Raw genomic sequence first — 113,446 nt, 5'->3', positions numbered from 1 at the left:
GCACCACCGCCCGCGCTGGACCGTCGCGTACCTGGCCGACCGGCTCCGCGACCAGCGCCGCAGGCTCTCCGAGCTGGCCACCTCGGAGCGAGGAGTGGCAGCGGCGTTCACGCTGTCCTACGAGCAGCTGACGCCGGAGCAACGGCGCATGTTCCGGCTTCTGGGGCTCCAGCCGGGCCGTGACATCAGCCCCGAGGCGGCGTCCCGGCTGGCGGACCTCCCGCTGGAGGAGTCCGAGACGCTCCTGGAAGACCTCTTGGACGCCCATGTCCTGACCCAGCAACAGCTAGGCCGCTACACCTTCCACGACCTGCTCCGCGAACACGCGCTCGCCACTGCGGCCGCCCAGGAACCATTGGGCGCCCAGCGCGAGGCCCTCGGCCGACTGTTCCACCACTATCTCCACACCGCGTGCGCGGCCATCGACCACCTTTACCCCGAGGACAAGAACCGTAGGCCGCGCATCCCCGCGCCGGACACCTCGGCCCCGCTCCCGCGGGACGAGGCCGAGGCGATCACCTGGCTGGACAGCGAACGCGCGAACCTCATGGCGTTCGCCCAGTACGCGGCCGAGCACGACTGGCTCCCGCATGCCGGCCGACTGGCCGCCGCCTTGCACCGCTACCTGCTGGGCCACGCCCACCAGGCCGACGCGCTGGCCCTCTGTGGCCTGGCACTGCGAGCCGCCCACCGCAGCGGCGACACGGCCGCCGAAGCCCGCACGCTCATCGATCTCGGCCAGGTGCACTTCTGGTGGCACGGCGCCTACGAGCAAGCGGCCGAGCACTACCAGCAGGCCCTGGACCTCGCACGCGGGATCGGCGACCAGGGCGTCGCGGCCGCCGCACTGCAGGCCCTCAGCACCGTCTTCAGACGGCGGCGGGAATACGACCAGGCCCACGACCACTGCGCGCAGTCGCTCGCCCTCTTCCGAAAGCTCGGCGACCGCGGTGGCGAAGCCAGATGCCTGACCGACCTCGGCATCGTCCACGGACGCCACGGGCGGTACGAGGACGCCCACGAGCACCACCGGCAATCGCTGCAGGCGTACCGCGAGACGGGATCCCGTATCGGTGAGACGGTCGTGCTGAACAACATCGGGCTGCTGTACCAACGCCAAGGCCGCTACGACGAGGCCCGACGCCATCACCGCCAGGCCCTGGAGCTGAGCCGCAGGTTCGACTTTCCCGGAGACGAGGCCGAGTCGCTCAATGCCCTTGCGGAAGCGGCCCGGTCCTTGGGCGACCTCGCCCAGGCCGCGGTCGAGCACGACACCGCGCTGACCCTCGCCCGCGAGTTCGGCTACCGCCCCGAGCAGGCCCGCGCCCACGACGGCCTGGCACGCGTCCACCGCGACCTCGGCCGTATCGACCTCGCCAACGACCACGCCCGACAGGCCCTCGACCTCTACACCGCCCTCGCCGTCCCCGAGGCCGACGAGATCCGCACCTTTCTCACGGGGCTGCCGCCGACCGCGAGCGAGCCCGAGCCGCCGGAGGCATCCACCGCCGACCAGCCGTTTTGAATGCCGTCAACCAGCACCTCGACCGGGCGTTCAGCATCCGTGGAACGGCACTCACCGCACGGGGTGCCCACCGGCGCCGCTGCAAGTAGTGCACTTGGCGACTGATTCCCGCCCGTTCATCGCGTCACCTCAACGGCTTCGTTCACCCGGCAGACGTACCAGTGGCGCAGGCGTTGCCTGGGTGGGGTCGGCCAGGGCGCCCCCGCAGCCGCCACAAAGCCCTCATTCACGATCGACCCCGCGTCACTGGCGCGTCGCCCGAGTTCATACTCTAAAAGAAGCCGAGCTTCTTCGGGGAGTAGGAGACGAGCATGTTCTTCGTCTGCTGGTAGTGCTCCAGCATCATCTTGTGGGTCTCGCGGCCGATCCCCGACTGCTTGTAGCCGCCGAACGCCGCGTGCGCCGGGTAGGCGTGGTAGCAGTTCGTCCACACCCGGCCCGCCTGGATCGCGCGGCCCGCGCGGTAGGCCGTGTTGATGTCCCGGGTCCAGACGCCCGCGCCCAGGCCGTACGCCGTGTCGTTGGCGATCCGAACGGCGTCGTCGAAGTCCTGGAAGGACGTCACGGACACCACCGGGCCGAAGATCTCCTCCTGGAAGATCCGCATCCGGTTGTCGCCCTCGAAGACGGTCGGCTGGACGTAGAAGCCGCCGGCCAGCTCGCCGTCCAGCTCCTGGCGCTCGCCACCGGTGAGGACCTTCGCGCCCTCCTTGCGGCCGATCTCCACGTACGACAGGACCTTGCGCAGCTGCTCCTCGGAGGCCTGCGCGCCGATCATCGTGTCCGTGTCCAGCGGGTGCCCGGGCACGATCAGTTCGGTGCGCGCCACGGCGGCGTCGAGGAAGTCCCCGTACCGGCCGCGTTCGATCAGGGCGCGCGACGGGCTCGTACACACCTCGCCCTGGTTGAGGGCGAACATCGTGAAGCCCTCCAACGCCTTGTCGCGGAGGTCGTCGTCCGCTGACCAGATGTCGTCGAAGAACAGGTTCGGGCTCTTGCCGCCCAGTTCCAGGGTGACCGGCTTCAGGTGCTCCGCCGCGTACTGCATGATCAGCCGGCCGGTCGCGGTCTCCCCGGTGAAGGCGATCTTCGCCACGCGCGGGCTGGAGGCCAGGGGCTTGCCGGCCTCCTCCCCGAAGCCGTTGACGATGTTCACCACCCCGGGCGGCAGCAGGTCGGCCACCAGGCTCAGCCAGTAGTGCACCGAGGCCGGGGTCTGCTCGGCCGGTTTCAGCACCACCGTGTTCCCGGCCGCCAGCGCCGGGGCCAGCTTCCACACCGCCATCAGGATCGGGAAGTTCCACGGGATGATCTGGCCGACCACGCCCAGCGGCTCGTGGAAGTGGTACGCGACCGTGTCGTCGTCGAGCTGGCTCAGCGCGCCCTCCTGCGCGCGCAGGGCGCCCGCGAAGTACCGGAACTGGTCCACGGCCAGGGGCATGTCAGCCGCCAGGGTCTCCCGTACCGGCTTGCCGTTCTCCCAGGTCTCCGCGACCGCAAGAGCCTCCAGGTTCTGCTCCATCCGGTCCGCGATGCGCAGCAGGATCGACGACCGCTCCGCGACGGAGGTCCGCCCCCACGCGGGCGCGGCCGCGTGGGCCGCGTCCAGCGCGCGCTCCACGTCCTCGGCGGTACCGCGCGCGACCTCCGTGAAGGTCTGGCCGTTGACGGGGGAGGGATCGGCGAAGTACCGCCCCTCGGCGGGCTCCACGTACTCGCCGCCGATGAAGTGGCCGTAGCGCGGCGCGTACGACATGAGCGCCCCCTCGGTACCGGGCGCAGCGTAACGGGCCATGGTGATCCTCCCCTTGCCGGGCGCCGGCCGCGGTCGGACAGCGCTGGCGGTGAGGCTAGGAGCGGGCAGGTTGCGGATACGTTGCACGCCCGCCGCCGAGTTCGCGGTCGAGGGCGTGCACACGGGCCAGCGCGGCCGGCCGGCCATCGGGCGGCAGCACCGTCGCCAGGGCCCGCCACACCTCCGGATCGTCCGCGCCCCACGGGCTGCACACCCAGTCCGTCAGCAGCCCTGCGTCGGCGCGAGCGATCACCGCCGCCCGCGCCTGGTCCTCGATGCGGCGGCGCAGCCGGACGATGCCGGGCGCGGTGGAACCGGGCAGGAGGGCACCCGGATAGCGTTGCAGCGCCGCCGAGACCGCTCCGGAGGCCAACTGCCGCATCACGGCGGTGAAGTCCGCGTCCAGCGGCTCCGGCGTGCGGTACGGCCGCGAGAGCGGCGCCCGGGGACCCAGCAGGCCACGGAGCCGGGAGATTTCGGCGCGCAGGGTGACCGGTGACACCGACTCGTCCTCGTACAGGGCGACCGACAGCTCCTCGCCCGACAGCCCCTCGCCGTGATGGGCGAGCAGGGCCATGATCTCGCTGTGCCGGCGTCCCAGCCGCACCGTACGCCCGCCGGTCACCAGCAGGGCCTCGTCCCGGCCCAGTGCGACGAGGGTGTCACCGGCGGCCGGCGGACCGGGATCGAACAGGGCCAACTGGGCCTCGGCGGCCCGGGCCACCGCCTGTACGAAGGCCAGCGAGTGGGGGTGGGCGAGGCCGTCGCCGCCGGTGATGTCAACCGCGCCCAGCAGCGTACGGGTACGGGGATCCCGCACCGGGGCCGCCGCGCAGGTCCACGGGTGCACACGGCGACTGAAGTGCTCCGCGCCGAAGACCTGCACCGGCTCGCCGACGGCGACCGCCGTACCGGGGGCATTGGTTCCCATGGCCGTCTCGGCCCAACGCGCGCCCGGCACGAAACCGAGCCGCTCGGCCCGCCGCAGCGTGGCCCGTTCACCCTCCACCCAGAGCAGGCTGCCCCGCGCGTCGCACACCGCCAGCAGGTGCGCCCCCTGCGCGGCGAACGCTCCCACCAGATCCCGGAACACCGGCATCACCCGCGCCAGTGCGTGCTGTTCGCGGTACGAGCGCAGCTCCGGCTCGGCCAGCTCCACCCGTGCCGCGCACTCCGGGCTCACCCGGGCCCGCTCGCACCGCCGCCAGGACCTCGCGATCACCGCCCGTACCGGTGCCTCGACCCGCCCGTCCCGGGTGAAGGCGGCGTGCGCCCGCCGCAGTTCGCGCGTCCGCTCTCCGGGGTCGGCCCCGCCCGGCAGCGCCATCGACGCATCCCCCATGCCAGCCTCCCGTGGTGCCGCCCCGTCGCGGCGCCCCCATCGTCGTACCGCCCCGGCACCCCGGCAAGCAGGGCGTCGGCCAGTACGCCGTCGGTCCGCGCCGAACTCCTCGCGAGGCGGCCGCGAGGAGCGGTGAGAGCGATGAGCCGTCCCGGCCGACCGGATCGGCGGAGTGCGCCGGGGCCGTGGGACCTGCGGGATCGGTGGGATCCGTGGGCTCAGCGGCCCCTGTTGAGGTCCGTGGAATCTGGGGGGTTCGTGGGCTCAGGGGTCTCTGCGGGGTCCGTGGGCCGAGCGGGGTCCGTGGGATCCAGCATCGCCAGGGCCGAGGACGGGTCCGGGGCCGACGGGCCCGCCGGGACCCAGCGCCCCGACTCCCGGCGGTACGGCCACCAGCGTCCCTCGCGGCCGAGCCGGAGCTGGCGGTCGCCGTCCCGCGCCGTCCAGCGGGCGCGGACCCGGCGCAGGGCCGGCGCCTCCTCGTCCCCCCGGGCGGCGGCGAGCGCCGCGCGCGCCCGGTCCAGGGTCCGCCGGTCCGGGGTCCAGTCCTCCTCCAGCGCCGCGAGGGCCGGGGCGCCGCCGAACCGCCAGGCCCGTACGGCCAGTTCCAGGGCCGCCCGGCTCCGGCCGCCGGCCGACGCCAGCCGGGTCCGGACCCGCAGGTCACCTCCCTCGGCGGCGAGGCGTACGGCATCCACGGCGAGCGTCGGCGCCGGCTCCGGGACGCGATCGGCGTGGCCCGGCGCCAACGCGTCCGCGAGCAGCCGGTACGCCCGAGCCGCGGCCGCCTGCGCCAGGAACTCCACGGCGTCCACGTCCAGCCCCTCCGGCTCGGACTCCGTGTCCAGCGTCGGCGGCTGGCCCGGTGTGTCCGGCAACGCCGGCGGCGGGGGCAGCGCCGCCGCCGGGCCCCGCTCCGCGTACACCCGCTCCGCCGGCACCCCCTCGTCGGCCGGCTCGACCGGAGCCTGCGCCTGCGCCGTGCTCCGCTCCTCCAGCTCGTCCACCAGCTCCGACTCGCCCCGGCCGCGCAGGAGCAGCAGGACGAAGGGGTCCTGGTCCAGCAGCCGTGCCACCTGGTAGCAGAGGGCCGCCGTGTGCGGGCAGTGGTCCCACTCGCCGCAGTCGCAGCGCGGATCCAGGTCCCCGATCCCGGGGAGGAGATCCACCCCGGCCGCCGCCGCGTCCTCGGCCAGCTCAGGCGGCACCTCGCGGTCCAGCAGCGCGGCGATGTACCCGGACTCCTCGGCCGCGAGCCCCAGCAGCCGGTCCCACTGCGCCCGCGTGAACTCCTGCACCAGCACGTCCGTCCGGTGCGCCGTCCCGTCCGGGTCGCGCACCACGGCCGTGAGCCCGCCGGGGCGCACCGACACCGCCCCCACCACACCCGCCCGCGCGTACCGGCGGCCCGTCCTGACCTGCTCGCCGTCGAGCGCGCTGTCCTCCAGGGCACGCAGCCAGGCGTGGCCCCACCAGGTCCGGGCGAAGCCCCGGCCCGGGGCGGGCGGGAGCGCCGCGAACGTCTTCTCGTACGGGTCCCGGCGGGTCATCCGTCACTCCCCGGGGCCGGGTGCGGCGCGGCGCAGCGCCACGAGTCCGGCCAGTTCGGCATCGGTCAGTTCGGTCAGGGCTCCCTCGCCGCCCGCGAGGACGGCGTCGGCGAGCGCCCGTTTGCGGGTGAGGAGCGCGGCGATGCGGTCCTCGACGGTGCCCTCGGTGATGATGCGGTGGACCTGGACGGGCTGGGTCTGGCCGATCCGGTAGGCGCGGTCGGTGGCCTGCTCCTCGACGGCCGGGTTCCACCAGCGGTCGAAGTGGATGACGTGTCCGGCGCGGGTGAGGTTCAGTCCGGTGCCCGCCGCCTTCAAGGACAGCAGGAACACCGGGACCTCGCCCGCCTGGAAGCGGTCCACCAGCTCCTCGCGCCGCGGCACCGGCGTCCCGCCGTGCAGCAGCTGCGAGGGGATCCCGCGCCCGGCGAGGTGCTTCTCCAGGATCCTGGCCATCGCCACGTACTGGGTGAACACCAGGACCGAGCCGCCCTCGGCCAGGATCGTGTCCAGCAGTTCGTCGAGGAGCTCCGGCTTCCCGGAGCGGGGGCCGTCGCCGCCCGACGGTACCGATCGGCCGCCTTGTTCCTTCAGGTACTGCGCCGGGTGGTTGCAGATCTGCTTGAGCGAGGTCAGCAGCTTGACCACCAGGCCGCGCCGCTCCATGCCGTCCGCCTCCGCGATGGCGGCGAGGGTCTCGCGCACGACGGCTTCGTACAGCGCGGTCTGCTCCCTGCCGAGGGTGACGGCGTGGTCGGTCTCCGTCTTCGGCGGCAGCTCCGGCGCGATCCCGGGGTCGGACTTCTTGCGGCGCAGCAGGAAGGGGCGTACGAGCGCCGCCAGCCGTGCCGCCGCCAGCGGGTCGCGGCCGCTCTCGACGGGCTCGGCGTAGCGGGCGCGGAAGGTACCGAGGCGGCCGAGGAGCCCCGGAGTGGTCCAGTCGAGAACCGCCCACAGTTCCGAGAGGTCGTTCTCGACGGGGGTGCCGGTGAGCGCCACACGGGCCGGGGCCGGGACGGTGCGCAGGGCCCTGGCCGTGGAGGAGCGCGGGTTCTTGACGTGCTGCGCCTCGTCCGCGACGACCAGGCCCCAGGGGACGGCGGCCAGTTCGGGCGCGTCGACGCGCATCGTGCCGTACGTGGTCAGGACGAAGCCCCCGGTGCCTTCGGCGCCGGCGGCGGCGAGGTCCGTCAGGTCGCGCCCCGGGCCGTGGTGGCGGCGTACGGGCGTCCCGGGCGCGAACCTCTCGATCTCCCGCTGCCAGTTGCCCAGCAGGGAGGCCGGGCACACCACGAGCGTGGGCCCGGCGGTGGGGGCCCCGGGCCGGTTGCGGTGCAGGTGGAGCGCGATCAGGGTGACGGTCTTGCCCAGGCCCATGTCGTCGGCGAGGCAGGCGCCGAGACCGAGCGAGGTCATGCGGATCAGCCACCGCAGGCCGCGCAGCTGGTAGTCGCGCAGCGTGGCCCGCAGGCCGGGCGGCGCCTCGGGGGCCGGGTCGTCGTCGGTACGGGTGGTACCTCCCGCAAGGTCTTCCGGGTCGGCCGACAACAGGGCGCGCAGCCGCTCCAGGGCGCCGGCCGCCGCCACCTCCACCCGGCGGCCGTCGATCTCGGCCGAGCCGGTCAGTACGGCGGCCAGCACGTCGGCGGCCGGGACCGCGACCTCCTGGCGGGCGCGGGCCCGGCGGGCTTCGGCGGGGTCGATCAGCACCCACTGGTCGCGCAGCCGGACCAGCGGGCGCTTCGACTCGGCGAGGCGGTCGAGCTCGGCGCGGGTGAGATCGTCCTGGTCGCCGAGGGCGTGGTGCCAGCTGAAGGAGAGCAGGGCGCCGGGGGAGAGCAGGCCGGAGGGGAGGCCGCCGGGGCCGTGCCCGGCGGGGTGCGCCGGATCGGCCGGGTCCGGGGAGCCCGCTACGGCGTGGGCGCGGAGGCTGCGGGCCAGACCGCGCGGCCAGTGCACCTGGACCCCGTCGGCGGCCAGGGCGGCGGATGCCCTCCCGAGCAGCTCCGTGACCTCCTCGTCGGCGAGTGCGACGGCATCGGGAACGGGGGCACCCAGCAGCGGGCCCAGCGGCGGCCACAGGCCGGCGGCGCGGCGCAGGGCGCGCAGGGCGTCCATCCGGGCACCGGACGGAAAGGCTGCCGCGGCGGCGCCGGATCCCGCCCAGACGTCGGCGGCGTCGGCGACCAGGGCGGCGTCGGCCAGGCTGTGCATCTGGAGGACGGCCCGGAAGGCGGGTGCCTCCTCGGCGGGCCGGTCGAGTTCGATCCGCAGGGAGATGCGCACCCCGGAGTCATGGCCCGCGGCCACCTCGGCGGCCCAGCCGCGCAGATCGGTACGCAGCCGGGGCGCGGGGTCGGCGAAGGCCGGCCCGCCGGCGGCGGCGGACGCGGCGGGCGAGCGGGGCAGGGTGTCGGCGACGGCGTCGAGGAAGGCGCGGAGCAGGGGCTGGGGGGCGGGTAGGCGGGGCGGACCCTCCTCGTTCAGCGGGACGCAGTGGGCCTCCGGGGGCATGGCGGCGGCCAGCGCGCGGATCGCGTCGAGGTCGGCCGCGTCGAGGGGACCGATCCGCCAGGCGTCGTGGCCGACGGGACCGAGGCCGGGCAGCAGCAGCCCGCGGGCCGCGAACCCCAGGGCCAGCAGGGTGGCCGCCCCCCAGAACGCGAGGGAGCCGGGGCCGGGCTCGCGGCCGTGCCCGGGTGCGGCGTCGCGTCGGGGGGACGCCGCCCCGGTGCCTTCGGCCGCGTGCGGGAGGCGGGACTCGGCGGCGGCGCGGGCGCGCGTGAGCAGGGGCAGGGCGTCGGCCAAGGGCAGTACGAGCGCGGACACCGTGATCCGTCGCAGGTCGGCCGTGACGACGGTGAGTTCCTCGACGGTGCCCGGCCCGGACCCCGGTCCCGATCCCGATCCGGAGCCCGATCCGGAGCCCGATCCGGAGCCCGATCCGGAGCCCGACGCGGACCCCGGTCCCGACCCGGACTCCGTCCCTGCCTCCGCCCCTGCTCCGGGCGTGGCCCCGGGGGTCTTGCCGTCGGGCCGCCAGAAGGCGATCCGGCCGCTCCGGGCGGGCTCGGAGGGGAGGAAGAGGGCGGAGTGGCGGATGAGGCCGGGGATCTCGTGCAGCACGCATTCCTCAAACTTGACTACCGGCGATGGGGCGGCCGAGATTACCTCACGGGAAGCCTCCACCGGGCGGGGCCGGGCCGTGACCCGGGTCACTTCGGACGCCGATCGGGTGCCCGGGAACGAGCGGCCGCGCCGGCGCGTTGTAGGAGTGCGTGATCGGGTGTGTCAACGGCAGAGAGAGGTGTCCGCGGATGTCCACGAGCGGAAAGGTCGCGGTTGCCGGAGTCGTGGCAGCCATCGTGCTCTTCTGGGCGGTCGGGTTCTGGGCGGGACTGCTGGTCCTGATCGGTGTGCCGGTAGCCGCCTACTTCCTGCTGGACTCCTCCCAGCGGCGTCGCCTGCGGAGCGCGTCGAGGAAGCAGATAGGCCGCTGACGGCTGCGTCGGCGTCCGGCCGAAGCGCCCGCGCCGCCGTCGCTTCGGTGCTCGCGCGGGCGGGCACGGGCTCCGGTGCGAGCCCCTTCGCGGAGCCGTGGCCCGGCGGCGGCGTGGCCGCGTAGGCGTCTGCGCCCTCCGGTTCGACGGGTGCGCGTATGCCCGCGCGCGGAAGCCGCCGGAGCCCGCCCGGCCCGGTGGAGCGGTCGACGCCGCCGCGCCTGCCTCCGCGTCGTTGCGGCACCCCGGCGCGGTCCGGCGGAGCGTCGACGCCGCCGTTGCGCCTTCGCGCCGTCGTAGCACTCAGACCGGGCGGACCGCGACGCGGTCCAGCGCGGCCAGCAGGTCCGGCAGTTCCGGATCCCCTTTCCGGGGGACGGCGAGCACCTCGCCGGGCTCCTCGTCCAGCAGGACGAACGCGGCGTCACCCGTTCGGGCGACCAGCGACCAGCCCGGCCCGTCCGCGCGCAGCGTGCGGGAGCCCTCCGCGGCGAAGGAGGACCGCACTCGGCCCGGTGGGGGCGGGGTCCGCGTGTACTCCAGGGCCTCCGCCAGCACCCGGGCCATCCCGGGGTGCGCGGCGGCCGCGGCCCCGCCGTCCCTCGCCTCGCGCTCGCGCCAGTCCGCCCATTCGCGGGCGATCTGGTCGGCGCCCATCCGCCGCTGCACCGGTCCCCACGCGCCGGCCGCGGGCGGTGCCAGCGGCACCCGGCCCGTCCCGTCCGCGCCCTGCTCCGGATCGTGGGGTTCCGGGATTCCGGAGGCGGCCACGGACAGGTCCAGCGGCCAGCCCGCCAGCGAGACCACGATCGTGCGCTCGTCGGGGGAGAGGTCGTAGTCCATCCCGCAGTCCCAGGAGGCGATGGCGGTCGCGACGAGCGAGACGTCGTCCACGACGACGGTCCAGCGCGCACCGTCCTCGTCCTGGCCCAGCACCAGCCCGTAGCCCTCCCCGGCCGGCTCCACCCCGAGCACCGAGCAGGCCTCGGGGAAGTCGTCGCCCAGGACGCCCGGGAACTGCGCCGGAGTCAGCAGCACGGCGGTCAGCACGTAAAGCGAGCCGCCACCCTCGTCGTCGGACACCTGGCCTCCTGGTCGCTCACCCGTCGGCGCACCCTAACCAGCCGGTAAGCCGCCCGTCGAGGGCCTGCGGGTGACGATTTCCAAGCCCGCTACCTGCACGTAGAGTTGGGCACCCGCCACAGAAAGGGACGCCCGGTGCAGCGTTACGACCGGCTGAGGGAGATCCTCCGGCTCGACCCGGACAGGGATTTCCTCGCCATCTACCGGCTGACCGCCACCTACGAATTCCCCTGGGACTTCACCCGCGCCCTGGAACTCGCCCTGTTCCGCACCTACGCCGTCCCCGCCGTCGGCCGCCTGCTCGCCGAGACGGCGGAGTTCACCGAGCGCGCCCAGAAGCGCTACGACGACACCGCCCTGCTCCTCGACGCGATCGTGGAGCACGGCTTCGAGAGCGACACCGGCCGCACCGCCATCCGCCGCGTCAACCAGATGCACCGCAGCTACGACATCAGCAACGACGACATGCGCTACGTGCTGTGCACGTTCGTCGTCGTTCCGGCGCGCTGGCTGGACGCGTACGGCTGGCGTCCGCTGACCCACCACGAGCGGCGGGCCTCCGCGAACTACTACGCCGCGCTCGGCCGCCACCTGGGCATCACGGACATCCCGGGCTCCTACGAGGAGTTCGAGGCCACCCTGGACGCCTACGAGGAGGCGCACTTCGGCTGGGACGAGGGCGGTCGCGCGGTCGCCGACTCGACCATCGACCTGATGGCCTCCTGGTACCCGGCGCCGCTCGCGCCCGCCGTGCGCGGCGCGAGCCTCGCCCTGCTCGACGAGCCGCTGCTGGACGCTTTCCGGTTCGAGCGCCCCCGCCCCGCGGTCCGGCGGCTGGTCCGGGGCGCGCTGCGGCTGCGCGGGCGCGCGGTACGGCTCCTGCCGCCGCGCAGCGCCCCGCACTACGGTCGGCAGAACCCGGAGATCAAGGGCTACCGGGGCGGCTACGACGTGGGGGAGCTCGGCACGTTCCCGGTGCCGGGCGCGGGCGGATGCCCCGTACCCCATCCACGGCGGCCCGCCGGAGCCCAGGCCCAGCCTCCGACGTGATCCCGAGGGCCGCCGTCCGCAACGCGGCGCCGACGCGTCCCCCGGGCCTCGGGAGCGGACCGGCCGGCCTCGGGAGCGGACCGGCCGTCCCGCGAGTGGACCGACCGTGCTCGGAAGCGGAGGGCCGTCCAGCGGACCGCCGCCCTCAGGAGCGGACCGCCAGGGCCAGAAAGCGGGCGTCCTCGTCGGAGTACGAGGTCATCTTCCAGCCCGCGTCGGCGAGCACAGGGCCCAGGTTGTGCTCGGCCCGCAGGTCCTGCGCGGTCAACTCCCGGCCCTGGCGAGCGGCCAGTGCGGCGCGCCCGATCGGGTGGAAGAGCGCGAGCCGGCCCCCGGGGCGCACCACCCGGGCCAGTTCGCGCAGGTTCGCCGCCGGGTCGGGCAGATGGGCGATGAGCCCGGCCGCGAACACGGCGTCCAGCGCGCCGTCCCGCAGCGGCAACCGGGCCACGTCCGCCAGCAGCAGGGCGCCTTCCGCGGCCCGCCCGGCGCGCCGGGCGGCGTCCAGCATCTGCGGGGTGAGGTCCATGCCGAGCACGGTGCCGGACGGCCCGACGGCCGCCCGCAGAGGGGTCAGGGCGCGGCCGGTCCCGCAGCCCGCGTCGAGCACACGGTCGCCGGGCCGCAGCCCGAACTCGGTCACCGCGGTGGTGAAGGCGGGCCCGTCCGCCGGGAACTTGCGGTCCCAGTCGGCGGCGCGCACCCCGAAGAACTCCTGCACGTGCGTGTGGTCTTCGCTCATGTGCCCATGATCCCCCACGGCCCGAGCCCTGCGGTGCGTGTGCAAGGTGGTACGCCGGGTGATCGAAGGAGAACGTAGCTCTGTCATATTCCAGCACTTACAGCTGCTTTCGAAATGCTTCCCTTGTTCGCGCCCTCACCCGGACTAGCGTCCCGTGGCCATGGGACACCTGGACCACGCCGCCTATGGCTGGCTGACACCCGCGCTGTCATACGTGATGGCATCGATCGGCGCCGCCCTCGGGCTGCGCTGCACCGTCCGCGCGCTCGCCGCGACCGGATCCTCCCGCCGCAACTGGCTCCTCACCGCGGCCTCCGCCATCGGCACCGGCATCTGGACGATGCACTTCGTCGCGATGCTCGGCTTCCACGTCACCGGCACCGAGATCCACTACAACGTGCCCCTCACCATCCTCAGCCTGCTGGTCGCCGTGCTGGTCGTGGGCGCCGGGGTCTTCGCCGTCGGCTACGGCAAGGACCGCGGCCGCTCCCTCGTGCTGGGCGGCCTCACCACCGGCATCGGCGTCGCGAGCATGCACTACCTCGGCATGGCGGCGCTGCGCCTGCACGGAGAGGTCTCGTACGACCCGCTGATGGTCGGACTCTCCGTCGTGATCGCCGTGGTCGCCGCCACCGCCGCCCTGTGGGCCGCGCTCAACATCAGGTCACCGGTGGCCGTGGCCGTCGCCTCCCTCGTCATGGGCGCCGCCGTCAGCAGCATGCACTACACCGGGATGACGGCCGTCGGCGTCAGCGTCGCCCCCTCGAACGCGGCCCTGCCCGGCGCCACGGCCATGCAGTTCATCTTCCCGCTCGCCGTCGGGCTCGGCTCCTACCTCTTCATCACCGCCGCCTTCGTCGCGCTCTCACCGACCGCTGACGAGCGCGCCGCCTCCGCCTCCGCCCGGCATCTGGGGGAGCACCCCGCGCCCGCCCACTGACGGACCTCCGCCGCAGCACCGCCGCCCGTAGGAGGCCGGCCCGCGGCACGCCGCACCTGTCGCACGTACCGCCCCGGAACGAGGAGCCCATGCGCACACCCCGCAGACAACCGGAACCAGCGACGCCGCGGCTGCCCGCGCCCGCGGCGCGCGGCCGCCGGGCGCACGCCGGGGCGCCGGCCGAGGAGCCGCCGGGGCACGAGCCGCCGCGCGCGCCGGTCGGCCCCGCGCCCGCCGCCCGGGGAGCGAGGCGTCGGCCGGGGCTACGGCCCGGAACCGTCCGGGCGAAGATCGTCTCGCTCCTGATGGTGCCGGTGGTCTCCCTCCTCGCCCTGTGGGCCTTCGCCACGGTCAGTACGGCCCAGGACATCGCGCGCCTGAGCCGGGTCCAACGCGTCGACGCCGAGATACGCGCCCCCGTCGCAGCGGCCGTGGCCGAGCTCCAGGCCGAACGGCGCGTCGCCGTCGGCTCGTTCGCCGGTCCGGCCGCCACCCGGGGCACCGACCTGGAACAGCAGGCCCGCCGCACCGACGCCGCCGTGCAGCGGCTCCGGCTCGGTGACCGGCACACCGTGGCCGACTCCGGCGACCACCGCGCGGACGTGGTCGTCCGGCTGGGCGCCTTCGTCGCCGCCGCCGAGGCGCTCGGAACGGCCCGCGAGGACATCCGCGAGGGACGCGCGACCCCCGAGGCGGCGTACGAGACCTACACCCGCGTCGTCGACCGGGCCCTCGCCGTCACCGGAGCCCTGACCGGCGGCCAGGACGCCGAATTCGCCACCGACTCCAGGGTCCTGCTCGAATTCACGAGGGCCGGGGAGCTGCTCTCCCGCGAGGACGCGCTGCTCGCTCTGCCCGGCCCGCGCAGCGCCGAAACACTTCGCCTGCTGACCGGCGCGGTCGAGACCCGGCGCGCCCTGACCGACGCCGCCACGCGCGACCTCCCCGCCGCGCAGCAGGGCGCCTGGCAGTCCGTCACCAAGAGCGCCGCCTACGCCGAACTCGCCGGTGCCGAGGACCGGGCCCTCGCCGCCGGGACCGGCCGGGAGGCGCAAGGAGCGCCTGCGGGCTGGGAAGCCGCCCACGCCGCCGTCGGCGCCTCGATCCGGGAGATCGACGCGGCCGCCCACGCGGCCGCCACCGACCGGGCCGACCCCTTCGCGGAGGGGGCGCTCACCGCGGCGGGAGCCGCCGTCCTCCTCGGCCTGGCGGCCGTCGCCGCCTCCCTGGTCATCTCCGTCCGCATCGGCCGGGCCCTCGTCGTGGAACTCGTCTCCCTGCGCAACAGCGCCCTGGAGATCGCCCACCGCAAGCTCCCGCACGCCATGGACCGGCTCCGCGCCGGGCAGGACATCGACGTCACGGCCGAAACCCCGCCCGGACCGGTCGCGGACGACGAGATCGCCCAGGTCGGCGAGGCCCTCGCCACCGTCCACCGCGCCGCGCTCAGCGCGGCCGTCGAGCGGGCGGAGCTGGCCAGCGGGGTATCGGGCGTCTTCGTCAACCTCGCCCGCCGCAGCCAGGTCCTCGTGCACAAGCAGCTCACCCTGCTCGACTCGATGGAACGGCGCGCCGACGACCCCAACGAGCTCGGCGACCTCTTCCGCCTCGACCACCTCACGACCCGGATGCGTCGGCACGCCGAGAGCCTGATCATCCTGTCGGGAGCCGCCCCGGGCCGGGCCTGGCGGATGCCGATCCCGCTCACGAACGTCGTACGGGCCGCCGTCTCGGAGATCGAGGACTACCCCCGCGTCGAGGTCCGCCGGCTCGCCGAGGCCGCCGTCGTCGGCGGCGCCGTCGCCGACCTCACCCACCTGCTCGCCGAACTCATCGAGAACGCCACCCAGTTCTCCCCGCCGCACACCAAGGTCTGCGTCAGCGGTGAGCCCGTAGGAGCCGGCTACGTCCTGGAGGTCGAGGACCGGGGGCTGGGCATGGGACGCGAATCCCTCAACGACGCCAACCGCCGCATCGAGCAGTCCGAGGCGCTCGATCTCTTCGACAGCGACCGGCTCGGACTCTTCGTGGTCAGCCGCCTCTCGGCGCGCCACGGCGTCAAGGTGCACCTGCGCACCTCACCCTACGGCGGCACCACCGCCGTGGTGCTCCTGCCGAACTCCCTGCTCCAGGGCGCGATCACGGTCGGGACGCCCGCTTCCGCCGCCGACCTGGAGCCCGGCACCGCAGCCGCCGCCTCCGTCTCGGCCGTGCCGGGAACGGCACGGTCCCGGGCGCGTGCGGAGGCCTTCGTCGAAGGGGAGCAGCCGCCCGCCATGACCGTCGTACGGGAGGACGAGCGCCCCTCGGCGGTACGGGAGGAGGTCCGCGGCATCCCGGCCCCGGAGCGCCCCTCCGCGCCGCGGGAATCGGGGACGGCGCCGGTCGCCGCCCTGCGCCCGCGCGGTCCCGGCGGCGGGACGATCCGTACGCGGCCGGTCTCCTCGGGCGCGGCCCCCTCCGTACCGGCGGGCTCCCCGCCGCCCCTCGCCTCGGCGCCGCCGGCGGCCCCCGTCGCGTCGGTGGGCGAACTGCCGCGCCGGACGCGCCAGGCCAGCCTCGTCCCGCAACTGCGGGAGGCCCCCGCCCCGAAGGCCCCGGCCGCCGACCGCACCTCCGAGGACCCGCCGGGCCGCAGCCCCGAGCAGGCCCGGGACCGGATGGCGGCCTACCGGGCCGGCTGGGCGCGCGGCGCCCAGGAGAACTCCCCCCACGCAGGCAGAGAAGGAGAACTGTGATGATCGAACACCAGGGAGTCGGCCTCGACGGCGGACGCAGATCCGGGGAACTGGACTGGCTGCTGGACGACATGGTGGTACGCGTCCGCGAGGTCCGGCACGCCGTCGTCCTGTCCAACGACGGTCTGGCCGTCGGTTCCTCCAGCGCCCTGAGCCGGGAGGATGCGGAGCACCTGGCCGCCGTGGCCTCCGGCTTCCACAGTCTCGCCAAGGGCGCGGGCCGCCACTTCCACGCCGGGGGCGTGCGCCAGACCATGGTGGAGATGGACGAGGGGTTCCTCTTCGTAGCCGCCGCCGGGGACGGCTCCTGCCTGGCCGTTCTCAGTGCCGCCAGCGCCGATATCGGGCTGATCGCGTACGAGATGGCCCGGCTCGTCAAGCGCGTCGGAGAGCATCTGTACACACCGCCCCGGTTCGCGGCGCGACCGCCCGCCGCCGGCTGAGGGCGGCCCGTTACGTGAACGGCCATTGGTACGACGCCGACGCGGGCCCGCTCGTCCGTCCGTACGCCATGACCGGCGGGCGTACGAAGCCCGGTCCCCACGGGGTCCGCTTCGACCTGATCGCCCTGGTCGTCGTGGACCCGGAGGGTACGGACGCGGCGACGGAGTCGCTGCTCGGCCCCGAACACCGGGCGCTGCTCGGGCTCTGCCGGTCCGAGACCCAGTCGGTCGCGGAGCTCTCCGCCGACGCGGATCTGCCCGTAGGGGTGGTTCGGGTGCTCCTGGGGGACCTGTTGGAGGGCGGGCACGTCAAGGTGAGCAGGCCGGTACCACCCGCGCAGCTGCCGGACGAGCGGATTCTGCGGGAAGTCATCGAGGGATTGCGAGCGCTGTGATGGGACAACACGACAACGGACCGGCCGGCGGCGGGGGCCCGGCGTCCGCGCCGGACGGCGAGTCCGGTGACGACACCGACCTGGCCGCGCTCGCACTGAAGATCCTGGTGGCGGGCGGCTTCGGGGTCGGCAAGACCACGCTGGTGGGCGCGGTGAGCGAGATCCGGCCCCTGCGGACGGAGGAGGTGCTGAGCGAGGCGGGCGAACTCGTCGACGACACGGGCGGCGTGGGCCAGAAGACGACCACGACCGTGGCCATGGACTTCGGCCGGATCACCATTCGGTCCGGGCTCTCGCTGTACCTGTTCGGAACGCCGGGGCAGGACCGCTTCTGGTTCCTGTGGGACGAGCTGTCCCAGGGGGCGCTGGGCGCGGTGGTGCTGGCGGACACGCGGCGGCTGGAGGACTGCTTCCCGGCGGTGGACTACTTCGAGCACCGGCGGATCCCGTTCGTGGTGGCCGTCAACTGCTTCACGGACGCGCGGCGGTACGGCGCGCACGACGTGTCGCGGGCGCTGGACCTGGACCAGGGCACGCCGGTGGTGCTGTGCGACGCGCGGGACAGGGATTCGGGGAAGGAAGTGCTGATCCGGCTGGTCGAGTACGCCGGGCGGGTGCACACCGCCCGGCTGCTCGATTCCGTCGGGCCGCAGGCCGGTTCGGGGTGAACGACCGGCCGCCGTGCCCCGCGCCCCGCAGGCGTCGTGCCCCGCACGCGCCGCGCTCCGTGACCGTCGGGCGGCGGCGTCAGTCCGCCACGTCGGCGGTGGCGATCACCTTGTCGATGGGCACCCGGACGAGGAGTTCGCCCGGGACGGCATTGCGGCGGCCGAAGGCCTCGGCGCGTTCCTCGCCCATGTAGCGGGCGCCGATCACGGTCGCCCAAGTGAGCAGGGCGTCCGCGCCGTCGGCGTACTCGGTGATCTCGGCGCTGCCCTGGAGCACCACGTAGGAGAACGGAGGCCGGTCGTCGTCCACGCAGAGCGCCACGCGGCCGTCACGGGTCAGGTTCCGTCCCTTGACGGTGTCCCTGCCCGTGGTGAAGACGAAGGAGTCGCCGTCGAGCACGAACCAGACGGGGGCGATGTGCGGGGCTCCGTCCTCGCGGACGGTGGACAGTTTGCCGGTGCGGGTGGAGCGGGAGACGAACTCCCGCCATTCCTCTTGCGTCATCTTCTTCGCCATGAGGGCATCCTCCTTGCCGGAAAGACACTGGTGGGGAAGGCTTGCGGCAGGACTACGCGGGTGGGGCGGGGCCATGCCGGCCGCGTCTACGGGGAGGGGCTCGAAATGGCACTGGACAAGCAGCTGGACTGGCTGCTGGACGACCTGACCCGCAGGGTCCAGCAGGTGCGGCACGCGGTCGTGCTGTCCAACGACGGACTGGTGACGGGTGCCAGTGCGGGACTCGCGCGGGAGGACGCGGAGCACCTGGCCGCCGTCGCGGCCGGTCTGCAGAGCCTGGCGAAGGGGTCGGGGCGGCACTTCCGGGCCGGGGAGGTCCGGCAGACGATGGTCGAGTACGACGAGGGGGTCCTCTTCGTCATGGCGGCGGGTGCGGGCAGTTGCCTGTGCGTGCTGAGTGCCGCCGAGGCGGACATCGGCCAGGTCGCCTACGAGATGACGCTGCTGGTGAACCGGGTGGGCGAGCACCTCGGGGTGGCGGAGCGGCGGATCACGGGCGGCTGATCGGGGGCGGGCGGCGGAGGTCCGGGCCCGGGCGGAGGTCCGGGCGGAGGTCCGGCGAAGTTTTCCACAGGCCTCGCGGGGTGTCGTGACGTTCGGTTACGGTCTTTACACAGAGTAATCGCTGCTGGTGGAGGAGGACCGTGATGATGACGATGGTTACCGTCCTGAGGGACGATACGGCCGGGTGCGCGGGCGCGGGGGAGCGCGGAGAGACGGCCGTGAGCGGAGTGCGCGCCGCGGCGGAGCTGGGCCTGACCCGGAGCGAGTTCGCGCGGGCCGTGCAGTTGGGGATCGTTCGCGCCGGGCCGCCGGCGCCGGGCGGGGCCGCGCGCTACACATGGGCCGAGCTGGAACGGGTCCGATCTGCCGAGGGGCAGGACGGGGACGGGCAGGACGGGGACGGGTCGGCCGGGGGCGGGCCGAACGGGGTGTGGCCGAAGGAGGGCCGGCCGCCGGACGCGTTGCGCGCGAAGGTCGAGGCGGTGGCGGGAGCGCAGGCCGCCGCCGAGGTGCTGGGCGTCGGCCCCAGCCGGTTCACCCGCCTCGCGCGCTGCGGGCGCCTCAGCCCCGTCGGCTACCGCGTCAACCGGTACCGGGCCGTGGTGTGGCTCTATCTGGCCTCGGAGCTGCGGGAGTTCGCCGCGCGGGAGCCGGGCGCCCTGCGCGGGGCCGCGCCACCGGAGGACCGGGAGCTGATGACGGCCGGGGCGGACCTGCGCCCGAGGCGCTGGCGCGGCCGGCACGTCGGGCTACTGCTGAGACGGACCGCCGATCCGTGGGAACGCGCGGCGGTCCTGGCCTCCGTACTGCCCGAGGAGGAGCTGGTGGAGGCGGTGCCCGATCCGGCGGAGCGGATCGTGCTGGCCGCGCTCGCCCCGCCTGCGCCGTACGGGCATCCCCAGGTCCCGGCGGCCGCGGCCGTGGCGCGGCGGCTGCTCACGGCCGAGCCCCCGGAGGAGGTCCACTGGTACCGCACCAGCCTGGACTTCGCCCTGCGCGGGGCGCGCGGTCAGTCGAAGTCGACGGGGGAGAGGGGGCCGACGTAGACCCAGGCCCCGTCCTCGCGGGAGAAGGCGCTGTGCTCGTGCAGCGAGCCGGTGTGCGGCCCCTCGCGGTAGTGAGCCCGGAACTCCACCGAGCCCTCCGTGTCGAACATCCCGCCGCGTTCGGTGGCCAGGACCTCCAACCGCTCCCAGCGCTGCCCCGGGTCGAGATCGAGGTGGGCCGGGCGGGTCGAGGAGTGCCACGAGCGCATCAGATAGGCGGTGTCGCCGACGGCGAAGGCGCTGAACCGTGAGCGCATCAACTGCTCGGCGGTGGGGGCCTGCCGCGTACCGGAGTGGAAGCGGCCGCAGCACTCGGTGTATGCGGCGGGCAGCCCGCAGGGGCAGGACAGGACGGGGGTGGACATGGGCGTACTCAGTTCTCCGGAGCGGGGTCGGGCTGCCCGGCGGGCCGGGACGGCCGCGCCGGATAGGGACGGAAGAGGCCTTCTTGGACCACGGAGACCAGCAGCCTGCCCTCAAGGTCGTAGATGCGGCCCCGGGCCAGGCCCCGGCCGCCGTGCGCGATGGGCGACTCCTGGTCGTACAGGAACCACTCGTCGGCCCGGAAGGGCCGGTGGAACCACATGGCGTGGTCCAGGCTCGCCATGTCGAACCCGCGCATCCCCCACAGCGGTTCCACCGGGATGCGCACGGCATCGAGGAGGGTCATGTCACTGGCGTAGGTGAGGGCGCAGGTGTGCACGAGCGGGTCGTCCCCCAGGGGCCCGACCGCGCGCATCCACACCGCGCTGCGGGGATCGGCGTCCTTGAGCTCCTCGGGAGCCCAGCGGAGCCGGTCCACGTACCGGATGTCGAAGGGCTGGCGGCGGGCCATCCGTTCCAGCGCCTCGGGCAGCGCGCCCAGGTGCTCGCGGATCTCGTCCACGACCTTCGGGAGCGTGTCCGGGTGCGGGAAGTCGAGGCGAGGAGGCAGCTGGTGCTCGATGCTGCCGTCCTCCGGATGATGGAAGGAGGCGGTGAGATTGAAGATCGTCTTGCCCTGTTGGACCGCGGTGACCCGGCGCGTGGTGAAGGACCGCCCGTCGCGCACCCGCTCCACCTGGTACACGATCGGCACCCCGGGGATGCCGGGGCGCAGGAAGTACGCGTGCAGCGAGTGGACCGGGCGGTCGCTCTCGGTGGTGCGGCCCGCCGCCACCAGTGCCTGGCCGGCGACCTGTCCGCCGAAGACGCGCTGGAGGGACTCCTGCGGGCTGGCGCCGCGGAAGATGTTGACCTCGATCTGCTCCAGATCGAGCAGGTCGACCAGTCTCTCGGCGGGGTTCGTCATCAGGGGTTCTCCATGGTCGGGTCCGGACGGGGCCGGCGGGAAGCGGGGGCCGGTGGGAGGGGGGCGTCGGTCAGAGCGCGCCGAGTTCGCCGACGGAGGTGACCCGGACGACCGCCCGGCCCTCCTCGTCGGAAGCCGCGAGGTCGACCTCGGCGCTGATGCCCCAGCCGTGGTCCCCGTTGGGGTCCGCGAAGGTCTGGCGGACGCGCCAGAGGCCGTGCGCCGGGTCCTCCTCGATCTGGAGCAGCTTCGGGCCGCGGGCGTCGGGGCCGGTGCCCAGGTCGTCGTACTCGTCCCAGTACCCGTCCATGGCCTCGCCCCAGGCGTCGGCGTCCCAGCCGGACTCGGCGTCCAGCTCGCCCAGCACGTTCACGTGGTCGAGTGCGGCCAGCTCCACCCGGCGGAACATGGCGTTGCGGACCAGGACGCGGAAGGCGCGCGCGTTGGCGGTGACCGGCTTGACCTGATCGGCCTTCTCCTGGGCCTGCTCCGCCGTCTCCACCTCCGGGTTCGCCAGCTGCTCCCACTCGTCCAGGAGGCTGGAGTCGACCTGGCGGACCAGCTCGCCGAGCCAGGCGATGAGGTCCTGGAGGTCCTCGGACTTGAGGTCGTCGGGGATCGTGTGGTCCAGCGCCTTGAACGCGCTCGCGAGGTAGCGCAGCACGATGCCCTCGGTGCGGGCCAGCTCGTAGTAGGAAGTGAACTCGGTGAAGGTCATCGCGCGTTCGTACATGTCGCGGATGATCGACTTCGGGGAGACCGGGTGGTCGCGCACCCAGGGGTGGCTCTTGGCGTAGACGTCGTAGGCGTGCAGGAGCAGCTCTTCGAGCGGCTTGGGATAGGTGACGTCCTGGAGCCGCTCCATCCGCTCCTCGTACTCGATCCCGTCGGCCTTCATCGCGCCGACCGCGATGCCCCGCTCCTTGTTCTGCTGGGCGGCCAGGATCTGGCGCGGGTCGTCCAGGGTGGACTCGACGACGGACACCATGTCGAGTGCGTAGGAGGGCGACTCCGGGTCCAGCAGGTCGAAGGAGGCCAGCGCGAAGGTGGACAGCGGCTGGTTGAGCGCGAAGTCCTGCTGGAGGTCGACGGTGAGCCGGATGGTACGGCCCTCCGCGTCGGGGGTGTCCAGCTTCTCGACCACCCCGCCGTCGAGCAGCGAGCGGTAGATCGCGAAGGCCCGGCGGATGTGCCGCAGCTGGGCCTTGCGCGGCTCGTGGTTGTCCTCCAGCAGATGGCGCATCGCCTGGAAGGCGTCTCCCGGCCGGGCGATGACCGACAACAGCATGATGTTGGTGACCTTGAAGCGCGAGGTCAGCGCCTCGGGGTCGGCGCCGATGAGCTTCTCGAAGGTGGTGTCCGACCAGGCGACGAAGCCCTCGGGGGCCTTCTTGCGCACCACCTTGCGGCGCTTCTTCGGGTCGTCTCCCGCCTTGGCGAGGGCCTTCTCGTTCTCGATCACGTGCTCGGGGGCCTGGGCCACCACGTAGCCCGCCGTGTCGAAGCCCGCCCGACCGGCGCGGCCGGCGATCTGGTGGAACTCGCGGGCGCGCAGCGTGCGGACCCGGTTCCCGTCGTACTTGGTGAGCGCGGTGAACAGCACCGTGCGGATGGGGACGTTGACGCCGACACCGAGGGTGTCCGTACCGCAGATCACCTTCAGCAGACCGGCCTGTGCGAGCTTCTCGACCAGGCGCCGGTACTTGGGCAGCATGCCGGCGTGGTGCACGCCGATGCCGTGCCGGACGTAGCGGGAGAGGTTCTGCCCGAACTTGGTGGTGAAGCGGAAGTTGCCGATGAGCTCGGCGATCTTGTCCTTCTCCTCACGGGTGCACATGTTGATGCTCATGAGCGACTGCGCCCGCTCGACCGCCTGGGCCTGCGTGAAGTGCACGATGTACACCGGGGCCTGCCGGGTCTCCAGCAGTTCGGTGATGGTGTCGGTGATGGGCGTGGTCACGTAGTCGTACGACAGCGGGACGGGCCGGGTCGCGGAGCGGACCACCGAGGTGGGACGGCCGGTGCGCCGGGTCAGGTCCTCCTCGAACCGCTTCATGTCGCCGAGGGTCGCCGACATCAGGACGAACTGCGCCTGCGGAAGCTCCAGCAGCGGGATCTGCCAGGCCCAGCCCCGGTCTGGTTCCGCGTAGAAGTGGAACTCGTCCATCACGACCTGGCCGATGTCGGCGTGCTTGCCGTCGCGCAGGGCGATGGAGGCCAGCACCTCGGCGGTGCAGCAGATGACGGGGGCGTCGGCGTTCACGGAGGCGTCGCCGGTCAGCATGCCGACGTTCTCGGTGCCGAAGAGCTTGCACAGGTCGAAGAACTTCTCCGAGACCAGCGCCTTGATGGGGGCCGTGTAGAAGGTGACCTTGTCCTGGGCGAGCGCCGTGAAGTGGGCGCCGGCCGCGACGAGGCTCTTGCCGGAGCCGGTAGGAGTGGAAAGGATCACGTTCGCCCCGGAGACGACCTCGATCAGTGCCTCCTCCTGAGCCGGGTACAGGGTGATGCCCTGATCCTCCGCCCACGAGGAGAAAGCCTCGAAGAGGGCGTCGGGGTCGGCGTTCGGCGGGAGCTGATCAATGAGGGTCACACCCCCCATCTTGCCTGGCTTCACCCCGGATGAGGGAACCGGCGGACGGAACGAAGATCACCAACGGTACGCTGTGCCGTCGACGCGGCTCGCACGAAACCCTCGACGGGGCCCGACCAGCACACCACCGGGGCGGGGAACGACCATGATGGGTCCGGCGCACTCACTGTCGGGAGCGGCCGCCTGGCTGGGAGTGGGAGCGGCCACCGCTGCCACCGGACACCCGATGCCGTGGCCGGTCCTCGCCGTCGGCGCTCTGATCTGCGCCGGAGCCGCCCTCGCGCCCGACCTCGACCACAAGTCGGCGACGATCTCCCGCGCTTTCGGCCCGCTGTCCCGAGGCCTGTGCGAAGTGGTCGACAAGGTCTCCTACGCCGTCTACAAGGCCACCCGCTCGCCGCGCGACGCCCGCCGGACCGGCGGCCACCGCACCCTGACGCACACCTGGCTGTGGGCGGTCCTCATCGGAGCCGGCGCCTCCGCGCTCGCCGTCTCCACCGACCGGTGGGGCGTGCTCGCCCTGCTCTTCGTCCACCTGGTGCTCGCCGTCGAGGGCCTGCTGTGGCGGGCCGCCCGGATGTCCAGCGACATCCTCGTCTGGCTCCTCGGCGCCACCAGCGCCTGGACCCTGGCGGGAGTGCTCGACCAGCCCGGGAACGGCGCCGGCTGGCTGTTCACCGGGCCGGGCCAGGAGTACCTCTGGCTCGGCCTGCCGATCGTGCTCGGCGCCCTGGTCCACGACATCGGCGACGCGCTGACCGTGTCCGGCTGCCCGGTGCTGTGGCCGCTCCCGATCGCAGGCAAGCGCTGGTACCCGATCGGCCCGCCGAAGATGATGCGCTTCCGCGCCGGCAGCTGGGTGGAGCTCAAGGTCCTGATGCCGGCGTTCCTACTGCTCGGCGGCGTCGGCGGGGCCTCGGCCCTCGGCTTCATCTAGTGCTGTGACCGGCAGCGGCCCGCGGGGGCGGGCGGGATCCCAGGTCCCGGACCCACGCCCCCGCAGGACCGCGGTCACCCGTGCCAGGAGCGCCAGAGCGCCGCGTACGCGCCGTCCGCCGCGACCAGTTCGTCGTGCGAGCCGAGCTCACTGATCCGGCCGCCCTCCACCACCGCGATCACGTCCGCGTCGTGCGCGGTGTGCAGCCGGTGGGCGATCGCGATGACCGTGCGGCCCTCCAGGACCCGGGCCAGCGACCGCTCCAAGTGCCGTGCGGCGCGCGGGTCCAGCAGCGAGGTGGCCTCGTCCAGCACGAGCGTGTGCGGGTCCGCCAGCACCAGCCGGGCCAGCGCGATCTGCTGCGCCTGCGCCGGCGTCAGCACCGTGGCGCCGGAGCCGACCTCGGTGTCCAGACCGGCTTCCAGGGCCCGGGCCCAGCCGTCCGCGTCCACCGCGCCCAGCGCCGACCACAGTTCGCCGTCCCCGGCTCCCGTCCGCGCGAGGCGGAGGTTGTCCCGCAGCGAGCCCACGAACACGTGGTGCTCCTGGTTCACGAGTGCCACGTGCGCGCGCACCCGCTCCGCCGGCATCCGCGACAGCCGCGCCCCGCCCAGGGTGACCTCTCCGGTCCGAGGCGCGTAGATGCCCGCGAGGAGTCGTCCCAGGGTGGACTTGCCGGCGCCCGAGGGCCCCACCAGCGCCATCCGGGTGCCGGGCGGCACGGTCATCGACACCCGGTGCAGGACGTCGACGCCCTCCCGGTAGCCGAACCGGACCTCGTCGGCCCGGACGTCGCGGCCCTCGGGGGACACCTTCGGGTCGCCCCCGTCCGGTTCGATCTCCCGCACGCCCACCAGCCGGGCCAGCGACACCTGGGCCACCTGCAACTCGTCGTACCAGCGCAGGACCAGGCCGATCGGGTCGACCATCATCTGGGCCAGCAGCGCGCCCGTCGTCATCTGCCCGACCGACATCCAGCCCCGCAGCACGCAGTACCCGCCGATCAGCAGCACCGAGCCGAGGATCGTCACGTACGTGACGTTGATGACGGGGAAGAGGATCGTCCGTAGGAACAGCGTGTACCGCTCCCACGCCGTCCACTCCTTGATCCGCCGCTCCGACAGCGCGATCCGGTCCGCGCCGAGGCGGTACGCCTCGACGGTGCGGCCCGCGTCCACGGTCTCCGTGAGCACCGCGGAGACCGCCGCGTACCCGGCCGCCTCCGAGCGGTAGGCCGACGGCGCCCGCCGGAAGTACCAGCGGCAGCCGACCACCAGCACCGGCAGCGCCACCAGCGCGGCCAGGGCCAGCGGCGGCGCGGTCACCGCGAGCGCCCCGAAGAGCAGCGACACCCACACCGCGCCGATGGCGAGCTGCGGCACGGCTTCGCGCATCGCGTTGGCCAACCGGTCGATGTCGGTGGTGATGCGCGACAGCAGGTCGCCGGTACCGGCCCGTTCCAGTACGCCCGGCGGCAGCCCCACCGACCGCACCAGGAAGTCCTCGCGCAGGTCCGCCAGCATCTGCTCGCCGAGCACCGCCCCGCGTAGCCGCACCAGCCGGACGAACAGCGTCTGGACGACGAGGGCCGCCGCGAAGAGCAGTGCAACGCGCTCCAGGTGCAGTTCGCGCGCCCCTGCCGCGAGATCGTCCACGACCCGCCCCAGCAGGTACGGACCGACCATGGAGGCGACCACCGCGACCGCGTTGACGCCCACCAGCGCCAGGAAGGCCCGCCGGTGCCGCCGGAACAGGCCGCGCACATAGCCCCGTACGGTCGCCGACGTGCCCACGGGCAGGGTCGCGGCCGTCTCGGGTGCCGCCGGATCGTAGTCCGGCGGTGCCACGCCGATCATGCGGATTCCTCGATCTCTGTGAGTGCTTCTGCCAGCTCGGTCAGTTCCGGCCGGCCGGGCGGCTGCCCGCCGGCCCCGTCCTCGTCGGGCTCACGGGTGACGACGGCCCGGTAGCGGGGTTCCCGGCGCAGCAGCTCGCGGTGCGTACCGACGGCCGCCACCGCGTCCTCGTGGACGAGTACGACGCGGTCGGCGCGGTCCAGCAGCAGCGGTGATGAGGTCAGGACCACGGTGGTGCGCCCGGCGCGCAGGGTCGCGACCCCGTCGGCGATCCGGGCCTCGGTGTGCGAGTCGACCGCCGAGGTCGGCTCGTCGAGCACCAGCACCTCGGGGTCGGTGACCAGCGACCGCGCCAGCGCGAGCCGCTGGCGCTGTCCGCCGGACAGCGACCGGCCGCGCTCGGTGATCCGGGCGTCCATCGGGTCGTCGATCCCGTCCGGCGCCGACTGCAACAGCGCGTCCAGGACGTCCGAGCACTGCGCGGCCGCCAGCGCGGCCCCGGACTCGACGGCCCCGGACGCCGGTACGTCGAACAGCTCGCGCAGGGTCCCGGACAGCAGCACCGGGTCCTTGTCCTGGACGAGGACCAGGGTGCGGGCGGTGTCCAGTTCGAGGTCGTCCAGCGCGACCCCGCCGAGCAGGACGGAGGGCCCGTCCGCCGCGTCCGTGTCCATGGCGTGGCCGCCGAGGCGTTCCGCGAGCCGGCCCGCCAGGTCCGGGTCCCCGCACACCACGGCGGTGAGTCGGCCGGCGGGGGCCAGCAGCCCGGTCCGCGGGTCGTACAGGTCCCCGCCCGCGGCCGGGGCCTTCGCCACCTCGACCGTCCCGGGGCGCTCGGCGGCGTCCGTGCGGGTCAGCGAGAGCACCCGCGCGGCCCGCTGGGCGGAGGGGCGGGAGAAGGAGTACGCCATCGCGATCTCCTCCACGCTCCGGAGCGGGTACATCATCAGGGACACCGCGCTGAAGACGGCGACGAGTTCACCGACCGCGAGGCGCCCGTCGAGTACGAGCGAGGAGCCGTACCAGACCACCGTGATCAGCAGCACGCCCGGCAGCAGTACCTGGATCGCGGAGATCAGCGCCCACATCCGGGCACTGCGCACGGCCGCCTCCCGGACGGCCTGCGAGGCCTCTCGGTAGCGCCCGAGGAACAGCTCCTCGCCGCCGATGCCGCGCAGGACCCGCAGACCGGCCACGGTGTCCGAGGCCAGCTCGGTGGCCTTGCCCGCCTTCTCGCGCTGCACGTCCGCGCGCTGCGTGGCGCGCGGCAGCAGCGGCAGGGCGGCGAGCGCGAGCACCGGCACGCCGATGGCGACGACCGTGCCGAGGGCCGGCGCGTACAGCACCAGGGCGACGCAGATCAGCACGATGGTGACGGCCGCCGCGAGGAAGCGGGACACGGCCTCGACGAACCAGCCGATCTTCTCCACGTCGCCCGTGGACACGGCGACGACCTCACCGGCCGCGACCCGCCGGCTGAGCGCGGAGCCCAGCTCGGCGGTCCTGCGGGCGAGCAGCTGCTGCACCCGGGCGGCGGCGGTGATCCAGTTGGTGACGGCGGTCCGGTGGAGCATGGCGTCGCCGAGCGAGATGGCGATGCCGAGCAGCACGATCAGCGCGCCGACGAGCAGCAGGCGATCGCCGTCGCGGTCGACGACCGCGGCGATGCCGAAGCCGACCGCGAAGGGCAGGCCGGCGACACCGCAGTGGTGCAACAGTCCCCAGCACAGGCTCTTGGCCTGTCCGCCGAGTTGACCGCGCCCCAGCCACCACAGGAAGCGAGGGCCGGAGCGAGCGTCGGGTACCCCTGGGTCCGGATACGGAAGATCGCTGATCTGCATGACGCCCCATGACTGGTCGGAGTGGTCCAAACCGTGCAAGGTTCGCCTTCCGGGTCGGCGTCGGCAATCGATTTTCCGCCGCCGAAGGCGCGTCGCGATACGGCTCGCGGTCGGATCGGGCGATGTCGTCCCTGCTCGCAGGGGGGCGCTCGCGCGGCGCTCACGGGCGGGTGGCGCGCTCCAGTTCGAGCAGGGCCGACCAGTAGCCGCGCCCGGTCGCCCGGTCCATGGCGACCTCGCACATCCGGTTCGCCGACAGGTGGACGTCGAAGGCGCGCGCGGTCACCTCCGCCGCCTCCCGCTCCGTGGCGGAGGCGGTCAGCTCCGGGTGCAGCATGCCCCGGTCGCCGGCGAAGGCGCAGCAGCCCGCGTCGTCGGGGACCACCACTTCCTCGGCGCACGCCTCGGCGACCGCCCGGAGCCGCATCTCGTCCCCCAGGTGCCGCATCGAGCAGGTGGGGTGGAGCGCCGCCGAACCCACCCTGCGCCGTACGTCGAGGTGCGGCAGCAGCTCTTCCGCGGCCCACTCCACGGAGTCGACGATCCGCAGGTCGGCGTGGAGGGCCCGGTTGTCGTCGGTGAGGTACGGGAGCACCTCGCGGGCGATCCCCAGGGTGCAGGAGGAGGCGTCGACGACCAGCGGCAACCGGCCGCCCGCGGTCCAGCCCCAGGCGGCCTCCACGATCCGGTTGGCCATCAGGCGGTTCCCGGCGTCGTACCCCTTGGAGTGCCAGATCGTCGCGCAGCAGGTGCCGGTCACGTCGCGGGGGATCCACAGCGGTTTCCCCGCCCGCTCGGACACGGCCACCACGGCTTCGGGCAGGGAGGGGCCGCGGTGGCCGTCCGGGTTGCCGAAGATGCGGTTGACGCAGGCCGGGTAGTACACGGCCGCCGCACCGGAGGGCCGGGTGGCCGGCAGCTTCCGGGCGGCGGCCGGGATCTGGGGCAGCCACCGCGGGACCAGGTCCGGGCGCACGGCCTTGCGGGCGGCCCCGGTGAGCGCCTCCAGCGGCCGGTCCCCGACCCGGTCGGTGATCGTGTCGGCGGCGGCGACGGCCAGTCGGGCGGCCGCCTCGACGGCGCGGAACCACCGGGCGGCCGCCTCGGCCGCCCGCTCCTCGCGCCGGCTGTGGCGGCGGTGGCGGAAGTCCTTCATCAGCGCACCGGTATCGATGCCCACGGGGCAGGCGAGCTTGCAGGTGGAGTCGCCCGCGCAGGTGTCCACCGCGTCGTAGCCGTAGGCGTCGAGGAGCCCGTCCAGCACGGGGGAGCCGGGCTTCTGGCGCAGCATCTCGCGGCGCAGCACGATCCGTTGGCGCGGGGTGGTCGTCAGGTCCCCGCTGGGGCAGGTGGGTTCGCAGAAGCCGCACTCGATGCAGGGGTCGGCCACCGCCTCGACGACGGGGATCGTCTTCAGCCCGCGCAGGTGCGCCCGGGGGTCGCGGTCGAGGAGGACGCGCGGGGCGAGCACCCCGTCCGGATCGACGACGCGCTTGGTGCGCCACATCAGTTCGGTGGCCTTCGGGCCCCATTCGAGCTCCAGGAAGGGGGCCATGTTGCGGCCGGTGGAGTGCTCCGCCTTCAGGGAGCCGTCGAAGCGCTCGACGGTGAGCCGGCAGAAGGCGTCCATGAAGGCCGCGTAGCGCGCGACGTCGGAGGGGTCGGCGGCGTCGAAGGCGAGCAGGAAGTGCAGGTTGCCGTGAGCGGCGTGGCCGGCGACGGCGGCGTCGAAGCCGTGCCGCGCCTGGAGCGCGAGGAGCGCCTCGCAGGCCTCGGCCAGGCGCGAGGGCGGTACCGCGAAGTCCTCGGTGATGAGGGTGGTGCCGCGGGCGCGGGCTCCGCCCACGGCGGTGACGAAGGCCTTGCGCGCCTTCCAGTAGCCGCCGATGGCCCCCGGGTCCCGGGTGAACGCGTTGGTGATCGAGGCCACCGGTGCCACCAGGTCGAGTCCGGCGAGCAGTGCGGTGGCGCGGCGCTCGCAGGCGTCGGCGCCGGCGGCGTCCGGAGCCCGGAACTCCACCAGGAGGGCGGCCGTCGACCGGGGGAGGTCCGCCCAGTCGGCGGGGACGCCCGCGACGCTGACCGAGGCGCGCAGGGTGTTGCCGTCCATGAGCTCGACGGCGAGGGCGCCCGCGTCGTTGAAGAGGGGGACGGCGGCCGCGGCGGCGGGCAGGGAGGGGAAGAACAGCAGGGCGGAGCAGAGTTCGCGGTCCAGCGGGAGAGTGTCGAAGACGACCTCGGAGATGAATCCGAGGGTGCCCTCGGAGCCGACCGCGAGACCGCGCAGGATCTCGGCGGGGGTGGTGCCGTCGAGGTAGGCGTCGAGCCGGTACCCGGTGGTGTTCTTGATCTCGTACTTGGCGCGGATCCGGGCGACGAGCGCCGGATCGGCCTCGATCTCCCGCTTGATCTCCATCAGCCCGTGGCACAGCGCCGGTTCGGCGCGCGCCAGTTCCTCGTCGGCCAGCGGGTCGGCCGTGTCCACGACGGTGCCGCCGGGCAGTACGAGGGTGAGCGAGGAGAGGGTGCGGTACGAGTTCCTCGTGGTGCCCGCGGTCATCCCCGACGCGTTGTTGGCGACGACCCCGCCGAGCGTGCAGGCGAGGGCGCTGGCCGGGTCGGGGCCCAGGACGCGGCCGTGGCGGGCGAGGGCGGCGTTGGCCCGCAGCACGGTGGTGCCGGGCCGGACGCGGGCCCGCAGGCCCTCGTCCAGCACCTCGACCCCGACCCAGTGGCGGCGTACGTCGACGAGGATGTCCTCGCCCTGGGCCTGGCCGTTGAGCGAGGTGCCCGCGGCGCGGAAGACGACGTCGCGCCGGCGGCCGCGGGCGTAGGAGAGGACCGCGGAGACGTCGTCGATGTCCTCGGCGATCACGACGACCTGGGGCACGAAGCGGTAGGGGGAGGCGTCCGAGGCGTAGCGGACCAGGTCGGAGACCTTCCACAGCACCTTCTCGGCGCCGAGCAGTTCGGCCAGCTCGGTGCGCAGGGGCTCCGGTGTGCCGGCCGCCGTCCGCTCGGGGACGCGGTCCGGGGCGGGGCCGGCGGGGCCGCGCGGGCGCAGGCTCCCGGGTTTCGGTTCGAACAGCGGCATGTGCCATCCCTCGCCTCTTCGCGGCCCACGCGTGGCCCCTACCGGCAGTCGAGCTCCGCCGGGACGTCCGACAGCGCGCCGAGCAGACCGCCGAGGACCTCGCGCTGGTCGGCGGTCAGTGGAGCCAGGATCTCCTCCGCCGCGTCGGTTCGCGCGTTGCGCAGGCGTCGCAGTGTGGCGCGCCCCGCGTCGGTGAGCTCGATCCGTATGACGCGGCGGTTCGCCGGGTCGGGTACGCGGCGCACGCGGTCGGCGGCCTCCAGGCCGTCCACGAGGGTGGTCACGGCGCGGGGCACGACTTCGAGCCGGGCGGCGAGATCCGCCATTCGGGGCGGTTCCCCGTCCTCGTAGTGCGAGACCAGGCGCAGCAGCCGGGACTGGGCCGGGGTGATGCCGAGGGGCCCCAGATGGCGCTTCTGGATGCGGTGGAGCCGTCGGGTCAGCCGCAGCAGCTGCTCGGCGAGAACGCCGTCTGTGGTGTCGCTCTCGGAAGGTGTCCTCATACTGGGAACAGTATCAGGACCAGATTCATTGTGAGCATAGGTAACAATGAGCTATGCTCATGCAAGTCTCGTCAGAAGGAGGCCCATGCGCCCCGAGGAACCGAAGTGGATCCCATCGAAAGAAGCGCTTGATCCCAGCCGCCCCGCTCCGGCGGACCAACCGCGCGAACTGCACCGCATCGTGGCCCTCTTCCGGCCGTATCGGGGGCGGCTCGCCGTCGTCGGCCTGCTGGTGGCGGCCTCCTCTCTGGTCGGTGTCGCCTCGCCGTTCCTGCTCAAGGAGATACTCGACGTCGCGATACCCCAGGGCCGCACCGGGCTGCTCAGCCTGCTCGCCCTCGGCATGATCCTGACCGCCGTCGTCACCAGCGTCTTCGGTGTGCTCCAGACGCTGATCTCCACCACGGTCGGCCAGCGCGTCATGCACGACCTGCGCACGGCGGTCTACACCCAGCTCCAGCGGATGCCGCTGGCGTTCTTCACCCGGACCCGCACCGGCGAGGTCCAGTCGCGCATCGCCAATGACATCGGCGGCATGCAGGCGACCGTCACCTCCACGGCCACCTCGCTCGTCTCCAACCTGACGGCCGTCATCGCCTCCGTCGTCGCCATGCTCGCGCTGGACTGGCGGTTGACCGTCGTCTCGCTGCTCCTGCTCCCCGTGTTCGTGTGGATCAGCCGCCGGGTCGGCCGTGAGCGCAAGCGGATCACCACGCAGCGGCAGAAGCAGATGGCCGCCATGGCGGCCACCGTCACCGAGTCGCTCTCGGTGAGCGGCATCCTCCTGGGCCGCACCATGGGCCGGTCGGACTCGCTCACCTCCTCCTTCGCCGCGGAGTCGGAGAAGCTGGTCGATCTGGAGGTCCGCTCCAGCATGGCCGGGCGCTGGCGCATGTCCACGATCGGCATCGTCATGGCCGCCATGCCCGCGCTGATCTACTGGGCCGCCGGCATCGCCCTGCAGTCCGGAGCCCCCTCGTTGTCCGTCGGTACCCTCGTCGCCTTCGTGACGCTCCAGCAGGGCCTGTTCCGGCCCGCCGTGAGCCTGCTGTCGACGGGTGTGCAGATACAGACCTCGCTCGCCCTGTTCGCGCGGATCTTCGAGTACCTCGACCTCCCGGTGGACATCACCGAGCGCGAGGGCGCGGTGCGACTGGAGCGGGCCGCGGGCGAGGTCCGGCTGGAGGGCGTGGACTTCACCTACGACGCCACGAGCGGTCCGACCCTGACCGGGATAGACATCACGGTCCCGGCGGGCGGTTCCCTGGCCGTGGTCGGACCGACCGGCTCCGGGAAGAGCACCCTCAGCTACCTCGTGCCCCGGCTCTACGACGTGACGGGCGGGCGGGTCACCCTCGACGGGGTGGACGTGCGCGACCTGGACTTCGACTCGCTGGCCCGCTCCATAGGCGTGGTTTCGCAGGAGACCTACCTCTTCCACGCCTCGGTCGCCGACAACCTGCGCTTCGCCAAGCCGGACGCCACCGACGAGGAGATGGTCGAGGCGGCGCGCGCGGCGCAGATCCACGAGCACATCGCCGCCCTGCCCGACGGGTACGACACCCTGGTCGGCGAGCGGGGGTACCGCTTCTCCGGCGGGGAGAAGCAGCGGCTGGCCATCGCGCGCACGATCCTGCGGGACCCGCCGGTGCTGATTTTGGACGAGGCCACCAGCGCCCTGGACACCCGCACCGAGCACGCCGTCCAGCAGGCCATCGACAACCTCACCGAGGGCCGCACCACGATCACCATCGCGCACCGGCTCTCCACCGTCCGCGACGCGGACCAGATCGTGGTCCTGGACGCGGGCCGCATAGCCGAGCGCGGCACCCACGAGGAGCTGCTGGCGGCCGACGGCCGGTACGCGGCCCTGGTCCGCCGGGACCGTGACGCCGCACTGCCGCCGGAGGTCGTCCAGAACCCCGACCCGACCGGGCGGAGCGGCCGGCTGGCTCCGGTGAAAGTGTGATCGTATGACCGGCACGCCTGCCGGATGTTCCGCATGTCGGTTTCGGGCGGTTAGCTTTCCCGCATGCGTCATGAGCATCCGCCGCCACAGACCCGCTCCCGGCTGACGCGCCGGGGTCGCCTCGCGCTCTTCCTCGGCACGCTGCTCGCGATCGGGGCGGGGGTCCTGATCCCGCTGCTGCGGGGCGGAGAAGCCACCGAGAAGCCGCGCTTGCTGCTGATCCCCGAAGGCTGGCGGGCACCGCAGGTGTACGCGGCGCTCGACAGGGAGCTCGCACTCCCGGCCGGGACCACGAAGGCGGCGGTCGCCACCGCGGGTCTGGCCCTGCCCGACGAGGCGAAGGGCAACCCGGAGGGGTACCTCTTCCCGGCGACGTACCCCGTGACCCCGCAGTCGACCCCGGCCACGCTCCTCGCGCACATGGTGCGCACGGCGAACGAGAAGCTCGCCACCCGGGCCGTCGCGGACGGCGGCAGGGCCCACGGGATGACCCCGTACCAGACGGCCACACTCGCCAGCATCATCGAGGCGGAGGCCGACACCCGCGCCGACATGGGCAAGATCGCCCGGGTGGTGCACAACCGGCTGGCGAAGTCGATGCCGCTCCAGACGGACTCCACCATCAACTACGCGCTGAACCGCTCCACGCTGGACACCAAGCTGAGCGAGACCCGGATCGACAGCCCCTTCAACACCTACCGGCGCCAGGGACTGCCGCCCACGCCGATCGACAGCCCGGGGTTGGAGGCCATGGCGGCGGCGGTCGCGCCGACGCCGGGCGACTGGTTGTTCTTCGTCACCGTGAAGCCCGGGGACACCCGCTTCTCCGCGACGTACGAGGAGCACAAGAAGCACGTCGCGGAGTTCAACGAGGTCCGCGCCACTGCCGGCGCCCGTGCCGACGCCCGCGCCCGTGCCGGTCAGGGGCCCGCCCCCGGGAGATGAGGTGCGGCGCACCCGGCGCCGGGCGTCGCTCCGGAGGTTCAGGGCGCGGCGCGCGCCCGTAGCCAGTCGTACGCCGCGTCGGCGTCGAACTCGCGCTGCCCGCCCGGGAAGAGCAGGCCCGAGGAGGTGAAGGCCGGGTCGTGCGCGGTGTCCGCCACGTAGGGGACCGCCACGCAGCGCATTCCGGCGGCCCGCGCGGCCAGCGCGCCCGGCACGGCGTCCTCGACGACCACGCACTCGGCCGGCTCGGCGCCGAGCCGTCGGGCGGCCTCCAGGAAGACGTCCGGGGCCGGCTTGCCGCGTGCGACCTCCTCGGCCGAGACCACCGTGGTCAGCAGGGCGTCCAGACCGGTGCCCGCCAGTACCGCGTGGATCGCCTCGCGGGACGAGCCCGAGGCCACCGCCATCGGCACGCCCTCGGCGTGCAGCCGTTCCACGAAGGCGCGCATCCGCGGGTAGGCCTCGGTCCCGGTTCGGGCCAGTTCCAGGTAGGCGGCGTTCTGCTCGGCGAGCAGCTGTTCCACCGGCGCCGGGATCCCGTACCGCTCCTTGAGGATCTCCAGGGTCTCCCGCGTGCCGATGCCGATGAAGCGGGAGTGCTGCTCCCAGCTGAAGTCGGGGACCCCGTGCCGCTCCAGGGTGCGGCGGCCGGACTCGTAGTAGTTCGGCTCACTGTCCACGAGGGTGCCGTCGAGATCGAATATGACGGATGTCATCCGCTCTGCCCGTCCTGCCGTCGCATCCTGCCCGCACCATCGTGTCAGGTTGTGCGTACGGCCCGTCCCACGGACTCCACCAGTGGCAGCAGCCGGTGCGGGACCCGCTCGCGCAGGGCGACCTCGGTACGGGTGCGGACCACGCCGGGGAGCCGGATCAGCCGCTGGATCACGTCCTCCAGGTGCGCGTTGTCCCGGGCCGCCACCCTGGTCAGCAGGTCGCCGCCGCCGGTGATCGAGAAGGCCTCGATGATCTCGGGCACGGCGGCCAGCGCGTCCCCCACGTCGTCCAGGTGCCCTTGGGTGACCTCGATGTGCACGAAGGCCAGGACCGGATGCCCCAGCGCGGCCGGGGACAGCACGGGACCGGTGCCGGTGATCACCCCGGTGCGTTCCAGCCGGTCCAGCCGTGCCTGCAGGGTGCCGCGCGCGACCCCGAGGAGCCGGGCGTACTCGCGCACGCTGGTGCGCGGCTGCTCGATCAGCAGGCGCAGGATCCGGGTGTCGAGCTCGTCCACCGCCATGGCGCGACTGTACCAATGGCCCCCGTTCCGCCGGATCCGCGCCTTCCTCCGTGCCTCCGGTGCAGCGGCCGGGCGACGCCTCGGATCCGCCGAACGGGGCACCCCGCCGGGGGCGCGCATCCGTTCATACGGGGCCGGGGGAATCCTCTGCGAGGACGCGATCGGGAGCATTATGCGGAGCGGAGACAGCCATGAAGGACCTGTACTGCCTGGTCACCGGGGCCACCGGCTACATCGGCGGCCGACTGGTGCCCGAGCTCCTCGGCGCCGGGCACCGCGTCCGCTGCCTGGCCCGCTCCCCGGAGAAGCTGCGCGACCACCCCTGGGCCGACCGCGTCGACATCGTCAAGGGCGATGCCACCGACGCGGAATCCGTGGCCGGGGCCCTGCGCGGCATCGACGTCGCGTACTACCTCGTGCACGCCCTCGGAGGCGGCTCCGGCTTCGAGGACCGCGACCGCGCCGCCGCCCGGATCTTCGCCGAACGGGCCGCCGCGGCCGGTGTCCGGCGCGTCGTCTACCTCGGCGGACTCACCCCGGCCGGCATCCCCGTCCAGGACCTCTCCCCGCACCTGCGCTCGCGCGCCGAGGTCGGCGAGATCCTGCTCGCCGGGCCCGTCCCGGCCACCGTCCTGCGGGCCGCCGTCATCATCGGCTCCGGCTCCGCCTCCTTCGAGATGCTGCGCTACCTCACCGAGCGGCTGCCCGTCATGGTCACGCCCAGCTGGGTCGGCACCCGCTGCCAGCCGATCGCCGTCCGCGACGTCCTGCGCTACCTCGTCGGCAGCGCGGGCATGCCGCCCGAGGTCGACCGGGCCTTCGACATCGGCGGTCCGGACGTGGTCACGTACGAGGAGATGATGCGCCGCTACGCCGCGGTGGCGGAGCTGCCGAAACGGCTCATCCTGCGCGTCCCGATGCTCACCCCGCGCCTGTCCAGCCACTGGATCGGACTCGTCACCCCGGTACCGAGGGCGCTGGCCCGGCCGCTCGCCGAATCCCTGCGCCACGAGGTGGTGTGCGCGGAGCACGACATCGCGCGGTACGTCCCCGACCCGCCCGGCGCCCCCGTCGGCTTCGACCGTGCCCTCTCCCTGGCCCTCCAGCGGGTCCGGGAGGCCAACGTGACCACCCGCTGGTCCTCGGCCTCGGTCCCGGGGGCTCCCGGCGACCCGCTGCCCACCGACCCCGACTGGGCCGGCGGGAGCCTGTACACCGACCGGCGGGAGCGGCGCGTCGAGGCCTCGCCGGAGGCACTGTGGCGGGTGGTGGAGGGCATCGGCGGGGAGAACGGCTGGTACTCCTTCCCGCTGGCCTGGTCCGTACGGGGGTGGCTGGACCGGCTCGTCGGCGGGGTCGGCATCCGCCGGGGCCGGCGCGACGCCGCCCGGCTGCGGGTGGGCGACTCCCTCGACTTCTGGCGCGTGGAGGAGATCGAGCCGGGCCGCCTGCTGCGCCTGCGCGCCGAGATGCGGCTGCCGGGGCTGGCCTGGCTGGAGATGCGGGTGGAACCTCCGGGACCCCCCACCGCTCCCGCGACGGTCGCCCCTGCGGGCGGCTCCCGGAAGGCCCCCGCCGGTGCGGGTCCCGGGGCCGCGACCGCCCCCGCCGGGAGGCCGGCGGCGGGGTACCGGCAGCGGGCGCTGTTCCACCCGCACGGGCTGCTCGGGCACCTCTACTGGTGGAGCGTGTCCCCCTTCCACGCCGTGGTCTTCGGCGGCATGGCCCGCAACATCGCCCGCGCCGCCGAGCGCCTCGACCCCCCGGACGGCGCCGCATCCGACCGCCCCGCACCGGCCGAAGTACCCGACGACAACCGTCCCCCACAGCCCTGACGCGGAGCGAGAGCCATGAACGTCGCGGTCGTCCTGTACACCTCCGACCTGCGCCTGCACGACCACCCGCCGCTGCGCGCGGCCCTCTCCTCCAGCGACCAGGTGGTGCCCCTGTTCGTCCGCGACCGCGCCGTCGCGGCCGCCGGTTTCGCCCCGCCCAACCGGCTCGCCTTCCTCGCCGACTGCCTCGCCGACCTCGACGCCGGACTGCGCGAGCGCGGCGGCCGCCTCGTGATCCGCTCCGGCGACGTGGTCGCCGAGGTCTGCGCCCTCGTCCGGGAGGCCGACGCGGACGAGGTCCACATGGCCGCCGGCGTCAGCGGCTACGCCCACGCCCGCGAGGAGCACCTGCGCACCGCCCTCGAAGCCGAGGGCCGGCGGCTGTACGTACACGACACGGTGATCACCGCGGTCGCCCCGGGGGCCGTGCTGCCGGCCGGCTCCGACCACTTCGCCGTCTTCACCCCCTACTCCCGGCGCTGGGCCGAACTGCGTCTGCGCACACCGGCCCCCGCCCCCCGCGCCGTCCGCGTCCCCGACGGAGTCGGCTCCGAACCGCTGCCCGCACGGGCCGCGGTCACCGGCACCTCACCGGGCCTCGCCCGGGGCGGCGAGACCGAGGGCCGCCGCCTCCTGGCGACCTGGCTGCGCTCGGGGGTCACCCGCTACGAGGACACCCATGACGACCTGGCGGGCGACGCCACCTCCCGGCTCTCCCCGCACCTGCACTTCGGCACCCTCTCGGCCACCGAGGCCGTCCACCGGGCCCGGGCGGCCGGCGGGCCCGGCGCCGAGGCCTTCGTCCGGCAGCTGTGCTGGCGCGAGTTCCACTACCAGGTCCTCGCGGCCCGCCCGGAGAGCGCCGCCCGCGACTACCGCGCCCGGCAGGACCGCTGGCGCACCGGCCCGTCCGCCGAGGCGGACACCGAGGCCTGGAAGGCGGGACGCACGGGCTATCCCGTGGTCGACGCCGCCATGCGCCAGCTCCGGCACGAGGGCTGGACGCACAACCGTGGCCGGCTGATCGCCGCGAGCTTCCTCACCAAGACGCTGTACGTCGACTGGCGGACCGGGGCCCGCCACTTCCTGGACCTCCTCGTCGACGGCGACCTCGCCAACAACCAGCTCAACTGGCAGTGGGTGGCCGGCACCGGCACCGACACCCGCCCCAACCGGGTCCTCAACCCGGTCCGCCAGGGCCTGCGCTACGACCCCGAGGGCCGCTACGTGCACCGCTGGGTGCCGGAGCTGGCGGGCCTGCCCGCCCCGCGCGTGCACGAACCGTGGCGGCTGCCGGCACTGGAGCGCGCCCGGTACGACTACCCCGAGCCGGTGGTGGAGCTCGGCGAGGGCCTGGAGCGCTTCCGGCGGGGCCGGGGGAGCGAGTGAGCGCCGCGCCCCCGCACCCGCGCGGCCCGTCGTATCGTGCACGGGTGCAGCCCGTTCCGCCGGCTCCGATGCCCCAGGACCTCCCCGCCGCCGCCCTCAGCACCGGAGCCGTCGCCCGGCACCTGGGGGTCTCGCCGACCACCCTGCGCTCCTGGGAGCGCCGCTACGGGATCGGGCCGGCCCGCCGCGAGGACGGGCGCCACCGCCGCTGGACCCCGCCGGACGTCGCCCGGCTGGAGCTGATGTGCCGGCTCACCGCGCGGGGCGTGCCCCCGGCCGAAGCGGCCCGGGCGGCGCGCGACACGCAGAGCGCCGACCCCCGCGCGGCCTCCGACGCCCCTGCCGCCACCGACGACGCCGACCGCCGCGCCGCCCCGGCCCCGGGCGGGCCGCGCTCCCTTCCGCTCGGGGACGTCCGCCCGGAGTGCAGGGGGCTCGCCCGGGCGGCCGTACGACTGGACGCGCCGGCCGTGGAGGACCTGCTGGAGGCCACCCTCGCGGAGCTCGGGCCGGTCACCGCGTGGGAGGAGGTCATCATGCCGACCCTGCACGCGGTGGGCCGCAAATGGGCCTCGGCGGGGGAGCGTTACGTCGAGGTGGAGCACCTGCTGTCCTGGTACGTCTCCTCGGCCCTGCGCCGGATCCGGCCCGCCCCGGAGACGGCGCGGTCCCCGGTCCCGCCCGTGCTCCTCGCGTGCGCGCCCGGGGAGCTGCACAGCCTGCCGATCGAGGCACTGGCCGCCGCCCTCGGCGAACGGGGCCTGCCGGTACGGATGTTCGGCGCCGCCCTGCCCGCCGAGGCCCTGCACGACGCGGTGCGCCGGACCGGTCCCCGGGCCGTCGTGCTGTGGGCGCAGTCCCGTACCACCGGGGACCGGGCCCTGGCCCGCTCGGTGGCCGGCATCGAGTGGGGGCTGCGCGGGGCCCGCGGGCACTCGGCGGTACTGGTCGCGGGACCCGGCTGGGGCGGCGGCGCGCCGGTGCCGCGCACCGAACGACTGTTCGGGCTGCGCTCGGCCCTCGACGTCATCGCGGGGCAGGCAGCGCCGTCTCCAGCGACCGGCGCAGGCCCTGGAGGGCCCGCCGCATATGGCTCTTGACGGTGCCCAGCGGCAGCCCGGTGCGGGCCGCGATCTGGGACTGGGTCAGATCCCCGTAGAAGGCCAGGCACAGCACCCGCCGCTGCGCCGACGGCAACCGGGCCAACTCGCCCAGGACCAGGACCCGGTCCACGGCGCGCTCCGGCTCGGACTCCGTACGGATCCACGCCCCGGGCGCCGGGACGAGGTCGTGGCAGGCCCGGGTCGCGGCGGCCACCGCCCGGGCCCGCCGGGTCCGGGCCTCCAGCGCGTCGGCCACCTTGTGCCGGGTGATGCCCGTGAGCCAGGCCCCGAGACCGCCCGGCCCCGGACGGTAGCTCCGGCGGCCGCGCCAGGCCGCCAGGAAGACCTGTTGGGTGACGTCCTCGGCCTCCCGCTCGTCGCCGAGCGAGCGGCGGGCGAGGGAGTGGACCAGCGGCTGCCAGCGCCGGTGGACCGCTGCCACGCAGTCCTCGTCGCCCGCCGCGAAACCGGCCGCGATGCGTTCCTCGTCGTCCATGGCCCGAGCTTCGCCAGCGCGGGCCGCCATCCCAAGTTGCAGCGTTTGCGCATCGAATTCCACAGCCCTCCCCGGGGGCCCGGCCGCTGTCCGGCCGCGCCCCCGGTCGGACCTATCCGCGGCCGGGCACCGGGGGCACCGCCCGGTACAGCACGGCCACCCCCAGCACCACCGCCGCGGCGGGCAGCAGCAGTGCGCCCACCGACCAGCCGGCCCTTACCAGCAGCGCCCCGATCAGCCCGCCGGCGAACATCGCCGGCACCGCCCCCGCCCGGCGCACCCAGGCCCCCGTGCCGTACCCGAAGGAGCTGTCCTGCCCCAGGACGGAGCCGCCCAGCAGCGCCGTCATGGACCGGGTGATCAGCGTGGTCGACACCCCGGGCACGTTCACCCGCATGCTCGTCACCGTGCGCAGGCCCTTCGCCACCGCGAGCACGTTGCCGGTCCGCATGGCGGTGAACACCGGCCCGAGGGCGAGCAGGCTCACCGCTTCGACCAGTCCGGTGACCCAGGTCAGGACGAGCATCAGCCCGGTCGGCGACAGCCGCCCCGTGCGGTTACCCCAGTTCATGAGGCCCGAGGGTGACACGCCCGCCCGGGTCCTCCGGCACCGACATGCCGGAGGGCTAGGGTCCGAGGATGAGCGACCTGCTGCTGGTGAGGCACGGCGAGACGGCGTGGAGCGCGAACGGGAGGCACACCGGCCGCACCGACGTTCCACTGACCGCGCGCGGTGTGGAAGAGGCCATCTCGCTGGCCCCCTACTTCCGCGACCTGAGGCCGGCCCTGGTGCTGATCAGCCCGCTGCGCCGGGCCGTCGCCACGGCCCGGCTCGCCGGGCTCCCCGACGGGACCACGGACCCCGACCTCCAGGAATGGGACTACGGCGGATACGAGGGCGTCACCACCGCGGAGATCCGGCGCACCACGCCCGACTGGTCCCTGTGGACCCACGGGGTGCCCGTCGGGGACACGGCGCACCCCGGCGAGAGCGCGGCCGAGGTGGGCGCACGTGCGGACCGGGCACTGGCCCGGGTCGCCCCGGTGCTCCGCGCCGACGGGGGCGACGCGGTGATCGTCGCCCACAGCCACTTCCTGCGCGTCCTGACCGCCCGCTACCTGGGCCTGGCACCCGAGGACGGCCGGCTCTTCCTGCTGCGCACCGGTACGGTCAGCGTGCTCTCCACCGAACACGACCTGCCGGTGATCGCGGGCTGGAACACCCACCCCTGAGCACCGGCCGCCCGTGCGCCACCGCCCGGACGCCGCCGCCTCGCGCGTCGGCGCCGGTTGCGTGACGATTCGTACATGGCCGACGACGATACGGGCGGTGGCGCCGGAGCCGGCTCCGGAGCCGCAACGGGAGCGGGAACGGGAACCGGGGGTCCCGACGCGGGACTCAAGCCCAACGCGATCGGCTTCCTCGACGCGCTCGTCATCGGCCTGAACTCCACCTCGCCCGCCTACTCCCTGGCCGCCGTCCTCGGTCCGATCGTGGCCCTGGTCGGGATCTACGCGCCGGGCGTGATGCTGGCCTCCTTCGTACCGATGCTGCTGATCGCCGCCGCCTTCTACTACCTCAACAAGGTCGACCAGGACTGCGGGACCACCTTCTCGTGGGTCACCCGGGCCATGGGCCCCTGGGCGGGCTGGCTCGGCGGCTGGGCCATCGCGATGACCGGCGTGCTGGTCATCGGCTCGCTGGCGGACGTCGCCGTGCACTTCGGGCTGCTCGCCGCCGGACTCGACAGCTGGGCCGCCAACCCCGTCACCCGACAGACCCTCACCGTCGTGGTGATCCTCGCCATGACCGCCGTCTGCGTCCTGGGCACCGAGCTGTCGGCCCACCTCCAGGACGTCCTCATCCTCGCCCAGGTCTTCTTCCTGCTGGCCTTCGCGGTCGTCGCGCTGTACCGCGTCTACGCCGGGACCAGCAGCCTCGACTCGATCGAGCCCTCCCTGAGCTGGCTCAACCCCTTCGGCGCGGGCGGCGCCGCGCTGACGGGCGGGCTGCTGCTCGGCGTGTTCATCTACTGGGGCTGGGAATCGGCGGTCAATCTGACCGAAGAGGTCGAGAACTCCGCCACCGCGCCCGGCCGGGCCGGCATCTGGTCCACGGTGGTGCTCCTGGTGACCTACCTGTCCGTGGGATTCGCCGTCGTCGGCTACGCGGGCACGCAGTTCCTGGCCGAGAACGCCGGCGAGGAGGAGGCCGTCTTCGCCGTACTGGCCAAGGAGGTCATGGGCGGCTGGGACTGGGTGGTGCTCCTCGCGGTCTGCACCTCGGCGCTCGCCTCCACCCAGACCACGATCATCCCCGCCTCGCGCACCGCGCTGTCCATGGCCCGCCGGCACGCGCTGCCGCCCGCGCTCGCGCACATCCACCCGAGGTTCCGGACCCCCGACGTCAGCACCTGGTGGGTGGCCGGCATCGCGATCGGCTGGTACCTCGTCGTCAACCAGATCAGCGAGAACGCGCTCCTGGACTCGCTGACCGCGCTGTCCCTGCTCATCGCCTTCTACTACGCGCTCACCGGCCTGGCCTGCGCCCTCTACTACCGCCGCCACCTGCTGGAGAACGCGCACAACTTCCTGCTCATCGGACTCGGCCCGGTGGTCGGCGCCGGGCTGCTGATCTGGCTGCTCGTCGAGTCGATCGGCGACATGTCCGACCCGGCGAACTCGGCCGGCGGCGTCTCCTGGTTCGGCCTCGGCCCGCCCCTGGTCATCGGGATCGCGATCGCCGTCGTCGGCGTACTCGTCATGTGCTTCTGGCGGCTGCGGGACGGCCGGTTCTGGCGCGAGCGGCGCGGCGTGGCCGACCCCGACCTCGTCCACGCCGAGAACTCCTGAGGAGGCGAGATGTCCGTCGTCCTGGGATACGACGAGTCACCCGGCGCGGAACGCGCCCTGCGGGTGGCGCTGGAGGTGGCGACCGCCTTCGGCGAGCCCTTGGTGCTCGTCTACGGAGCGGCCGCCCCCGGCCCCACCGGCGAGGAGTACCGGGCCCACCGGCAGGCCGTCCTGCAGGCGGGCCACCGTGCGCTCGCACACGCCGTCGAGGCGGCCGACGAGGCGGGCGTGCCCTCGACGGTCGAGGTGGTGGACGAGAAGCCGGCTCCCGCCCTGCTGGCCGCCGCCGAGCGGCATCGGGCCCGGGTCATCATCGTCGGGACCTGGGGCGACAGCCCGATCAGAGGTGCCCTGCTGGGTTCCACCCCGCACAAGCTCCTGCACCTCTCGCCGGTCCCCGTCCTGTGCGTACCGACCGAGCACGGCCAGGGCGCGGACGCCGGCTGACGGCCCTACGGGTGTCGCGATCGCCGCGGCCGGGCCGGCGGCCGGGCGCCGGTGGACGGGTGCCGGGTGCCGGTGGACGGGGCCGCGGTGCCCGTCAGGAAACGCCCGTGGGCGCCGCGGGCGGCGATTCCGCGCCAGTCCCGTCCCCGGCCGGCAGGGGCGTTTCCGAGTCGTCGGGGAGCCAACCGGCCCTCACCGAGAGGATGCCGGCCTCGAACCGGCTCCGCGCGTCGAGCCGGCGCAGGAGGATCGCGACGATGCGCCGCGCGCTGCGCGAGGAGATGCCGAGGCGCTTGGCGACGGCCTCGTCCGTGTGCCCCTGCGCCAGCAGTCTCAGGACCTCGCGCTCCCGGCGCGTCAATTCGGTTCCCTGGGCCGCTTGTTGCACTTCCCCCAAGGGCTGGGCAAGGGCCCAGGTCTGCTCGAACAGCGCGCACAGGGCGACGAGCAGGCTGTCGCCGCGCAGCACCAGCGCGGCTGCCCGGGCGTCGCGGGTGTCGATCGGCAGCACGGCCGTGGCCCGGTCGACGATGATCATCCGCAGCGGCAGCGACGGCACGGTGCGCACCCGCGCACCGCTGCGGTTGAGCCACTCCAGGTGCCACAGGGTCGGCGCATGCTTTCGGACGCTGTCCAGGTAGACGGTCCGTAACTGCACCCCGCGTGCGAGCATGGCCTGGTTGGGATCTCGGCTCGCCCGCAAGTCCTCGTCGCTGTGCCCGCCACCGGGGGCGAAGGTCATGACCGACCGCTCGGCAGTGTCCCCGAGTTGGGCCAGTCGGTGACGGATGGTGTCGATTCCGTGGAGACGCTCCACGGTGTCGCCCGTGCCGTGAGGATGTGCGGAGGCGTATTCGGCGATCAGGCGTGCCGCGGCGGCGCGCGCTGACTCCGTGCGTTCCTGCTGGGCGGCGAGTGCGGCTTCCTGACGTGCCAGCAGGATTCCCATGGCCGTCTCCGGACCGAGGACCCGGGGGATTTCCGACTCACGGGCGGTGGGATATATCAAGGAGAGCTCGCTGAGCCTGTCGAGGGCCAACCCCATCGCACCGGACGTCAGACCCAGACGGGCCGCGAGCTGAGACACGTTCTCATCGGGGTTGATCAACATGGCCAGGTATACCCGCTCGGAGACGGTATCCAGCCCCAGTGCCTTCAGCATCGGCTTCCCTGTTCCTGATGATGGACCGGGAAGCGATTGTGCAGCACGCATACCCCCCGTGGAACGGCACCTTCGGCCAAAGCGCCGCACCCTGTCAGCGGGGCCTCACATCCGCCTCTACCGCCAGGATCCGACATGTACCTCGTTCATGCGCAGTTGGCGCCGCTCGCGGGCGGGAAGCTTCCCCGGGAGGCAATGAGCCTGGTGAGCGCCCGCGTCCTGAAGGACCGGGACATTCAGCACGTCGCCGCGCACCCGGACGGCCCCGCGGGTCCGGTGCTCGGCGTCTTCATCCTCGCCGGCTCCGTCGAGGAGGCCGAGCGTCGCGTCGCCGAACTCTGCCACGGGGCCCTGCGCGACAGTCCCGGCCTGCACGGATCGAAACTCGCGCGGTGCGAGGTCGTCCTGGCACTGCCCGCCGGTCCCCGCGCCGAAGGAGGTACGGCGATGGCCTGATTGGGCCAGGGCCGGATGCGGCAACCGCAATCGCTTCCCTCGCCCGCGCCGGGTGAGCACCATGAGGGCAATTCCCGACCCACCCCTCGTGAGAGGAATCTCGCCATGCGTCGGAACCCTTCCCGGTCCAAGAGACCCGCAGGAAGAGCGCCGTTCTCCGACCTCACATGGGGCGCCTGACCGACCGAGACCCGGTACGCCGCCGCCCCGCTCGGGCCGGCGCGGGCACTCCTGGTGCGACAAGGAACGATGACAGATGAGGCTGATTGGCTTGCCGCAACGCCCTGAGAACGCAACGCGCTCCAGACAGATATCGGCGCTGGTCGTCGCCGCGGCGATGGCCGCCGTAGCCAGCACGGCCGCCACCACCCCGGCCAGCGCCGAGGACGGTGCGGACGGCCGGCTGGCCCCCGCCCTCACCGCTCCGGCACCGCCCCCCGACGGGCTCGCCGAGAAGCTGTCCCCCCGCCTGGCCGACCAGGAGGGCCGGGCCACCGTCTTCGTACAGCTGGCGGGCCGCTCCGCCGTCGAGGCCTTCACGGCCGGCACGGCCGCGGGAGCGGGCAAGGACGCCGCCGTACGGGCCGGCAAGGACGCGGGCCGGGCCGTCGGTGAACTCGCCGGCTCCGTCGCGGACACCCTGCGTGCCGCGGACTCCGGTGCCAAGGTCCTCGCGGTCACCTCCAACGCGGTACCCGGCCTCGTCGTCGAGGCGGACCTCGACCAGGTCCGCGCCCTCGCCGCACGGCCGGACGTGGTGTCGATCCGACCCGTCGCCACCCACGAGAAGAGCAGCACCAACTCCGTGCAGCTCACCGGCGCCCTGAACGCGTGGCGGCAGACCGGCAAGACCGGCAAGGGCGTCCGCGTCGGCATCGTGGACGACGGCATCGACTACACGCACGCCGCGTTCGGCGGCCCCGGCACCAAGGCCGCGTACAAGGCCGTCGACCCTGCCGCGGCCGACCCCGCGACCTTCCCGACCCGCAAGGTCGTCGGCGGCACCGACTTCGTCGGCGACAACTACGACGCCTCCGGGAAGCTCGGCTCGACCGTCCCGGTCCCCGACCCCAACCCGCTGTCCTGCGGACACCACGGCACGCACGGCGCGAGCATCATCGCCTCGCAGGGCGTCAACGCCGACGGCACGACCTTCACCGGCGACTACTCCGGGCTCACCCCCGAGACCGTCTCCGGGATGCGCGTCGGCCCCGGCATGGCCCCCGAGGCCTCGCTGTACTCGCTCAAGGTCTTCGGCTGCAACGGCCTGACTTCGATGCTCACCTCGAAGGCCCTCGACTACGCGCTCGACCCCGACGGCGACGGAGACTTCTCCGACAAGCTCGACATCGTCAGCCTGGCGCTGAGCAGCAACTACAACACCGTGGACGACCCGCTGTCGCTGTTCGTCCGCAAGCTCGCCCAGCACGACGTCCTCGCCGTGTTCTCCGCCGGCAACGGCGGCGACCTCTACGACGTCGCGGGCTCGCCGGGCAGCCTGGCCCCCGAGGCCCTGACCGTCGGCAGCACCCGCGACTCGTACTTCCTGCGCGACGGTGCCCGGATCGAGCAGCCCGGCGCCCTCAGCGGCGTGCGCACCGGCCAGTTCAGCCTCGCCTACGCGGGCATGGACGGCCTCGACGCCAGCCGGGAGGTCGTGCCGCTCGCCGCCGACAACGCCTTCGGCTGCAAGCCCTATGCGGCCGCGGACGCCGCCGCCGTCGCGGGCCGGATCGTCTGGCTGGAGATGAACATCCAGCGCAGCATCGAGGGCCTTGAGTGCGGCTCCGCGACCCGCGCCAACAACGCCGAACGGGCCGGCGCGACCGCCGTCGTGCTCAGCGCGGAGCAGGACCACTTCACCTCCCGGCTCACCGGCACCGCGACCATGCCGATGTTCCAGTTCACGGACACCTCCACCAAGGCCCTGCGTCCCGCCCTGGAGGCCCGGACCCTGAAGCTGCGGCTGGTCGGCTCCGACCGGGCGAGCGTCCCGACGTACGACGAGAGCCTCACCGACACCGCGTCGATCTTCACCTCCCGAGGGGTACGGGGACCGGTCGTCAAGCCCGACATCTCGGCCCCCGGCGACACCATCGCGGCCGCCTTCAGCGGCAGCGGCACCGACCGCGCCGTCTACTCCGGCACCTCGATGTCCGCGCCGCACGCCACCGGCATCATGGCCCTCATCCGCCAGGCCCGCCCCGACTGGACGTACGAGGAGGCCAAGGCCGCGGCGATGAACACCGCCGGGCACGACCTCACCCCCGGGGACGGGAAGATCTTCACGCCGCAGCGGGTCGGCGCCGGACGGATCGACGCCCTCGCGGCGCTCGACACCAACGCCCTCGCCTACGTCAGCGACGACCCGGGCGCCGTCAGCGCCTCCTTCGGCGTCGTCGAGGCCGACCGGCGGCTGACCCGCACCAAGACGGTCAAGGTGGTCAACAAGAGCGGCAAGCCGCAGCTGTTCGGCGCCGCCTACGAAGCGATCGCCGCCATGCCGGGCGTACGGTTCACCGTCTCGCCCAGCACCGTACGGGTACCCCCGCACGGGTCCGCCGAGGTCACCGTCACCCTGCGCATCGACGACGTCCGGGCCCTGCGCAAGGCCATGGACCCGACGATGGAAGCCGTCCAGGGCGGGCTCGCCCGCCAGTTCGTCGCCGACGCCTCCGGCCGGCTCGTCCTGACCCCCCGGCACGGCGCGACCCAGGCCCTGCGGGTGCCCGTCGCCGCCTCGCCCAAGCCCGTGTCCGACCTGCGGGTACCCGACTCGCTGACCTTCCGGCACGGCGCCGGGCGCGCCGTGCTGGAGCTCGGCGGCCGGGGCCTCGACCAGGGCGAGGGCGCCTCCGCCTACCGCTCGCTGATCAGCGTCTTCGAACTGGGCGCCCGGTCGCCGCGACTGCCGGACTGCGCCGCGAAGCCCGGCGGCCGCTGCGTCGTCAACGACACCGCGCGAGGTGGCGACCTGCGCTACGTCGGCGCCGCGTCCACGGCCCCGGCCGCCCGGGCCCAGGGCAGGTCCCAGGACGCCCTCGCCGCCTTCTCCGTCGTCACCTGGGGGAACTGGGCCAACATCGGCAGCAACACCGTGCCGTACGTACGGATCGACACCACGGGGGACGGGACGGCCGACTTCGAGTCGTACCTCGTCAAGGCCCCGCGCAGCGACGTCCTGCTCGTCAACACCGTCGACCTGCGCCGGCCGCTGCCCGCCGGGGGCTTCGCCTCCGTCGACACCCGGCCCGCCAACGGCCACTACGGCGACACCGACACGGACACCTTCGACACCAACGTCGTGGTCCTCCCGGTGAAGCTCGGCGCGCTCGGCATCGACCCGGTCGCGGCCACGCACCCGATCAGCTACACCGTCTCGGTCGGGGGCTTCTACCGGGCCCCCGGCAGCGCGGTCGTCGACCAGCTCGACGCGCCGGTCTCCTTCGACCCGCTGGCCCCCCGCTACTGGGTCCAGGGCAAGGGCGAACCCTCGGTGACCTTCCTGGGCCGTACGCACGGCGCCCTGGCGGTCCACCGCTCCCCGCAGGCCGGCCCGGCGGGCGAACTGCTCACCGTGCTCCACCACAACGCCAGCGGACAGCGGGCCGACGTGGTGACCGTGAAGGCACGCCCGCGCGGTTAGCGGGTGCCCGGCGGACCGTGCCGGGCCCCCGGGGGACACGCACACCCGCGGCCCCCACCGATGACGGCGACCGGCCGGTGCGTGCTCCCCCATCCCGGGGGCACGCACCGGCCGTAGGCGATGAAGGAGTACCTCCCATGGCACCAACCCGGCCGGGCGCACACCGCCCGGCGGCCGCGGTGGACTTCCGGCTCCTGGGCGATCTCGACGTCCGGCTCGGCGGCGTCCGCTGGAAGGCACCCTCCCGCAAGCCCCGCAGGATGCTCGCCGCGCTACTGCTGGAACCGCGCCGGCAGGTCCCCAAGGACCGCCTGGTGGAGGCGGTCTGGGACGGCGAGCCGCCTCGATCGGCCGCCGGCGCCATCCAGGTCTACGCCTCCCAGCTGCGCCGGGTGCTCCCCGGCTGCGACCTCGTCTGCTCCGGGGAGGGCTACCTCCTCGACATCGAACCCGCGGCGGTGGACCTGCACCGCTTCCGGCTGCTCGTGGCCTCCGCGCAGGCGCTGCCCGACGAGGCCCGCGCCGGACAACTGCGCGAGGCACTCGGCCTGTTCCGGGGCGAGCCGCTCGCCGACATCGGCTCCGACACGCTGCGCCGCGCCTTCGAACCGGTCATCGTGGAGGAGCGCCTGAGCACCCTGGAACACCTCGTCGAGCTCGAACTGGCCCTCGGCCGCGGTGACCGCCTGCTCCCCGAACTGCTGCGGCTGACCCGGGAGCACCCCCTGCGGGAGCGTCTGTGGGAGCAGTTGGTGCGCTGCCAGGTCCGCGCCGGCCACCGGATGGGCGCCGCCGCCAGCTACGAGCAGGCCCGCCGGCTGCTGCGCGAGGAGCTCGGCGTGGATCCGGGACCCGGACTGCGCGACGCCCGGCGCCAGATCGACGCCTGCCCGCCCGAGCCGTTGCCCGCGTGGCGGGCGGAGCACCGCCTCCCGGTGCCCGCCGGAGGTACCGCGCCTCCCCCCGGCCCCGGGGCGGCCCGCACCCCGGAGCACCCGGGTCCGGCGGACCCCCGCGTCCCGCGGCCCGCCGGCTCCGTCCCCCGCCCGACGACCGCCCCGCCGTCGTCGGCGCAGGGGGTCCCGGCGCCTCCGGTAGCGGCCGGCGGCGCCCGCGCGCCCGGAGTCCCGGCGGACCAAGGGTCCGTACGGGCCGCACGCGACGACGGGAGCCCCGCGCGCCCGGTGCCCGCGCCCGGCCTCCCGGCGGACGGGGGAGCCGTGGCCGCCGGCGCGGGGCGCGCGACGTCGGGGGCCGCGGCTGCGGGCGCGCCGCTGCCGGGGCGACGGCTGGCGCAGGCCTGCTTCGCCGAACCCTCAGGCCGGGCGGAGGCGGATTCGCGGACGGGCGCCGAGAACATCGGGCCCCGGATGCTTCCGAGGGACCTCGTCGACTTCACGGGCCGCACCGCCGAACTCGACCGGGCCGCCGCGCTCGTCCGGGCCGCCGGATCCGGCGCCGCGATCCTCGCCGTCACCGGCATGGCCGGCGTCGGCAAGACCGCCCTGGCCACCCGCGTCGCGCACCGCGCGAGCGCCGCCTACCCGGACGGGCAACTCTTCGTCGACCTGCACGGGCACAGCGCCGAACGCGACCCGCTGCCCGCCCACGAGGCACTCGACCTGCTGCTGCGCATGGCCGGCGAGCCCTGCGAACACCCCACCGGGGACGGCGCCGGCACCGCCCTGTCGGCCGCCCGCTGGCGCGCCACGCTGGCCCGCCGCCGGATGATCGTCGTCCTGGACAACGCCGCCGACGCCGCGCACATCCGCCCGCTCCTGCCGGGCGACTCGGCCAGTCTGGTCGTCATCACCAGCCGGGGCCCCCTCGCCGAGGTGGACGGAGCCCACCAGCTGCCCCTGGGCGTGCTCTCCGCCGCGGAGGCGTCGGCGCTCTTCACCGGGATCACCGGGATCACCGGGACGGCCGGCACGGCGGGCCCCGAGTCACCCGAACGCCGCGGCCGGGCCGCCGCCGAGGTGGCGCGGCTGTGCGGGAACCTGCCGCTGGCCGTCCGGCTCGCCGCCGTCCGGCTCCGCGAGCGGCCCACCTGGCCCGCCGAGGAGCTCGTCGGCCGGCTGCGCGGCGACCACGCCCTCGACGAACTGCGCCTGGGCAGCCGCAGCGTGAGCCAGGCCTTCCACGCCTCGTACCGCTCCCTCACCGATGCCGAGCGGCGCGTCTTCCGCTGCCTGGGGCTGCTGCCCGGGCCGGACGCCGACGCGGCGGCCATCACGGCGCTGACGGCCGCCCCGCCCTCGCGGCTGCGGCCCGTGCTGGAGAGCCTGCTGGACCGCAACCTGCTGGAGCAGCACGCCAGCAACCGGTTCCGGCTGCACCCGCTGCTGCGCCGGTACGCCCTGCGGGCCGCGGGCCGCGAGGACGCCGAGCCGGCCCGCCGGGCCGCCGTCGGCCGGCTCGCCGACCACTACCTCGTACACGCCCGATCGGCGGTGCGGATGTTGCGCCCGCCCCGGACCCTGCTGGCCCTCGACGGCGCCGAGCCGCTCTTCCCGCACGCGCGGGCCGCCGCCCGGTGGCTGGCGGTGGAGCGGCCCAACCTGACGGCCGCCGCGTACCGGCCCGCCGCCGCACTGCCCGTCGAGCGCACCCGGGCCCTGGTCCAACTCCTGCTCCGCCACGACGAGCTGACCCGCGCCGCGCTACGCCCGGCCCGCCAGCGCGAGCTCGGCCAGGGCCGCGACCTCGGCCGCCAGCGGGCGGTCGCGCTGGAGGGGCGGAGCGGCCTCGGCTAGCCGCGCCCACAGGCCGCTCGGGCGGGCCCCCGTGAGATGCCCCGCCTGGGTCAGGGCCAGGAGCAGCCCGCCCGTGATCCAGCGCAGCCGGTCGAGGATGTCGGCGACCGCTGTGGCGCTGTTGAGGGCGAGCGGCACGTGGTCCTGGTTCTCCAGATTCGTGGGGATCGTCGTCATCGACGCCGGGTAGCCGAGCTGGCGGATGCGGGACAGGTGCGAGGACGCGGCGATCTGCACCCCGGCGAGTCCGCTGTCCCGGCCCGGGACGGACGCCAGCAGGGGCGGCAGACCGCCGTTGGCCCGGGGATCGAGCAGCAGGGCGAGCTGGCGCTCCAGCAGCAGCGCGACCTGGTGGGCGCAGGTCGCGTGCGACTCCGAGGCCAGGGCGACCGGCGCGGCGTGGAAGTTGCCGCCGTGCCGGATCGCGCCGTCGACGGTCACCGGGTTGTCCGTACAACCCGCCGCTTCCGCCAGCAGCACCTCCTCCTGGAACCGCAGCTGGTCCAGCACCGCGCCCAGCACCTGCGGGGCGCAGCGCAGCGCGTACCGCTCCTGCAACGGCCGCTCGGGCCCCCGTACGTGCTCGGTCGGCAACTCGGCCCGGATCAGGGCCGCCGCCCGCCGCTGTCCCGGCTGGTTGCGCACCCGGCTCAGCCCGTCGTGGTACGGATCCGGGTCGGCGCCCAGCAGCGCGGCCAGCCGGCCGGTCGCCGCGGCCGCCAGCCGGACCGCGGCGGCCAGCTCCCGGTGGTTGTGCAACGCCTGGGCCAGACAGGCTCCGGAACCGTTGACGAAGGCGAGCGCGCCGCGCGCGTCCCACACGACGCCCGGGAGACCGAGTCGGCGCAACACCTCGGCGGGATGCTCGTGGCCGGCCCGCGGACGGCGCGGATCCGCCCAGGCCCACTGGCCCTCCGCCGCCCCGGTGGCGGCCAGCGCGGCATGGGCGAGCGGTACGAGGTCCCCGCTGGCGCTCAGGCTGCCGTCGCGCGGCACCACGGGGGTGAAGCCCGCGTTCCACTGGTCGGCGAGCGACTGCCACAGCTCGGGGTCCACGGCGGAATGGCCCGCGGTCATCCCGTGCAGCCGCAGCCACACCATGGTGCGGGTCACCGCCGGGGTCAGCGGCTCGCCCTGGCCGGCCGCGAGGTGCCGGACCAGTCCCAGTCCCTGGGCTCCGGGATCGCTGTCGGCGGCGTAGTCGACGAGCGGGCCGAAGCCACGGGTGGCGCCGTACACGTCCCGGGACTCCCGGGCCCGCTCGAAGACCTCGCGGCTGGCCGCCATCCGCTCCCGGCCGGCCGGGGTCTGCTCGATCCGCGCGGTCCAGGCGCTGTGCGCGAGCAGGGCCTCGACGCCGTCGCGCCCCGGTCCGGCAGAGCCCGTACCCGTACTCGTGTCCGTACCCGTGTCCGTACCCGGGCCCGGTTCCGTCGGCGCGCCCGTCAGCGCGCCCGCCACGGCGCCCGTCATCGCGCCCCCCGCGGCTCGGCCACGGCGAGGCCGGGCAGTTCCCCCGTCAGGACGCGGTCACCGGCTCGCGGGATGCGCCGGACGCGGATCACCGTACGGGGCCCCGGGCAGGAGCCGAGCGCCCCGGTCAGGCGGGACCGCACCTGGGCCGGTTCCAGATCGCCGTCGCTCGCGTAGTACAGCCCGTAGTGCTCACCGCGGATCTCGTCGGCCACCGGCACGCAGGCGGCGTCCGTGCCGGGCAGCGCCTCCCGTACGAGCTGCTCGACCCGGCCCAGGTCGCAGCGCACCCCGTTGACCTTCACGATCCCCGAAGCGCGGCCGATCCTGCGGAAGGTCCGCGCGCCCTCGGCGACCACGAGGTCGGGCATCGTCAACTCGCGGGGCGCGGGCCGGCCCGGCCGGCGCGCCAGCCGGGGCCCGCTGACGGTCAGCGGGCGGATCCCGGGGCCGGTGTCCCGCCACCCGACGTCGGGCAGCAGCCGCCACGACTCCTCGTCCCGGGCCACGGGATCGACGTTCCGGGTGGCGACGGCGCCGGTCTCGGTCGAGCCGAGCACCTCCAGCGCGCGGAAGCCGGTGCCCGCCAGCCGTTGCGTCACCTCGAAGGTGGCGCCGGTGGCCCGGGCCGTGCTGTGCACGGCGATCACCTCGCGGGGGGCGGCGGGCACCGGAAGGCGGCGCAGCAGCTGCCAGGTCGACGGCAGACAGGCCAGCAGGGTCCGGGCCCCCGCCTCGAACTCGGGCGGATCCAGCGGCCGGTCCCAGCAGAGCAGTGCCGGTACGCCCAGCAGCCGGGGTATCTCGACCCCGAAGATCCGGCCGTACAGATGGCGCGGCGGGGCGAAGCACACGACCCGGTCCACCCGGCCGAGGGCCGTGACCAGCAGTTCGGCCTCGGCCGTCAGCTGGGCGGCGGTGCGCAGCCAGGTGACGGGCGCGGCGGTGGTGCCGGAGGTGTCGAAGGCGGTGTCCCCGGGTGGGGGCGCGGCCGCCCGCGTCACCGGCCGGTCCCCAGGACCCCGGCGTCCTCCAGCCGGTCGGCGACGAAACGGGACATGCGCCCGACGGTGGCGAACCAGTGCCGTACGTCGTCGCCCACCAGGTCCACCTCGATGCCGAACTCGCCCTCCACGGCGCTGATGCACTCCATCACGGTGAGGCTGTCGTACCCGTCTCCGAGCGCCGCCCGCAGGTCGGTGTCGTCCGGGACCGAGGCGAACTCCGGCCCCAGCCGGGACGCCAGGAGCACGCGGAGCCGGGTGTGCACGGAGTCGAGGGGTGTCGTCATCGTGGCTGTCCTTCGCTGACGTCCGGGCCGACCGGTGAGTCGGACCGGTGAAGTGGACCCGCCGCCGCGATGTAGACGTCGGCGGGTGACGTGGGGCGGAACTCCAGGTAGAAGAAGGGGCTGTGGACCGTCACCCCGAGGGCCTCGGCGATGTGCGCGGCCAGTTGGGAGCGGAACTCCTCGTCCCGGTCGGGGGAGACGCAGCAGAGCACCGAGGCGTGGTGCAGGCCCTCCCCCTCGGCGGGGCGCGCCAGCGCGGCGACCGGCCAGCCGCCCGCGAAGATCCGTTCCTCGTCGGCCGTGTCGAAGCGGACGACGACGTGGGCCCGGTGGACGCCGCGGCCGGTCAGCCAGCGGGTGATGCTCAGGGCGACCGCCCGGCGCCGGGGGGCGGACAGGTCCGCGGTCGCGATGGTGATCGTAGGCATCGTGGTCCCAGGGGGAGGCGGGTCGGGGCAGGGGCGGGGGCTGCGCGGGGTCAGGAGAGCGTCAGGGCGGGCAGTTCGGCCCCGGTCCGGGAACGGCTTCCGGCAGCGGCAGCGGCAGCGGCACCGGCACCGGCGGTGGCGCCGGGACCCGACCCGGACGCGGCGTCGGCAGCCTGCCGCAGCAGCGTGCCGAGGAGCGCGGCGAGCGGACCCCCGCCGGTGGGCGCCAGCGGGGACCAGGCCGTACCGTCCGGCCGGTCGACGGCCTTGAGGAACGACCCCAGGTGCCCGGTGTCCACGGGCAGGTTGGCGCGCCCGAGGGCCACCAGTGCCTCGTACGTGGACAGCAGGTCCGGCAGCCGGTTGCCCTCGTTCGCGAACCCGCCGCCGCGCACCCGGTGCGACTCCAGCGCCGAGGCCGTCTCCGCGACCGGCACGGGCGCCCCGGCGGCGGCCAGGACGCGGTGTGCCTGCAGCGTCGAGCGCAGGCTCGCGGGGGCGCCGGGCACATGGCCGAAACGCCCGCCCGGGCGCGCGCAGGACGCGGTGAAGCGGACCAGCGCCCGGACGTCCAGCGCACGGGAGACCGGTGTGCCGAGCAGCCGCAGCGTCTCCACGGCGGAGGCCGTGGAGACCAGGTCGGAGCCGCGCCCGCTCCAGTAGCCGAAGCCCCCGTCGTCGTTCTGCAGTCCGGTGAGCCAGTCGGCGATTCCCGTGCGGGCCGCCGGGTCCCCGGCGAACACGCCCGCCGCCACGGCCCACAGCGTGCTGCGCACCTCTGCGCCCCGCCCGGGCATGTACATCACCCCGCCCTCGTTGGGCAGCCGGCAGGTCTCCATCCAGCGCACCAGTTCCGCGCGCCGTTCCCCGCCGGTCGCCGGGTCCAGGGCGAGCGCGGCGGTCGTCAGCGCGTCGGCGGCCAGCTCCGGTTCACGGTACGTGTACCCGCCGCCGGGGACGGCCAGCGCGGCGACGCGCCGGGTGACGGCGCCGGCGACCGCGTCGGTGGGGGCGCCCAGGGCGCGCAGGGTGCCGACCGCGCAGAAGGACGCCCACACGTCCTCCACCGCGTAGTCCTCCCAGCGCACGAAGGCTCCGGACGCGCCGCGGAGCCGTAGCACCCACTCCGCGCAGCGCTCCGGCTCCGCGGGCGCCGCCCCCAGCGCGGCCAGCGCTCCCGTCGCGCGGTACGTCGCCCACATGCAGGGCACCTCGGCGGCGGGGGAGAAGCGGAAGCCGCCGGAAGGCTCCTGCTGCGCGCGCAGCCACGCGACCAGCCGGTCGACGTCCCACGGCGGCGGTGCGCCGGGAACGGCGGCCCAGGCCAATACCCCGTAGTAGCAGGCCCGTACGTCCGCACGGCCGTGGCGGGCGTCCGCCGGCGTCCACCCGAGCCCCCCGGCCGGTCCCTGGAGCTCGCCGAGCCAGCGCAGCAGCCGCCGGTGCCGGCTCCGGCCGGGATCGGCGTCCGGGGCGTCGTCGGCGGCGAGGGAATCTGCGGCGAGGGAGGCGGCCGTCCGGGCGGTGAAGTGCGTGGCCCACACCTCGGCGCCCTGGCCCGGCTGCATGCCGTACGCCTCGCCGGTCCAGGTGGACTCCAGCCAGTGGGCCGTCCGCTCGGGCCGGGGCAGCGGGTGGCCGAGGTCCCGCAGGGCCTGGGTGCAGTAGAAGGTCGCCCAGGCGTCGGAGGCCATGCCGGCGCTCCACGCGTAACCGCCGTCCTGGTTGCGGCGGGAGAGGAGGTAGCCCGCCGTGTCCGCCGGGGCGGCCGCCGTGTCGGCCCGGTCCAGCCAGGCGAGGGTCCTCGTCGCCGCGTAGGTGCACCACAGGTCGGGCTCGCCGGTGACCGCGCCGAGGGCCGACCGTGCCGGGCCGGTCACGGATTGCGCTCCAGCACCCGGACGTTCGAGCGTTTCCAGCTCTTCTGCGAGGCCCCGCTCTTGGTCTTCTGCGACAGGGAGTTGACGAACGCGACACGGTCCCAGGAGAGGCCGAGCCGTTCCTTCGAGACGCGCCGCACCTCCTCGGCGACCGCCGGCTCGTCCATCCGGTCCGCGCCGGAGAGCCGCTCCAGCAGCAACTGGGCGAAGTCGCCGGTCGGCCCGACCTCGATCAGGTACCCGGTGGCCTCGGCCACGCCGAACACCACCTCCTCCACGTCGCGCGGGGTCAGCGGGACGCCGTGCACGTGCAGCGTGTCGGAGGCCCGGCCGTGCACCGTGATCAGCGCGGTGGCCCGACCGCAGGGGCAGCCGTGCGTGAGCGTCACCAGATCGCCCGTGCGCAGCCGCAGCAGCGGCCGGGCGTAGGCGTTGAGCGGGGTGACCACCAGCTGCCCGGAGCCGCCGCCGCGGACGGGGACGATCGCGTCCCCCGTGTCCAGCTCGAAGTACGTGGCGGCGGGGAGCAGGTGCTGGCCGCCGGCCGCACAGGTGGTGGCGAGCGTGCCCGTCTCGGTGCTGCCGTAGCTGGCGTCATGGGCGTCGGCGCCCCACCACTGCCCCAACCGGGCGCGGAAGGGCGCGGTGTTGACCTCGCCGAGCAGCATCAGCCGGCGCAGCCCGGCGCCGAGCTCGGGCAGCAGCCCGCGACCGGCCACCAGCCGGGTCCACTCCAGGGCCACCCCGGGCGCCAGGAAGACGGTGGTCGGACGGTAGCTCTGCCACAGCTCCACCAGCCGATCCCAGCCGGTGATGCCGGCGGCGAACGGGTAGGCGCGCACATGGGAGAGGTCGAGATAGTCGCTGACCTGGGCGATCAGGTCTCCGACCGGGACCACGTCCGAGGGCATGAGGCTGAGGATCCGCTCGTCCTCGTCCAGGACGGACCGCCAGGCCTCGGCGACCGAGACGGTGTTCCAGATGACGTCCTCGGCGAGTCTCGGCGTGGGCGTGGGGCTGCCCGTGCTGCCGGTCGTCTCGTAGTACCGCAGGGCCTCGCCGGGCGCGACGGTCGCGAAGTCGAGCGGCCGGGCCTTGAGCTCCTCGCGGGGCGTGGGCGCCAGCGCGGCGAACGCGTCGGCGGAGAAGGGCCCGAGCGTCCGGTAGGCCGGTGCGGCCGAGGCCCTCTCCCACACCCGGGCGAGTTTGCGCGCATAGAATTCCGGCCCCGGTGTTCCGGCCGTTTCCTCGGTCTCCCGCCGCGCCTCGCGCAGGAGCTCCAATCGTCTTTCGTGATGCAAAATCACTTGATCCCCCGGCACAACCGCTGGATGAGAGTCGACCGACAGCTAACACCGGGCCGAGGGTGATGTCCATGCGCTTAAGAGTTCCTGAAATCCAACGGCACGCGGACTGCTGTGACGTGAGCGTCGTCCCCGGTGTTAAGCATTCGTTAAGCGCCGCCGGGCATGGTTCCGGGCGGGAGCTGGAACGGGGTCTACCGAAGGAGCGTTCTTGACCAGAGTCGTTGTCACCGGAGCCGGTACGGGCATCGGCCGGGCCGCGGCCCGCTTGTTCGCCCTGGACGGCGCGGAGGTGGTCGTGGTCGGCCGGCGCGCGGACGTACTGAAGGAGGTGGCGGCGGGCCTGGCCCCCGCCACCGTCCACGTCGTGGCCGCCGACCTCGCCGAGACGGCCGGCGCCGAACAGGTGCTCGCCGCGCTCCCCGACGGACCGGTCGACGTGCTCGTGAACAACGCGGGCGGAATCGACAGGGCCAAGCAGCCCGGACTGGCCGGGTACGCTGACTCCTTCCGGCGCACCCTCGACGCCAACCTCTTCTCGGCGGCGGTGCTCACCGAGGCGCTCTGGCCGCGCCTGCTGCGGCCCGGCGCGCGGGTCGTCAACGTGAGCTCGGTGGCCGCGCGCCGCGGCGGCGCCGACGGGTACACCGCCGCGAAGGCGGGGATGATCGGCTGGTCCCAGGGCCTGGCCCGCAAGGGCGGACCGGAGGGCATCCTGGTCAACACCGTGGCGCCCGGCTACGTCCAGGACACCGAGTTCTTCGACCCCTCGGGACGTTCGGCCCGGCACGACAGCCTGGTGGCCGACACCCTCGTCGGCCGCGCCGGCGTACCGGACGACATCGCGGCCGTGATTCACTTCCTGGCCTCACCGGCCGCCGGATGGATCACCGGACAGGTATTCGACGTCAATGGCGGAAGCGTACTGGGGAGATGAGCGCCGAGATGCAGCGCAGACGCATTCTCTACATATTTCCCGACCGGAGCTCGGAACTCCTCCGCGCTTATGAGGAGGGCGAATTCTGGGTCGATTACAAAGCGGCGGCCGAGCGGGCCGGACTCGATTTCGGGGTGGCCGCGCCCGACCACATAGCCATCGCCCGCGGGACGGCCTACTGGCGGGACGAACCGCTGTCCCCGGAGCGGGACATCATCGTCTACGGCGTGCGCACCAGCCCCACCCACGAGATCGACCTGTGGGCCGGCGTGTCGTTGATGCGCTCGCTCGCGACCCTGGGCTTCTGGCTGCCGATCCCGCTCGACACCGGCATCCTGCTCAACGACAAGTACGCGACCCTGAACGCCTTCCTGGACTCGCCGGTCCCGGTCGTGCCCACCATCCGGCTCGCCGCCGACCGCGACGTGCACCGGCTGCGGCACCTCAACCTCGTACCGAACGACTGGTTCCCGGTGTTCGTCAAACCGCTCTCCTGGAGCGGCGGGCAGGGCTGCGTGGCCTGCCCGGACCGCGACAGCCTCGAAGCGGTGCTCGGCCTCGCCGCCGGCAGCCGGACCGGCGTGGCGATCCAGCCCCGGCTGGCCGGCGTCACCGCCGACATCCGCGTCGTCGCCGTCGAGGGCACCATCGTCGCGATGTTCGACCGGATCCCCCGCCAGGGCTCGCACGTCGCGAACGTCACCCGGGGCGGCAGCTACTCCGTGCGCGCCGAGATCGATCCCCGTGTCCACGACCTGGTCAAACTCGCCGCGCGGCGGCTGGGCGTCGCCTACCTCTGCGTCGACCTGCTGCTGGCGGACGGCACCCTGTGGCTGTCGGAGTTCGAGGCCGACGGGGCGGTGTCGCGGCTGCTCGCGCCCGCCGACCTCGTCCACCACGTCGTCGCCACCCGCTTCGCCGCCTACGAGCGCAGGCTCGACGCGTTCCTGGCCGGCCGCTGACGCGGTTGCCGACCCGGCGGAGGCTGCCGGCCCCACAGGCACCGGTCCGGCCACGGCCGCCGGTCCGGCCAGGGCACCGGCCCTGCCGCGGGCGCGGCCCGGCCACGGGCACCGGCCGCTGACCCCGTCCGCCGCCCCTGCCCCGCTGCCTTAACCCCGCAGCCCCCGCCCCTTGCCCGCAGCCCCGGCCCGCCGACGCGGATCCGGACGACCCGAGAGAGGCGCACCCGTGACGACAGCCGCAGCACTCGGCTATCTCGCACAGACCCTGGAGCCCGGGGCCGACGGCCTCCCCGCCGCCCTGCTGCTCGGACCCGTCGAAGGCCGCGCGAAAGCCCTGGCCGACGCGGGCCTGGAACCTGACCGCTGGCGCGCGGCCCGCCGCCGCTGGATCGCCGAGGCCGACCGGGTGACCCGCGCCATGGCCTGGCTCGACGGCGGCGCCGACGTCGCCGGGATCACGCTCGGCGTCAAGGACACCGTGGACGTGGCCGGCATGCCCACCACCCTGGGCCACGCGACGCACCGCCACCACCCGGCCGCCGACGCGGCCGCCGTGGCCCGGATCCGCGCCCTGGGCCTGGCCGTGACCGGCAAGGCCTATGCCACCGAGCTGAACATCGGCGCTCCCGGGGACGTCCTGAACCCGGCCTTCCCCGAGCTGTCCCCGGGCGGCTCCAGCACCGGCTCCGCCGTCTCCGTCGCCGCCGGCATCTGCGACTTCGCGCTCTCCACGGACGTCCTCGGCTCGACCCGCTGGCCCGCGACCAACTGCGGTATCGCCGGACTGCGGACCACCTGGCACCCCGGCCGGCTCACCGGCGCGCTGCCGGTGTCGCCCACCCAGGACGCCCTGGGGCTGATGGCCCGTACGGTCGCCGACCTGCGGCGGCTGTGGCGGCGCGGCCCGGTCGCCGGCCCGGTCGCCGGCCCGGTCGCCGGAGCGGAGGCCGCCGCGCCGGGGGCCGGCCGGCCCCCGCGCGTGGCCACCGTGGCCAACACCCGCGGCTGCGCACCCGTGCTCGCCGAGGGCATCGCCCGTACCGTCGGGGCCCTCGCCGAACTCGGCGTGGCCTGCCGCGAGGTGGAGCTCCCCGGCGAACTGTGGGGCGCCCGCGCAGACGCCTGGGAGCTGTGCGCGATCGACGTCGCCGAGGTCGTCGAACAGGTCGAGGCCCGGCTGCCGCTGCGGATCTCAACCGTCGCCCGGGCCTCCCTGGGAGCGGAGCCCGCCCCCGGCCGCCGCGCCGAACTGCTGCACGCGCAGGCGCGGTTCCGCTCCGGGCTGCTCGCCTTCCTCGACCGCGAGGGCATCGACATGCTGTTGATGCCCGTCAGCTCGACGCCGCCCAAACGGGTCGTCGAGCGGGCCGGCCGGCCCACCCTGCCCAAGCCGGACGACGCCGACTACGCGGACCGCCTCGGCTACACCCCGATCGCCAGCTTCGCCGGCCTGCCCGCGCTGGTCCAGCCGGCCGCGGTCGACGCCGCGCACGGACCCGTCGGCGCGCAACTCGTCGGTCGACCGGACCAGGAAGCGGCCCTGCTCGAACTCGGCGCCCGGCTGGAGCGGCTCCTCGGCACGGCCCCCGTGATCGCCGAACGGGTCGCCCGAACCCTCCGGGAGGCACGATGAGGCGCGTCGGTTCGGTGGATCCCGACCGGATCCGGATCGAGGCGGCCCGCCTCGAAACCCTGGGCGGCCATCCGCTGCCGCCCGCCGCGGCCGCCCCCGGGACGGCCGGGCTGCCCGAAAGCGGTCCGGCCCAGGTCACCGCCGTCAGCCGGGCCCTCGCGGCCGACGCCGGCGGCCAGGTCGTCGCCAGCGGCGGCACCACCGGCAAGCTCAAGATCACCACCATCGCCCCGGACCAGGGCATCCCGCGGCTGCTGCGCGCCGACTGGCGCCCGCTCCACCCGGGGGACGTACTGCTCAACCTCTTCCGCCCGGGCCGGCTGTGGGGCGCGCACTACTTCTACAACGCCCTCGCGGCCCACTGCCGGGCCTCCGTGCTCCCCATGGGGCCGGTCGCCGCCGCCGAACTGCCGGACTGGACGGACGTGTTCCGCGAGACGGGCGTCAACGCCCTCGCCGGCGCCCCCAGCGCCCTGGCCGACTTCGCCGACGCGGTCCTCGCCACCGGCGCCGAACTGCCCGTACGCACGGTCGTCTGGGCCGGGGAACCGCTCACCCCGCCCCGCCGGGAAGCGGTCCTGCGCGCCTTCCCGCAGGCGGGCCTGTGGGGCAACTACGGCTCCATCGAGACGTACGTCATCGCCACCAGCGGCCCCGGGTGCGCGCCCGGCCTGCTCCATCTGCTGCCCGAGCAACTGCTGGAGTACGACGAGGAACGCACCCTGCTCACCCGGGTGGGCGACGGCTGGCCCACCCCCGTCGTGCGCTACCGCCTCGGCGACCGGATCACCCCCGACAGCTGCCCCTGCGGAGCCGAGGACGGCTTCCGGGTGCTCGGCCGCACCGACGACCGGCTGAAGTTCCACAACACCATTATCCGGCTCGGCGACCTCCTCGACGTGGTCCGCGCCGTCCCGGGCGTCACCGACGGCCAACTGGCCCTGACCGCCGACCCGGCCGACCCGGAAGCGCTGCGCGCCCTCACCGTCCGCTACACCGGGCCGGAGCGCGACGCGCAGCGGATCCTGTCCGAGCTGCTGCGCCGGGTCTACGCCCTGACCGCGATCGCCGCGCAGCACCCCGCGAGCGTGCGGGTCGAACGGGTCGACCGGCTCGACCGCAACAGCCGCACCGGCAAGGTGGTCCCGCACGCCTGGCACCACCCCACGACAAGCACCGGCTGACAGCCGGCCACCGCAGATGACAGACAGGGGACAGCGCATGGAGCGCGGCACGCCGGTCGAGAACCGGATCACCAGGGAGTTCCTCGACGACGCGCGCGGCAAGGCCCGCGCCGTCGCCACCTCGGACCCCGCCTTCGATCGCACCCACGCCTGGCTCGGCCGGCCGGTCCTCAACCGCCCGACCTTCCTCGAAGCCGCGGAGACGCGCGCCCTCGACCACGACCTCGGCGTGTTCCTTCGGGTGCTGTGCTCCCTGCCCGAGCGCCTCTACGGCGGCGACCCCGGCCGCATGGCCCGCGCCCTCGGGCTGCCCCCGGTCCAGGCCGAAGCGGTCGTGCGCTGCGCCGTCCCCGGGCCGGCCGTGCCACTGGGCCGGGCGGACCTGCTGCGCGAGCAGGGCGTCTTCCGACTGGTCGAGTTCAACACCACCAGCTCCCTCGGCGGTTGCGAGATAGCGGAGATGTGCCGGGGCATGCTCTCGGACACCGCGCTCACCGAGTTCGCCGCGCGGCACAACCTCGGCTACGGCGACCCGGCCGCCGGGGTGATGGCCTCCATGGAGGCCTCCACCCCCTCCTCCGGTCTCCCGATCGCCGTCGTGAAGTGGCCCAACAGCCCCGAGACGGCCATGGAGTTCGGGCATCTGAAGCTGTTCGTCGAGCAGCTCGCCGAGCTCGGGCACGAGGCGTTCCCGTGCCACATCGGCCAGCTCCGTCACGAGGGCGGCGTGCTGACCGCCGCGGGCCGCCGCGTCGACCGCGTCTTCCGCACCTTCCAGCTCAGTCGCCTCACCGGCACCCCCGAGACCGACGCACTGGCGGCCCCGCTCCTCGACGCGGTCGCCGCCGGCGCCGCCCACCTGTTCGCACCGCTGCCCGCCGACCTCTACGGCATCAAGGACTGCCTGGGCCTGCTCAGCGACGAGACCCACCGCGACGTCCTGGACCCCGCGGAGCTCGATGTCGTCGACCGGCTGCTGCCCTGGACGCGCCCGCTGCGTACCGGCCGGGTCACCCGCGAGGGCACGGCCGTGGACCTCCTCGACCACGTGCTGGCGGAACGCGAGCGCCTGGTCCTCAAGCCCAGCGCCGGATTCGCCGGACAGGGCATCACCGCCGGCTGGATGGTCGACCCCGCGCAATGGGAGCGCCGCGTCGCAGCCGCGCTCGACACCCCGCACGTGGTCCAGGAACGGGTGGTCGCCGACGCGGAACGCTTCGTGGACGACGACGACCCGGACGTGCTCGCGCCCTGCCTGCTCAACTGGGGCGTCTTCCACACCGTGCACGGCTACAGCGGCGCCTTCATCAAGGGCATCCCGCACGGCGCCCAGGACATCCGGTTCCTCGGCGACGGCTCGCACGTCGGTTGCGTCTTCCACCAGCTCGACCACCAGCTCGGCAACCAGTTCGGCGACCAGCTCGACCACCGGGCGGGGGAGCGGGCATGAGCCGGCCGACCGGGATCGTCGTCGACGCGTACACCAACGGCCGCCTGCTGCCCGCCGCCTTCGCCGCGCACGGGGTGGACCTCGTACACCTGCAGGCGCGGGACGAGGTCTCCGCCGTCCTGCCGCGCGACCTCAGCGGCTTCACCGAGAACATCGTCTACGACGGCGGGCCCGCACTGGACCGCGTCCGCGCCCACGCACCCGCCTTCGTCATCGCGGGCCACGACTCGGGCGTGGCCCTCGCCGACCGGCTCGGGGAACTCCTCGGCCTGCCCACGAACGGCACCGAGCTCTCCGCATCCCGCTGGGACAAGTACGCGATGGGGGAGCGCCTGCGGGAGCGGGGCATCCACTGCGCGCGCCAGTACAAGTCCGCCGACCCGGCCGACCTGATCCGCTGGCGCAAGGAGGCGGCCCTGCCCGCCGAGGCGCCCGTCGTCGTCAAGCCCGTCAGCTCCGGAGGCTCCGACCGCGTCCACGTCTGCCGCACCGACGCGCAGATCGAGGCGGCGGCGCGGGCCGTGCTGGGCGGCGGCCCCGACGTCTACGCCAAGCCCAACACCGAGGTGCTCGTCCAGTCGTTCCTGGAGGGCACCGAGTACATCGTCGACACCGTGAGCCACGACGGCGCCCACTTCGTCAGCGGGGTGTGGCGCTACCACAAGCGGCTGGTGGGCGGCCGGCCGGTGTACGACCGCGACGAACTCCTCCCGTCGCAGGAGGAACCCGTACCGGCGCTCGTCGCCTACATCCACACCGTGCTCGACGCCCTCGGCATCCGACACGGTTCGGCGCACGCCGAGGTCATCGTCACCCCCACGGGCCCCGCGCTGGTGGAGATCGGCGCGCGGATGAACGGCAACATGAACCAGGAGCTGCACCAGGTCTGCCTCGGCCACGACCAGGCCGCACTCACCGCCCTGGCCTACGTGCGCCCCGAGGCGTTCCGGACCGGATACGCCGGGCGCGTCTACCGGCGGCGCCGTCCCGCCCTGGTCTGCAACACCGCGACCGAACGCGCGGGCACCGTCACCCGGGTCGACGCCGAGGCACTGGCGCGCATCGAGGCCCTGGAAGCCGTCCACGGCGTCGTGGTCAAGTTCGGCGCGGGCGACACGATCCGGCCCACCACCGACCTGCTCACCGCCACCCTGCGGGTCTTCATGACCCACGAGGACCCGGCCGTACTGGAGGCCGACTCCCTCGCGGTACGGCGACTGGCCGAGGAGGTCTACGAGGTCGACGGGGTCGCCGCGGGCCGCGCGGTCGCCGCGAGCGCCCGCCCGGAGGCCCGCGCATGACCCGGTCGGAGATCACCGAAGCGGGCACCGGGGACGCCGCCCCGCCGAGCCTGTGGCGCGACCGCGACTTCACCACGTACTGGCTGGGCGAGAGCGCGGCCCGCTTCGGCGTCCAGGTCACCTCCCTGGTGCTGCCCCTGCTCGCGGTCGTCGAGCTCGACGCCACGTCGAGCCAGGCCGGTCTGCTCAACGGCGCCCAGTTCGTCCCGTACCTGCTGCTCACGCTCTTCGCCGGGGTCTGGGTCGACCGGATGCGGCCCCGCCCCTTCCTGATCCTCACCAACTTCGCCCGCGCCGCGCTGCTCGCCCTGGTACCGGTGCTGTTCTGGCTCGACGCGCTCAGCCTGACGGGCCTGTACCTGACCGGCTTCGCCATCGGCTCGCTCGCCGTCCTCTACGACCTGTCCTCCTCGACCTACCTGCCCTCCCTCATCGGCAAGGACCGGCTGGCCGAGGGCAACAGCCGGATCCAGGGCAGCGGTTCGGTGGCCCGGATCGGCGGCCCGGGCCTGGGCGGGCTGCTGGTGCAGGTGATGTCCGTACCCGCGACGATGATCGCCGGGGCCGGCATCCACCTGTTCTCCGCGCTGACGCTGCTGGCGGTGCGCCCGCGCGCGGAGGACCGCCCCCCGGCAGCGCCCAAGCCGATGCTCAGCGAGATCGCCGGCTCGCTGCGCTTCGTCGCCCGCAACCCCTACCTGCGGGTCTCCGCCTTCCGGGCGGGGTTCAACAACCTCTTCTTCATGGCCATGCAGACCGTGCTGCCGCTCTTCGTGATCCGCGAACTGAACGAATCCAGCAGCACCCTCGGCCTGGTCCTGGCCACGGGCGCCGTCGGCTCGCTGATCGGCGCGGTCCTCGCGGTCGGCGTCGCCAAGCGGTACGGTCCGGGCCGCGCGATCGTCATCGGCTTCGGCGTGGGCTCCTTCGCCCAGGCGCTCACCCCGCTGGCCGGCGGACCCACGGCCGTCGTCATGGCCGTCCTGTTCGGCTCGTTCCTCCTGGGCGGCATCGGCACGACCATCGGCAACGTCCACCTGTCCACGCTCACGCAGACCGTGACCCCGCGCCCGATGCTGGGCCGGACCAACGCCGCGCTGCGCTTCCTCACCTGGGGCACCATGCCCGTCGGCGCCCTGCTCGGCGGCTGGCTCGGTGACCTGATCGGCCTGCGGGCCACCCTCTTCGTCACGGCCGCCGGATTCGCGGTGTCGCTGCTGCTCGTCGCCTTCTCGCCGGTGGGCAGACTGACCGCGCTGCCGGAGGAGGCCCGCTGGGAGGAGTGATCCTCCCGGGGGCGAACCCCCCTCGGAGGTTACGGCGCGATCGGCAGCTGCCGCTTGTGCTCGGTGAGCCGGTAGCGGCGCGCGATGATCTCGAAGGCGCGCCCGTCCACGGGCTTGCCCTCCAGGAAGTCGTCGATGTCGTCGTACGTGACGCCCAGCGCGTCCTCGTCCGTCTTGCCGGGGTCGAGGGTCTCCAGGTCGGCGGTCGGAACCTTCCACACCAGTTCCGCGGGGGCGCCCAGGGCGTCCGCGACCGCGCGCACCCGGCGCTTGGTCAGTCCGGTCAGCGGGACGAGGTCGGCCGCGCCGTCGCCGAACTTGGTGAAGAAGCCGGACACCGCCTCGGCGGCGTGGTCCGTGCCCACCACGAGGCCGTCGTGCGCACCCGCGACCGCGTACTGGGCGATCATGCGCTGACGGGCCTTGATATTGCCCTGCACGAAGTCCTGGTGGTGCGCGTCGCGGAACTCCACCCCGGCGTCGACCGCCGCCGCGAGGGCGGCGTCACTGGCCGGCCGCACGTCGACGGTCAGCACGCGGTCGGCGCGGATGAAGGAGAGGGCGAGCTGGGCGTCCTTCTCGTCGGCCTGGACGCCGTAGGGCAGGCGCATGGCGTAGAAGGCGGCCTCGTGCCCCGCGGCGCGGACGCGCTCGACGGCGAGCTGGCACAGCCGCCCCGCGGTCGTGGAGTCGACGCCGCCGCTGATGCCGAGGACCAGGGAGCGCAGGCCGGTCGAGGTGAGCCGCTCGGCGAGGAACGCCACCCGGCGCTCGATCTCGTGCTCCGCGTCGAAGGTCTCGCCGACCAGGAGTTCCCGGGCGATCTCCTGCTGCAGTGCGGTGGACGCCGGCTCGCTCACTGCTGCTCCTCTGGGTCGTGCGCGCGGTACGCGGTTCGCTGTGCCGACGACCCTAGTCGACCCCTCCGGGGACCCGGAGCCCAGGCCCCGCCCCGGCCCGGGGCACCACGGCGGCCCGGTGCGGAACCGGTGCCCGTGGAGATCACCGCGCGCGACGCGGCCACCGGCGGGGCCTGTCCTTCGGCCACCGCCCTACGGACGACCCCCCGCGACGGTCTCCGGGCCCGCGACCCTGGCGTAGCGGCGGGCCAAGTGCGCGAAGGCGTCCCGCAGTTCGTCCGGGCCGACGACCTCGATGTCGGCGTCGAAGCGGCCGATGGCGGCGGCCAGGCCGGGCCAGGACCACGAGCCCAGGACGAGTCGGCAGCGGTGCGCACCGAGCTCCTCGACGAGTCCGTCGCGGGTGTAGCGGGACACCTCGGCGGCGGGCAGGTCGAGGATGACCTCGCCGCGACAGGGCTGGTCGCCCGAGCCGTCGGAACCCTGGAACCTGGCGGCGACGAACGCGGCCACCTCACCGCCGGGCAGCTCGCGCGGCGCGAAGCGGGGCCCCGTCGGCGTACGGGGGACGATCCGGTCGGCGCGGAAGGTGCGCCAGTCCGCCCGGTCGAGGTCCCAGGCGACCAGGTACCAGCGCCCGCCCCAGGTGACGAGGTGATGGGGCTCCACCCGGCGCGGAGGCGGCCCGGCGCCGACTCCCGGCGGGGGCCCGGGGGCGTTCGCGGGGCTGTAGTCGAAGCGCAGTACCTCGCGGCCGTGGACGGCGGCGCCGACCGCCATCAGGACCCCGCTGTCGACCCGGGGGCCCGGCCGGCCCGAGGACCGCTCGACGGCGGTGATCCGGATCGTGTCGACGCGGTGGCGCAGCCGTGCGGGCAGGACCTGCCGTACGGTGGCCAGCGCGCGCGCCGCGGCGTCCTCGACCCCGGCGCCGCTGGTGGCGCCGCTCCGGAGCGCCACGGCCAGGGCCACCGCCTGCTCGTCGTCGAACAGCAGCGGCGGCAGCTCCGCGCCCGCGTCGAGCCGGTACCCGCCGTCGGGCCCCTTGGCCGCCACGACGCGATAGCCGAGCCCGCGCAGGCGGTCGACGTCCCGACGCACCGTGCGCGGGCTGACGTCCAGCCGCTCGGCCAGGAGCGCTCCCGGCCAGTCCCGGCGCGCCTGGAGCAGTGAGAGCAGCGACAGCAGTCGCGCGGAGGTCTTCTGCATGACGCCCATCCTGCCCGCCCAAGAGGACAGGAACTGACCGCTTCCCCCGCCCCGGGATACCGACCGGGCGAGCACGGCCCGGCGCCCCCCCGGGCCCTTCACCTCACGCGAAGCCCTCCGCGGTTTCCCCCGCGCCCGATCCGTTGGCCCTCCGGCGGCCGCGGCTCGGCCCGCGAGAGTGTGCCATTGGCCCAGTGGTACGGCCTCGACTTGAGCCAGTGGGCCTCCGGATGCTTATCTGTGGCGTATCCATGTAGTTTCGGCGCCGCGCGGTGCCGGACGGCAACGAGGCCGGTCCGGAGCGCGGCGCCTTCGCCGTGCCCGTTCGCCGCCCACCACCCCGGGCGGACACCGGCTCGGTGCGTCATCGCGAGGGGGGCGGCACACCGCCGTGAAGAGGATGTTCGTGGCTCCGGATCCGGGGCGGACGAGATTGAGGAATTCGGCCCGAGCGGTGATCGGCGTCGCCGCCGCCGTCGCCGCCGCCGAGGGGTGCGGGCTCTCCCTCACCGCCTCCATCACCGGGGGCCTGGCTGCCCTGCTCGCCCTCTTCACCGTGCTCGACGGCACCGTGCGCGCCCAGCGGGTGACCACCGCCCTGCTGCCCGCCGCCGGATTCCCCGTCCTCGCCCTGGCCACCACCCTGCACGGCGTGACGCCCGCCCGCGACCTCGCCTTCCTGGCCGTCGTCTTCGCCGGGGTCTACGCCCGCCGCTGGGGTCCGCGCGGGCACGCCCTCGGGATCTTCGGCTTCATGATGTTCTTCGTCACGCAGTTCCTGCACGCCCTGCCCGCCCAGCTCCCCGAGCTCTACGCCGCCGTGGGGCTGGCCCTGCTCGCCGCCGCGGCCGTGCGCTTCGTCCTGTGGCCCATCGAGCGGCGCACCCCGCCTCCCGCCGCCCCGCCCGGCCTGCCCGGCACCGGGCTGGCCCGGCCGACCACCCGGCAGGCCTTCCAGGCCACCGCCGCCTGCACCTTCGCCCTCGCCATCGGCCAGGCCGTGTCCGACGACCGCTGGTACTGGGCCGTCGGCACCAGCTGGTGGATCTTCGTGAACACCGCCTCGCGCGGCGAGACCCTCGTACGCGGCTTCCGCCGGGTCCTGGGCACCGTCACCGGCATCGCGGCCGGCCTGCTGATCGCCGTCCCCCTGCACGGCGCGCCCGGGCCCACCGCCGCGCTGGTCGCCGTCTGCGTCTTCGGCATCTTCTACACGGCGGCCCCCTCGTACTCCTGGATGATGTTCTTCGTCACCGTCATGGCGGGCCTGCTCTACGGGCTCCTCGGCGTCCTGCACCCCGGCCTGCTGCTCCTGCGGTTCCAGGAGACCGCGATCGGTGCGATCGGCGCCGCCCTCGCCGTCGTGCTCGTCCTCCCGGTGACCACGCACGCCGCCAACAACGCCTGGATCCAGCGCGCCCTGCACTGCGTACGGGCCTCCACCGCGGCCTCGCTCGACCGCCTCGCCGGGAACCCCGACGCCGACCCCGCCCCGCACGCCGCCGAGCTGGAACTGCTCCTGGGCCGGGTCCGGACGGCCCTCGCACCGCTGGTCCACCCGCTGAGCCCGCTGCGCGCCCGCAAGGCGCGGGCCCGGCAGGTGCTGGCGCTGCTCGACGACTGCGCCCGGGAGGTACGCGGGCTCGTCGCCGTCGCCGCAGACCCGCAGGCCTCCCACGACGCCCGGCTGGCCGCGGCCTGCTGGCGCGTGGAGGCGGCCGTGGAGGCCCTCACCGCACCGCGGGGCGCCGCGGAGGCCGAATTCGGTCCGACCCCGACCCGGCCCGCGCCGGCGGAACCGGCCCTCGCCCACCTGCACGGCCTGGAACACGCCCTCGTCGCCCTCGCCACCCCGCTGCGGACCGACCCCCGGGCGCCGCTCGTCATCAGCGCCTGAGCGGCCCGCCCGCCCGCGCGGCGGGTCCCGCCCCGGTGCCCGGACCCGCCCCCGGGTCCGGGCGCCGGGGCGGATCCCCGTCCAGGCCGGGCGCCCCCGCCAGGCCCGCCGGCAACCGGCCCGGCGTGTGCACCACGCCGAGCCGCTGGGTCGCCCGGGTCAGGGCCACGTACAGGTCACTGGGCCGCAGTTCGGCCGGCTCCACCACGATCACCGTGTCGAACTCCAGCCCCTTGGCCTGGCGCGGGTCGAGCAGGACCACCTCACGGGTCAGATCCGGCTCCGCCCCCGCCCGCACCCCGGGCAGCACGTCCGCCAGCGCGCCGTGCAGCCCGCGCGGCGCGATCACGGCGAGCCGCCCCCGCGCCGGGAGCTCCCGGTCCACCGCCTCCCGGGCCGCCCGCGCCAGGTCATCGGCCGCGCGCGCCCAGGGGCGTACCCCGGTGCTGCGCACCGAGCGCGGCGGTTCGAAGCCGGGATCCCGGTCCCGCAGCACCGCCGCCGCCACGTCCATGATCTCGGCGGGCGTGCGGTAGTTGACCCCGAGCCGGACCAGCTCCCAGCGCGTGCCCGCGTACGGGGCCAGGATCCGCTCCCACGCCCCGACCCCCGCCTCGTCCGCCGTCTGCGCCGGATCGCCGACCAGGGTCATGGACCGGGTCGGGCAGCGCCGCATCAGCAGCCGCCACGCCATCTCCGACAGCTCCTGCGCCTCGTCCACGACGACATGGCCGAAGGCCCAGGTCCGGTCGGCGGCGGCCCGCTCGGCCGTACTGCGGTGATCGGCCTCCTCGTGCCGCTCGGCCATCCGCTCGGCGTCGATGAGGTCGTGAGCCGCCAGGAACTCGGACTCCTCGTCCTCGAACTCGAAGGACTCCGACCCCCGCGACAGGTCCAGCACCCCCTGCGCGTAGGCGACCCGCCCCTCCCGCTCCCGCTCCTCGGCGGCCCGCCGGGCGCTGTCGTCCGTGCCGAGCAACTCGGCCGCCTCGTCCAGCAGCGGCACGTCGGCCGGTGTCCAGTCCGGCCGCGCGGAGGGCTCGCGGCGGATCAGCCCGGCCTCGTACGGGGACAGGTGCGCGGGGTCCGCCAGGTAGTCGGCGAGGAGCCCTTCCGGGGTGAGGACGGGCCACAGCGAGTCGATCGCGGCGTGCACGGCCGGACTCGTCGCGATCTCCTTCGCCAACTGGGCGATGTCGTCGGGACCGAGCAGGTTCGGCCCGCCGTACGGGTCCGCGCCCAGCCGGTCGGCGAGCTGCGCCGTGAGCGCGTCGAGGATGCGGAACGCGAAGGTCGGTCGCGCCCGGTTGTGGGGGAGGCCGGTGGCGCGCGCCCGGTCCCGCGCCTCGTACGCCATGGTGCGGTCCAGCAGCAGGGTCCCGTAGTCGTCGTGGTCGATCTCCAGCGCGGGCTCCGGCACGGTGTCGTACTCCTCGCCGCTGCCCGCCGGCACCGTTTCCGGCAGGCACTGCCGGGCGGCGACGACGCGGGCCAGCACCTCCGCCATCGCGGCCCGGCCCTTCACCGCGGCGGCCCCGGGGCGGTCGGCGGCGGTGGCCCGGACCCCCGGGAAGAGTTCGCCCGGCGTCGCCAGGAGGACGCCCGTCTCGCCGAGCGCGGGGAGCACCTCGCCGATGTAGCCCAGGAAGGCCGGACCCGGTCCGACGATCAGCACCCCGCGTCGGGCGAGCTGCTCGCGGTGGGCGTACAGCAGGTAGGCGGCGCGGTGCAGCGCGACCGCGGTCTTGCCGGTGCCCGGCCCGCCCTCGACGACCAGCACCCCGTGGTACGGGGAGCGGATGACCCGGTCCTGCTCGGCCTGGATGGTCCGCACGATGTCGTGCATCCGGCCGGTCCTCGCGGAGTCGAGCGCCGCGAGCAGCACGGCGTCGGCGTCGGCGCCCTCGTGTCCGGTGCGCTCGGCGTCGGTCAGGTCGAGGATCTCGTCGTGCAGGGCCGTCACCACCCGGCCCCGGCTGCTGATGTGCCGGCGCCGGCGCAGGCCCATGGGGGTGTGCCCGGTGGCGAGGTAGAAGGGCCGGGCGACCTCGGCGCGCCAGTCCAGCACCAGGGGGGTGCGCTCCGCGTCGTCCGCGCGGATTCCGAGGCGGCCGATGTGGTGGTCGCGGCCGTCGGAGAACTCCAGACGGCCGAAACACAGGCCGTTCTCCCCGGCATTCAGGGCGGAAAGCAGTCCGGACTGCTCGGCGACCAGGACATCCCGCTCCAGCCGGGTTTGGAACCCGCTCCCGACCTCGCGCATTGCCCCGTCCACGGCACGTTCGGCCTGGTCACGCAGATCGTCGAGGCGCCGATAGAGGTCCGTGACGAATTGCTGCTCTTTCCGGAATTCCTCGGTTGACAATTGCACTCCCGCCGCGATACAGTGTCCTCGTAAGGCTCCTCACGGATTTGTTGACCGTGAAGTCGTGAACCATTGAATATACGCCTTTCTCTCCCTCGGCAGCCAATTCGGCCGGGGGATTTTTGCGTACGGTGGACCCCATGACCACCGCACAGGGCTCCGCGCCGGGCTCCTCCGCCGGCATCGTCTACCGCCTCGCCCGCCCGGAGGACGCCGGTGCCATCGAGGCGCTGGACAGCTCCTTCACCACCGCCACGGTCTTCCGGGCGACCCTCACCGAGTCCGGGTTCACGGTCCGCGAGGTCCCGGTCGACCCGCCGGTGCACAAGGTCTTCCCGTCCGAGGAGCACGACGAGCAGGGCCTCGGGGGAGTCCCGGGGGCGGACGCGGAGGGGGACGCGCGCACCTACGTGGCCCTCGACGGCGGCATGCTCTGCGGCTTCGTCGCCGTCGGCTACGCCGCGTGGAACCGGCGGCTGACGATCGAGGACATCGAGGTCGCGCCCGGCCATCGGGGGCGCGGCATCGGCCGGGCCCTGATGGAGCACGCGGACGGCTTCGCCCGCGAACACGGCGCCGAACACCTGTGGCTGGAGGTCAGCACGGCCAACGCCCCGGCCGTGCACGCCTACCGGCGGATGGGGTTCGACTTCTGCGGCCTCGACACCACCCTGTACGCGGGCACACCCGCCGCCGGCGAGCAGGCGCTCTTCATGAGTCGTCCCTGCCGCTGACCGAGGTCCGGCCGCACGTCGCCCGTACCGCCAACTCCTCACTGCGGGCGGACTGTACATCCATTCGATTGCTCCCCGCAGTCCGATCCACGAAGATCACTCGGAGGGGTGTTCCGGGTGCCGCTTCCGCTCGGGGCCGACCTGCGGCATGTACAACGGGTGATTGTTCATTGCACATTCATCCGGCACGTACAGGGTGGATCTGGTCGGACAGGGGGTAATCGCCCGGAATGGAAATCCTTCAACAGAACTCCACCACCGCTCAGGTGTGGGAAGCGGCCGAGGAGTTCGTCCGACTCTTCCACCGGGAGAATCCGGACGCCGGTGATCCGCGGGCCCGGCTCGCCGCCGTGCGGGCCGAACTCGCGGAGACGGGCAGCTACCGGCACACCCCGGAGGAGCTGGTGCACGGGGCCCGCGTGGCCTGGCGCAACAGCAACCGCTGCATAGGCAGGCTCTACTGGAACTCCCTGCGGGTCCGCGACCGCCGGGAGCTCACCGACGCGGACGAGATCGCCGCCGAGTGCTTCGAGCACCTGCGCGAGGCGACCAACGGCGGCCGCGTCCGGCCGACGATCACGGTGTTCGCCCCGGACGCCCCGGAGCGCCCGGGCCCGCTCATCTGGAGCGAGCAGCTGGTCCGCTACGCCGGCTACGGCGACCACCCCTCGGTGACCGTCGGCGACGCCCGCAACGCGCCGCTGACCGAGGCCCTGCTGCGGCTCGGCTGGTCCGGCGGCACCGGGAGCCCCTTCGACCTCCTCCCGCTGGTCGTCCAAGGGGTCGACGACAAGCCCCGATGGTTCGACACCCCGGCGGACGCGGTCCTGGAGGTGCCCGTGGAGCACCCCGACGGAGAGGCCGGCGGGGACGGCTGGACGGACTGGGGACTGCGCTGGCACGCCGTGCCGGCCATCTCCAACATGTGCCTGGAGATCGGCGGCGTCCACTACTCCGCGGCCCCCTTCAACGGCTGGTACATGGGCACCGAGATAGGGGCCCGCAACCTCGCCGACACCGACCGCTACAACCTCCTCCCGGCGGTCGCCCGCCGCCTCGGCCTGGACACCAGCAGTGAGCGCTCGCTCTGGAGGGACCGCGCCCTGGTCGAGCTCAACCGGGCCGTCCTGCACTCCTTCGACCGCGCCGGGGTGACCATCGCCGACCATCACACCGAATCCCGGCGCTTCCTGACCCACATGGAACGGGAGGAGCACAAGGGCCGCGAGGTCGGCGCGGACTGGTCGTGGATCGTGCCGCCCATCTCCGGCTCCGCGACCCCCGTCTTCCACCGCACCTACGAGGACCGGCCGAGCAGCACCGCGTACGTGCACCACCCCGGCGCCCGGGAACGCGCCCAGGGGCGGGAGTTGGTCTAGACCTTCTGTTACCGTCAGCCACCGACGGATCCGGAAACGGTGGAAGGGGCATCCCGTGGGCGGCGCGGACACAAGGGACCAGGACGGCGGACGCCGGGCCTACATCGGCTCGTTCACCTCGGGAGGCGGCCGCGGCATCACCACCGCGGCCGTGGACCCCTCGACCGGCGCCCTGACCCCGCTCACGGCCACCGGCGCCGTCGAGGACCCCTCCTACCTCGCCGTCGCGCGGGACACCGGCGTGCTCTACGCGGTGAGCGAGACCGAGCGCGGCGCGGTGGCCGCCTACCGACCCACCGCCGACGGCCTCGACCCCCTCGGCGAGCCGGTCGCGGTCGGCGGCGCCGGCCCCACCCACCTCAGCGTGTCCGGACGCCTGCTGCTCACCGCCAACTACACCTCCGGCAGCGTCAGCGGCCTGCCGCTCGACGCCCACGGCGCCCCGACCCGGGGCGCCTCGGTCCTCGCGCACCGGGGCTCCGGCCCCGACGCCGGTCGCCAGGAGCGGCCGCACGCCCACCAGGTGCTGCCCGACCCGTCCGGGCGCTGGGTCCTCGGCGTGGACCTCGGAACCGACTCGGTCCGGATCTGCGCGGCCGACCCCGCCACCGGCGAGCTGCGGGTGCACGCCGAGACGGTCCTGCGCCCCGGTACCGGCCCCCGCCACCTCGCGTTCCACCCGGACGGCGAGGTGGTCTACGTGCTGCATGAGCTGGAGCCGCAGCTGACCGTCTGCCGCTGGAACCCGGCGGCCGGGCGACTGGAGCCGCTCGGCGAGGTCCCGGTGGCCTCCGCGGCCGCCCCAGGGGCCGTACGGGCCTACCCCTCGGCGGTCGTCGCCTCGCCCGACGGCGGATTCCTGTGGGCGGCCGTCCGGGGGGCCGACACCATCGCCACCTTCTCGCTCGCCGACGGGCCCGAGGCGCCGCGGCTCACCAGCACGGTGGACTGCGGCGGCAGCTGGCCGCGCGACCTGGCCGCCGATCCCTCGGGGCGCCGGCTGTACGCGGCCAACGAACGCTCGGGGGACGTCACCTGGTTCGACGTGGACCCGCTGACCGGTCGGCCGGTCCGGGCCGGCTCGGTGGCCGTGCCCGCCGCCACCTGCGTGGTCTTCGGCTGAACCGGGCCCGGGCCGGCCCGCACGCGCGCAGGGGCCCGCCCCCGGAAATCCGGGAGCGGGCCCCTGCGCACGCGGTCCACGCGGCGGCGGGATCAGTGCGCGGCGGCGCCCTTGGTGATCCCCAGGGTCGCCGAGTACTGCGCGACGGCCAGCTTGCCGAGGGCCGGGTAGGCGCCGAGCACCTCAGCGGCGGCGCAATCGGCCTCCTTGCAGGCGGTGTCCAGCAGCCCCTCGGCGGCCTCCGGGCCGATCAGGTACGGGGCCAGCGCGAGCTGCGTGGAGCCCTCGCGGCGCAGCTGCTCGGCGACCGAGGCCACCGAGCCCTCCTCGTCCAGCGCGGCAGCCTTCACCGGCACGGCGAGGCGGGCGGCGAGCAGCATGCCCGTGATCCCGGCGGCCTGCACGGCCTCCTCGCCACCGGTGGTGGCCAGCACGATGCCGTCGGCGGCGGTGGTCACGGTGAAGAGCCGGGCGCGGTCGGCGCGGGCGAGGCCCGCCTCGGACAGTCGGACGTGCAGCCCCTCGGCGAGCAGCGGGTGCGGGCCCAGTACGTCGGCCAGCTCGGCGGCGGCCGAGGAGTCCATCAGGGCCTGGCGCACCCGGCGCAGCAGATCGCCGTCCGGGCCCGCCAGCAGCGGTACGACCACGGCGTCGAGGCCGGTCGGCGCGGGAACCTCGTGGCCGGCGGCGCGCGCGAACTCGGCGCGTGCGACGCGCTCGGCGGCGACGGCCGTCAGCACACCGGACAGGGACGGGAAGTCGGAGGCGTCGTCACCCTCCAGGAAGCCGACGCGGGCGTCCAGACCCGGCAGCTCGGAGCGGCCGATGCTGATGACCTCTTCCGCGAGCGCGCGCGAGGCGGCCGAGGGGGCACCGGGCACGGCGAGCACCAGCGCGGGCGCGCCCTCGGGCGCCGCCGCGGGCTCGGGCCGGCGGTGCCGTCCGGTCTGGCGGGGTCGCGGCATTCGTACGGGCAGGCCATTCGCGGGCCCAGTGGGGGAGCTCATGGCGCCGCATGCTACTGGCTTATCGGAGGCAGGTGTTCGGGCAGGGCCTTCTTGTGCGGCATCTGTCCGTATTTATCCGGTGAATATCAGATACGCTCAACTCACGGACGGCAAGCGCCAGTCCACGGGCTGTGCACCTTGCTCGGTCAGCAGCGCGTTCGCCCGGCTGAACGGCCTGGACCCGAAGAAGCCGTAGTCGGCGGACTTGGGGGAGGGGTGGGAGGACTCCACCACGGGCAGTTCGCCGAGGAGGGGCCGCAGGTTGCGGGCCGCGCGGCCCCAGAGGATGGAGACCAGCGGTGTGCCCCGCGCCGCGAGCGCCCGGATGGCCTGGTCCGTGACCGCCTCCCAGCCCTTGCCCTGGTGCGCGTTCGACCGGCGGGGCGCCGTGGTGAGGGAGCGGTTGAGCAGCAGCACGCCCTGCCGGGTCCACGGTGTGAGATCGCCGTTGGCGGGCCGGCCGGTCCCGAGGTCCCGGTGCAGTTCCAGGAAGATGTTGTCCAGGCTGGGCGGCACCGGCCGCACCTCCGGCGCCACCGAGAAGGACAGCCCGACGGCGTGTCCGGGAGTCGGGTAGGGGTCCTGTCCGACGATGAGGACCTTCACCTCGTCGAAGGGCTGCTGGAAGGCGCGCAGCACGTGCGCCCCGGCCGGCAGGTAGGTCCTCCCCGCCGCGACTTCGGCGCGCAGGAAGTCGCCCATGGCGGCGATGTGCCCCGCCACCGGCTCCAGAGCCCGGGCCCAGCCCGGCTCGACGATCTCGCTCAACGGTCGTGCTGCCACGGTGGATCACTCTACTGGCCCAACGTCACCGCCCGCACGCACAGGACGTCCGGCAGGTGTTCGGCGAGCAGTTGCCAGCTGTCCCCGTCGTCGTGGCTCGCGTAGAGCTCGCCGTTGCGGTTGCCGAAGTAGATCCCCGCCGGGTCCGCGTCGTCCGTGCAGAGCGCGTCCCGCAGGACCGTCCCGTAGTGGTCGCCGGCGGGCAGTCCGCGCGACAGCGGCTCCCAGCTGGCGCCGGCGTCCCGGGTCCGGAAGACGCGGCACCGGTGCTCGGCCGGGACCCGGTCGGAGTCGGCGTTCAGCGGGAAGACGTACGCGGTGTCCGGGCGGTGCGGGTGGGCGGCCACCGCGAAGCCGAAGTCCGAGGGCAGTCCGCCGCCGATGTCGGTCCACCGGCCGCCCGCGTCGTCGCTGCGGTAGACGCCCCAGTGGTTCTGGAGGTACAGCCGGTCCGTGTCCGCGGCGTCCCGGGCGATCTTGTGCACGCACTGGCCGAACTCGGGGTTCGGATCCGGCAGGAACACCGCCGACACCCCCGTGTTGGACGGTGCCCAGCTGGCGCCGCCGTCCTTGGTCCGGAACACCCCGGCCGTGGAGACGGCCACGGTCACCGCGTCCGGGTCGCGCGGGTCGGTGATCACGGTGTGCAGCCCCTCGCCGCCGCCGCCCGGTACCCAGCTCTTGCGGCTGGGGTGCTCCCACAGGGGGCGGACCAGCGCGAAGGACTCGCCCCGGTCCGTGGACCGGAACAGCGCCGCCGGCTCCGTCCCCGCGTACACCACGTCGGGGGCCTCGGGCCCGGCCGGCTGGAGCTGCCAGACCCGTTCCAGCGAGGCGCCGGTGTCCTCGGGGAACTTCACCGCGGGAGCGGCGGGCTCGCGCCAGGTGGCACCGAGATCGTCGGAGCTGAAGACGGACGGACCCCAGTGCGTGCTGTCGCCGCCCACGAGCAGCCGGGGCGTCCGACCCCGGCGGTCGACGGCGACCGCGGAGACGGCCTGGGCGTTGAAGTGGGGCCCGTCGAACTCCCACGGCGCGCCATCGCGTCGGCGGCCGATGAAGAGTCCCTTGCGGGTTCCCACGAGCAGTAGTACGTCGGCCATGGCCGGCACCTCCGGACTTCGTCGTCCTTGCGGGGCGTTCCCAGCGGATGTCTTTCCGGCCAGTCTGCACCCACCCACTGACAGCGGCCCGGCAGGCCGTCCGAGGCTCCAGGTGGCTGATAGATACTGATCATTCACGTCATCGAAATGGTTGCTGCTTGTATGTAGGTGTCCGGGATGGGTTGACTTCAGGCCACTGCCGCCGCACGCGAGAGGACCTTCGTGGCCACCGAGCACCTGTCCCCGCTCGACCTCGCCTTCTGGCGGATCGATTCCGTCAGCCACCCCATGCATCTGGGCGCCCTCGCCGTCTTCGAGGCCGCCGGCCCCGCCGCCGCCGAGCGGGCCGCCGCGCTGCTCACCACCCGCTGCGCCGCCGTGCCGGGCCTGCGCCGCCGGATCCGGGACGTGCTGCTGCCGGTCGGCGCGGCCGCCTGGTCACCGGATCCCGACTTCGATCCGGCCCGGCACGTCTTCCTCGTCCCCGCCGGTCCCGCCGTCGGCGCGGCGGGGCCGTACGCGGCGAGCCCGCACGCGGCGGGGCCGTACGCCGCCGCCGGGCCGTTGATGGCTCGGCCGCTGGACCGATACCTGCCGCCCTGGGAGGCGCACGTACTGGAGGGGCCCGGTCCGGACTCCTTCGCGGTGCTGTTCAAGTTCCACCACGCCCTCGCCGACGGCCTCGGCGCGCTCGCGCTGGCGGCCGCGCTCTTCGACGAGGGGCCGGCGCTGCGGGCGGCGCCCCCGCGCCCCCTCCCCGGTCAGCGGGCCGGCTCCGCGCTGGCCAGGCTCCCCGGGATGCTGGCCGCCCGCGTGCAGGACGTCGGCCAGGCCCTGGAGATCGGCGCCGCCGTGGCCCGCTCCGGTCTGCCCGTCGGCGTACCGGGGGCGCTCACCACGGGCCCCGCCGGTTCGGGGACCCGTGCGGTCGCCGGTCTCGCCCTGCCCCTGGACGAGGTCAACCTGGTCCGCAAGGGGGCCGGCGGCACGGTCAACGACGTGCTGATCGCCCTGGTCGCCGGCGGGCTCCGGCGCTGGCTGGCCGACCGCGGCGACCCCGCCCCCCGGGGCCCCGGCCCGCGCGCGCTGATTCCCGTGTCCCGCCGCCGCGGCGCCGGGGGAGGGGGGAGGGTCGGCGCGGGGAACCGGCTTTCCGGGTACCTGCTGCGGCTTCCGCTCGCCGAGCCCGACCCCCTGCGCCGGCTGGACCGCGTACGCATCGGCATGGACCGGAACAAGGACGCCGGTCCCGGGCGCGGCGCCGGCGCGGTCGCGCTGCTGGCCGACCACGTCCACCCGCTCGGCCACCGGCTCGGCGGGCCACTGGTCGCCCAGGCGGCCCGGCTCCTCTTCGACATCCTGGTCACCAGCGTCCCGCTGCCCGGTCTCACCTTCTCCCTCGACGGGAGCCCGGTCCGCGAGGTCTACCCGCTGGCCCCGCTCGCCGGCGGGCAGTCGCTGGCCGTCGCGGTGTCCACGTACAAGGGCACGGTCCACTACGGCCTGGTCGCCGACGGGACCGCCGTGCCCGACCTGGAGGCCCTCACGGCGGCGCTGCGGGCGGAACTCGACGCTCTTGTACGAGAAGTCTCGTAGTACGGCGAGATTCGTAGTACGGTAGGTCTCGTACTTAGCCGCCGATCCCGGTGAGCCCGGTCACCATCTGGAGAGCACGATGACTGCTGCGTCCGCCGCCCTGTTCGAGCCCTACGCCCTGCGCTCGGTCACCGCCCCGAACCGCGTGTGGATGGCCTCGATGTGCCAATACAGCGCCGCGCCCACCGGCGCGGAGACGGGCATGGCCACCGACTGGCACTTCGCCCACTACACGGCCCGCGCCGTCGGCGGCGCCGGCCTGATCCTCCAGGAGGCCACCGCGATCTCCCCCGAGGGCCGGATCTCCCCCTACGACCTCGGCATCTGGAACGACGCCCAGGTCGAGGCGCTGCGCCGGATCACCGGCTCCCTCAAGGCCCAGGGCGCCGTCCCGGGCATCCAGCTCGCCCACGCGGGCCGCAAGGCCTCCACCGACCGGACCTGGAACGGCGGCGCCCCGGTCGGACCGGAGGCCCACGGCTGGCTGCCGGTCGGGCCGAGCGCCGTGCCGTTCGACGACGGGTACCCGGTCCCGGAGGAACTGACGGTCGAGCGGATCCACGAGATCGTCGGCTTGTTCGCCGCGGCCGCCGAACGCGCGCTCGCCGCCGGGTACGAGGTCGTCGAGGTGCACGGCGCGCACGGCTACCTGATCGGCCAGTTCCTCTCCCCGCACAGCAACCGGCGCACCGACGCGTACGGCGGCTCCTTCGAGAACCGGACCCGCTTCGCCCTCGAAGTCGTCGACGCCGTCCGGGCGGTGTGGCCCGAGGAGCTCCCGCTGTTCTTCCGGATATCCGCCACCGACTGGCTGGAGGAGGACGGCTGGACCGCCGACGACACGGTCCGGCTGTCCGGGCTGCTCGACGAGCACGGGGTGGACCTCCTCGACGTGTCCACCGGCGGTCTCGCCCCCCGGGTGCACATCCCCGTCGGCCCGGGCTACCAGGTGCCGTTCGCGGCCCGGGTCAGGGCGGAGACCGGGCTCGCGGTGGCCGCCGTGGGTCTGATCACCGAACCGGAGCAGGCCGAGAAGATCCTCGCCAACGGCGAGGCGGACGCGGTGCTGCTGGGCCGGGAGCTGCTGCGCGACCCGTACTGGGCCCGGCGCGCGGCCGCCGAGCTGGGCGCGCACGTCCGCACGCCCGCGCAGTACCACCGGTCCTGGTGAGCCGGTGCGGCCCGGGCGCCACCCCCGAGTCCGGGCCGCACCTTCCGTACCGCCCGTAAGTCCTACGACTCCTACGACGACTCTCGTACGATGGGGCCACGACCAGGACCGGGACCGGAGCGAACCGAGCGAGCGGAGCAGGACATGACGGAACGTGAAGGGGCCCGCGCCCTCACCCACCCGGAACCGGGCGCGATCCGCTTGGAGCACGTGCTCGACGCCCTCTCCGACCCGGTACGGCTGTCCATTGTGCGCGACCTCGCCGCCACGGACGCGGAGCTGGCCTGCTCGCACTTCGCCCTGCCGGTCACCAAGTCGACGTCCACCCACCACTTCCGCGTCCTGCGCGAGAGCGGCGTCGTCCGCCAGGCCTACCGGGGCACGACCAAGCTCAACGCCCTGCGCCGGGCGGAGCTGGAGGACCTCTTCCCGGGCCTCCTCGACGCCGTCCTGACGGCCGCAGCGGCCGAGTCCGCCCGTCTGACCCCGGCCCCGGTCCCGGCCCGGGCAGGGCAGGCCTAGTACGGACCGGCCGCGCCCAGCAGGCCGTCCCAGTCGGGGATCTTCACCGAACGGCGCCCCAGCGAGTGCCCCAGATCCGCCTCCGCCGTCTCGATGGCCAGCCAGCCCGGCCACCGGACCGGCCGGAGCCCCGCCGCGTACAGCGCGTCCAGCGGGTCCCCGGGCAGTTCGCGCCGCGCCAGCGCCCCCGCGTCCTGGAGCAGCGAGGACGCGGTCTCCTTGGCGCAGGGCCGGTTCGTGCCGATCACACCCGTCGGGCCGCGCTTGATCCAGCCCGCCACGTACTCGCCGACCGAGGCGCGGCCCGCCCGCAGCACCCGGCCCGCCGCGTGCGGGACCGTACCCGTCCGCTCGTCGAACGGCAGCCCGGCCAGCGGTACGCCCCGGTACCCCACGGAGCGCAGCACCAGCTGCGTGCCGATGTCCTCGTACACGCCGGTGCCCGCCACGCCGCCCCGGCCGTCCGGCGCGGTCCGCTCGAAGCGCATGCCGGTGACCCGCCCGTCGGGCCCGCCCAGCACCTCCACCGGACGCAGGTAGAACCGCAGGGTGACGCGGCGCGGCGCGCCGGTCGGGCCCCGTTCGGCCCACCCGCGCAGCACCTCCAGGTTCCGCCGCGCCGCCGCGGGCAGCGCGGCGGCGGCGCCCGGATCGGCGTACGTCGGGTCGAAAGCCGGCTCGGCGGGCTCCACCAGCGCGTCCACCTCCGGCAGCGTGCCCAGCTCCCGCAGTTCCTTGGTGGTGAACTTGGCCTGCGAGGGGCCGCGCCGGGCCACCATGGCCACCCGGCGCACCCCGCTGCCCGAGAGCGCCCCGAGCGCCGGCTGCGGCATGTCGGTCGGCGCCAGTTCGGCCGCGCCCCGCGCCAGGATCCGCGTCACGTCCACCGCGACGTTGCCCGCCCCGATCACCACCGCGGATTCCACCCCGGCGAGGTCGAAGGCCTCGGCCGAGGCGTCCGGGTGCCCGCTGTACCAGGACACGAAGGCCGTGGCCGAGTGCACCCCGGCCAGCTCCTCGCCGGGGATGCCCAGCATCCGGTCCCGCGCCGCGCCCACGCAATACACGACCGCGTGGTAAAGGTCCAGCAGTCGCGCCGCGGGCAGCAGGTCCCCACCGACCTCGACGTTGCCGAGGAAGCGGATCCGCTCGTCCTCCAGCACGGTCCGCAGACTGCCCTGCAGTGACTTGATCTTCTCGTGGTCGGGCGCAACTCCGTACCGCACGAGACCGTACGGGGCCGGCAGCCGGTCCAGCACGTCCACCCGCACCCCCGGCACCTCGCGCTGCTGGGTCAGTGTCTGGGCCGCGTAGACCCCGCTGGGGCCCGATCCGACGACGGCGATACGAAGCACAACGGAGCTCCTCCCGCAGGTGCTCCCAGCATGACACCGGGGCACCCCGCCGTCAGCCCATCGCGCGCATCCGGTGGATCTCGGCGGTCTGGGTGGCGATCACGTCGTTGGCCAGTTCCTCGACGGCCACGTTGTTGCCACCGGTCAGTGCCTCGCCCGCCATCTTCAGCGCGCCCTCGTGGTGGGCGGTCATCAGCCTCAGGAAGAGCCGGTCGAAGTCGGCGCCCCGGGCCGCCTCCAACTCCTTGAGCTGCTGCTCCGTCGCCATGCCCGGCATCGAGGCGTGGTCGTGGCCGCCGGAGCCGCCGCCGGTTCCGGCGCTCGCGCCGTGGTCGTGCCCGCCCGCGCCCGCCGAGGGCGCCGGATGGCGGGCCAACCACCGCTCCATCGAACCGATTTCCGGCTGTTGGGCGGCCGCGATGCGGTCCGCGAGCCGTTTGACGCCGTCCGCCGAGGCCCGGGAAGGAGCGAGAGAGGTCATCGTCAGCGCCTGCCGGTGGTGCGCGATCATGCCCGTGACGTACGCCCGGTCGGCGGCGTTGGGGCTGTCGTCGGGCTGTTCCCGGGCGGCCTGTTCGGGGGTCAGCGTGCGGGCCTTCTCGCCCGGCTTCCCGGGTGCGACCACCACGGCCCGGCCGTCCCCGGCCCGGTCCGCGGCCTCGTCGTCCTCGCAGCCGGCGAGCGCGCACAGGAGGCCGGCGACCGCGGCCGCCGCGGCGGCCCGGCCGAGCCGGATCCGTAAGACCTTGCGCCCACGGGGGTCTTTTGCCATGTCCATGGAAGGGAAGATACTGCCGGGGTCCGGGTTCCGTTCCCATCCCGAGCGGAACCGATCGGACTCCCATGGGAGGCACAGTGACCTCGTTGCACAGCAGGAGAGCGCGGAGGCGGACTCTGGGAGCGGCCGCGGCCGCCGCCGGTCTCCTCGCCACGCTCTTCGCGGCCGGACCCGCGGCCGCCAGCCCGGACCCGGGCGACTTAACACCCGGCGACGCCAACCGGCACAGCGCGGGGCTCGTCGAGGGCAGGGAGCTCGCCACCGGTGAGATACCCGGCCGGGACGAGATCGTCCACAGCCGGAACATCAAGCCCCTTGCCAACATCCCCAGCACCAACCCCGCCGTCATCAACTCCGACCTCGCGTTCCAGGGCAGGTACGCCTACGCGGGCAGTTACAACGGCTTCACGATCTACGACATCGGCAATCCGAAGGCACCGAAGACCGTCACCGAGGTGCTCTGCCCCGGCGGTCAGAACGACATCTCCGTCCTCGGGGACCTGCTCTTCCTCTCCACCGACTCCTCGCGCAGCGACGACTCCTGCACCAGCGTCTCGCAGCCCGCCACGGAGAAGTCCTCGTGGGAGGGCATCAAGATCTTCGACATCAAGGACAAGAAGAACCCCAAGTACATCAAGTCCGTCGAGACCGCCTGCGGCTCCCACACCCACACGCTGGTGCCGGACGGCCGCGACATCTACGTCTACGTCGCCTCCTACTCCCCGAACGAGGCCTTCCCGGACTGCCGGCCGCCGCACGACGGCATCTCGGTGGTGAAGGTCCCGAAGAAGAATCCGACGGACGCCGCGGTCGTCGCCTTCCCGATCCTCTTCCCGGACGGCGGCAACCCGGGCGCGCCCACCAACCCGGGCGTCTCCAAGACCACCGGCTGCCACGACATCACGGTGCTGCCGTCCAAGAACCTGGCCGCCGGCGCCTGCATGGGCGACGGCATCCTCTTCGACATCAGCAGGCCCGAGCAGCCGCGCGTCATCGACCGGGTCCAGGACAACAAGAACTTCGCGTTCTGGCACTCGGCGACCTTCAACGAACGCGCCGACAAGGTCGTGTTCACCGACGAGCTCGGCGGCGGCGGCGGCGCCACCTGCAACGAGGCCACCGGCCCCGAGCGGGGCGCCGACGGGATCTACGACATCACCGGCCGCGGGGACCAGCGCAAGCTCGCCTTCCGCAGCTACTTCAAGATCCCCCGCCACCAGGCCGACAGCGAGAACTGCGTGGCCCACAACGGCTCGCTGGTCCCGGTCGGCGGCGGTCGCGACATCATGGTGCAGGCCTGGTACCAGGGCGGCATCTCGGTCTGGGAGTTCACCGACTCCGACCGGCCGCGGGAGATCGGCTACTTCGAGCGCGGCCCGGTCTCGGACCAGCTCGGACTCGGCGGGTCCTGGTCGGCGTACTACTACAACGGGCACATCTACTCGAACGACATCACCAAGGGTCTCGACGTGCTGCGGCTCGACGACTGGCGCACGGAGAGCGCCAAGTGGGTCCGGATGGACCGGCTCAACGTGCAGACCCAGCCCGAGTACCACTGATCCCGGGCCCGGACGCGCGGCCGCCCGGCCCGGACGCGCGGCGCGTCCGGCGCCCGGCGGTCAGCGTCCGGCGCGCGCGGGGAACGCCGCGCCGGGCGGTCCGCCGTCCGGCGGGACGCCCAGCTCCCAGTCCAGCCCGTAGCGCTGGAACAGCTCGGCCCGCAGCCGGGCCGCCGGCATCGGCGCGCCCGGCAGCAGGACCGCCACCACCGCACCCATCAACAGGGCGCGCAGCAGCGGGTAGTCGGTGTCCACGTCCGCCGACCCGTACCGGACCACCGTGTCCCGCAGCAGTTCCGCGAGCCGCTGCTGCTCCGGGCACTGGATGAAACCCTCGGCCTGCAGGATGCCCGCCATGTGCGTCCGCATCAGCCGGGGCTGGTCCCGGGCCAGGCCGAGGATCGCGTCGACGGCCCGCGCGAGGAGCTCGCGGCCCTCCTGCTCACCGGCGGGCCGGGGCTCCCGCTCCAGCGCCGCCTGCAGGGTGAGGTGCATCAGCCGGTGCACGGCGGACTGCAGCAACTGCCGTTTGCCCGGGAAGTAGTACGACACCAGGCCACGTGCCGCCCCCGCCCGGTCGGCGATGTCGCCGAGCGTCGTGGCCTCGTAACCCCGCTCGGCGACGAGTTCGACCGTGGCCTGGAGCAGCCGCTCCCGGGAACGTCTGCGCAATTCTTCATTGACCGATGCGCTGCGCGGGGACATGCTTACTCCTGCGTTGACTGGCTCGGAGCCAATATACTCAGCGCACGGGTAGCCTGCTCTGGGTGACACGGGGGATCGCCCAGGGCAGGCCCGCTCATTCGTCTCCGGTCGCCGATGCGCCGCCGGGAGGGCGCCGGCTCCGCGGGGCGCGGGTCCGGCCGGATCCCGCCGTCGCGAGCACCACCACCGCCGCGCCCAGGAGCCAGCCGCCGAGCACGTCCGACGCCCAGTGCACGCCGAGGTGGAGCCGGGTGAAGCCGACCCCGAGCACCGAGACCGCGGCGACGGCCCCGGCGGTCCACACGGTCCGGCGCCGGGTCCGCCGGGTCTGCCGCGTCCGCCCGGGGAGCAGCCATACCAGCAGCCCGCACACCACCGTCGCGGTCATCGCATGGCCGGACGGATAGGCGGAGTAGTGCGCCGAATCCACCGGATCCGGCCACACCGGGCGCTCCCGACCCACAAGCGCCTTCAGTCCCTGCTGCACCAGAGCCGCGGCCGCGGTGGCCACCGCCACCCGCACCGCGCGCCCCCGGTCCCCCCGCCACCACAGCACGCCGCAGGCGGCGGCGGCCAGCAGCCGCATGGTCCACGGGTCCCACACCCAGTCGCTGAGGATCCGCATGGACTGGGTGACTCCGGGATGGGCCACGGCGTGTCCGTGCAGGCCCCGGGCGACCGACTCGTCGAGGGACACCAGCGGCTGCCATCGCGCGACCACCAGTGCCGTCAGGACGGCCGCGCCCGCGGCGCCGCCGATGCCGATCCACCGAAACCCATCACTGCGCATACGGCCGATCCTTGCACCGGCCGCCCGTCGATCCGTGCCGGGACCCGCGCTATGCCAGCGCGCTGAGCCCCGGTACGACGGCCACCAGCAGCGGAACCGCGGGCACGAGGGTCGCCAGCGCCGTCAGTCGGAGCCGGCGGACGGCGGACAGGCGCGGCGCCGCCGACAGCAGCCTGCGCACCCGGTGCGAGACGTGGGTCTGCGGGGCCGCGGACGGTCCGAACGCACCCCGGTCCTCGTTGAGGCCGACCAGGGCCAGCGCGACCGTCAGCCGCCCGTACCGCCGGGAGGCCGCGTCGTCGGCGGCGAGCTCCACCAGCCGGTGCATCTCCGACTCGAACGCCGCGAAGACCGGCACCTGCGGGAATCCGCGCGACAGCGCCCGCGAGCAGTGCAGCAGCCAGTCGTGCCGGGCCGCCGCGTGGCTCTGCTCGTGGGCCAGTACGGCATCCAGCTGACTGCCTTTCAGGCGGCCCAGTGCCGCCGTGGTGACCACCAGCTGCGGCGCCGCGCCCGACAGCCACCAGGCGTCCGGCCGCGGGCCCTCCAGTACGACGAGCCGTGCGCCGGCCGGGTCCTCGCCGGGCAGCAGCGGGGCCCGTACGAGCAGCTCGGTGCCCCGCGCGCGCCGGTCCGCACGGGCCCGCAGCACTTCCCGGGTCAGCATGGCCCCGGTCCACAGGGCGCCGCCCGCCAGGGCGAGGGCGGTGAAGGCCGCCCAGGGCCCGCCGGACGCGCCCAGGGCGTAGGCGTCGACCACGCCGTGCGGGGCGGCGGCGAAGAGGCGGCCGCGGACGGCCTGCCAGGCGGCCGCCGCGCTCAGCAGCATCGACAGTCCGAAGCACAGCAGCACCGCGCCCACCACGCATTGCCACACCCACAGGGCGACGACGGGTTCGCGGTCGGGCCAGCGGGCCCGGGCCAGCAAGCGGGGGGCGAGCAGCGCGGTCAGGACGCCGAGCAGCAGCAGAGCGGCGGGGACCATCATGGCGCCAGCCTATGAGCGAGGAGCTACCTGCGGGTACGGCCCGGGAGCATTGGTGACGCAGGACACGTTTCCCAAAGGCCTCACATCGTGAGGAGCATGGCCAACATCCCTATGCCCATGGCGAGTCGGCAGGCCCGGGTCAACTCGGCCGGCCGCGGGGCCGGCCCCGCCGCGCTTCCTCCGGAGAGGGCGACGGACGCCGCGGCGCCGCCCGGGGGCGCGCCCGTCGCCACCAGCCGGGCCCCGCCGAGCAGCACGTACCCCGCGAAGTACAGGAGCAGGGCGCCGGTCACCAGGGGCAGCCCGGAGCCCGGCCCGCCGCCCCCGTGCCCGCCGCCCGCCGGAATCGACACGGGTGCCCTCGTCATGGCCAGGGCCATGTACGCCATCGCCAGCGAACCGACCAGGTGGTGCGCGTGGTGCGCCCCGCCCCGCAGCAGCCACAGCGCGTGCGCCGCCGCCCCGCAGAAGACGGCCAGCAGCACCGGCGGCACCCAGGACCCGACCCCGGCGGGCGCCGCCATCCATGCCATCCCGAAGCCCATCACGGCCTCGCCGACCGCCGCGCCGCGCGCGGCCCCGCCGGCTCTGCCCGCCCGTGCCAGGCAGTACGCGCCGCTCGCCGCGCACAGCACGACGAGCAGCCACGCGGAGACGGCGGCGGGCAGGGACGTGGCGGAACCGTGCACGGCGGAGCCTCCCGGTCCTTCGGTGTCACGGGAAGAGATGCCCGGCCCCGGCCGCCCCCACGCCGCCCCGGGTTAGGCTCTCCTTGCCGTGCCCGGCATGTCATATGCCACCACCCAGAACGGAGCCCCCGATGTCGACCGCCAACCCCACCGCCCTGAGCTTCCGCAGTGCCGTCGAGGCGGACGTGGCCGAGCTGGTGGCGCTCGTCGAGTCCGCGTACCGGGGCGATGCCAGCCGGGCCGGCTGGACCACGGAGGCGGACTACCTGGACGGGCAGCGCACCGACGAGGAGGCCGTCCGCGGGATCGTCGAGTCCTCGGACAGCATCCTGCTCGTCGTCGAGCGCGAGGGCGGGATCGTCGCCTGCTGCCAGCTCGAACATCGGGGCGAATACGTCTACTTCGGCATGTTCGCCGTCCGCCCCGGACTCCAGGGCGCCGGCCTCGGCAAGGAGATCCTGGCCGAGGCCGAGCGCCGGGCCCGCGAGACCTGGGACGCCGCGGAGATGCGGATGACGGTCATCAACGTCCGGGAGGAGCTCATCGGCTACTACGTGCGCCGCGGCTACCGGCGCACGGGCGAGCTGAGCCCCTTCCCCTACGGCGACGAGCGCTTCGGCCTCCCGCTCCGCGACGACCTGGCCTTCGAACTGCTGGTCAAGTCCCTCTGACCCGGCCGGCGGCGCCTGCGGCCCCGCAGACCCCGGCCGCGGCGCCGCCCGGTCGCCCCCTCACGCGGTGAAGCGGCCGGTGCTGCGGATCTCGGGGAAGTCCGTGACGGCGCCGTCAAGCCCGAGCGCCCTCGCGAGGCGCAGCTGGTCCAGGGTGTTGACCGTCCAGCCCGTCACCCGCAGCCCGGCCGCGTGCGCGGCCTCCACCGTCTCCAGGGTCAGGCGCCGGATGTCCAGGGCGACCGCGGCGGCGCCGGCGGCCAGCGCCCGGTCCACGATGTCGGCGCCGTGCGGGCTCGCGTAGAGGGTGGTGCGCAGGCCCGGCACGGTGCGGGCGGCCCCGGCCAGGACCGCGTCGTGGAAGGAGGCCACCTCCACGCGGGAGGCCAGGTCGCGGCGCAGGACCAGCTCCGCGAGCACCTCGGCGGCGGCGTGGTCCCCCACCCTCGCCTGGAATGGGGTCCGGACCGCGTCCAGGGCCTCTTCGAAGAGCGGTACGCGCTCACCCCCGCCGGCGTCCAGCTCGCGCAGCTCGGCGAGCGTCAGGTCGGCGACGGCCCCGGAACCGTCGGTGGTCCGGTCCACCTCGGGGTCGTGCAGGGCGACGAGGACGCCGTCCTTGCTCAGCCGGAGGTCGAGCGCGATGACGTCCATGCCGGAACGTTCCGCTCGCAGGTACGACCGCAGGGTGTTCTCCGGTTCGACACCCATGACCCCGCGGTGACCGATGGTGAGGAAAGTCAAGGTTCTCTCGCTTCCGTCGACGGCGGCTGTCCGCGCGGTCGCGGTGTCCCGACCGGCCGCGCGCGATGAGGATGAGGTCGCATGCTAATGCGCGGGGACTGCGATGGGACCGGCCGTGCGAGGGCCCGCAAAGGCGTGGGTACCGCTTCACGCCAGGGCTCCGGGCCGTCGCGTGCCGGAGGCGGGCCGACGCCGTGTCACCCGGGCGTGGGCGCGTCTCCACCGGCTTGACGCGCCGCTTCCCGGGCGGCCGCCCCTCCTCGTCGGGGTCGCCAACAGGGCGCGCACAGGCGCCGGTTCCGCCGTGGCGCGCCGTGCCGACCGCCGGCGACCCGGGCCCGCGCTCTTGCTTCTTCGACTCAATATGACTACTAGTCATATTTCGAAAAGAAGTACCGCCGGGCACGGGACGCGACCTCTGGAGGCGCCATGGAATTCTCCGTGATCTTCGAAGCACAGCTCGCCGATCCGACGGTCGAGCGGGAGCACCAGGTCATCCGCGACTGCGTCGAACAGGCCGTACTGGCCGAGCGGATGGGATTCGACCGGATCTGGGCCGTGGAACACCACTCGCTGAAGTGGTATGCCCACATGAGCGCGCCCGAGGTCTTCCTCAGCTTCGTCGCGGCCAGGACCAGCACCATCCGCATCGGCCACGGGGTCGTGTGCATGCCCTTCAACTTCAACCACCCGGTCCGCGTCGCGGAGCGGGCGGCGATGCTCGACCTGCTCTCCGGCGGCCGGCTGGACCTCGGGGCCGGGCGCGGGGGCACCGAGCGGGAGACCTCCCTGTGCGGGGTGGACAAGGACCGCACGACCGCGGAAGTGGAGGAGGCCCTGCGCGTCATCGGCAGGGCCTGGCAGGAGGAGGAGCTGGAGTACCACGGCGAGCTCATCGACATCGACCCGCACCCGATCCTGCCCAGGCCCCGGCAGACCCCGCATCCACCGCTGTTCCTGGCGTGCAGCCGGGACGAGACCCTGGTGCAGGCGGCCGAGCTGGGCATCGGGGCGCTGGTCATGGGCTTCGCCGGTCCGGAGTCGATCGCGCGGATGCGCGCCGTGTACGACGCGGCGATCGCCGGCCGGGACGGCGGCCGGTTCGTGTCCACCGCGGTCAACGACCACTTCTCGGTGCTCTGCCCGACGATCGTGCTCGACGACCGGGGGGAGGCCCGGCGGATCGGCGTCCGGGGGCAGCGGTTCTTCGCCCAGTCCATCGGCCACTACTACGGCGGTACGGGGCTCCCGGACGAGGCCGTGGTCCCGGGGGCCGACGAGGAGGCGCGGATGCGTGAGGCCGCCGAGCAGGTGGTGGCCCGCCTGCACGAGCTGGACATCCCGGTCCGGCCGACCTCCACGGCCACCTTCCACGCGGACCACGCCTACGGCAGCGCCGACGACGCGATCGCCTACGTGGAGCGGCTGCGGGCGGCCGGTGCCGACGAGGTGATGTGCCTGGTCCAGATGGGCACGGTGGAGCAGGAGGCCTGCCTGGAAACCCTGCGGCAGTGGGGCGAGAAGGTCATCCCGCACTTCCGGGGCGGGCGATCGGCCCCCCGGCGCCCCGCCGACCGCCCGGACCTCGAAAACCTGGCCGACCGCCCCGGCCCCGAATGCCCGGCCGACCGTCCGGACCGGACCGCGTGAGCCCCGCCGACCACGCCCCCGCACCCGGCCGCCCCGGGGGTTCCACCGCGCCGCGAAAGGGGGCGGCCGGGCGGCTCGACGCCGCGGCCCGGCCCTGCGTCGACATGCTCGCCGCCGGCTTCCCCGACGTCGGCGGGGCGGTCACCGACGCCGCCGAGGCCCGCCGGATCCTGGCGGCCGCGTCCCGCCGGCCGGCGCGCCCGCCGCGGGTCGGTGCCGTCGAGGACCGGGTGGTCCCCGGCCCGCCGGGGGCCCCGCCGCTCCCCGTACGGGTCTACCTCCCCGACCCCGCGCGGTGGCCGGGGCCGCGCCCCACCGCGGTGTTCTGCCACGGCGGCGGTTTCGTGCTGTGCGACCTCGACACCCACGACGCCACCGCCCGGAACATCTGCCGCGCCTCGGGCGCCGCCGTCGTCTCGGTGGACTACCGGCGGGCCCCCGAGCACCGCTTCCCCGCCGCCGCCGAGGACGCGTACGCCGCCCTGTGCTGGGCGGCCGGGCACCTCGGGGAGCTCGGTGGCGCCCCGGGTGCCCTGGTGGTGGCGGGCGACAGCGCGGGTGGGAACCTCGCCGCCGCCTCGGCGCTGCTGGCCCGCGAGCGCGGCGGTCCGGGCGTCGCGCTCCAGGTGCTGATCTGTCCCGCGCTGGACGCGACCCAAGGCAGCGCGTCGTACCGCACCCGCGCGCAGGGCTGCTTCCTGACCGCCGCGCACATGCGCTGGTTCTGGGAGCAGTACCTCGGACCGGACGGCGACGCCCGGCACCCGCTCGCCTCGCCCGCGCTCGCCGACCCGGCCGGGCTCCCGCCGGCGCACCTCGTGGTCGCCGGCTGCGACCCGCTGCGGGACGAGGGCGTGGCCCACCACCACCGCCTGCGCCGGAGCGGCGTCGCGTCGACCCTCGACGAGCACCCCGGGATGTTCCACGGCTTCCACGCGCTGGCCCACGTACTCCCGCAGGCCGCCGAAGCCATGGCGCGCCTGGGCGGAGCCATCCATTCCACGCTGTCGAACGGGAAGACTTCCGGTGAATCAGGGGGTGACGCAGGATAATTTCCCGCCTCCCCACTTGAGTGGGAGAGCCTCGTCTGCTTAGTCTGTGGCGACGTGAGATTCTCCTGTGGAGGAAGTGACATGACGGAAACTCTTGTGCCGGGTGCCGGCGGTGCCGTGATAACCGCTGGGGCGAGGGTGGTAGACCACCCCGCATGGCCCGAGCTCAAGGCCGCCGTGGAGGAGATCCGCCCCTGGCAGGGCAAGGACGGCTCCATCGACTTCGAGGCCGAAGGGGCGCACGGCCGCGCCACCGTCCAGGCCGCCGTCGAGCGCGTCATCGGCGCCGTCGAGACGCTCTCGCCGCTGCTCCCGCACGCCACCGCGTACCACCAGGCGCTCGTCGCCGACCTGCGCAAGTGGGCCGCGGACGACTTCCGGGTCCCGGACTTCCTCGACTCGCTGCTGGCCTTCCAGCCGGCCGCCGAGCGCCAGGACGGGCTCCAGCACCTCGTGGTCTTCCCCATGTACACGCAGAACGGCAACCCGGACCGCAATCTCGAAGCGGTCGTGCTCAAGATGGTGTGGCCCGAGTGGCTCGCCGAACTGGAGCGCACCCGGTACGACAACCCGCTCTTCCTCGGCATCACCTTCGAGGACTTCACCCCGGGCTACGACACCAACTCCGCCGTCCTCTTCCCGGAGACCATCGCCGTGCGCGAGGCCCCCGAGCGGTTCACCTGGGGCGGCATCTTCTGCGACCGCGAGGCGGCCCGCTACCGCAAGGTCACCGAGGCGGCCGTCGACATCCTGGGCATCGAGCTGCCCGAGGACATCGCCCGCATGGTCGAGGACCAGGAGCGCTGCGAGAAGGCCTTCGTCCTGTGGGACATGGTCCACGACCGCACCCACAGCCACGGCGACCTGCCGTTCGACCCCTTCATGATCAAGCAGCGCCAGCCGTTCTGGATGTACGGCCTGGAGGAGCTGCGCTGCGACCTCACCGCCTTCAAGGAGGCCGTGAAGCTGGAGTCCGAGGGCAACGAGCACGGCCGCGACGTCCAGTACGCCGTCCTCTTCGACCGGATGTTCCGCTTCCCGGTCTCCGGCGACCGCAACCGCAACTACGACGGGCTCGGCGGCCAGCTGCTCTTCGCCTACCTCCACAAGCACGACGTGGTGCGCTGGACGGACAACAAGCTGAAGATCGACTGGATGCGCGCCCCGCAGGTCACCAACCAGCTGTGCGCCGAGATCGAGGAGCTCTACCGGGCAGGCATCGACCGCCCGAAGCTCGTCCACTGGTTCAAGGCCTACGAGCTCGTCTCCACGTACCTCGCCCCGCACCCGGGCTCCAAGTGGGCCAAGGGCCCCGACGCCCTCGACACGACGCAGCCGCCGCGCAAGCTCGTGGACGACGTGCTTCCCGACGAGTTTCCGCTCAGCATGTTCTATGAGGCCCTCGCCAAGAAGCTCAAGGGTGTGATCGCCTCCACGAAGGGCATCACCGCCCTGAACGCGGAACACGCCGAGCGAGTCGCCGCGTGAGCGCTCGTCCACAGGAGGCTGCACAGATGAACGGCACGGGGAACGGCAACGGAAGGCTCCACGGAGCGGTGGTGGCCGTGGCGGGGGCCGGCGGGCCCGCCGGCCGCGCCACCCTGCTCCGCCTCGCCGAGGCGGGAGCCGTCGTCATCGCGTCCGACGCCGATCCGGCGCGGCTCGCCGAAGCCGTGGACGCGGCGCGCTACGCCCACGGCGGCGCCACCGTCACCGGTGACACCGTCGACCTGCTCGACCTGGACGCCACCAGGGCCTGGGCCGAGCGGACCGAGAAGGAGTTCGGCCGCGTGGACGGGCTCGTCCACCTCGTGGGCGGCTGGCGCGGCGCCAACTCCTTCACCGAGTCGGACCTCGCGGACTGGGCCTTCCTGGAGAAGCTCCTCATCCGCACCGTCCAGCACACCTCGATGGCCTTCCACGACGGCCTGCTGCGCAGCGACCGGGGCCGCTACGTCCTGGTCAGCCAGTCCGGCGCGCACAAGCCGGTCGCCAACAACGCCGCCTACAACGCGGGCAAGGCGGCGGCCGAGGCCTGGACCCTCGCCATGGCCGACTCCTTCCGCAAGGCGGGGGGCGAGGACGGTCCGGGGGCGGCGGCTGCGATCCTGGTCATCAAGGCACTGGTGCACGACGCGATGCGCGCGGAGCGTCCCAATGCGAAGTTCGCGGGCTTCACCGACGTCAAGGAGCTGGCCGAGGCCATCGCCGGAGTCTGGGAGCGGCCCGCAATCGATGTGAACGGACAGCGTCTGTGGCTCACTCCGCAACCGTGAGGACCGATGCCCGCCGCCACCACGATCCGGCGGTGCGCGGTTTCGCCAGCGACAACTACGCCGGGGTGCACCCGGAGGTCCTGGAGGCCATCGCACTCGCCAACGGCGGCCACCAGGTCGCGTACGGCGAGGACGAGTACACCGAACACCTGCAGAAGATCATCCGCAGCCACTTCGGCCCGTACGCGGAAGCCTTCCCGGTCTTCAACGGCACCGGTGCCAACGTCACGGCCCTCCAGGCCATGACCGACCGCTGGGGCGCCGTGATCTGCGCCAAGTCGGCGCACATCAACGTCGACGAGGGCGGCGCGCCCGAGCGGATGGCGGGCCTGAAGCTGCTCGCCGTCCCCACCCCGGACGGGAAGCTCACCCCCGAGCTGATCGACCAGGAGGCCTGGGGCTGGGAGGACGAGCACCGGGCGATGCCGCAGGTCGTCTCGATCACCCAGAACACCGAGCTCGGCACGGTCTACACCCCGGACGAGATCCGGGCCATCTGCGAGCACGCCCACGGCAAGGGCATGAAGGTCCACCTGGACGGGGCCCGGATAGCCAACGCCGCGGCCTCGCTCGACGTGCCGATGCGGACGTTCACCAACACCGTCGGCGTGGACGTGCTGTCGTACGGCGGCACCAAGAACGGCATGATGTTCGGCGAGGCCGTGGTCGTGCTCGACCCGGACGCGGTCCGGCAGATGAAGCACATCCGCAAGATGTCGATGCAGCTGGCGTCCAAGATGCGGTTCGTGTCGGTGCAGCTGGAGGCGCTGCTCGCCAAGGACCTGTGGCTGCGCAACGCCCGCCACGCCAACGCGATGGCGCAGCGGCTCGCGGCAGGTGTGCGCGCGACCGACGGCGTGGAGATCCTCTACCCGGTGCAGGCGAACGCCGTGTTCGCGCGGCTGCCGCAAGAGGTCTCGCGGCGGCTGCAGAAACGCTACCGCTTCTACTTCTGGGACGAGGTCGCCGGCGACGTCCGCTGGATGTGCGGCTACGACACCCAGGAGGAGGACGTGGACGGCTTCCTGCAGGCGTTGAAGGAAGAGCTGGCGCGCTAGCCCCAGGGGCCACGAGCCGCCATCTGCACGGATGTGCCTCCGACCGTGAATCTGTTGATTCACGGTCGGAGGCTTTCTTGTGCTCCGGCGGGGCGCGGCCCCGTCACGGCTCGTCCGTGGCGGGGCCGCGTACGACCGTGGGCGGATCAGCCCGCTTCGCGCACCTGCTCCGCGGTCGGAGCGGTGCCGCCCAGGTGCGCGGGCAGCCACCACGAGTCGTCCGTACCCGCCGGCTTGCCCGGGTAGGCGCGCTGCGCCGCGTCCAGCAGTTCCTGCACGCGCTCGCGCAGGCGGCGCGTGATGGCACCCGCGTACTGGTCCGCCGGGGCGTCCATCGGCTCGCCGACGCGCATCGTCACGGGGATGTGGCTGCGCTTGAGGTTCTTCGGGCGGCCCTTGGTCCACAGGCGCTGCGTGCCCCACAGCGCCACCGGGATCAGCGGAACCCCGGCGTCCTGAGCCATGCGCGCAGCGCCGGACTTGAAGCTCTTGAGGGTGAAGGACTGGGAGATCGTGGCCTCCGGGAACACGCCGATGATCTCGCCGGAGCGCAGGGACTGGAGGGCGTGCTGGTACGCCGACTCGCCCTGCTCGCGGTCCACCGGGATGTGCTTCATGGCGCGCATCAGCGGACCGGACACCTTGTGCCGGAACACCGACTCCTTCGCCATGAAGCGCACCAGGCGCTTCTGCGGCCGGGCGGTCAGTCCGGCGAAGATGAAGTCGAGGTAGCCGATGTGGTTCGACACCAGGACGGCGCCGCCCTGGCGCGGGATGTTCTCGGTGCCCTCCATGTCGATGCGGATGTCCAGTGCCCGGAACAGCGTGTGCGCGGCGCCGATCACCGGAGGGTAGATGAGCTCAGCCATGGTGCGGAGACCCCGCTTTCTGCCTTGGGAGGTGCTCCCGGCCGGAAGTTACGGCAGCGTAGGTACGCGGCCATGGGGATCGTGCCCCAAACGGGAGCCGGTGACCAGTCCAGACGCCCGTACCAGGAGAGATTCTCGTCACGCCGGGAATGCGGAGGGGGTCGCGGGCGCTCCGATCAACTGATGAGCGTACGAGGATGACGGGCATCGAGGCGATGGCGGTGACGGGAGTGCGCGTGCGCGGGCAGGACGGACGGGGCGGACAGGTCGACGGCCGGAGCGCCGGGCCGGGCGGCCACGGCGGCAGCGCCCACGGCGGCAGCGCCCACGGCGGCGACGGCCTCGCGCACGGCAGCGGGGACGGCAGCGGGGACGGCAGCGTGCAGCGCGGCGGACGGCCGCGGCTGGGAGCCGCGGAACTAAGCGCCCGGCCGGGGGAGCGGGCCACCCTGGTGCAGTTCTCCAGCGCGTTCTGCCAGCCCTGCCGGGCCACCCGGCGGATCCTCTCCGAGGTCGCGGCGATGGTCGAGGGGGTCGCGCACATCGAGATCGACGCCGAGCACCGGCTCGACCTGATGCGGGCCCTGGCGATCGAGAAGACCCCGACCGTGCTCGTCCTGGACTCGGCGGGAAGGATCGTCCGCCGGGCGGCCGGCCTGCCCCGCAAGGCGGACGTGATCGCGGCCCTGGGCGCCGCCGTGTGACCCGCCGGACGGCCCGGGTACCGGGTCCGGACGCGCCGGTGCGCGTGCCCGCACGCAGCGTGACGCGCCTGACATCTGCCCGTTCCCGCTTGACTGTGTACACGGGAGATCGCCAGGCTGGCGGTATGCGGCATGAACTCCTGCTCTACGGACGAGTCCACGTGGACCTCGTCCGCCACGCCGGCGCGCGCTGTCCGGGTCACTGAACGTCCCCGACCCGGACATCGACAGCGACCGCGTTCCCGTGGCAGAAGGAAGATCCCCCATGACGGCCCCGACCGCTCCGTCCCCCCGCCCCGACGCCGGCCTGCCCGGCTCGCCCGACCTCCTGCGCTCCGTCTTCCGGCAGCACGCCGCCGGCGTCGCGGTGATCACCGCCGAGGAGGGCGGGCAGCCGGTGGGCTTCACCGCGACCTCCCTCAACTCCGTCTCCGCCGATCCGCCGCTGCTGTCCTTCACCATCGGCACGGGGGCCTCCACCTGGCCCGCCGTGCGCGACCGCGAGTACCTCGGCGTCCACATACTGGGCGAGCACCAGCGGGAGCTCGCCGGCTTGTTCGCCCGTAGCGGAGCCGACCGCTTCGGCCCGGCCACCGGGTGGACCGCCGGACCGTACGGGGTGCCGGTACTGGGCGGCGTACTGGCGTGGCTGGTGTGCCGGGTGGTGGCTCGGGTGCCGGCCGGGGCGCACCGGGTGGTGATCGCGGAGGCGGTCGCCGGGAACCCGGCCGGGGAAGGCCGTCCCCTGCTGTACCACCAGGGTCGCTTCAACGCGCTGCGCGACTGAATCGTCCCTGTTGGGGCGTGCCGGGCGGCGTTGGACAGATCACAGTTCACCGGCCTTGCCTCTTGGTGGGACCCACGGTGTACTGACGAGTAACATTCCCTTCGGAGCGCGGGCCGCCCCGACCGGGATCCGCCCGACAAGGCGCCTATGCTGCCTGCACAAGGCGGTACCAGAAAAGACGATGCGGTAGGAGAGCCGGCGTGAGCCTGAGGATCGTTGTCTGTGTGAAGTACGTGCCCGACGCCACCGGCGACCGGCAGTTCACCGAGGACTTGACCGTCAACCGTGACGACGTCGACGGCCTGCTGTCGGAGCTCGACGAGTACGCCGTCGAGCAGGCGCTGCAGATCGCCGACGAGGCCGACGATGCCGAGATCACCGTTCTGACGGTGGGCCCCGAGGACGCCAAGGACGCGCTCCGCAAGGCGCTGTCCATGGGCGCCGACAAGGCGATCCACGTCGAGGACGACGACCTGCACGGCAGCGACGTCATGGGCACCTCGCTGGTGCTCGCCAAGGCCATCGAGAAGGCCGGCTACGACCTGGTCATCACCGGCATGGCCTCGACCGACGGCACCATGGGCGTCCTCCCGGCGATCCTGGCCGAGCGCCTCGGCGTCCCGCAGGTCACCCTGCTCTCCGAGGTCAAGGTCGAGGACGGCACCGTGACCGGCCGCCGTGACGGCGACACCGCCAGCGAGCAGCTGGAGGCCTCCCTCCCGGCGCTCGTCTCGGTGACGGACCAGTCGGGCGAGGCCCGCTACCCGTCCTTCAAGGGCATCATGGCCGCCAAGAAGAAGCCGGTGGAGTCCTGGGACCTGGAGGAGCTGGAGATCGAGGCCGACGAGGTCGGTCTGGAAGGCTCCTGGACCGCGGTCGACTCCGCGGCGCAGCGTCCGGCGCGCACCGCCGGCACGATCGTCAAGGACGAGGGCGAGGGCGGCAAGCAGCTGGCCGAGTTCCTGGCCGGCCAGAAGTTCATCTGAGCCTCGGCCAACCCTCCATAGCCCCCAGACACTTCGCAATCGCAGGAGAGCAGTCCCATGGCTGAAGTTCTCGTCTACGTCGACCACGTGGACGGCGCCGTCCGCAAGCCCACCCTTGAGCTGCTGACGCTGGCCCGCCGCCTCGGCGAGCCCGTCGCCGTCGCCCTGGGCGCCGGCGCCGACGCCACCGCCGCGGTGCTCGCCGAGCACGGCGCGGTCAAGGTCCTCACCGCCGACGCCCCCGAGTTCACCGAGTACCTCGTCGTACCCAAGGTCGACGCGCTCCAGGCCGCCTACGAGGCCGCGTCCGCCGCGGGCTCCCTGGCCGCCGTGCTCGTCCCGTCCTCCGCCGAGGGCAAGGAGATCGCGGCCCGCCTGGCCGTCCGCATCGGCTCCGGCATCATCACCGACGCCATTGACCTGGAGGCGGGTGACGAGGGCCCGGTCGCCACGCAGGCCGCCTTCGCCGCGTCGTTCACCACCAAGTCCCGCGTCTCCAAGGGCACCCCGGTCATCACCGTGAAGCCGAACTCGGCCCCGGTCGAGGCCGCTCCGGCCGCCGGCGCGGTCGAGGCGCTCGCCGTCACCTTCGGCGCGCTGGCCACCGGGACCAAGGTCACCGGCCGCACCCCGCGCGAGTCCACCGGCCGCCCCGAGCTGACCGAGGCCGCGATCGTGGTCTCCGGCGGCCGCGGCGTCAACGGCGCCGAGAACTTCCACGTGATCGAGTCGCTCGCGGACTCCCTCGGCGCGGCCGTCGGCGCCTCCCGCGCCGCCGTGGACGCCGGCTGGTACCCGCACTCCAACCAGGTCGGCCAGACCGGCAAGTCGGTCTCCCCGCAGCTGTACATCGCCTCCGGCATCTCGGGCGCGATCCAGCACCGGGCCGGCATGCAGACCTCGAAGACCATCGTGGCCATCAACAAGGACGCGGAGGCCCCGATCTTCGACCTCGTCGACTACGGCGTGGTCGGCGACCTCTTCGCGGTCGTCCCGCAGCTGACCGAAGAGATCCAGGCCCGCAAGGGCTGACCTGCGCTTCTCTTCGTAGCTTCGCTTCTCCGGGGCCGTGTGGTGATTCTCACCGCGCGGCCCCGAGTCGTTTGTCCAGGGCGGCAGGGGGACCATTGACGGAGCGGAACCGCGTGGCTAAATTCTGCTATGCGGATCTAAGCTTCCGTGAAGCGGAAAAGAGGAGAGTGCGCGATGGGTCAGCAGGAGAAGGTGGCGACGAGCCTCGCCGGCGCGGTCAGCGAGGGCATCAGCGCCTCCCTGGCCCCGGTGGACGCGGAACTCGCACGGCACTACCCGGGCGACCCCGGCACCCGTCAGCCCATCCACACCGTCTACGTGCCCGGTGACGTCTTCGCGGCGGACACCATCCGCTCCTGGGGCGACCAGGCCCTCGCCGCCCTGGACGAGCACGCCCCTGACGCCGCCACGTTCGCCGAGGTACTGGGCATCCCCGACGAGCTGGCCGTACCGGTCTACGACCGCGTCCGCGCCAAGCTGCTGAGCGAGCCCGTCGAGGACCTCCGCGTCGACTTCGAGGACGGCTTCGGCGTCCGTTCCGACGAGGAGGAGGACCAGGCAGCGGCCCGCGCCGCACGCCTGGTCTCCGAGGCCTTCTCCAACGGCGCGAACGCCCCGTACATGGGCATCCGCATGAAGTGCATGGAGTCCAACGTCCGTGACCGCGGCATCCGCACCACCGACATCTTCCTCTCCGGGCTGCTGGAGCACGGCGGCCTCCCCGAAGGCCTCGTCCTCACCCTGCCCAAGGTCACCTACGCCGAGCAGGTCAGCGCCTTCGTCCAGCTGCTGGAGGCCTTCGAGACGGCCCGCGGCCTGCGCCCCGGCCGGATCGGCTTCGAGATCCAGATCGAGACCAGCCAGTCCATCGTGGCCTCCGACGGCACCGCCACCGTCGCCCGGATGATCGAGGCCGCCAAGGGCCGCGCCACCGGCCTGCACTACGGCACCTTCGACTACAGCGCCTGCGTCGGCGTCTCCGCGGCCTACCAGTCGAGCGACCACCCGGCCGCCGACCATGCCAAGGCGATCATGCAGGTCGCGGCCGCCGGTACCGGCGTCCGCGTGTCCGACGGCTCGACCAACGTCCTGCCGATCGGCACCACCGAGCACGTCCACGAGGCCTGGAAGCTGCACTACGGCCTCACCCGCCGCGCCCTGGCCCGCGCGTACTACCAGGGCTGGGACATGCACCCGGCGCACCTGCCGACCCGCTACGCGGCCGTCTTCACCTTCTACCGCGAGGGCCTCGCCACCGCCGCCGCGCGCTTGAAGGCGTACGTCGCCAAGATCGAGGGCGACGTCATGGACGAGCCCGCCACGGCGAAGGCCCTGGCCGGCTACCTGGTCCGCGGCCTCGACTGCGGCGCGGTCGGCGCCGAGGAGGTCACCGCCCTGACCGGCCTGACCCGCGCCGAGCTGGACGCCTTCGCCATCCCGCGCCGCTCGGCGACGCTGACGGCGAGCGCCTGACCCGACCGACCCGGGTGGCCCGGCCCCGAACCACCGGGGCCGGGCCACTTGCACGCCCGCCCCCGCCACCACCCGGCACCGCGACACCCCGTCGTCCCCGGTGGTGGCGTGCGGAGCCGGTCCGGTGAAGGGTCAGGCCGGGGGAGGGAGTTCGCCCGAGCCGCGGGGGATGAGGCGGGTCGGGAGTTCGATGCGGGACGGGGTGAGGTCGGCGCCCGCCAGGCGCTGGAAGAGGCGGTTCGTCGCCACGCGGCCGAGCGCGGCGGCGTCCTGGGCGACGACCGTGACGCCGGGGCGCAGCAGGTCCGCCAGCTCGAAGTCGTCGAAGCCGACCAGGGCCGAGGGGCGGTCCCGGTCGGCGAGCACCCGTACCAGCGTGACCGTCACGCGGTTGTTGCCGGCGAACACGGCGGTGACCGGTTCGGGGCCGGCCAGCATCCGGTGCGCCGCTGCCGTCACCGGTTCCGGCGTGGTGGAGCCGAGGGAGAGCCAGGATCCGGCCACCGGAAGCCCCGCGTCCGCCATCGCGGCGCGGTAGCCGCGCAGTCGCTCCGTCGCCGTGTGGATGTGCGGGTGGTCCCCGATGAAGCCGATCCGGCGGTGGCCCGCCGCGATCAGGTGGGCCACCCCGTCCCGGGCGCCGCCGAAGCTGTCCGACAGCACGACGTCCGCCTCGATCCGGCCCGCCGGCCGGTCCACGAACACCGTGGCGACCCCGGCCCGGATCTCCGGCTCCAGGTACCGGTGGTCGTCCCCGGCCGGGATCACGATCAGCCCGTCCACCCGGCGGGCGCACAGCGCGAGGGCCAACTCCCGCTCCCGTACCGGGTCCGCGGCGCTGGAACCGTTGATGAGCAGGGCTCCGTGCGCCCGCGCCACCTCCTCCACCGCCCGGTTCAAAGGACCGTAGAAGGGGTCGGCGAGGTCCTCCAGGACCAGGCCCACGGTGGCGGTACGGCCCTTGCGCAGGACGCGCGCGCTGTCGTTGCGGCGGAAGCCGAGGGCGTCGATCGCCTCCTGGACGCGCCTCTCGGTGTCAGCGGTGACCCCCGCCTCGCCGTTGACGACCCGGGACACCGTCTTGAGGCCCACGCCGGCCCGGGACGCCACGTCCTTCATGGTCGGCCTGTTGCCGTAACGAAGCTCGGACGGGCGGCGGCTGTGGGGCACGGCGGGGAAACCTCCGGCGGTATCGGACAACGCTCTGACCACGAGGATAAGCACTCGGCCGATAGTGAGGTTTCCGTGGCAGGGTGGGGCGGGCAGGCCACTGGGGGCTCCGGACGAGCCATGGGGAGAGGGGTAGACGTGATTGTCTGGATCAACGGCGCATTCGGTGCCGGGAAGACCAGCACGGCCCGCGAACTGGCCGGGATCCTGCCCGACGCCACCCTGTTCGACCCGGAGTTCGTCGGAGACGCGCTGCGCGTGCTGCTACCGCCCAAGAGGCTGGCGGAAGTCTCCGACTACCAGGACCTGCCGAGCTGGCGGCGGCTGGTGGTGGACACCGCGGCGGCGATGCTCGCTGAGCTGGGCGGGGTGCTCGTCGTGCCGATGACGCTGCTCAGGCAGGAGTACCGGGACGAGATCTTCGGCGGGCTGGCGGCGCGGCGGATAGCCGTACGACACGTGCTGCTCGCCCCGGCGGAAACGATCCTTCGGGAGCGGATCGCCACCCGGGAGGAGCCGGGCGCCGCGCGGGAGGTGGACCTGAGGGTCCGTCAGTGGGCGTACGACCACCTTCCCGCCTACCGGCAGGCGCTCGGCTGGCTCAGCGCGGACGCGCACGTCATCGACAACGGTGTGCCGACCGCCCGGGAGGCGGCCGAGCGGATCGCCGAGGCCGTCCGCACGGAGTCCGCGCCGGTCTGCGACATCGTGCAGACCCCGGAGCCGACGCGGGAGACGGTGGCGGCCGGGGTGCTGCTCTTCGACGAGCGGGACCGGGTGCTCCTGGTGGATCCGACGTACAAGGCCGGCTGGGAGTTCCCGGGCGGGGTCGTCGAGGCGGGCGAGGCCCCCGCGCGGGCGGGCGTCCGGGAGGTCGCCGAGGAGCTGGGTCTGGTGCTGGAGGAGACGCCCGGCCTGCTCGTGATCGACTGGGAGCCGCCGCAGCCGCCCGGCTACGGCGGTCTGCGCCTGCTCTTCGACGGCGGCCGCCTCTCGGACGCGACGGCGGCCCGGCTCCGGCTGCCCGGCCCGGAGCTGCGGGCGTGGCGCTTCGTGACCGAGGACGAGGCCGCCGACCTGCTGCCGCGGCACCGGTACGAGCGGCTGTGCGGGGCCCTGCGGGCCCGGGAGCGCGGCCGACCGCTGTACCTGGAGGCAGGCACCCCGGTCGGCTGACCGGCCGGCCCCGGGCCGCGGCGAGGCGGCGGCCGCGGCCACCGTCAGAGCGGACGGCGAAGGACGCCCGGAGCGGACCGCGCCCCGGGCGTACCCGCGTGCCTCTGCCGTCCGCCGTAGGCCGTCAGCCGCGCTTGGACTCCGCGTAGTTGACGAGGAACAGGGCCTCGGCCACCGACAGGCGCTCCAACTCCTGCGGCGACACGCTCTCGTTGACCGCGTGGATCTGCGCCTCCGGCTCGCTCAGGCCGATCAGCAGCATCTCCGCAGCGGGGTAAAGCGACGTCAGCGTGTTGCACAGCGGAATGGACCCGCCCATACCGCTGACCTGCATTTCCTGGCCCGGGTACGCCACCCGCATCGCCGCCGCCATCGACGCGTACGCCGGGCTGCCGGTGTCCGCCTGGAACGGCTGCCCCTGGCCGACGACTTCGAGCTCCAGCCGCGCCTTCCACGGAGTGTGCGCCACGAGGTGCTCCTCCAGCAGCTTGATGGCCTCGGCGGTGTCCACGCCCGGCGGCACGCGCAGGCTGATCAGCGCCCCGGCGCCGGCGTGCACCGACGGCGTCGCGCCGACCACCGGCGGGCAGTCGATCCCGAGCACCGTCACCGCCGGGCGGGCCCACAGCCGGTCCGCGATCGTGCCCTCGCCGATCAACTCCACACCGCCCAGCACCTTCGCGTCGGCGCGGAAGTCCGCCTCCGGGTACTGCAGGCCCTCCCACACCGCGTCCGAGGCGAGCCCGTCCACCGTCGTCGAGCCGTCCGCCGCGCGCAGCGAGTCCAGGAGCCGGATCAGCGCGGCCAGCGCGTCGGGGGCGGCGCCGCCGAACATGCCGGAGTGCAGGTTGCCGCCCAGCGTCTCGATCTTCACCTTCAGCAGGGTCATCCCGCGCAGCGTGGCCGTCACCGTGGGCAGGCCCAGGCGGAAGTTGCCCGCGTCGCCGATCACGATGGTGTCGGCGGCCAGCAGCTCCGGGTGCGCCTCGGCGTACTGCTGGAGACCGCCGGTGCCCTGCTCCTCGGACCCCTCGACGATCACCTTCACGCTCACCGGCACCCCGCCGTTGGCCTTCAGCGCGCGCAGTGCCAGCAGGTGCATGATGAACCCGCCCTTGCAGTCGGCCGAACCGCGCCCGTACCAGCGGCCGTCGCGCTCGGTCAGCTCGAAGGCCGGAGAGATCCACGCGGCGTCGTCCAGCGGCGGCTGCACGTCGTAGTGCGCGTAGAGCAGTACGGTCGGCGCGCCCTCAGGGCCGGGCAGGTACCCGTACACCGACTGGGTGCCGTCGGGGGTGTCGAGCAGTGCCACGTCCTGGAAGCCCTCGGCGCGCAGGGCGTCGGCCACCCAGTTCGCGGCGCCCTCGCTCTCGCTCTTGGGGAACTGCGCCCAGTCCGCCACCGACTGGAAGGCCACCAGCTCGGTCAGCTCCCGCTTGGCGCGGGGCATCAGCGAGGCGATGGTCTCGGCGATGGGATTCTGGGACATGGGCACGCTCCTCTTGGGTGCGACGTTGTTGTATCTGTACGCCGCCCGCATCCGCGTGGTGTGCGTATGCCGGGTACGGCGAAAGACATCCCCGATCCTCGCACAGCGGGACGAGGGGAAGACTCGCCGTAGGATTTCCCCGGCATCGGAGCAACCGGGTGATCAGGAGCAGCAGCACACGTGAGCAGCGACGACGACGTACGCGACGCAAGCGCAGGACACGCCGCGCAGGGTGCGCAGGACGAGGTGGCCGCAGGGACCGGCGAAGTGGGCGAGGTGTGGGACGTCGTCGTGGTCGGGGCCGGACCGGCCGGCGCCTCGGCCGCGTACGCGGCGGCGACGGCGGGGCGGCGGGTGCTGCTGCTGGAGAAGGCCCGGCTGCCCCGCTACAAGACCTGCGGCGGCGGCATCATCGGCCCCTCCCGGGACGCCCTGCCGCCCGGTTTCACCCTGCCCCTCAAGGACCGCATCCACGCGGTCACCTTCTCGCTGGACGGGAGGCTGACGCGGACGCGGCGTTCGAAGCAGATGCTGTTCGGCCTGATCAACCGGCCGGAGTTCGATGCCGGTCTGGTCGCGGAGGCCGAGAAGGCCGGTGCGACCGTCCGTACGGGCACCGCCGTGACCCGCGTCGAACAGCACGGTGCGGCCGTGCCCGACCGGCGGACCGTCGCCGTCGTGCTGGCGGACGGCGAGACGGTCCTGGCCCGCGCGGTGGTCGGCGCGGACGGCAGTGCGAGCCGCATCGGCGCGCACGTCGGGGTGGAGATGGACCAGGTGGACCTCGGCCTGGAGGCGGAGATCCCGGTACCGGAGACGGTCGCGGAGGACTGGAAGGGGCGGGTGCTCATCGACTGGGGCCCGATGCCCGGCAGTTACGGCTGGGTCTTCCCCAAGGGAGACACCCTCACCGTCGGGGTCATCTCGGCGAAGGGCGAGGGCGCCGCGACCAAGCGCTACCTCGACGACTTCATCGCCCGGCTCGGGCTCGCCGGTTTCGAGCCGGCCGTCTCCTCCGGGCACCTGACCCGCTGCCGCAAGCCCGATTCGCCGCTCTCGCGGGGCCGGGTGCTGGTGGCGGGCGACGCGGCCGGCCTGCTGGAGCCGTGGACCCGTGAGGGGATCTCGTTCGCGCTGCGGTCGGGCCGGCTGGCGGGGGAGTGGGCGGTGAAGATCTCCGAGGCGCAGGACGCGGTGGACGCGCGCCGTCAGGCCCTGAACTACGCCTTCGCGGTGAAGGCCGGGTTGGGTGTGGAGATGGAGGTCGGCAAGCGGATGCTCTCCCTCTTCGAGGCGCGGCCTGGCCTGCTGCACGCGGCGATCACCGGCCTCCGTCCGGCGTGGCGGGCGTTCGCCCGGATCACGCGCGGCTCGACGACCCTGGCCGAGCTCATCCGTACGTACCCGCTGGCCCGCAAGGCGCTGCACGCCGTGGACGCCAGGCAGGCGAATCGGAACGGCGGCCGGGGCTAGTGCGGTGGCCGGCGAGTTTGCCGGTCACAGCACTGAGGCGCGGTCGGGTGGCCTCGCCGAGCGCGGCGGTCGTAGCGCGCGGCGGGGGTGAGGGGAGTGCGAGGGGGAGGCGAGCCAGGGGGCGCGGCGCGGGGCGGGTCCGTGGCCCTGTCGGCCTGCGGTGCCTGCACCGGGCGCCGCCTGCGGGCCCCGCAGGCGGCGTGGGCCCACGGGACGCGCATCGCGATGCCGTCGAGCTTGCCCGCCAGCTCCTGCGGCGTAGGCCCGCAGGCACGGTAGGCCGCGCAGGCTCCGCAGGCACCGTGGGCTCGCAAGCCCCGTGGGCCTAGGCCCCGCAGTGCACCTCGGCCGCCGCTGTCAGCCCGACATCGTGATGCGGAAGACCGGGTGGTCGGCGGCGGCCGCCTGGAGCCGTTCGTCGGAGGACCGGGCATCGACGCCCTGGAAGAACTGGTTGACCTCCCAGCCCCACTTCTTCAGGTAGGTGCGCAGTACGGCGGCCTTCTGTACGGGGTCGGTGATCTCGGTCGCGGTGAAGGCACGCACCTTGCGGCCCACGCGCAGCTCACCGCCGCCCGCCACGCGCATGTTGCGGACCCACTGGGAGTGGCCGCGGGCCGAGACCAGGTACTGGGCGCCCTCATAGGTGTGCGGGTTGACCGGGATCCGCTGCATCGCGCCGGACGTGCGGCCGCGGACCGACATCTCGGCGCTTCCCGCGAGGCTGATGCCCAGCCGGGCCAGCTTCCCGAGGAGCGCGTTGAAACGGGCGGCGAACGGGCCGACCTGGACGTAGTACGGGGCAGGTGCGTTCATGATGCCTCCGGGCCTGATCGCTCTTGAGAGAGCACTGCTCTCGCTCAGGGTCAGTGTGCACGGATCGACGCTCCGAAGCAAGAGCAGTGCTCTCAAAAGTGGGCGGCGCTCCACTCTTTGGGCAGTGCTCCACTCGCATGGCACACTGAGTCGCATGAACACCGTGCGAGGGGCCAGGGAGCGGGCCCGCATCGAGGTCACCGCCGCGATCAAGGACGAGGCGCGCCGCATGCTCGCCGCCGACGGCGCGGCCAAGCTCTCGCTCCGCGCCGTCGCCCGCGAGCTGGGCATGGTCTCCTCCGCCCTCTACCGCTACTTCCCCAGCCGCGACGAGCTGCTCACGGCGCTCATCGTCGACGCCTACGACAGCCTCGGCACCGCCGCCGAGGAGGCCGACCTCCGCGCCCGCACCGCGGGCGCCCCGCCCCGCGCCCGCTGGATCACCGTCTGCGAGACCGTCCGCGCCTGGGCGCTGGAGCACCCGCACGAGTACGCACTCATCTACGGTTCCCCGGTCCCCGGCTACAGCGCACCGGTGGACACCGTCGCCCCCGCCTCCCGCGTCGTCCACATCCTCATCGGCATCCTGCGCGCGGCCTACGAGGGCCGGGGCCTCGCCCTGCCGCCGCTCCCGGCCGTCCTGCGGCCCGAAGCCGCCCGCATGACCGCCGACTTCGCCCAGGGGCTGCCCCCGGAGACCGGCGCGGCGCTCGTGGCCGCCTGGGCCCAGCTGGTCGGACTCGTCTCCTTCGAGGTGTTCGGGCAGTTCAACCGGGTCGTCGAGGACCGCACGGCCTTCTTCTCGTACGCGGCCGGTCAGCTGGCGCACGGGGTCGGCCTGCCCGCCGTCTGAGCCCGGCTCCGCGAGCGGCCCGCCACCCGTTCCTCTGACAAGGCGACAGTTCGATTGTCAGTTCCTCGGACCGAAGCGCCCGGTTGGGGCCTTGCGCGAGCCGCCGCCCGTCTACTGTTCCTCGGGTCCGCCGCCCCCTGCCGCCGCCGGAGGAACAGTCATGGCCCGCGCCCGCGCCGTGAACGCCCTGTACGCCGTACTGCTCACCGCCCTGCTCGCCGCCCCGGCGCCCGCCGTGACCGCCTCGGCGAGCAGTACGGGCGCCGGGCCGGAGCCGTCGGGGCGCGCGGCGCCCGGGCCGGACCCCGCCCGGCCCGCTCCGGCACCCCCCAGACCGCGGTTACCGGGCGAGCGGGGCCTGGAGATCGCGGTCCCCGCCTACGTCTGGGCCGACGACCGGATGCTGGGCGACCTCACCGCCACCCGTCCGGCCGCCTCGGTGGTGGTCCTCAACCCCGGCAACGGCGACGCCCCGTTCGACGCCCCCTGGCAGGCCCGGGCCGCCGCCCTGCGGGCCGGGACCACCGCCACCGGCGAGAAGACCAAGGTGCTCGGCTACGTCCACACCGACCACGGCAACCGCCCCGCCGCCGAGGTCAAGGCCTCCGTCGACAACTACCTCAGGCCCGGCGGCCGCGCCGCCGGCCGGCTCCACGTGGACGGCATCTTCTTCGACGTCGTCAGCCGCGACTGCGGACCCGGGAACGCCACCCGCGACTACTACGCGGAGCTGCGCCGGTACGTCCAGGAGGCCATGCACGCCACCGACCCCGAGGTCCAGGACCTCGTCGTCAACAACCCCGGCACCGCCATCGCCGACTGCTACTTGGAGCCGGGCCGCCGCACCGCGGACGTCTTCGTCACGTACGAGGACACGTACGCCTCCTACACCGGCGGCGGCTGGCTCGGCGGCAACGTCTTCGACCACGCCACCGGCTACCGGCCCGGCGCAGAACTCGACCCGAGCGGAACCGCGTTCTGGCACCTGGTCCACGAGGTCCCGCACGCGGAGGCCATGCGGAGCGCGCTGAGCACCGCCTTCGAACGGGGCGCCGGGTACGCGTACGCGACCAGCGCGACCATGCCCAACCCGTGGAACGCCGGCCCGGCATGGAAGTACCGCGCCCAGACCACGTACGCCGCCGGCCTCGGCTAGGTCCGGAAGGACCGGAGGGACCGGCAGGACCGTGAGTGCCGGACGCGCGGGGCGGCCGGGCAGAGGACGCCGTACCGCAGCTCCGCCGCCACGCGGAAGTCGATGGTGCCCTGAACGCGCCGCCACCCGGTACCGGCCGCAGGAGGTGTCGTGGCCCATGCGCCACGACACGTGCACCCCGGGTGGTCCCGGCGGTCGGCGACCGAGGAACCGGGTCCCTCCGGGGTCCGCCACGCCGAGCCGGTGACGGCCCGCCACCACGGGCCCCGGCGACCGCAGGGGACACCGAGGCCACCGGCTCGGCAAGGAATCCGGCGGAAGTCGCCGCCGCGATCTCCCGGACCGGTCCCTCCCCGCCCGCCGGAGCCCTCCCGGCTCGTCACCGCCCCGCACATACCGGCCGCCCCGCATCTGCCGCAGGTCGGCCGCCGCGGCAGGCCAGGACGCCGCGTACGCCGACTGCGCGTGGAAGAGGAGGAAGCGGGGCCCAGACCGAAGGAGAGGGCCGTCGTTCCGGCAGGCTGGTGCGGCACCGCGAGGGTGCCGCACGCGTCGGAAGGGGACGGCTACCCGGCCTGGGCGATGCGCCATCACCTCACATCGGCCGAGGCGGAACACGTCCGCCAGGGGAAGGAGAAAGGGAGCCGGGGCCCGCCCGGCGAGGGGCGGGCTCCGGCGGTGGGTCAGGCGGCGGCCTTGCCTGGCTTGGGGAGCCGGAACATGAGCGCCCACATCACCGCGAGGGCGGCGATGACGTACCAGACACTGCCCGCGAAGGCGTGGGTGACGGTGGCGCCGTGGCTGCCCGCGGGGGCGTGGTTGAAGAACACCACCGACGCCGTCGCGAAGCCGAGCGCGGTGCCGAGCTGCATGGCGGTGTTGAACAGTCCCGCCGCAGATCCCGCGTCCTGGTGGCCGACCCGGCTGAGGGTGAGCCCGGCAAGACCTGCGCCGACCATGCCGAACCCGGCGCCGACGAGGATCATGGGGGCGACGGCTGCCGCGAACGGCATCTCGGTCCGCTGGTCGGAGACGAGCAGCTGGTAGCCGGCCAGAGTGAGAGCGATGAGCACCGCGCCGGCCTGCGGGACGCGCCGCAGGTGGCGGCCCGCCCACTGGGAGGCGAGCATCGCACCGGCCATGCCGCCGATGGAGATCGCCACCGAAGCGGGCGCGAACTGCCCGGGCGTGAGGCCGAGGCCGGACTGCATGAACAGCACCCACGTCAGCAGGAACATCCCGGAGATCAGCCCGAAGACCAGCTGCGCGGCGAGCCCACCGGCGAACGCCTTGCTCTCGAAGAGGGACAGCGCGACCAGCGCGGAGCCGTCCTTGGCCGTCTTCGCCCGCTGCTGGGCCACGAACACGGCCAACACGACCGCACCCGCGGCGATCATGCCGAAGCTCCGGGCGGGCCAGTTGTGCTCGCCGCCCACGGTGAGCGGGTAGGCGATCAGCAGCAGACCCGCGGCGGAGAACAGCATGCCCAGCGGGTCCAGGCGCCGGGCCTGCTGGTCACGGGACTCCGGGAGGAACCGGATGGCGAGGAGCACGGTGGCCAGCCCGATGGGCAGGTTGATCAGGAAGATCGCCCGCCAGCCCAGACCGGCGATGTCGGCGGCGGTCAGGACCGCGCCCAGGACGGGCCCGAGGACTCCGCCGAGCGACATGATCATGCCGTACATGCCGAACGCTTTGGCCTGGGACTCTCCCTGGAAGGTGACCGCGATGGTCGCCATGACCTGCGGCACCATCACCGCCGCGCCCGCGCCCTGGAGGGCCCGGGCGGCGACCAGGAAGTCGGGGCCGGTCGCGACCCCGCACAGCAGCGATGCCAGCGTGAAGAGGGCGGTGCCGGCGATGAAGACCCGCTTGCGCCCGTAGAGGTCGCCGAGGCGTCCTCCGGTGATCAGGGTGAGGGCGAAGGTGAGGGTGTAGGCGGCGGGGATCCACAGCACCGCGGCGCTGGTGGCGCCGGTGTCCGCCTGGATGGAGGGCAGTGCGGTGTGGACGATG

The 113,446-nt window shown here is 74.0% G+C and carries 95 protein-coding genes (2 of these 95 running past the window's edge); 52 read left to right on the top strand and 43 right to left on the bottom strand.

Annotation, left to right across the window (positions count from 1 at the left end):
- Positions 1 to 1,525, top strand: the 3' portion of a protein-coding gene (locus ACWFQ8_RS06680; protein ID WP_453785099.1) for a tetratricopeptide repeat protein. The gene continues 1,415 nt to the left of window position 1, outside the view; 1,525 of the gene's 2,940 nt are visible here — the last part of the coding sequence; the start codon falls outside the window, past its left edge; its stop codon occupies positions 1,523 to 1,525.
- Positions 1,526 to 1,796: 271 nt separating this feature from the next.
- Here the strand turns inward: ACWFQ8_RS06680 and exaC are convergent, their stop codons facing one another.
- The 4 genes from exaC to ACWFQ8_RS06660 form a co-directional block, all read right to left on the bottom strand.
- Complete coding sequence (gene exaC / locus ACWFQ8_RS06675) at positions 1,797 to 3,320, bottom strand: acetaldehyde dehydrogenase ExaC (RefSeq protein ID WP_453785098.1); 1,524 nt, start codon at positions 3,318 to 3,320, stop codon at positions 1,797 to 1,799.
- Between the two features lie 55 nt (positions 3,321 to 3,375).
- Complete coding sequence (locus tag ACWFQ8_RS06670; protein ID WP_453785097.1) at positions 3,376 to 4,662, bottom strand: GAF domain-containing protein; 1,287 nt, start codon at positions 4,660 to 4,662, stop codon at positions 3,376 to 3,378.
- Positions 4,663 to 4,880: 218 nt separating this feature from the next.
- A complete protein-coding gene (locus ACWFQ8_RS06665) occupies positions 4,881 to 6,212 on the bottom strand; it encodes an SWIM zinc finger family protein (protein WP_453785096.1) in 1,332 nt (443 codons plus the stop codon).
- 3 nt (positions 6,213 to 6,215) lie between these two features.
- Positions 6,216 to 9,338, bottom strand: coding sequence for a DEAD/DEAH box helicase (locus tag ACWFQ8_RS06660; protein ID WP_453785095.1), 3,123 nt, complete (start codon positions 9,336 to 9,338; stop codon positions 6,216 to 6,218).
- Positions 9,339 to 9,529: 191 nt separating this feature from the next.
- Here ACWFQ8_RS06660 and ACWFQ8_RS06655 point away from each other — a divergent pair, with 191 nt between their 5' ends.
- The gene (locus ACWFQ8_RS06655) at positions 9,530 to 9,712 is read left to right on the top strand and encodes a hypothetical protein (RefSeq protein ID WP_453785094.1); all 183 of its coding nucleotides are present in this window, start codon (positions 9,530 to 9,532) and stop codon (positions 9,710 to 9,712) included.
- Between the two features lie 303 nt (positions 9,713 to 10,015).
- On the opposite strand, the gene ACWFQ8_RS06650 is transcribed toward ACWFQ8_RS06655, so the two are convergent.
- Entirely contained in the window at positions 10,016 to 10,795 is a 780-nt protein-coding gene (locus tag ACWFQ8_RS06650) for a hypothetical protein (protein ID WP_453785093.1), read from the bottom strand.
- Positions 10,796 to 10,930: 135 nt separating this feature from the next.
- Here ACWFQ8_RS06650 and ACWFQ8_RS06645 point away from each other — a divergent pair, with 135 nt between their 5' ends.
- A complete protein-coding gene (locus ACWFQ8_RS06645; RefSeq protein ID WP_453785092.1) occupies positions 10,931 to 11,845 on the top strand; it encodes an oxygenase MpaB family protein in 915 nt (304 codons plus the stop codon).
- Positions 11,846 to 11,990: 145 nt separating this feature from the next.
- On the opposite strand, the gene ACWFQ8_RS06640 is transcribed toward ACWFQ8_RS06645, so the two are convergent.
- A complete protein-coding gene (locus ACWFQ8_RS06640) occupies positions 11,991 to 12,587 on the bottom strand; it encodes a class I SAM-dependent methyltransferase (protein ID WP_453785091.1) in 597 nt (198 codons plus the stop codon).
- A gap of 160 nt (positions 12,588 to 12,747) precedes the next feature.
- Here ACWFQ8_RS06640 and ACWFQ8_RS06635 point away from each other — a divergent pair, with 160 nt between their 5' ends.
- The 5 genes from ACWFQ8_RS06635 to ACWFQ8_RS06615 all read left to right on the top strand — a co-directional run bounded on the left by ACWFQ8_RS06635 (position 12,748) and on the right by ACWFQ8_RS06615 (position 17,771).
- Positions 12,748 to 13,527, top strand: a complete 780-nt coding sequence (locus ACWFQ8_RS06635) for an MHYT domain-containing protein (protein WP_453785090.1) — start codon at positions 12,748 to 12,750, stop codon at positions 13,525 to 13,527.
- Between the two features lie 89 nt (positions 13,528 to 13,616).
- Positions 13,617 to 16,265 carry a sensor histidine kinase gene (locus tag ACWFQ8_RS06630; protein WP_453785089.1) on the top strand — a complete coding sequence of 883 codons (2,649 nt, stop codon included), beginning with the start codon at positions 13,617 to 13,619 and terminating at the stop codon, positions 16,263 to 16,265.
- The gene (locus ACWFQ8_RS06625) at positions 16,265 to 16,708 is read left to right on the top strand and encodes a roadblock/LC7 domain-containing protein (protein ID WP_453785088.1); all 444 of its coding nucleotides are present in this window, start codon (positions 16,265 to 16,267) and stop codon (positions 16,706 to 16,708) included. The genes ACWFQ8_RS06630 and ACWFQ8_RS06625 overlap by 1 nt, the downstream gene beginning before the upstream one ends.
- A gap of 14 nt (positions 16,709 to 16,722) precedes the next feature.
- On the top strand, positions 16,723 to 17,103 hold the full coding sequence (locus ACWFQ8_RS06620; protein WP_453785087.1) for a DUF742 domain-containing protein: 381 nt from the start codon (positions 16,723 to 16,725) through the stop codon (positions 17,101 to 17,103).
- Entirely contained in the window at positions 17,103 to 17,771 is a 669-nt protein-coding gene (locus ACWFQ8_RS06615) for a GTP-binding protein (protein ID WP_453785086.1), read from the top strand. Before ACWFQ8_RS06620 ends, ACWFQ8_RS06615 begins: the two co-directional genes overlap by 1 nt.
- Before the next feature lie 79 nt (positions 17,772 to 17,850).
- On the opposite strand, the gene ACWFQ8_RS06610 is transcribed toward ACWFQ8_RS06615, so the two are convergent.
- On the bottom strand, positions 17,851 to 18,288 hold the full coding sequence (locus tag ACWFQ8_RS06610) for a PPOX class F420-dependent oxidoreductase (protein WP_453785085.1): 438 nt from the start codon (positions 18,286 to 18,288) through the stop codon (positions 17,851 to 17,853).
- Positions 18,289 to 18,393: 105 nt separating this feature from the next.
- On the opposite strand from ACWFQ8_RS06610, the gene ACWFQ8_RS06605 reads away from it, so the two are divergent.
- Entirely contained in the window at positions 18,394 to 18,792 is a 399-nt protein-coding gene (locus ACWFQ8_RS06605; protein ID WP_365916468.1) for a roadblock/LC7 domain-containing protein, read from the top strand.
- 143 nt (positions 18,793 to 18,935) lie between these two features.
- Positions 18,936 to 19,838 carry a DUF6397 family protein gene (locus ACWFQ8_RS06600; protein ID WP_453785084.1) on the top strand — a complete coding sequence of 301 codons (903 nt, stop codon included), beginning with the start codon at positions 18,936 to 18,938 and terminating at the stop codon, positions 19,836 to 19,838.
- Here the strand turns inward: ACWFQ8_RS06600 and ACWFQ8_RS06595 are convergent.
- The 3 genes from ACWFQ8_RS06595 to ACWFQ8_RS06585 all read right to left on the bottom strand — a co-directional run bounded on the left by ACWFQ8_RS06595 (position 19,802) and on the right by ACWFQ8_RS06585 (position 23,722).
- Positions 19,802 to 20,203 carry a YchJ family protein gene (locus tag ACWFQ8_RS06595; RefSeq protein WP_453785083.1) on the bottom strand — a complete coding sequence of 134 codons (402 nt, stop codon included), beginning with the start codon at positions 20,201 to 20,203 and terminating at the stop codon, positions 19,802 to 19,804. The genes ACWFQ8_RS06600 and ACWFQ8_RS06595 overlap by 37 nt on opposite strands.
- Positions 20,204 to 20,211: 8 nt before the next feature.
- Positions 20,212 to 21,129, bottom strand: a complete 918-nt coding sequence (locus tag ACWFQ8_RS06590) for an acyl-CoA thioesterase (protein WP_453785082.1) — start codon at positions 21,127 to 21,129, stop codon at positions 20,212 to 20,214.
- Between the two features lie 70 nt (positions 21,130 to 21,199).
- The gene (locus ACWFQ8_RS06585; protein ID WP_453785081.1) at positions 21,200 to 23,722 is read right to left on the bottom strand and encodes a DEAD/DEAH box helicase; all 2,523 of its coding nucleotides are present in this window, start codon (positions 23,720 to 23,722) and stop codon (positions 21,200 to 21,202) included.
- Positions 23,723 to 23,867: 145 nt separating this feature from the next.
- On the opposite strand from ACWFQ8_RS06585, the gene ACWFQ8_RS06580 reads away from it, so the two are divergent.
- The gene (locus ACWFQ8_RS06580) at positions 23,868 to 24,659 is read left to right on the top strand and encodes a metal-dependent hydrolase (RefSeq protein ID WP_453785080.1); all 792 of its coding nucleotides are present in this window, start codon (positions 23,868 to 23,870) and stop codon (positions 24,657 to 24,659) included.
- A gap of 74 nt (positions 24,660 to 24,733) precedes the next feature.
- Here ACWFQ8_RS06580 and ACWFQ8_RS06575 read toward each other — a convergent pair whose 3' ends face one another.
- The 4 genes from ACWFQ8_RS06575 to ACWFQ8_RS06560 form a co-directional block, all read right to left on the bottom strand.
- Positions 24,734 to 26,515, bottom strand: coding sequence for an ABC transporter ATP-binding protein (locus ACWFQ8_RS06575; RefSeq protein ID WP_453785079.1), 1,782 nt, complete (start codon positions 26,513 to 26,515; stop codon positions 24,734 to 24,736).
- Positions 26,512 to 28,356: an ABC transporter transmembrane domain-containing protein gene (locus ACWFQ8_RS06570; protein WP_453785157.1), complete on the bottom strand. Its 1,845-nt coding sequence runs from the start codon at positions 28,354 to 28,356 to the stop codon at positions 26,512 to 26,514. The genes ACWFQ8_RS06575 and ACWFQ8_RS06570 overlap by 4 nt, the downstream gene beginning before the upstream one ends.
- 160 nt (positions 28,357 to 28,516) lie before the next feature.
- A complete protein-coding gene (locus tag ACWFQ8_RS06565; protein WP_453785078.1) occupies positions 28,517 to 31,450 on the bottom strand; it encodes an FAD-binding and (Fe-S)-binding domain-containing protein in 2,934 nt (977 codons plus the stop codon).
- Positions 31,451 to 31,488: 38 nt separating this feature from the next.
- A complete protein-coding gene (locus tag ACWFQ8_RS06560) occupies positions 31,489 to 31,953 on the bottom strand; it encodes a MarR family winged helix-turn-helix transcriptional regulator (protein ID WP_453785077.1) in 465 nt (154 codons plus the stop codon).
- A gap of 85 nt (positions 31,954 to 32,038) precedes the next feature.
- On the opposite strand from ACWFQ8_RS06560, the gene ACWFQ8_RS06555 reads away from it, so the two are divergent.
- Together ACWFQ8_RS06555 and mltG are read left to right on the top strand one after the other, a co-directional pair.
- Positions 32,039 to 33,922, top strand: a complete 1,884-nt coding sequence (locus ACWFQ8_RS06555; RefSeq protein ID WP_453785076.1) for an ABC transporter ATP-binding protein — start codon at positions 32,039 to 32,041, stop codon at positions 33,920 to 33,922.
- A 63-nt stretch (positions 33,923 to 33,985) separates the two neighbouring features.
- Positions 33,986 to 34,867, top strand: coding sequence for an endolytic transglycosylase MltG (gene mltG / locus ACWFQ8_RS06550; protein WP_453785075.1), 882 nt, complete (start codon positions 33,986 to 33,988; stop codon positions 34,865 to 34,867).
- A gap of 38 nt (positions 34,868 to 34,905) precedes the next feature.
- Here the strand turns inward: mltG and ACWFQ8_RS06545 are convergent, their stop codons facing one another.
- Positions 34,906 to 35,583 carry an HAD family hydrolase gene (locus tag ACWFQ8_RS06545; protein WP_453785074.1) on the bottom strand — a complete coding sequence of 226 codons (678 nt, stop codon included), beginning with the start codon at positions 35,581 to 35,583 and terminating at the stop codon, positions 34,906 to 34,908.
- A gap of 44 nt (positions 35,584 to 35,627) precedes the next feature.
- The gene (locus ACWFQ8_RS06540; protein ID WP_453785073.1) at positions 35,628 to 36,107 is read right to left on the bottom strand and encodes an Lrp/AsnC family transcriptional regulator; all 480 of its coding nucleotides are present in this window, start codon (positions 36,105 to 36,107) and stop codon (positions 35,628 to 35,630) included.
- 191 nt (positions 36,108 to 36,298) lie between these two features.
- On the opposite strand from ACWFQ8_RS06540, the gene ACWFQ8_RS06535 reads away from it, so the two are divergent.
- From ACWFQ8_RS06535 to ACWFQ8_RS06525, 3 genes are all read left to right on the top strand, one after another.
- On the top strand, positions 36,299 to 37,942 hold the full coding sequence (locus ACWFQ8_RS06535; protein ID WP_453785072.1) for an SDR family oxidoreductase: 1,644 nt from the start codon (positions 36,299 to 36,301) through the stop codon (positions 37,940 to 37,942).
- A 15-nt stretch (positions 37,943 to 37,957) separates the two neighbouring features.
- Positions 37,958 to 39,331, top strand: coding sequence for a cryptochrome/photolyase family protein (locus ACWFQ8_RS06530; RefSeq protein WP_453785071.1), 1,374 nt, complete (start codon positions 37,958 to 37,960; stop codon positions 39,329 to 39,331).
- Between the two features lie 68 nt (positions 39,332 to 39,399).
- On the top strand, positions 39,400 to 40,431 hold the full coding sequence (locus ACWFQ8_RS06525; RefSeq protein ID WP_453785156.1) for a MerR family transcriptional regulator: 1,032 nt from the start codon (positions 39,400 to 39,402) through the stop codon (positions 40,429 to 40,431).
- Here the strand turns inward: ACWFQ8_RS06525 and ACWFQ8_RS06520 are convergent.
- A complete protein-coding gene (locus ACWFQ8_RS06520; protein ID WP_453785070.1) occupies positions 40,358 to 40,930 on the bottom strand; it encodes an RNA polymerase sigma factor in 573 nt (190 codons plus the stop codon). The two genes, ACWFQ8_RS06525 and ACWFQ8_RS06520, sit on opposite strands and share 74 nt — an antisense overlap.
- Before the next feature lie 112 nt (positions 40,931 to 41,042).
- Positions 41,043 to 41,501 carry a DUF1275 family protein gene (locus ACWFQ8_RS06515; protein WP_453785069.1) on the bottom strand — a complete coding sequence of 153 codons (459 nt, stop codon included), beginning with the start codon at positions 41,499 to 41,501 and terminating at the stop codon, positions 41,043 to 41,045.
- 68 nt (positions 41,502 to 41,569) lie between these two features.
- On the opposite strand from ACWFQ8_RS06515, the gene ACWFQ8_RS06510 reads away from it, so the two are divergent.
- From ACWFQ8_RS06510 to ACWFQ8_RS06500, 3 genes are all read left to right on the top strand, one after another.
- Positions 41,570 to 42,163 carry a histidine phosphatase family protein gene (locus ACWFQ8_RS06510; protein ID WP_453785068.1) on the top strand — a complete coding sequence of 198 codons (594 nt, stop codon included), beginning with the start codon at positions 41,570 to 41,572 and terminating at the stop codon, positions 42,161 to 42,163.
- 75 nt (positions 42,164 to 42,238) lie between these two features.
- Positions 42,239 to 43,783 carry an APC family permease gene (locus tag ACWFQ8_RS06505; protein ID WP_453785067.1) on the top strand — a complete coding sequence of 515 codons (1,545 nt, stop codon included), beginning with the start codon at positions 42,239 to 42,241 and terminating at the stop codon, positions 43,781 to 43,783.
- 9 nt (positions 43,784 to 43,792) lie between these two features.
- The gene (locus ACWFQ8_RS06500) at positions 43,793 to 44,230 is read left to right on the top strand and encodes a universal stress protein (protein ID WP_453785066.1); all 438 of its coding nucleotides are present in this window, start codon (positions 43,793 to 43,795) and stop codon (positions 44,228 to 44,230) included.
- A gap of 94 nt (positions 44,231 to 44,324) precedes the next feature.
- Here the strand turns inward: ACWFQ8_RS06500 and ACWFQ8_RS06495 are convergent, their stop codons facing one another.
- A complete protein-coding gene (locus ACWFQ8_RS06495; protein ID WP_453785065.1) occupies positions 44,325 to 45,392 on the bottom strand; it encodes a LuxR C-terminal-related transcriptional regulator in 1,068 nt (355 codons plus the stop codon).
- 135 nt (positions 45,393 to 45,527) lie between these two features.
- Here ACWFQ8_RS06495 and ACWFQ8_RS06490 point away from each other — a divergent pair, with 135 nt between their 5' ends.
- The 3 genes from ACWFQ8_RS06490 to ACWFQ8_RS06480 all read left to right on the top strand — a co-directional run bounded on the left by ACWFQ8_RS06490 (position 45,528) and on the right by ACWFQ8_RS06480 (position 52,250).
- Positions 45,528 to 45,848, top strand: coding sequence for a hypothetical protein (locus tag ACWFQ8_RS06490; protein WP_453785064.1), 321 nt, complete (start codon positions 45,528 to 45,530; stop codon positions 45,846 to 45,848).
- 271 nt (positions 45,849 to 46,119) lie between these two features.
- Complete coding sequence (locus ACWFQ8_RS06485) at positions 46,120 to 49,494, top strand: S8 family serine peptidase (RefSeq protein WP_453785063.1); 3,375 nt, start codon at positions 46,120 to 46,122, stop codon at positions 49,492 to 49,494.
- A gap of 137 nt (positions 49,495 to 49,631) precedes the next feature.
- A complete protein-coding gene (locus tag ACWFQ8_RS06480) occupies positions 49,632 to 52,250 on the top strand; it encodes an AfsR/SARP family transcriptional regulator (RefSeq protein WP_453785062.1) in 2,619 nt (872 codons plus the stop codon).
- Here the strand turns inward: ACWFQ8_RS06480 and ACWFQ8_RS06475 are convergent.
- Genes ACWFQ8_RS06475 through ACWFQ8_RS06450 form a run of 6 tightly spaced genes read right to left on the bottom strand, consistent with a single transcriptional unit; the run spans position 52,158 to position 58,518 of the window.
- Positions 52,158 to 53,723, bottom strand: a complete 1,566-nt coding sequence (locus ACWFQ8_RS06475) for an aromatic amino acid ammonia-lyase (RefSeq protein ID WP_453785061.1) — start codon at positions 53,721 to 53,723, stop codon at positions 52,158 to 52,160. The genes ACWFQ8_RS06480 and ACWFQ8_RS06475 overlap by 93 nt on opposite strands.
- Positions 53,720 to 54,727: an AMP-binding protein gene (locus tag ACWFQ8_RS06470; protein WP_453785060.1), complete on the bottom strand. Its 1,008-nt coding sequence runs from the start codon at positions 54,725 to 54,727 to the stop codon at positions 53,720 to 53,722. The genes ACWFQ8_RS06475 and ACWFQ8_RS06470 overlap by 4 nt, the downstream gene beginning before the upstream one ends.
- On the bottom strand, positions 54,724 to 55,014 hold the full coding sequence (locus ACWFQ8_RS06465) for an acyl carrier protein (protein ID WP_453785059.1): 291 nt from the start codon (positions 55,012 to 55,014) through the stop codon (positions 54,724 to 54,726). Before ACWFQ8_RS06465 ends, ACWFQ8_RS06470 begins: the two co-directional genes overlap by 4 nt.
- A complete protein-coding gene (locus ACWFQ8_RS06460) occupies positions 55,011 to 55,442 on the bottom strand; it encodes a hypothetical protein (RefSeq protein WP_453785058.1) in 432 nt (143 codons plus the stop codon). Before ACWFQ8_RS06460 ends, ACWFQ8_RS06465 begins: the two co-directional genes overlap by 4 nt.
- 50 nt (positions 55,443 to 55,492) lie before the next feature.
- Entirely contained in the window at positions 55,493 to 57,322 is a 1,830-nt protein-coding gene (locus ACWFQ8_RS06455) for a prenyltransferase/squalene oxidase repeat-containing protein (RefSeq protein ID WP_453785057.1), read from the bottom strand.
- Entirely contained in the window at positions 57,319 to 58,518 is a 1,200-nt protein-coding gene (locus ACWFQ8_RS06450) for a phenylacetate--CoA ligase family protein (RefSeq protein WP_453785056.1), read from the bottom strand. Before ACWFQ8_RS06450 ends, ACWFQ8_RS06455 begins: the two co-directional genes overlap by 4 nt.
- 319 nt (positions 58,519 to 58,837) lie before the next feature.
- Between ACWFQ8_RS06450 and ACWFQ8_RS06445 the strand changes: the two genes are divergently transcribed.
- The 7 genes from ACWFQ8_RS06445 to ACWFQ8_RS06415 all read left to right on the top strand — a co-directional run bounded on the left by ACWFQ8_RS06445 (position 58,838) and on the right by ACWFQ8_RS06415 (position 67,382).
- Positions 58,838 to 59,563, top strand: coding sequence for an SDR family NAD(P)-dependent oxidoreductase (locus ACWFQ8_RS06445; protein ID WP_453785055.1), 726 nt, complete (start codon positions 58,838 to 58,840; stop codon positions 59,561 to 59,563).
- A complete protein-coding gene (locus tag ACWFQ8_RS06440; RefSeq protein ID WP_453785054.1) occupies positions 59,560 to 60,525 on the top strand; it encodes an ATP-grasp domain-containing protein in 966 nt (321 codons plus the stop codon). Before ACWFQ8_RS06445 ends, ACWFQ8_RS06440 begins: the two co-directional genes overlap by 4 nt.
- 229 nt (positions 60,526 to 60,754) lie before the next feature.
- Positions 60,755 to 62,161, top strand: coding sequence for an amidase family protein (locus ACWFQ8_RS06435; RefSeq protein WP_453785053.1), 1,407 nt, complete (start codon positions 60,755 to 60,757; stop codon positions 62,159 to 62,161).
- A complete protein-coding gene (locus ACWFQ8_RS06430) occupies positions 62,158 to 63,345 on the top strand; it encodes an AMP-binding protein (RefSeq protein WP_453785052.1) in 1,188 nt (395 codons plus the stop codon). The genes ACWFQ8_RS06435 and ACWFQ8_RS06430 overlap by 4 nt, the downstream gene beginning before the upstream one ends.
- A gap of 16 nt (positions 63,346 to 63,361) precedes the next feature.
- Positions 63,362 to 64,795: a hypothetical protein gene (locus tag ACWFQ8_RS06425; protein WP_453785051.1), complete on the top strand. Its 1,434-nt coding sequence runs from the start codon at positions 63,362 to 63,364 to the stop codon at positions 64,793 to 64,795.
- Entirely contained in the window at positions 64,792 to 66,096 is a 1,305-nt protein-coding gene (locus ACWFQ8_RS06420) for an ATP-grasp domain-containing protein (RefSeq protein ID WP_453785050.1), read from the top strand. The genes ACWFQ8_RS06425 and ACWFQ8_RS06420 overlap by 4 nt, the downstream gene beginning before the upstream one ends.
- A complete protein-coding gene (locus ACWFQ8_RS06415) occupies positions 66,093 to 67,382 on the top strand; it encodes an MFS transporter (protein ID WP_453785049.1) in 1,290 nt (429 codons plus the stop codon). Before ACWFQ8_RS06420 ends, ACWFQ8_RS06415 begins: the two co-directional genes overlap by 4 nt.
- A 29-nt stretch (positions 67,383 to 67,411) precedes the next feature.
- Here ACWFQ8_RS06415 and nadE read toward each other — a convergent pair whose 3' ends face one another.
- Together nadE and ACWFQ8_RS06405 are read right to left on the bottom strand one after the other, a co-directional pair.
- Positions 67,412 to 68,242, bottom strand: a complete 831-nt coding sequence (gene nadE, locus ACWFQ8_RS06410; protein WP_453785048.1) for an ammonia-dependent NAD(+) synthetase — start codon at positions 68,240 to 68,242, stop codon at positions 67,412 to 67,414.
- 192 nt (positions 68,243 to 68,434) lie between these two features.
- Positions 68,435 to 69,451 (bottom strand): helix-turn-helix transcriptional regulator, encoded by a 1,017-nt coding sequence (locus tag ACWFQ8_RS06405; protein WP_453785047.1) that lies wholly within the window; start codon positions 69,449 to 69,451, stop codon positions 68,435 to 68,437.
- Positions 69,452 to 69,851: 400 nt separating this feature from the next.
- Between ACWFQ8_RS06405 and ACWFQ8_RS06400 the strand changes: the two genes are divergently transcribed.
- Positions 69,852 to 71,348: an FUSC family protein gene (locus ACWFQ8_RS06400; RefSeq protein WP_453785155.1), complete on the top strand. Its 1,497-nt coding sequence runs from the start codon at positions 69,852 to 69,854 to the stop codon at positions 71,346 to 71,348.
- Here ACWFQ8_RS06400 and ACWFQ8_RS06395 read toward each other — a convergent pair.
- Entirely contained in the window at positions 71,338 to 73,713 is a 2,376-nt protein-coding gene (locus ACWFQ8_RS06395) for a HelD family protein (protein WP_453785046.1), read from the bottom strand. The genes ACWFQ8_RS06400 and ACWFQ8_RS06395 overlap by 11 nt on opposite strands.
- A gap of 140 nt (positions 73,714 to 73,853) precedes the next feature.
- On the opposite strand from ACWFQ8_RS06395, the gene ACWFQ8_RS06390 reads away from it, so the two are divergent.
- The 3 genes from ACWFQ8_RS06390 (at position 73,854) to ACWFQ8_RS06380 (ending at position 76,949) form a co-directional block, all read left to right on the top strand.
- Positions 73,854 to 74,447: a GNAT family N-acetyltransferase gene (locus ACWFQ8_RS06390; RefSeq protein WP_453785045.1), complete on the top strand. Its 594-nt coding sequence runs from the start codon at positions 73,854 to 73,856 to the stop codon at positions 74,445 to 74,447.
- 230 nt (positions 74,448 to 74,677) lie between these two features.
- Positions 74,678 to 75,826, top strand: a complete 1,149-nt coding sequence (locus tag ACWFQ8_RS06385; protein ID WP_453785044.1) for a nitric oxide synthase oxygenase — start codon at positions 74,678 to 74,680, stop codon at positions 75,824 to 75,826.
- Between the two features lie 55 nt (positions 75,827 to 75,881).
- Positions 75,882 to 76,949 carry a lactonase family protein gene (locus ACWFQ8_RS06380; RefSeq protein ID WP_453785043.1) on the top strand — a complete coding sequence of 356 codons (1,068 nt, stop codon included), beginning with the start codon at positions 75,882 to 75,884 and terminating at the stop codon, positions 76,947 to 76,949.
- A gap of 92 nt (positions 76,950 to 77,041) precedes the next feature.
- On the opposite strand, the gene ACWFQ8_RS06375 is transcribed toward ACWFQ8_RS06380, so the two are convergent.
- The 3 genes from ACWFQ8_RS06375 to ACWFQ8_RS06365 all read right to left on the bottom strand — a co-directional run bounded on the left by ACWFQ8_RS06375 (position 77,042) and on the right by ACWFQ8_RS06365 (position 79,842).
- A complete protein-coding gene (locus ACWFQ8_RS06375) occupies positions 77,042 to 77,956 on the bottom strand; it encodes a sirohydrochlorin chelatase (RefSeq protein ID WP_453785042.1) in 915 nt (304 codons plus the stop codon).
- 96 nt (positions 77,957 to 78,052) lie between these two features.
- A complete protein-coding gene (locus ACWFQ8_RS06370) occupies positions 78,053 to 78,739 on the bottom strand; it encodes a uracil-DNA glycosylase (RefSeq protein WP_453785041.1) in 687 nt (228 codons plus the stop codon).
- Between the two features lie 11 nt (positions 78,740 to 78,750).
- Positions 78,751 to 79,842, bottom strand: a complete 1,092-nt coding sequence (locus ACWFQ8_RS06365) for a WD40/YVTN/BNR-like repeat-containing protein (RefSeq protein ID WP_453785040.1) — start codon at positions 79,840 to 79,842, stop codon at positions 78,751 to 78,753.
- Between the two features lie 222 nt (positions 79,843 to 80,064).
- On the opposite strand from ACWFQ8_RS06365, the gene ACWFQ8_RS06360 reads away from it, so the two are divergent.
- The 3 genes from ACWFQ8_RS06360 (at position 80,065) to ACWFQ8_RS06350 (ending at position 83,131) form a co-directional block, all read left to right on the top strand.
- Positions 80,065 to 81,438: a wax ester/triacylglycerol synthase family O-acyltransferase gene (locus ACWFQ8_RS06360; RefSeq protein WP_453785039.1), complete on the top strand. Its 1,374-nt coding sequence runs from the start codon at positions 80,065 to 80,067 to the stop codon at positions 81,436 to 81,438.
- Between the two features lie 79 nt (positions 81,439 to 81,517).
- Positions 81,518 to 82,609: an NADH:flavin oxidoreductase/NADH oxidase gene (locus ACWFQ8_RS06355; protein ID WP_453785038.1), complete on the top strand. Its 1,092-nt coding sequence runs from the start codon at positions 81,518 to 81,520 to the stop codon at positions 82,607 to 82,609.
- Positions 82,610 to 82,753: 144 nt separating this feature from the next.
- On the top strand, positions 82,754 to 83,131 hold the full coding sequence (locus ACWFQ8_RS06350; RefSeq protein ID WP_453785037.1) for an ArsR/SmtB family transcription factor: 378 nt from the start codon (positions 82,754 to 82,756) through the stop codon (positions 83,129 to 83,131).
- On the opposite strand, the gene ACWFQ8_RS06345 is transcribed toward ACWFQ8_RS06350, so the two are convergent.
- Both ACWFQ8_RS06345 and ACWFQ8_RS06340 read right to left on the bottom strand, forming a co-directional pair.
- Entirely contained in the window at positions 83,128 to 84,486 is a 1,359-nt protein-coding gene (locus ACWFQ8_RS06345; protein ID WP_453785036.1) for an FAD-dependent oxidoreductase, read from the bottom strand. The genes ACWFQ8_RS06350 and ACWFQ8_RS06345 overlap by 4 nt on opposite strands.
- 52 nt (positions 84,487 to 84,538) lie before the next feature.
- A complete protein-coding gene (locus ACWFQ8_RS06340) occupies positions 84,539 to 85,258 on the bottom strand; it encodes a DUF305 domain-containing protein (protein WP_453785154.1) in 720 nt (239 codons plus the stop codon).
- Positions 85,259 to 85,341: 83 nt separating this feature from the next.
- On the opposite strand from ACWFQ8_RS06340, the gene ACWFQ8_RS06335 reads away from it, so the two are divergent.
- Complete coding sequence (locus tag ACWFQ8_RS06335) at positions 85,342 to 86,823, top strand: LVIVD repeat-containing protein (RefSeq protein ID WP_453785035.1); 1,482 nt, start codon at positions 85,342 to 85,344, stop codon at positions 86,821 to 86,823.
- Between the two features lie 60 nt (positions 86,824 to 86,883).
- On the opposite strand, the gene ACWFQ8_RS06330 is transcribed toward ACWFQ8_RS06335, so the two are convergent.
- The 4 genes from ACWFQ8_RS06330 to ACWFQ8_RS06315 form a co-directional block, all read right to left on the bottom strand.
- Positions 86,884 to 87,528 (bottom strand): TetR/AcrR family transcriptional regulator, encoded by a 645-nt coding sequence (locus ACWFQ8_RS06330; RefSeq protein WP_453785034.1) that lies wholly within the window; start codon positions 87,526 to 87,528, stop codon positions 86,884 to 86,886.
- A 94-nt stretch (positions 87,529 to 87,622) separates the two neighbouring features.
- A complete protein-coding gene (locus tag ACWFQ8_RS06325) occupies positions 87,623 to 88,318 on the bottom strand; it encodes a phosphatase PAP2 family protein (protein WP_453785033.1) in 696 nt (231 codons plus the stop codon).
- Between the two features lie 49 nt (positions 88,319 to 88,367).
- Positions 88,368 to 89,306, bottom strand: a complete 939-nt coding sequence (locus ACWFQ8_RS06320) for a M56 family metallopeptidase (protein WP_453785032.1) — start codon at positions 89,304 to 89,306, stop codon at positions 88,368 to 88,370.
- 80 nt (positions 89,307 to 89,386) lie between these two features.
- Positions 89,387 to 89,995, bottom strand: a complete 609-nt coding sequence (locus tag ACWFQ8_RS06315; RefSeq protein WP_453785031.1) for a DUF5134 domain-containing protein — start codon at positions 89,993 to 89,995, stop codon at positions 89,387 to 89,389.
- Between the two features lie 131 nt (positions 89,996 to 90,126).
- Between ACWFQ8_RS06315 and ACWFQ8_RS06310 the strand changes: the two genes are divergently transcribed.
- A complete protein-coding gene (locus ACWFQ8_RS06310; RefSeq protein WP_453785030.1) occupies positions 90,127 to 90,666 on the top strand; it encodes a GNAT family N-acetyltransferase in 540 nt (179 codons plus the stop codon).
- A gap of 60 nt (positions 90,667 to 90,726) precedes the next feature.
- Here ACWFQ8_RS06310 and ACWFQ8_RS06305 read toward each other — a convergent pair whose 3' ends face one another.
- Positions 90,727 to 91,410 carry a glycerophosphodiester phosphodiesterase gene (locus ACWFQ8_RS06305; RefSeq protein ID WP_453785029.1) on the bottom strand — a complete coding sequence of 228 codons (684 nt, stop codon included), beginning with the start codon at positions 91,408 to 91,410 and terminating at the stop codon, positions 90,727 to 90,729.
- 429 nt (positions 91,411 to 91,839) lie between these two features.
- Here ACWFQ8_RS06305 and ACWFQ8_RS06300 point away from each other — a divergent pair, with 429 nt between their 5' ends.
- From ACWFQ8_RS06300 to ACWFQ8_RS06280, 5 genes are all read left to right on the top strand, one after another.
- On the top strand, positions 91,840 to 93,060 hold the full coding sequence (locus ACWFQ8_RS06300; RefSeq protein ID WP_453785028.1) for an LLM class flavin-dependent oxidoreductase: 1,221 nt from the start codon (positions 91,840 to 91,842) through the stop codon (positions 93,058 to 93,060).
- Positions 93,057 to 94,112 (top strand): alpha/beta hydrolase, encoded by a 1,056-nt coding sequence (locus ACWFQ8_RS06295; protein ID WP_453785027.1) that lies wholly within the window; start codon positions 93,057 to 93,059, stop codon positions 94,110 to 94,112. The genes ACWFQ8_RS06300 and ACWFQ8_RS06295 overlap by 4 nt, the downstream gene beginning before the upstream one ends.
- Positions 94,113 to 94,193: 81 nt before the next feature.
- On the top strand, positions 94,194 to 95,600 hold the full coding sequence (locus tag ACWFQ8_RS06290) for a DUF6421 family protein (RefSeq protein WP_453785026.1): 1,407 nt from the start codon (positions 94,194 to 94,196) through the stop codon (positions 95,598 to 95,600).
- Between the two features lie 26 nt (positions 95,601 to 95,626).
- On the top strand, positions 95,627 to 96,388 hold the full coding sequence (locus ACWFQ8_RS06285) for an SDR family NAD(P)-dependent oxidoreductase (protein WP_453785025.1): 762 nt from the start codon (positions 95,627 to 95,629) through the stop codon (positions 96,386 to 96,388).
- Entirely contained in the window at positions 96,385 to 97,446 is a 1,062-nt protein-coding gene (locus tag ACWFQ8_RS06280; protein ID WP_453785024.1) for a threonine aldolase family protein, read from the top strand. The genes ACWFQ8_RS06285 and ACWFQ8_RS06280 overlap by 4 nt, the downstream gene beginning before the upstream one ends.
- 146 nt (positions 97,447 to 97,592) lie before the next feature.
- Here ACWFQ8_RS06280 and ACWFQ8_RS06275 read toward each other — a convergent pair whose 3' ends face one another.
- The gene (locus ACWFQ8_RS06275) at positions 97,593 to 98,315 is read right to left on the bottom strand and encodes a lysophospholipid acyltransferase family protein (RefSeq protein ID WP_453785023.1); all 723 of its coding nucleotides are present in this window, start codon (positions 98,313 to 98,315) and stop codon (positions 97,593 to 97,595) included.
- Between the two features lie 380 nt (positions 98,316 to 98,695).
- Between ACWFQ8_RS06275 and ACWFQ8_RS06270 the strand changes: the two genes are divergently transcribed.
- From ACWFQ8_RS06270 to ACWFQ8_RS06250, 5 genes are all read left to right on the top strand, one after another.
- Complete coding sequence (locus ACWFQ8_RS06270) at positions 98,696 to 99,019, top strand: TlpA family protein disulfide reductase (protein ID WP_453785153.1); 324 nt, start codon at positions 98,696 to 98,698, stop codon at positions 99,017 to 99,019.
- Between the two features lie 265 nt (positions 99,020 to 99,284).
- Positions 99,285 to 99,806 carry a flavin reductase family protein gene (locus ACWFQ8_RS06265; protein ID WP_453785022.1) on the top strand — a complete coding sequence of 174 codons (522 nt, stop codon included), beginning with the start codon at positions 99,285 to 99,287 and terminating at the stop codon, positions 99,804 to 99,806.
- Positions 99,807 to 100,006: 200 nt separating this feature from the next.
- Positions 100,007 to 100,792, top strand: coding sequence for an electron transfer flavoprotein subunit beta/FixA family protein (locus ACWFQ8_RS06260; protein WP_453785021.1), 786 nt, complete (start codon positions 100,007 to 100,009; stop codon positions 100,790 to 100,792).
- Between the two features lie 57 nt (positions 100,793 to 100,849).
- Positions 100,850 to 101,824, top strand: coding sequence for an electron transfer flavoprotein subunit alpha/FixB family protein (locus ACWFQ8_RS06255; protein ID WP_453785020.1), 975 nt, complete (start codon positions 100,850 to 100,852; stop codon positions 101,822 to 101,824).
- A 174-nt stretch (positions 101,825 to 101,998) separates the two neighbouring features.
- The gene (locus tag ACWFQ8_RS06250) at positions 101,999 to 103,297 is read left to right on the top strand and encodes a DUF6986 family protein (protein WP_453785019.1); all 1,299 of its coding nucleotides are present in this window, start codon (positions 101,999 to 102,001) and stop codon (positions 103,295 to 103,297) included.
- Positions 103,298 to 103,429: 132 nt separating this feature from the next.
- Here the strand turns inward: ACWFQ8_RS06250 and ACWFQ8_RS06245 are convergent, their stop codons facing one another.
- Complete coding sequence (locus ACWFQ8_RS06245) at positions 103,430 to 104,416, bottom strand: LacI family DNA-binding transcriptional regulator (protein ID WP_453785152.1); 987 nt, start codon at positions 104,414 to 104,416, stop codon at positions 103,430 to 103,432.
- A 171-nt stretch (positions 104,417 to 104,587) separates the two neighbouring features.
- On the opposite strand from ACWFQ8_RS06245, the gene ACWFQ8_RS06240 reads away from it, so the two are divergent.
- Positions 104,588 to 105,643 carry an NUDIX domain-containing protein gene (locus ACWFQ8_RS06240; protein ID WP_453785018.1) on the top strand — a complete coding sequence of 352 codons (1,056 nt, stop codon included), beginning with the start codon at positions 104,588 to 104,590 and terminating at the stop codon, positions 105,641 to 105,643.
- Positions 105,644 to 105,767: 124 nt separating this feature from the next.
- Here ACWFQ8_RS06240 and ACWFQ8_RS06235 read toward each other — a convergent pair whose 3' ends face one another.
- Positions 105,768 to 107,132 (bottom strand): M20/M25/M40 family metallo-hydrolase, encoded by a 1,365-nt coding sequence (locus tag ACWFQ8_RS06235; RefSeq protein ID WP_453785017.1) that lies wholly within the window; start codon positions 107,130 to 107,132, stop codon positions 105,768 to 105,770.
- A gap of 246 nt (positions 107,133 to 107,378) precedes the next feature.
- Here ACWFQ8_RS06235 and ACWFQ8_RS06230 point away from each other — a divergent pair, with 246 nt between their 5' ends.
- Positions 107,379 to 108,605, top strand: a complete 1,227-nt coding sequence (locus ACWFQ8_RS06230) for a geranylgeranyl reductase family protein (RefSeq protein ID WP_453785151.1) — start codon at positions 107,379 to 107,381, stop codon at positions 108,603 to 108,605.
- A 357-nt stretch (positions 108,606 to 108,962) separates the two neighbouring features.
- On the opposite strand, the gene ACWFQ8_RS06225 is transcribed toward ACWFQ8_RS06230, so the two are convergent.
- Complete coding sequence (locus ACWFQ8_RS06225; RefSeq protein ID WP_453785016.1) at positions 108,963 to 109,421, bottom strand: nitroreductase/quinone reductase family protein; 459 nt, start codon at positions 109,419 to 109,421, stop codon at positions 108,963 to 108,965.
- A gap of 154 nt (positions 109,422 to 109,575) precedes the next feature.
- On the opposite strand from ACWFQ8_RS06225, the gene ACWFQ8_RS06220 reads away from it, so the two are divergent.
- Both ACWFQ8_RS06220 and ACWFQ8_RS06215 read left to right on the top strand, forming a co-directional pair.
- A complete protein-coding gene (locus ACWFQ8_RS06220; protein WP_453785015.1) occupies positions 109,576 to 110,274 on the top strand; it encodes a TetR/AcrR family transcriptional regulator in 699 nt (232 codons plus the stop codon).
- Positions 110,275 to 110,434: 160 nt separating this feature from the next.
- Positions 110,435 to 111,430 (top strand): spherulation-specific family 4 protein, encoded by a 996-nt coding sequence (locus tag ACWFQ8_RS06215; RefSeq protein ID WP_453785014.1) that lies wholly within the window; start codon positions 110,435 to 110,437, stop codon positions 111,428 to 111,430.
- 683 nt (positions 111,431 to 112,113) lie between these two features.
- On the opposite strand, the gene ACWFQ8_RS06210 is transcribed toward ACWFQ8_RS06215, so the two are convergent.
- Positions 112,114 to 113,446: the 3' portion of an MFS transporter gene (locus ACWFQ8_RS06210; RefSeq protein WP_453785013.1), read on the bottom strand. It continues 116 nt past the right edge of the window; only the last 1,333 of its 1,449 coding nucleotides appear in the window; its start codon lies off the right edge, out of view — the gene reads right to left on this strand; its stop codon occupies positions 112,114 to 112,116.

This window comes from Streptomyces sp. NPDC055254 (genome assembly GCF_053606025.1).
This window is presented reverse-complemented; position numbering and strand designations above follow the sequence as displayed.

Excerpts from the sequence above, each read along its gene's own strand:
- exaC (WP_453785098.1), bottom strand. The coding sequence starts at position 3,320 with ATGGCCCGTTACGCTGCGCCCGGTACCGAGGGGGCGCTCATGTCGTAC.
- ACWFQ8_RS06670 (WP_453785097.1), bottom strand. The coding sequence starts at position 4,662 with ATGGGGGATGCGTCGATGGCGCTGCCGGGCGGGGCCGACCCCGGAGAG.
- ACWFQ8_RS06665 (WP_453785096.1), bottom strand. The coding sequence starts at position 6,212 with ATGACCCGCCGGGACCCGTACGAGAAGACGTTCGCGGCGCTCCCGCCC.
- ACWFQ8_RS06655 (WP_453785094.1), top strand. The coding sequence starts at position 9,530 with ATGTCCACGAGCGGAAAGGTCGCGGTTGCCGGAGTCGTGGCAGCCATC.
- ACWFQ8_RS06640 (WP_453785091.1), bottom strand. The coding sequence starts at position 12,587 with ATGAGCGAAGACCACACGCACGTGCAGGAGTTCTTCGGGGTGCGCGCC.
- ACWFQ8_RS06635 (WP_453785090.1), top strand. The coding sequence starts at position 12,748 with ATGGGACACCTGGACCACGCCGCCTATGGCTGGCTGACACCCGCGCTG.
- ACWFQ8_RS06630 (WP_453785089.1), top strand. The coding sequence starts at position 13,617 with ATGCGCACACCCCGCAGACAACCGGAACCAGCGACGCCGCGGCTGCCC.
- ACWFQ8_RS06625 (WP_453785088.1), top strand. The coding sequence starts at position 16,265 with ATGATCGAACACCAGGGAGTCGGCCTCGACGGCGGACGCAGATCCGGG.
- ACWFQ8_RS06615 (WP_453785086.1), top strand. The coding sequence starts at position 17,103 with ATGGGACAACACGACAACGGACCGGCCGGCGGCGGGGGCCCGGCGTCC.
- ACWFQ8_RS06610 (WP_453785085.1), bottom strand. The coding sequence starts at position 18,288 with ATGGCGAAGAAGATGACGCAAGAGGAATGGCGGGAGTTCGTCTCCCGC.
- ACWFQ8_RS06605 (WP_365916468.1), top strand. The coding sequence starts at position 18,394 with ATGGCACTGGACAAGCAGCTGGACTGGCTGCTGGACGACCTGACCCGC.
- ACWFQ8_RS06600 (WP_453785084.1), top strand. The coding sequence starts at position 18,936 with ATGATGACGATGGTTACCGTCCTGAGGGACGATACGGCCGGGTGCGCG.
- ACWFQ8_RS06595 (WP_453785083.1), bottom strand. The coding sequence starts at position 20,203 with ATGTCCACCCCCGTCCTGTCCTGCCCCTGCGGGCTGCCCGCCGCATAC.
- ACWFQ8_RS06590 (WP_453785082.1), bottom strand. The coding sequence starts at position 21,129 with ATGACGAACCCCGCCGAGAGACTGGTCGACCTGCTCGATCTGGAGCAG.
- ACWFQ8_RS06580 (WP_453785080.1), top strand. The coding sequence starts at position 23,868 with ATGATGGGTCCGGCGCACTCACTGTCGGGAGCGGCCGCCTGGCTGGGA.
- ACWFQ8_RS06575 (WP_453785079.1), bottom strand. The coding sequence starts at position 26,515 with ATGATCGGCGTGGCACCGCCGGACTACGATCCGGCGGCACCCGAGACG.
- ACWFQ8_RS06570 (WP_453785157.1), bottom strand. The coding sequence starts at position 28,356 with ATGCAGATCAGCGATCTTCCGTATCCGGACCCAGGGGTACCCGACGCT.
- ACWFQ8_RS06565 (WP_453785078.1), bottom strand. The coding sequence starts at position 31,450 with ATGCCGCTGTTCGAACCGAAACCCGGGAGCCTGCGCCCGCGCGGCCCC.
- ACWFQ8_RS06560 (WP_453785077.1), bottom strand. The coding sequence starts at position 31,953 with ATGAGGACACCTTCCGAGAGCGACACCACAGACGGCGTTCTCGCCGAG.
- ACWFQ8_RS06555 (WP_453785076.1), top strand. The coding sequence starts at position 32,039 with ATGCGCCCCGAGGAACCGAAGTGGATCCCATCGAAAGAAGCGCTTGAT.
- mltG (WP_453785075.1), top strand. The coding sequence starts at position 33,986 with ATGCGTCATGAGCATCCGCCGCCACAGACCCGCTCCCGGCTGACGCGC.
- ACWFQ8_RS06545 (WP_453785074.1), bottom strand. The coding sequence starts at position 35,583 with ATGACATCCGTCATATTCGATCTCGACGGCACCCTCGTGGACAGTGAG.
- ACWFQ8_RS06540 (WP_453785073.1), bottom strand. The coding sequence starts at position 36,107 with ATGGCGGTGGACGAGCTCGACACCCGGATCCTGCGCCTGCTGATCGAG.
- ACWFQ8_RS06535 (WP_453785072.1), top strand. The coding sequence starts at position 36,299 with ATGAAGGACCTGTACTGCCTGGTCACCGGGGCCACCGGCTACATCGGC.
- ACWFQ8_RS06530 (WP_453785071.1), top strand. The coding sequence starts at position 37,958 with ATGAACGTCGCGGTCGTCCTGTACACCTCCGACCTGCGCCTGCACGAC.
- ACWFQ8_RS06525 (WP_453785156.1), top strand. The coding sequence starts at position 39,400 with ATGCCCCAGGACCTCCCCGCCGCCGCCCTCAGCACCGGAGCCGTCGCC.
- ACWFQ8_RS06520 (WP_453785070.1), bottom strand. The coding sequence starts at position 40,930 with ATGGACGACGAGGAACGCATCGCGGCCGGTTTCGCGGCGGGCGACGAG.
- ACWFQ8_RS06515 (WP_453785069.1), bottom strand. The coding sequence starts at position 41,501 with ATGAACTGGGGTAACCGCACGGGGCGGCTGTCGCCGACCGGGCTGATG.
- ACWFQ8_RS06510 (WP_453785068.1), top strand. The coding sequence starts at position 41,570 with ATGAGCGACCTGCTGCTGGTGAGGCACGGCGAGACGGCGTGGAGCGCG.
- ACWFQ8_RS06505 (WP_453785067.1), top strand. The coding sequence starts at position 42,239 with ATGGCCGACGACGATACGGGCGGTGGCGCCGGAGCCGGCTCCGGAGCC.
- ACWFQ8_RS06500 (WP_453785066.1), top strand. The coding sequence starts at position 43,793 with ATGTCCGTCGTCCTGGGATACGACGAGTCACCCGGCGCGGAACGCGCC.
- ACWFQ8_RS06495 (WP_453785065.1), bottom strand. The coding sequence starts at position 45,392 with ATGCTGAAGGCACTGGGGCTGGATACCGTCTCCGAGCGGGTATACCTG.
- ACWFQ8_RS06490 (WP_453785064.1), top strand. The coding sequence starts at position 45,528 with ATGTACCTCGTTCATGCGCAGTTGGCGCCGCTCGCGGGCGGGAAGCTT.
- ACWFQ8_RS06480 (WP_453785062.1), top strand. The coding sequence starts at position 49,632 with ATGGCACCAACCCGGCCGGGCGCACACCGCCCGGCGGCCGCGGTGGAC.
- ACWFQ8_RS06475 (WP_453785061.1), bottom strand. The coding sequence starts at position 53,723 with ATGACGGGCGCCGTGGCGGGCGCGCTGACGGGCGCGCCGACGGAACCG.
- ACWFQ8_RS06465 (WP_453785059.1), bottom strand. The coding sequence starts at position 55,014 with ATGACGACACCCCTCGACTCCGTGCACACCCGGCTCCGCGTGCTCCTG.
- ACWFQ8_RS06460 (WP_453785058.1), bottom strand. The coding sequence starts at position 55,442 with ATGCCTACGATCACCATCGCGACCGCGGACCTGTCCGCCCCCCGGCGC.
- ACWFQ8_RS06440 (WP_453785054.1), top strand. The coding sequence starts at position 59,560 with ATGAGCGCCGAGATGCAGCGCAGACGCATTCTCTACATATTTCCCGAC.
- ACWFQ8_RS06430 (WP_453785052.1), top strand. The coding sequence starts at position 62,158 with ATGAGGCGCGTCGGTTCGGTGGATCCCGACCGGATCCGGATCGAGGCG.
- ACWFQ8_RS06425 (WP_453785051.1), top strand. The coding sequence starts at position 63,362 with ATGACAGACAGGGGACAGCGCATGGAGCGCGGCACGCCGGTCGAGAAC.
- ACWFQ8_RS06420 (WP_453785050.1), top strand. The coding sequence starts at position 64,792 with ATGAGCCGGCCGACCGGGATCGTCGTCGACGCGTACACCAACGGCCGC.
- ACWFQ8_RS06415 (WP_453785049.1), top strand. The coding sequence starts at position 66,093 with ATGACCCGGTCGGAGATCACCGAAGCGGGCACCGGGGACGCCGCCCCG.
- ACWFQ8_RS06405 (WP_453785047.1), bottom strand. The coding sequence starts at position 69,451 with ATGCAGAAGACCTCCGCGCGACTGCTGTCGCTGCTCTCACTGCTCCAG.
- ACWFQ8_RS06400 (WP_453785155.1), top strand. The coding sequence starts at position 69,852 with ATGTTCGTGGCTCCGGATCCGGGGCGGACGAGATTGAGGAATTCGGCC.
- ACWFQ8_RS06390 (WP_453785045.1), top strand. The coding sequence starts at position 73,854 with ATGACCACCGCACAGGGCTCCGCGCCGGGCTCCTCCGCCGGCATCGTC.
- ACWFQ8_RS06385 (WP_453785044.1), top strand. The coding sequence starts at position 74,678 with ATGGAAATCCTTCAACAGAACTCCACCACCGCTCAGGTGTGGGAAGCG.
- ACWFQ8_RS06375 (WP_453785042.1), bottom strand. The coding sequence starts at position 77,956 with ATGAGCTCCCCCACTGGGCCCGCGAATGGCCTGCCCGTACGAATGCCG.
- ACWFQ8_RS06365 (WP_453785040.1), bottom strand. The coding sequence starts at position 79,842 with ATGGCCGACGTACTACTGCTCGTGGGAACCCGCAAGGGACTCTTCATC.
- ACWFQ8_RS06355 (WP_453785038.1), top strand. The coding sequence starts at position 81,518 with ATGACTGCTGCGTCCGCCGCCCTGTTCGAGCCCTACGCCCTGCGCTCG.
- ACWFQ8_RS06350 (WP_453785037.1), top strand. The coding sequence starts at position 82,754 with ATGACGGAACGTGAAGGGGCCCGCGCCCTCACCCACCCGGAACCGGGC.
- ACWFQ8_RS06340 (WP_453785154.1), bottom strand. The coding sequence starts at position 85,258 with ATGGCAAAAGACCCCCGTGGGCGCAAGGTCTTACGGATCCGGCTCGGC.
- ACWFQ8_RS06330 (WP_453785034.1), bottom strand. The coding sequence starts at position 87,528 with ATGTCCCCGCGCAGCGCATCGGTCAATGAAGAATTGCGCAGACGTTCC.
- ACWFQ8_RS06325 (WP_453785033.1), bottom strand. The coding sequence starts at position 88,318 with ATGCGCAGTGATGGGTTTCGGTGGATCGGCATCGGCGGCGCCGCGGGC.
- ACWFQ8_RS06320 (WP_453785032.1), bottom strand. The coding sequence starts at position 89,306 with ATGATGGTCCCCGCCGCTCTGCTGCTGCTCGGCGTCCTGACCGCGCTG.
- ACWFQ8_RS06310 (WP_453785030.1), top strand. The coding sequence starts at position 90,127 with ATGTCGACCGCCAACCCCACCGCCCTGAGCTTCCGCAGTGCCGTCGAG.
- ACWFQ8_RS06300 (WP_453785028.1), top strand. The coding sequence starts at position 91,840 with ATGGAATTCTCCGTGATCTTCGAAGCACAGCTCGCCGATCCGACGGTC.
- ACWFQ8_RS06290 (WP_453785026.1), top strand. The coding sequence starts at position 94,194 with ATGACGGAAACTCTTGTGCCGGGTGCCGGCGGTGCCGTGATAACCGCT.
- ACWFQ8_RS06285 (WP_453785025.1), top strand. The coding sequence starts at position 95,627 with ATGAACGGCACGGGGAACGGCAACGGAAGGCTCCACGGAGCGGTGGTG.
- ACWFQ8_RS06275 (WP_453785023.1), bottom strand. The coding sequence starts at position 98,315 with ATGGCTGAGCTCATCTACCCTCCGGTGATCGGCGCCGCGCACACGCTG.
- ACWFQ8_RS06265 (WP_453785022.1), top strand. The coding sequence starts at position 99,285 with ATGACGGCCCCGACCGCTCCGTCCCCCCGCCCCGACGCCGGCCTGCCC.
- ACWFQ8_RS06255 (WP_453785020.1), top strand. The coding sequence starts at position 100,850 with ATGGCTGAAGTTCTCGTCTACGTCGACCACGTGGACGGCGCCGTCCGC.
- ACWFQ8_RS06250 (WP_453785019.1), top strand. The coding sequence starts at position 101,999 with ATGGGTCAGCAGGAGAAGGTGGCGACGAGCCTCGCCGGCGCGGTCAGC.
- ACWFQ8_RS06245 (WP_453785152.1), bottom strand. The coding sequence starts at position 104,416 with ATGAAGGACGTGGCGTCCCGGGCCGGCGTGGGCCTCAAGACGGTGTCC.
- ACWFQ8_RS06240 (WP_453785018.1), top strand. The coding sequence starts at position 104,588 with ATGGGGAGAGGGGTAGACGTGATTGTCTGGATCAACGGCGCATTCGGT.
- ACWFQ8_RS06235 (WP_453785017.1), bottom strand. The coding sequence starts at position 107,132 with ATGTCCCAGAATCCCATCGCCGAGACCATCGCCTCGCTGATGCCCCGC.
- ACWFQ8_RS06225 (WP_453785016.1), bottom strand. The coding sequence starts at position 109,421 with ATGAACGCACCTGCCCCGTACTACGTCCAGGTCGGCCCGTTCGCCGCC.
- ACWFQ8_RS06220 (WP_453785015.1), top strand. The coding sequence starts at position 109,576 with ATGAACACCGTGCGAGGGGCCAGGGAGCGGGCCCGCATCGAGGTCACC.
- ACWFQ8_RS06215 (WP_453785014.1), top strand. The coding sequence starts at position 110,435 with ATGGCCCGCGCCCGCGCCGTGAACGCCCTGTACGCCGTACTGCTCACC.